Annotated in this window: 104 protein-coding genes and 6 tRNA genes (2 of these 110 running past the window's edge); 58 read left to right on the top strand and 52 right to left on the bottom strand. The window is 43.3% G+C overall.

Annotated elements, in window-relative coordinates:
- Nucleotides 1-578: the 3' portion of a DnaA regulatory inactivator Hda gene (gene hda / locus AC0J2X_RS09170; RefSeq protein ID WP_014949670.1), read on the top strand. Its footprint begins 160 nt before the window's first position; 578 of the gene's 738 nt are visible here — the last part of the coding sequence; the start codon falls outside the window, past its left edge; the stop codon is at nt 576-578.
- A gap of 104 nt (nt 579-682) precedes the next feature.
- Here the strand turns inward: hda and AC0J2X_RS09165 are convergent, their stop codons facing one another.
- The 4 genes from AC0J2X_RS09165 to arsC all read right to left on the bottom strand — a co-directional run bounded on the left by AC0J2X_RS09165 (nt 683) and on the right by arsC (nt 4,136).
- Nucleotides 683-2,650, bottom strand: a complete 1,968-nt coding sequence (locus tag AC0J2X_RS09165) for a hypothetical protein (protein WP_069944414.1) — start codon at nt 2,648-2,650, stop codon at nt 683-685.
- A gap of 43 nt (nt 2,651-2,693) precedes the next feature.
- The gene (locus tag AC0J2X_RS09160) at nt 2,694-3,116 is read right to left on the bottom strand and encodes a DUF2069 domain-containing protein (protein ID WP_039220793.1); all 423 of its coding nucleotides are present in this window, start codon (nt 3,114-3,116) and stop codon (nt 2,694-2,696) included.
- Between the two features lie 76 nt (nt 3,117-3,192).
- Nucleotides 3,193-3,783: an NAD(P)H:quinone oxidoreductase gene (gene wrbA / locus AC0J2X_RS09155; protein WP_069944413.1), complete on the bottom strand. Its 591-nt coding sequence runs from the start codon at nt 3,781-3,783 to the stop codon at nt 3,193-3,195.
- Nucleotides 3,783-4,136 (bottom strand): arsenate reductase (glutaredoxin), encoded by a 354-nt coding sequence (gene arsC / locus AC0J2X_RS09150; protein ID WP_014949666.1) that lies wholly within the window; start codon nt 4,134-4,136, stop codon nt 3,783-3,785. The genes wrbA and arsC overlap by 1 nt, the downstream gene beginning before the upstream one ends.
- 218 nt (nt 4,137-4,354) lie before the next feature.
- Here arsC and AC0J2X_RS09145 point away from each other — a divergent pair, with 218 nt between their 5' ends.
- Nucleotides 4,355-4,867: a TlpA family protein disulfide reductase gene (locus AC0J2X_RS09145; protein ID WP_039227634.1), complete on the top strand. Its 513-nt coding sequence runs from the start codon at nt 4,355-4,357 to the stop codon at nt 4,865-4,867.
- Between the two features lie 17 nt (nt 4,868-4,884).
- On the opposite strand, the gene bepA is transcribed toward AC0J2X_RS09145, so the two are convergent.
- Nucleotides 4,885-6,348: a beta-barrel assembly-enhancing protease gene (gene bepA / locus AC0J2X_RS09140; RefSeq protein ID WP_014949664.1), complete on the bottom strand. Its 1,464-nt coding sequence runs from the start codon at nt 6,346-6,348 to the stop codon at nt 4,885-4,887.
- 344 nt (nt 6,349-6,692) lie between these two features.
- Here bepA and AC0J2X_RS09135 point away from each other — a divergent pair, with 344 nt between their 5' ends.
- A complete protein-coding gene (locus AC0J2X_RS09135; protein ID WP_069944412.1) occupies nt 6,693-7,766 on the top strand; it encodes an AI-2E family transporter in 1,074 nt (357 codons plus the stop codon).
- A 160-nt stretch (nt 7,767-7,926) separates the two neighbouring features.
- Here AC0J2X_RS09135 and bcp read toward each other — a convergent pair whose 3' ends face one another.
- Nucleotides 7,927-8,391, bottom strand: coding sequence for a thioredoxin-dependent thiol peroxidase (bcp, locus tag AC0J2X_RS09130; RefSeq protein ID WP_014949662.1), 465 nt, complete (start codon nt 8,389-8,391; stop codon nt 7,927-7,929).
- Nucleotides 8,369-8,932, bottom strand: coding sequence for a glycine cleavage system transcriptional repressor (locus AC0J2X_RS09125; RefSeq protein ID WP_014976680.1), 564 nt, complete (start codon nt 8,930-8,932; stop codon nt 8,369-8,371). The genes bcp and AC0J2X_RS09125 overlap by 23 nt, the downstream gene beginning before the upstream one ends.
- A gap of 178 nt (nt 8,933-9,110) precedes the next feature.
- Between AC0J2X_RS09125 and dapA the strand changes: the two genes are divergently transcribed.
- From dapA to AC0J2X_RS09095, 6 genes are all read left to right on the top strand, one after another.
- A complete protein-coding gene (gene dapA / locus AC0J2X_RS09120; protein WP_014949660.1) occupies nt 9,111-9,995 on the top strand; it encodes a 4-hydroxy-tetrahydrodipicolinate synthase in 885 nt (294 codons plus the stop codon).
- A 12-nt stretch (nt 9,996-10,007) separates the two neighbouring features.
- Nucleotides 10,008-11,111: an outer membrane protein assembly factor BamC gene (gene bamC, locus AC0J2X_RS09115; protein ID WP_039227636.1), complete on the top strand. Its 1,104-nt coding sequence runs from the start codon at nt 10,008-10,010 to the stop codon at nt 11,109-11,111.
- Nucleotides 11,112-11,123: 12 nt separating this feature from the next.
- On the top strand, nt 11,124-11,837 hold the full coding sequence (gene purC, locus AC0J2X_RS09110) for a phosphoribosylaminoimidazolesuccinocarboxamide synthase (protein ID WP_014949658.1): 714 nt from the start codon (nt 11,124-11,126) through the stop codon (nt 11,835-11,837).
- Between the two features lie 188 nt (nt 11,838-12,025).
- Nucleotides 12,026-12,901, top strand: coding sequence for a DMT family transporter (locus tag AC0J2X_RS09105; protein ID WP_069944411.1), 876 nt, complete (start codon nt 12,026-12,028; stop codon nt 12,899-12,901).
- A gap of 170 nt (nt 12,902-13,071) precedes the next feature.
- Nucleotides 13,072-14,256 (top strand): diguanylate cyclase, encoded by a 1,185-nt coding sequence (locus AC0J2X_RS09100; protein ID WP_014949656.1) that lies wholly within the window; start codon nt 13,072-13,074, stop codon nt 14,254-14,256.
- A gap of 65 nt (nt 14,257-14,321) precedes the next feature.
- Nucleotides 14,322-16,655, top strand: a complete 2,334-nt coding sequence (locus AC0J2X_RS09095) for a sensor domain-containing phosphodiesterase (protein WP_069944410.1) — start codon at nt 14,322-14,324, stop codon at nt 16,653-16,655.
- Nucleotides 16,656-16,692: 37 nt separating this feature from the next.
- On the opposite strand, the gene AC0J2X_RS09090 is transcribed toward AC0J2X_RS09095, so the two are convergent.
- The gene (locus tag AC0J2X_RS09090) at nt 16,693-17,790 is read right to left on the bottom strand and encodes an NADH:flavin oxidoreductase (RefSeq protein ID WP_069944409.1); all 1,098 of its coding nucleotides are present in this window, start codon (nt 17,788-17,790) and stop codon (nt 16,693-16,695) included.
- A 330-nt stretch (nt 17,791-18,120) separates the two neighbouring features.
- Entirely contained in the window at nt 18,121-18,432 is a 312-nt protein-coding gene (locus tag AC0J2X_RS09085) for a hypothetical protein (protein WP_014976674.1), read from the bottom strand.
- Between the two features lie 326 nt (nt 18,433-18,758).
- Between AC0J2X_RS09085 and AC0J2X_RS09080 the strand changes: the two genes are divergently transcribed.
- Complete coding sequence (locus AC0J2X_RS09080) at nt 18,759-19,001, top strand: DUF2164 domain-containing protein (protein ID WP_014949652.1); 243 nt, start codon at nt 18,759-18,761, stop codon at nt 18,999-19,001.
- Nucleotides 19,002-19,083: 82 nt separating this feature from the next.
- Here AC0J2X_RS09080 and AC0J2X_RS09075 read toward each other — a convergent pair whose 3' ends face one another.
- The 5 genes from AC0J2X_RS09075 to ubiG all read right to left on the bottom strand — a co-directional run bounded on the left by AC0J2X_RS09075 (nt 19,084) and on the right by ubiG (nt 25,049).
- The gene (locus AC0J2X_RS09075; protein WP_472995960.1) at nt 19,084-19,821 is read right to left on the bottom strand and encodes an SDR family oxidoreductase; all 738 of its coding nucleotides are present in this window, start codon (nt 19,819-19,821) and stop codon (nt 19,084-19,086) included.
- Nucleotides 19,822-19,935: 114 nt separating this feature from the next.
- Nucleotides 19,936-20,208 (bottom strand): class I ribonucleotide reductase maintenance protein YfaE, encoded by a 273-nt coding sequence (gene yfaE, locus AC0J2X_RS09070; RefSeq protein ID WP_014949650.1) that lies wholly within the window; start codon nt 20,206-20,208, stop codon nt 19,936-19,938.
- Between the two features lie 12 nt (nt 20,209-20,220).
- Complete coding sequence (gene nrdB, locus AC0J2X_RS09065) at nt 20,221-21,351, bottom strand: class Ia ribonucleoside-diphosphate reductase subunit beta (protein WP_014949649.1); 1,131 nt, start codon at nt 21,349-21,351, stop codon at nt 20,221-20,223.
- Between the two features lie 122 nt (nt 21,352-21,473).
- Nucleotides 21,474-23,795: a class 1a ribonucleoside-diphosphate reductase subunit alpha gene (gene nrdA, locus AC0J2X_RS09060; protein WP_014949648.1), complete on the bottom strand. Its 2,322-nt coding sequence runs from the start codon at nt 23,793-23,795 to the stop codon at nt 21,474-21,476.
- 549 nt (nt 23,796-24,344) lie between these two features.
- Entirely contained in the window at nt 24,345-25,049 is a 705-nt protein-coding gene (gene ubiG / locus AC0J2X_RS09055) for a bifunctional 2-polyprenyl-6-hydroxyphenol methylase/3-demethylubiquinol 3-O-methyltransferase UbiG (RefSeq protein WP_014949647.1), read from the bottom strand.
- 302 nt (nt 25,050-25,351) lie between these two features.
- Between ubiG and gyrA the strand changes: the two genes are divergently transcribed.
- The 11 genes from gyrA to AC0J2X_RS09000 all read left to right on the top strand — a co-directional run bounded on the left by gyrA (nt 25,352) and on the right by AC0J2X_RS09000 (nt 40,185).
- Entirely contained in the window at nt 25,352-28,066 is a 2,715-nt protein-coding gene (gyrA, locus tag AC0J2X_RS09050; RefSeq protein WP_014949646.1) for a DNA topoisomerase (ATP-hydrolyzing) subunit A, read from the top strand.
- 145 nt (nt 28,067-28,211) lie between these two features.
- Nucleotides 28,212-29,297, top strand: coding sequence for a 3-phosphoserine/phosphohydroxythreonine transaminase (serC, locus tag AC0J2X_RS09045; RefSeq protein WP_069944404.1), 1,086 nt, complete (start codon nt 28,212-28,214; stop codon nt 29,295-29,297).
- 1 nt (nt 29,298) lies between these two features.
- Nucleotides 29,299-30,582: a 3-phosphoshikimate 1-carboxyvinyltransferase gene (gene aroA, locus AC0J2X_RS09040; RefSeq protein WP_069944408.1), complete on the top strand. Its 1,284-nt coding sequence runs from the start codon at nt 29,299-29,301 to the stop codon at nt 30,580-30,582.
- 183 nt (nt 30,583-30,765) lie between these two features.
- Entirely contained in the window at nt 30,766-31,437 is a 672-nt protein-coding gene (gene cmk / locus AC0J2X_RS09035) for a (d)CMP kinase (protein WP_015067326.1), read from the top strand.
- A gap of 118 nt (nt 31,438-31,555) precedes the next feature.
- Nucleotides 31,556-33,226: a 30S ribosomal protein S1 gene (rpsA, locus tag AC0J2X_RS09030; RefSeq protein WP_014949642.1), complete on the top strand. Its 1,671-nt coding sequence runs from the start codon at nt 31,556-31,558 to the stop codon at nt 33,224-33,226.
- A 76-nt stretch (nt 33,227-33,302) separates the two neighbouring features.
- Nucleotides 33,303-33,590 carry an integration host factor subunit beta gene (ihfB, locus tag AC0J2X_RS09025; protein ID WP_014949641.1) on the top strand — a complete coding sequence of 96 codons (288 nt, stop codon included), beginning with the start codon at nt 33,303-33,305 and terminating at the stop codon, nt 33,588-33,590.
- A gap of 206 nt (nt 33,591-33,796) precedes the next feature.
- On the top strand, nt 33,797-36,139 hold the full coding sequence (locus AC0J2X_RS09020) for a PilZ domain-containing protein (RefSeq protein ID WP_069944403.1): 2,343 nt from the start codon (nt 33,797-33,799) through the stop codon (nt 36,137-36,139).
- Between the two features lie 129 nt (nt 36,140-36,268).
- The gene (locus AC0J2X_RS09015) at nt 36,269-36,526 is read left to right on the top strand and encodes a LapA family protein (RefSeq protein WP_014949639.1); all 258 of its coding nucleotides are present in this window, start codon (nt 36,269-36,271) and stop codon (nt 36,524-36,526) included.
- A complete protein-coding gene (gene lapB / locus AC0J2X_RS09010) occupies nt 36,526-37,695 on the top strand; it encodes a lipopolysaccharide assembly protein LapB (protein WP_014949638.1) in 1,170 nt (389 codons plus the stop codon). Before AC0J2X_RS09015 ends, lapB begins: the two co-directional genes overlap by 1 nt.
- A 6-nt stretch (nt 37,696-37,701) precedes the next feature.
- On the top strand, nt 37,702-38,400 hold the full coding sequence (gene pyrF, locus AC0J2X_RS09005) for an orotidine-5'-phosphate decarboxylase (RefSeq protein ID WP_239301174.1): 699 nt from the start codon (nt 37,702-37,704) through the stop codon (nt 38,398-38,400).
- Between the two features lie 1,263 nt (nt 38,401-39,663).
- Complete coding sequence (locus AC0J2X_RS09000; RefSeq protein ID WP_039227647.1) at nt 39,664-40,185, top strand: hypothetical protein; 522 nt, start codon at nt 39,664-39,666, stop codon at nt 40,183-40,185.
- Between the two features lie 586 nt (nt 40,186-40,771).
- Here AC0J2X_RS09000 and ald read toward each other — a convergent pair.
- On the bottom strand, nt 40,772-41,905 hold the full coding sequence (ald, locus tag AC0J2X_RS08995; RefSeq protein WP_039227648.1) for an alanine dehydrogenase: 1,134 nt from the start codon (nt 41,903-41,905) through the stop codon (nt 40,772-40,774).
- A 185-nt stretch (nt 41,906-42,090) separates the two neighbouring features.
- On the opposite strand from ald, the gene lrp reads away from it, so the two are divergent.
- From lrp to AC0J2X_RS08955, 8 genes are all read left to right on the top strand, one after another.
- On the top strand, nt 42,091-42,576 hold the full coding sequence (gene lrp / locus AC0J2X_RS08990; RefSeq protein ID WP_283627546.1) for a leucine-responsive transcriptional regulator Lrp: 486 nt from the start codon (nt 42,091-42,093) through the stop codon (nt 42,574-42,576).
- Between the two features lie 284 nt (nt 42,577-42,860).
- Nucleotides 42,861-45,656 carry a DNA translocase FtsK gene (locus AC0J2X_RS08985; RefSeq protein WP_061485934.1) on the top strand — a complete coding sequence of 932 codons (2,796 nt, stop codon included), beginning with the start codon at nt 42,861-42,863 and terminating at the stop codon, nt 45,654-45,656.
- A gap of 16 nt (nt 45,657-45,672) precedes the next feature.
- On the top strand, nt 45,673-46,497 hold the full coding sequence (gene lolA / locus AC0J2X_RS08980; RefSeq protein WP_472995959.1) for an outer membrane lipoprotein periplasmic chaperone LolA: 825 nt from the start codon (nt 45,673-45,675) through the stop codon (nt 46,495-46,497).
- On the top strand, nt 46,484-47,791 hold the full coding sequence (locus AC0J2X_RS08975; RefSeq protein WP_472995958.1) for a replication-associated recombination protein A: 1,308 nt from the start codon (nt 46,484-46,486) through the stop codon (nt 47,789-47,791). Before lolA ends, AC0J2X_RS08975 begins: the two co-directional genes overlap by 14 nt.
- 73 nt (nt 47,792-47,864) lie before the next feature.
- A complete protein-coding gene (gene crcB / locus AC0J2X_RS08970; RefSeq protein WP_014949631.1) occupies nt 47,865-48,248 on the top strand; it encodes a fluoride efflux transporter CrcB in 384 nt (127 codons plus the stop codon).
- Nucleotides 48,249-48,258: 10 nt separating this feature from the next.
- Nucleotides 48,259-49,560: a serine--tRNA ligase gene (gene serS, locus AC0J2X_RS08965; RefSeq protein WP_338851406.1), complete on the top strand. Its 1,302-nt coding sequence runs from the start codon at nt 48,259-48,261 to the stop codon at nt 49,558-49,560.
- 508 nt (nt 49,561-50,068) lie between these two features.
- Nucleotides 50,069-52,975 (top strand): TonB-dependent receptor plug domain-containing protein, encoded by a 2,907-nt coding sequence (locus AC0J2X_RS08960; protein WP_061485930.1) that lies wholly within the window; start codon nt 50,069-50,071, stop codon nt 52,973-52,975.
- A gap of 110 nt (nt 52,976-53,085) precedes the next feature.
- Nucleotides 53,086-53,799, top strand: coding sequence for an SOS response-associated peptidase family protein (locus tag AC0J2X_RS08955; RefSeq protein WP_472995957.1), 714 nt, complete (start codon nt 53,086-53,088; stop codon nt 53,797-53,799).
- A 76-nt stretch (nt 53,800-53,875) separates the two neighbouring features.
- Here AC0J2X_RS08955 and AC0J2X_RS08950 read toward each other — a convergent pair whose 3' ends face one another.
- The 6 genes from AC0J2X_RS08950 to AC0J2X_RS08925 form a co-directional block, all read right to left on the bottom strand.
- Nucleotides 53,876-54,313 carry a host attachment protein gene (locus AC0J2X_RS08950; RefSeq protein WP_014979395.1) on the bottom strand — a complete coding sequence of 146 codons (438 nt, stop codon included), beginning with the start codon at nt 54,311-54,313 and terminating at the stop codon, nt 53,876-53,878.
- Nucleotides 54,314-54,583: 270 nt separating this feature from the next.
- Nucleotides 54,584-54,931: a TusE/DsrC/DsvC family sulfur relay protein gene (locus AC0J2X_RS08945; protein WP_472995956.1), complete on the bottom strand. Its 348-nt coding sequence runs from the start codon at nt 54,929-54,931 to the stop codon at nt 54,584-54,586.
- Nucleotides 54,928-55,248 (bottom strand): hypothetical protein, encoded by a 321-nt coding sequence (locus tag AC0J2X_RS08940; RefSeq protein ID WP_472995955.1) that lies wholly within the window; start codon nt 55,246-55,248, stop codon nt 54,928-54,930. The genes AC0J2X_RS08945 and AC0J2X_RS08940 overlap by 4 nt, the downstream gene beginning before the upstream one ends.
- Nucleotides 55,248-55,616, bottom strand: a complete 369-nt coding sequence (locus AC0J2X_RS08935) for a DsrE family protein (RefSeq protein WP_202942829.1) — start codon at nt 55,614-55,616, stop codon at nt 55,248-55,250. Before AC0J2X_RS08935 ends, AC0J2X_RS08940 begins: the two co-directional genes overlap by 1 nt.
- Nucleotides 55,616-56,005 carry a sulfurtransferase complex subunit TusD gene (gene tusD, locus AC0J2X_RS08930; RefSeq protein WP_014976653.1) on the bottom strand — a complete coding sequence of 130 codons (390 nt, stop codon included), beginning with the start codon at nt 56,003-56,005 and terminating at the stop codon, nt 55,616-55,618. The genes AC0J2X_RS08935 and tusD overlap by 1 nt, the downstream gene beginning before the upstream one ends.
- Before the next feature lie 55 nt (nt 56,006-56,060).
- Nucleotides 56,061-56,726: a Bax inhibitor-1/YccA family protein gene (locus tag AC0J2X_RS08925; protein WP_014949619.1), complete on the bottom strand. Its 666-nt coding sequence runs from the start codon at nt 56,724-56,726 to the stop codon at nt 56,061-56,063.
- A 239-nt stretch (nt 56,727-56,965) separates the two neighbouring features.
- Here AC0J2X_RS08925 and AC0J2X_RS08920 point away from each other — a divergent pair.
- A tRNA-Ser gene (locus tag AC0J2X_RS08920) sits at nt 56,966-57,057 on the top strand.
- Between the two features lie 143 nt (nt 57,058-57,200).
- Complete coding sequence (locus AC0J2X_RS08915) at nt 57,201-58,667, top strand: DUF3360 family protein (protein WP_014949618.1); 1,467 nt, start codon at nt 57,201-57,203, stop codon at nt 58,665-58,667.
- A gap of 182 nt (nt 58,668-58,849) precedes the next feature.
- On the opposite strand, the gene AC0J2X_RS08910 is transcribed toward AC0J2X_RS08915, so the two are convergent.
- Nucleotides 58,850-59,755 (bottom strand): LysR family transcriptional regulator, encoded by a 906-nt coding sequence (locus tag AC0J2X_RS08910; protein ID WP_075177980.1) that lies wholly within the window; start codon nt 59,753-59,755, stop codon nt 58,850-58,852.
- 194 nt (nt 59,756-59,949) lie between these two features.
- On the opposite strand from AC0J2X_RS08910, the gene AC0J2X_RS08905 reads away from it, so the two are divergent.
- The 4 genes from AC0J2X_RS08905 to AC0J2X_RS08890 all read left to right on the top strand — a co-directional run bounded on the left by AC0J2X_RS08905 (nt 59,950) and on the right by AC0J2X_RS08890 (nt 62,220).
- Nucleotides 59,950-60,399, top strand: a complete 450-nt coding sequence (locus AC0J2X_RS08905) for a DoxX family protein (protein ID WP_014949616.1) — start codon at nt 59,950-59,952, stop codon at nt 60,397-60,399.
- 176 nt (nt 60,400-60,575) lie between these two features.
- Nucleotides 60,576-61,466, top strand: coding sequence for a DODA-type extradiol aromatic ring-opening family dioxygenase (locus tag AC0J2X_RS08900; RefSeq protein ID WP_423088324.1), 891 nt, complete (start codon nt 60,576-60,578; stop codon nt 61,464-61,466).
- A 169-nt stretch (nt 61,467-61,635) separates the two neighbouring features.
- Nucleotides 61,636-61,727: transfer RNA gene (locus AC0J2X_RS08895), tRNA-Ser, on the top strand.
- Between the two features lie 401 nt (nt 61,728-62,128).
- A tRNA-Ser gene (locus AC0J2X_RS08890) sits at nt 62,129-62,220 on the top strand.
- Between the two features lie 70 nt (nt 62,221-62,290).
- On the opposite strand, the gene AC0J2X_RS08885 is transcribed toward AC0J2X_RS08890, so the two are convergent.
- Nucleotides 62,291-62,692 (bottom strand): hypothetical protein, encoded by a 402-nt coding sequence (locus tag AC0J2X_RS08885; protein ID WP_069944394.1) that lies wholly within the window; start codon nt 62,690-62,692, stop codon nt 62,291-62,293.
- Between the two features lie 428 nt (nt 62,693-63,120).
- Between AC0J2X_RS08885 and ovoA the strand changes: the two genes are divergently transcribed.
- From ovoA to AC0J2X_RS08800, 17 genes are all read left to right on the top strand, one after another.
- Nucleotides 63,121-65,232, top strand: a complete 2,112-nt coding sequence (gene ovoA / locus AC0J2X_RS08880; RefSeq protein WP_041693498.1) for a 5-histidylcysteine sulfoxide synthase — start codon at nt 63,121-63,123, stop codon at nt 65,230-65,232.
- Nucleotides 65,233-65,369: 137 nt separating this feature from the next.
- Nucleotides 65,370-66,833, top strand: a complete 1,464-nt coding sequence (locus tag AC0J2X_RS08875; protein WP_472995954.1) for an aminotransferase class I/II-fold pyridoxal phosphate-dependent enzyme — start codon at nt 65,370-65,372, stop codon at nt 66,831-66,833.
- Nucleotides 66,834-67,043: 210 nt separating this feature from the next.
- Complete coding sequence (locus tag AC0J2X_RS08870) at nt 67,044-67,772, top strand: pirin family protein (protein WP_156078395.1); 729 nt, start codon at nt 67,044-67,046, stop codon at nt 67,770-67,772.
- Between the two features lie 180 nt (nt 67,773-67,952).
- Entirely contained in the window at nt 67,953-68,597 is a 645-nt protein-coding gene (gene uvrY, locus AC0J2X_RS08865) for a UvrY/SirA/GacA family response regulator transcription factor (protein WP_014949610.1), read from the top strand.
- Between the two features lie 31 nt (nt 68,598-68,628).
- The gene (gene uvrC, locus AC0J2X_RS08860; RefSeq protein ID WP_039227661.1) at nt 68,629-70,446 is read left to right on the top strand and encodes an excinuclease ABC subunit UvrC; all 1,818 of its coding nucleotides are present in this window, start codon (nt 68,629-68,631) and stop codon (nt 70,444-70,446) included.
- A 123-nt stretch (nt 70,447-70,569) separates the two neighbouring features.
- A complete protein-coding gene (gene pgsA / locus AC0J2X_RS08855; RefSeq protein ID WP_014949608.1) occupies nt 70,570-71,142 on the top strand; it encodes a CDP-diacylglycerol--glycerol-3-phosphate 3-phosphatidyltransferase in 573 nt (190 codons plus the stop codon).
- A gap of 169 nt (nt 71,143-71,311) precedes the next feature.
- Nucleotides 71,312-71,387 (top strand) — tRNA-Gly (locus tag AC0J2X_RS08850).
- A 41-nt stretch (nt 71,388-71,428) separates the two neighbouring features.
- Nucleotides 71,429-71,502 (top strand) — tRNA-Cys (locus tag AC0J2X_RS08845).
- Between the two features lie 59 nt (nt 71,503-71,561).
- Nucleotides 71,562-71,648 (top strand) — tRNA-Leu (locus AC0J2X_RS08840).
- Between the two features lie 128 nt (nt 71,649-71,776).
- On the top strand, nt 71,777-72,469 hold the full coding sequence (locus tag AC0J2X_RS08835; RefSeq protein WP_014976631.1) for a tRNA-uridine aminocarboxypropyltransferase: 693 nt from the start codon (nt 71,777-71,779) through the stop codon (nt 72,467-72,469).
- 74 nt (nt 72,470-72,543) lie between these two features.
- Nucleotides 72,544-73,041 carry a thiol peroxidase gene (gene tpx, locus AC0J2X_RS08830; RefSeq protein ID WP_014949606.1) on the top strand — a complete coding sequence of 166 codons (498 nt, stop codon included), beginning with the start codon at nt 72,544-72,546 and terminating at the stop codon, nt 73,039-73,041.
- A gap of 122 nt (nt 73,042-73,163) precedes the next feature.
- Entirely contained in the window at nt 73,164-73,994 is an 831-nt protein-coding gene (locus AC0J2X_RS08825; RefSeq protein ID WP_075177962.1) for a sulfurtransferase, read from the top strand.
- An 82-nt stretch (nt 73,995-74,076) separates the two neighbouring features.
- On the top strand, nt 74,077-74,802 hold the full coding sequence (gene cobB / locus AC0J2X_RS08820) for a Sir2 family NAD+-dependent deacetylase (protein WP_187446478.1): 726 nt from the start codon (nt 74,077-74,079) through the stop codon (nt 74,800-74,802).
- 12 nt (nt 74,803-74,814) lie between these two features.
- Nucleotides 74,815-75,441, top strand: coding sequence for a LysE family translocator (locus AC0J2X_RS08815; RefSeq protein WP_014949603.1), 627 nt, complete (start codon nt 74,815-74,817; stop codon nt 75,439-75,441).
- 82 nt (nt 75,442-75,523) lie between these two features.
- The gene (locus AC0J2X_RS08810; RefSeq protein WP_014949602.1) at nt 75,524-76,255 is read left to right on the top strand and encodes a YciC family protein; all 732 of its coding nucleotides are present in this window, start codon (nt 75,524-75,526) and stop codon (nt 76,253-76,255) included.
- Nucleotides 76,248-77,039: a glucosaminidase domain-containing protein gene (locus AC0J2X_RS08805; RefSeq protein WP_014949601.1), complete on the top strand. Its 792-nt coding sequence runs from the start codon at nt 76,248-76,250 to the stop codon at nt 77,037-77,039. Before AC0J2X_RS08810 ends, AC0J2X_RS08805 begins: the two co-directional genes overlap by 8 nt.
- Nucleotides 77,036-77,683, top strand: a complete 648-nt coding sequence (locus tag AC0J2X_RS08800; protein WP_014976627.1) for a DUF2987 domain-containing protein — start codon at nt 77,036-77,038, stop codon at nt 77,681-77,683. The genes AC0J2X_RS08805 and AC0J2X_RS08800 overlap by 4 nt, the downstream gene beginning before the upstream one ends.
- A 14-nt stretch (nt 77,684-77,697) precedes the next feature.
- Here AC0J2X_RS08800 and AC0J2X_RS08795 read toward each other — a convergent pair whose 3' ends face one another.
- The 12 genes from AC0J2X_RS08795 to ccoN all read right to left on the bottom strand — a co-directional run bounded on the left by AC0J2X_RS08795 (nt 77,698) and on the right by ccoN (nt 88,967).
- Nucleotides 77,698-78,720, bottom strand: coding sequence for a patatin-like phospholipase family protein (locus tag AC0J2X_RS08795; protein ID WP_014979378.1), 1,023 nt, complete (start codon nt 78,718-78,720; stop codon nt 77,698-77,700).
- Nucleotides 78,721-79,674, bottom strand: a complete 954-nt coding sequence (gene ttcA, locus AC0J2X_RS08790; RefSeq protein ID WP_014949598.1) for a tRNA 2-thiocytidine(32) synthetase TtcA — start codon at nt 79,672-79,674, stop codon at nt 78,721-78,723.
- A 148-nt stretch (nt 79,675-79,822) separates the two neighbouring features.
- Nucleotides 79,823-80,746, bottom strand: a complete 924-nt coding sequence (gene uspE / locus AC0J2X_RS08785) for a universal stress protein UspE (RefSeq protein WP_239240714.1) — start codon at nt 80,744-80,746, stop codon at nt 79,823-79,825.
- 244 nt (nt 80,747-80,990) lie between these two features.
- Complete coding sequence (gene fnr / locus AC0J2X_RS08780) at nt 80,991-81,728, bottom strand: fumarate/nitrate reduction transcriptional regulator Fnr (RefSeq protein ID WP_472995953.1); 738 nt, start codon at nt 81,726-81,728, stop codon at nt 80,991-80,993.
- A gap of 45 nt (nt 81,729-81,773) precedes the next feature.
- Nucleotides 81,774-82,433, bottom strand: coding sequence for a sulfite exporter TauE/SafE family protein (locus AC0J2X_RS08775; RefSeq protein WP_472995952.1), 660 nt, complete (start codon nt 82,431-82,433; stop codon nt 81,774-81,776).
- On the bottom strand, nt 82,420-82,650 hold the full coding sequence (gene ccoS / locus AC0J2X_RS08770) for a cbb3-type cytochrome oxidase assembly protein CcoS (RefSeq protein WP_014949594.1): 231 nt from the start codon (nt 82,648-82,650) through the stop codon (nt 82,420-82,422). The genes AC0J2X_RS08775 and ccoS overlap by 14 nt, the downstream gene beginning before the upstream one ends.
- Before the next feature lies 1 nt (nt 82,651).
- Nucleotides 82,652-85,084 carry a heavy metal translocating P-type ATPase gene (locus AC0J2X_RS08765; RefSeq protein ID WP_472995951.1) on the bottom strand — a complete coding sequence of 811 codons (2,433 nt, stop codon included), beginning with the start codon at nt 85,082-85,084 and terminating at the stop codon, nt 82,652-82,654.
- Entirely contained in the window at nt 85,084-85,563 is a 480-nt protein-coding gene (locus AC0J2X_RS08760; RefSeq protein WP_039227668.1) for a FixH family protein, read from the bottom strand. The genes AC0J2X_RS08765 and AC0J2X_RS08760 overlap by 1 nt, the downstream gene beginning before the upstream one ends.
- A gap of 216 nt (nt 85,564-85,779) precedes the next feature.
- The gene (gene ccoP, locus AC0J2X_RS08755) at nt 85,780-86,733 is read right to left on the bottom strand and encodes a cytochrome-c oxidase, cbb3-type subunit III (RefSeq protein ID WP_014949592.1); all 954 of its coding nucleotides are present in this window, start codon (nt 86,731-86,733) and stop codon (nt 85,780-85,782) included.
- A gap of 16 nt (nt 86,734-86,749) precedes the next feature.
- Nucleotides 86,750-86,911, bottom strand: a complete 162-nt coding sequence (locus AC0J2X_RS08750; protein ID WP_014949591.1) for a cbb3-type cytochrome oxidase subunit 3 — start codon at nt 86,909-86,911, stop codon at nt 86,750-86,752.
- Nucleotide 86,912: 1 nt separating this feature from the next.
- Nucleotides 86,913-87,518: a cytochrome-c oxidase, cbb3-type subunit II gene (gene ccoO / locus AC0J2X_RS08745; protein ID WP_014949590.1), complete on the bottom strand. Its 606-nt coding sequence runs from the start codon at nt 87,516-87,518 to the stop codon at nt 86,913-86,915.
- A gap of 15 nt (nt 87,519-87,533) precedes the next feature.
- Nucleotides 87,534-88,967, bottom strand: coding sequence for a cytochrome-c oxidase, cbb3-type subunit I (ccoN, locus tag AC0J2X_RS08740; protein ID WP_014949589.1), 1,434 nt, complete (start codon nt 88,965-88,967; stop codon nt 87,534-87,536).
- Nucleotides 88,968-89,196: 229 nt separating this feature from the next.
- Between ccoN and AC0J2X_RS08735 the strand changes: the two genes are divergently transcribed.
- Nucleotides 89,197-89,676: a hypothetical protein gene (locus AC0J2X_RS08735; RefSeq protein ID WP_014976621.1), complete on the top strand. Its 480-nt coding sequence runs from the start codon at nt 89,197-89,199 to the stop codon at nt 89,674-89,676.
- Nucleotides 89,677-89,798: 122 nt separating this feature from the next.
- On the opposite strand, the gene bfr (AC0J2X_RS08730) is transcribed toward AC0J2X_RS08735, so the two are convergent.
- The 3 genes from bfr (AC0J2X_RS08730) to AC0J2X_RS08720 form a co-directional block, all read right to left on the bottom strand.
- Complete coding sequence (bfr, locus tag AC0J2X_RS08730; protein WP_014949587.1) at nt 89,799-90,266, bottom strand: bacterioferritin; 468 nt, start codon at nt 90,264-90,266, stop codon at nt 89,799-89,801.
- Nucleotides 90,266-90,742, bottom strand: coding sequence for a bacterioferritin (bfr, locus tag AC0J2X_RS08725; RefSeq protein ID WP_014949586.1), 477 nt, complete (start codon nt 90,740-90,742; stop codon nt 90,266-90,268). The genes bfr (AC0J2X_RS08730) and bfr (AC0J2X_RS08725) overlap by 1 nt, the downstream gene beginning before the upstream one ends.
- 134 nt (nt 90,743-90,876) lie before the next feature.
- Nucleotides 90,877-92,448 (bottom strand): cation:proton antiporter family protein, encoded by a 1,572-nt coding sequence (locus AC0J2X_RS08720; protein ID WP_014949585.1) that lies wholly within the window; start codon nt 92,446-92,448, stop codon nt 90,877-90,879.
- Between the two features lie 339 nt (nt 92,449-92,787).
- On the opposite strand from AC0J2X_RS08720, the gene AC0J2X_RS08715 reads away from it, so the two are divergent.
- On the top strand, nt 92,788-94,419 hold the full coding sequence (locus tag AC0J2X_RS08715; protein WP_472995950.1) for an FMN-binding glutamate synthase family protein: 1,632 nt from the start codon (nt 92,788-92,790) through the stop codon (nt 94,417-94,419).
- Between the two features lie 78 nt (nt 94,420-94,497).
- Here AC0J2X_RS08715 and AC0J2X_RS08710 read toward each other — a convergent pair whose 3' ends face one another.
- The gene (locus AC0J2X_RS08710) at nt 94,498-94,974 is read right to left on the bottom strand and encodes a c-type cytochrome (protein ID WP_014949583.1); all 477 of its coding nucleotides are present in this window, start codon (nt 94,972-94,974) and stop codon (nt 94,498-94,500) included.
- A gap of 203 nt (nt 94,975-95,177) precedes the next feature.
- Between AC0J2X_RS08710 and AC0J2X_RS08705 the strand changes: the two genes are divergently transcribed.
- Nucleotides 95,178-95,600, top strand: coding sequence for a universal stress protein (locus AC0J2X_RS08705; protein ID WP_014949582.1), 423 nt, complete (start codon nt 95,178-95,180; stop codon nt 95,598-95,600).
- 125 nt (nt 95,601-95,725) lie between these two features.
- A complete protein-coding gene (locus AC0J2X_RS08700; protein WP_039220131.1) occupies nt 95,726-96,082 on the top strand; it encodes a diacylglycerol kinase in 357 nt (118 codons plus the stop codon).
- Between the two features lie 38 nt (nt 96,083-96,120).
- On the opposite strand, the gene AC0J2X_RS08695 is transcribed toward AC0J2X_RS08700, so the two are convergent.
- From AC0J2X_RS08695 to AC0J2X_RS08685, 3 genes are all read right to left on the bottom strand, one after another.
- Nucleotides 96,121-96,471 carry a hypothetical protein gene (locus tag AC0J2X_RS08695; protein ID WP_014949580.1) on the bottom strand — a complete coding sequence of 117 codons (351 nt, stop codon included), beginning with the start codon at nt 96,469-96,471 and terminating at the stop codon, nt 96,121-96,123.
- 204 nt (nt 96,472-96,675) lie between these two features.
- Nucleotides 96,676-97,872: a tyrosine-type recombinase/integrase gene (locus tag AC0J2X_RS08690; protein ID WP_338358021.1), complete on the bottom strand. Its 1,197-nt coding sequence runs from the start codon at nt 97,870-97,872 to the stop codon at nt 96,676-96,678.
- 1,751 nt (nt 97,873-99,623) lie between these two features.
- Nucleotides 99,624-100,928, bottom strand: a complete 1,305-nt coding sequence (locus AC0J2X_RS08685) for a DUF2254 domain-containing protein (RefSeq protein WP_069944376.1) — start codon at nt 100,926-100,928, stop codon at nt 99,624-99,626.
- A gap of 160 nt (nt 100,929-101,088) precedes the next feature.
- Here AC0J2X_RS08685 and AC0J2X_RS08680 point away from each other — a divergent pair, with 160 nt between their 5' ends.
- Together AC0J2X_RS08680 and AC0J2X_RS08675 are read left to right on the top strand one after the other, a co-directional pair.
- Nucleotides 101,089-101,778: a response regulator transcription factor gene (locus AC0J2X_RS08680; RefSeq protein WP_472995949.1), complete on the top strand. Its 690-nt coding sequence runs from the start codon at nt 101,089-101,091 to the stop codon at nt 101,776-101,778.
- Entirely contained in the window at nt 101,775-103,148 is a 1,374-nt protein-coding gene (locus tag AC0J2X_RS08675) for a histidine kinase sensor domain-containing protein (RefSeq protein WP_472995948.1), read from the top strand. Before AC0J2X_RS08680 ends, AC0J2X_RS08675 begins: the two co-directional genes overlap by 4 nt.
- Nucleotides 103,149-103,167: 19 nt before the next feature.
- On the opposite strand, the gene AC0J2X_RS08670 is transcribed toward AC0J2X_RS08675, so the two are convergent.
- The 10 genes from AC0J2X_RS08670 to AC0J2X_RS08625 form a co-directional block, all read right to left on the bottom strand.
- Nucleotides 103,168-104,289: a heparan-alpha-glucosaminide N-acetyltransferase domain-containing protein gene (locus AC0J2X_RS08670; RefSeq protein ID WP_423088301.1), complete on the bottom strand. Its 1,122-nt coding sequence runs from the start codon at nt 104,287-104,289 to the stop codon at nt 103,168-103,170.
- Nucleotides 104,290-104,333: 44 nt separating this feature from the next.
- Nucleotides 104,334-105,875 (bottom strand): PepSY-associated TM helix domain-containing protein, encoded by a 1,542-nt coding sequence (locus AC0J2X_RS08665; protein ID WP_472995946.1) that lies wholly within the window; start codon nt 105,873-105,875, stop codon nt 104,334-104,336.
- A gap of 246 nt (nt 105,876-106,121) precedes the next feature.
- Nucleotides 106,122-106,457: a hypothetical protein gene (locus tag AC0J2X_RS08660; protein ID WP_472995945.1), complete on the bottom strand. Its 336-nt coding sequence runs from the start codon at nt 106,455-106,457 to the stop codon at nt 106,122-106,124.
- Nucleotides 106,458-106,495: 38 nt separating this feature from the next.
- Nucleotides 106,496-107,341, bottom strand: a complete 846-nt coding sequence (locus AC0J2X_RS08655) for a sugar phosphate isomerase/epimerase family protein (RefSeq protein WP_472995944.1) — start codon at nt 107,339-107,341, stop codon at nt 106,496-106,498.
- On the bottom strand, nt 107,338-108,591 hold the full coding sequence (locus AC0J2X_RS08650; RefSeq protein ID WP_472995943.1) for a DUF6005 family protein: 1,254 nt from the start codon (nt 108,589-108,591) through the stop codon (nt 107,338-107,340). The genes AC0J2X_RS08655 and AC0J2X_RS08650 overlap by 4 nt, the downstream gene beginning before the upstream one ends.
- 74 nt (nt 108,592-108,665) lie before the next feature.
- Nucleotides 108,666-109,973, bottom strand: coding sequence for an AMP-binding protein (locus AC0J2X_RS08645; RefSeq protein ID WP_472995942.1), 1,308 nt, complete (start codon nt 109,971-109,973; stop codon nt 108,666-108,668).
- Nucleotides 109,966-111,780 (bottom strand): IucA/IucC family protein, encoded by a 1,815-nt coding sequence (locus AC0J2X_RS08640; RefSeq protein ID WP_472995941.1) that lies wholly within the window; start codon nt 111,778-111,780, stop codon nt 109,966-109,968. Before AC0J2X_RS08640 ends, AC0J2X_RS08645 begins: the two co-directional genes overlap by 8 nt.
- Entirely contained in the window at nt 111,770-113,662 is a 1,893-nt protein-coding gene (locus AC0J2X_RS08635) for an IucA/IucC family protein (RefSeq protein WP_472995940.1), read from the bottom strand. The genes AC0J2X_RS08640 and AC0J2X_RS08635 overlap by 11 nt, the downstream gene beginning before the upstream one ends.
- 80 nt (nt 113,663-113,742) lie before the next feature.
- Nucleotides 113,743-115,119, bottom strand: a complete 1,377-nt coding sequence (locus AC0J2X_RS08630; RefSeq protein ID WP_101564667.1) for an MATE family efflux transporter — start codon at nt 115,117-115,119, stop codon at nt 113,743-113,745.
- 163 nt (nt 115,120-115,282) lie between these two features.
- On the bottom strand, nt 115,283-115,343 hold the 3' end of the coding sequence (locus AC0J2X_RS08625; RefSeq protein ID WP_014949565.1) for a DUF2256 domain-containing protein. 92 nt of this gene lie beyond the right edge of the window; the window shows 61 of its 153 coding nt (coding positions 93-153); its start codon lies beyond the right edge, outside the window; the stop codon is at nt 115,283-115,285.

Raw genomic sequence — 115,343 nt, 5'->3', positions numbered from 1 at the left:
TGCCTTTGCTTACTTTACTAGGCAGTACCGCTATCGGTAAAAGTCACTTATTGTTTGCCACTTGTCATCAACTAGCCGAAAAATCGGTTAGTCACCTTTATTTAAATCTTAATAATTACGAAGCGTGGTCGCTCGATATTTTCGAAGGCCTAGAGAATCTTTCGTTAATCGCATTAGACAACATTCACGCGATAGCGGGCGATTTACGTTGGGAAGAAGCGTTGTTCGATTTGTTAAACCGAGTGATTGAGACTAAACAAACCATGGTACTTTGTTCTAGTCACCTAGGCCCATCTAACCCGGCTTTTGTTTTACCTGACTTGCGTTCTCGCTTGGCGTGGGGGGTTATTTATCACGTAAACCAACTGGATGACAATGGTCGTGAAGAAGCCGTGCGCTTACGTGCAGCGGAACGTGGGTTAAAGCTATCAAACCAAGCACTACAGTTTCTTTTGCACCATAGTGAACGAGACCTAAAAAGCCTCATGTCACTATTAGCTCGTTTAGACACACGCTCACTCCAAGAACAAAAACGCTTATCGGTGGGCATGGTTAAGCGGGAGCTTAACCTAAGATAGTCTAAGCGCGAGCTTAACTTAAGTTAGCCAAAGCGCGAGCTTAACCTAAGTTAGCCAAAGCGCGAGCTTAACCTAAAATAAACAAATCGCTGCTCTGTTGCCGTTTATTGTTCTTTTCTTAAACTATGAGCGCTTGATGTGGTGCTAAATTCTTCTGCTACCGTCATTAGAGTTCCATCGGAAGTAACCGAATTGTTTCCGTCGAGCTGTAGCATTAACTTATCGCTCGCAGTCTGTACGTTTGGATTTGTACTAGACGCAGAGTCTCGCCAAGTAATATCGTTCGGAAGCAGATAAGGGCTTGGAAGTGACGCTTGAATAGCAGGTACATCGAGTTCGGGTAAAATTCTACTTAATACGTAATCTACGCGCATAGTAACGTTATCATCATTAACACGGTTTCTCTGAGCCCAAGTGGGAATGAAACTGCCGTCTTCCAGTGTCTCTCTTGTAAATACGCCTACATCCGCTTCTGCCTCAAGCCGGTAAAGCATCATGAAGCGCTCGAATAACATGGCGAGATCTTCTCGTTCCGTAAAGTAAGAATAGAAAGCAACCGCACCATCATCCTCAAACCAATTTGCCACTTGTAGCGCGGTATAATTTCGCTGCGCGCTTGAAGCGGTTGCGCCGCCGTATCGAACTTCGGCCAAAGCATGGAGTTGTGACGACGTAAGAGGCAATGAAGTTGTTAGCCCCGTAGAAATGGGAGAGCTGTCATCATAAGACGACAGTGGGCTCGCGCTATTGCTGAGTTGTTGCCATTCGGTGTAGTCGAAAAAGTCATTGGCGTGAGCTAGCTCGTGGTATAGCAAATAGCTTAATGCTGCTTCTACATCGCTCACGTCACGTGGAAGTCTATCTGCTACGTTCGCTGTGCTGATATTAGGAAAATAATAGGCCCCGTTTTTCACGTAGCGCCATGACGTCGTAAAATCGAGCTCACTACCAAAACCACTTCTATAATCTGGGCGAGTATTTAGCGTGTCTCGCTCTTGCGGTGTGCGCCAAAAGTTGTTGGCATCTAAGTAAATGGCACCAGTGGCAACCCAATAAAATGACGGGCGGATATCGTAAGAAATCACAATCGCGTTAGTTGCGCGTAGTAACTTAAGCATGTCATCACGGGTTGCTGAAGTTTCTAAATACGTTCTAAATGCATCGCCCATCCACGGATGCGAGACGTATGTTCTATCTAAAATATCATCGATAGTGGGGCTTTCGGTGACTTGGCCAATCAGTGGTAGCTGAGAGAACGTACAGCTGTTTGAAACCTGATTGTTATAAACACAATCAATAAGTGCCGACGCGTAAGGGCTGTCGGCTCTATAGGGCTGCATATGCGCGCTTACCGTTTCGGGAATACTTGTCTCGTCATCTACAAAAAAGCCGCTATTGTTAATGTCGATGTTTTTCACTAGAACTTGCGCGCTATCGGTTAACACCTCGCCATTTGAGAGTGTAACGGTACTTTCTATTTCAATGATTGTGTCGTTGCTGACTCGAGGCGCTTGAAAATATATCGAATGAGAATAATCGCCTTCATCAAAGTTGAAGTTATTGACGATTGGTCCAGACGTTTGTTGCCACGTGATATTTGAGATTGTTAACCCTTGCGAGTTAACGGTGTCAACGCGAAGAGAAACTCTGCCGCCTTCGGATGCCTCATGACCCAATCGTAATGCGGCTAGCGGCGCGGTACTTTCGTTCGTTTGTAACGTTATGGTGTCTGTAAGCGTTGTGCCATTTTCTAAGCTAACGTTTACGGCGATATCGAAGCTACCTGAAGAGGTAACATCAAAGCCGATAGCCTGCGTGTGAGCACTGAGAGGCTGCTGTGATACGCCTGAGACTTGCCAATCGATATCTACAATAGCGTGGCCAGTAGGCGAGGCGACAGCAAAGTCGACCGCATCGCCTACAACGGCGTTTGTAGGGCCTGAAATGCTAATGGTTGGAGGAATGGAAGGAGTGCTTGGGGCTGAACTATCGCCTGAACCAGAGCCTCCACATGCTGCAAGTAACGATAACGATGCGATTACTAATGTAAGTTCAGGCAAATGGCGTGTCATATTAACCCCTTGGCAGCATGTGTTTTCGCTGTGTATTACATGATCATTGTTGACCTTGCTCAAAGCGTGCTTTTTCTTCTTGCATCTCTTCTTTAAGCTTTTTAAGGCCCAAACCCAATTCACGACCACGTTTTCTAGCAAACGCACTACAGCCGACAAACATACCCGTGCATAGAATAATCTCTACCACTGCATACCAACGTTCATCAGGTACAGCGTATGCCACAGTGCATCCGTGAATGAGGTAAAACAAAACGACAAAATTGGCCCATGCGTGAGTATATGGCTTGCCTTTTAATATACCCCAGTAAGGTAACAATAAAGGTAAAATATAAAACAAGGCAATAAACAAAGGAGAGTAAGTATGCTCTTTAGTAAAAGTAAATTGCCACAGTGTTATCCATACGATTAACCCGGTGTGGCTTATAAGTGCGAGATAGCGATAAAAACGCGTATCTGGTGCCATGGTAATGTCTCCGAAACAATTTGTTTTTTAATGTTCTTTATAAGGTCTACGTTTTATGCGCCAAATAACGTAACTGTTAGGCGTTGTCAGCTAGCTTTTTAGCGAACATTGCAAGTCGCTTACCCTGAGCAATGGATAGCGCTTTTTCATCTGCACTCAATTGCTCTGGTGCACTTAAACTGTGATGAGCGACGTGTGTTACACCGTAAGGGGTGCCACCCATTGTGGTGTTGTGTAGCGCAGGCTCACTGTAAGGTAAACCGCAAATCACCATGCCGTGATGGATAAGCGGAACCATCATGGAAAGTAATGTGGATTCCTGGCCGCCGTGCATGGAAGAAGAAGATGTAAACACGCACGCAGGCTTATCAATCAACGCGCCTTTTAACCATTGACTGCTTGTAGAATCCAAAAAATGTTTTACTGGCGCTGCCATATTGCCGAAACGCGTAGGACTACCTAACGCCAGGGCACTGCACTGTTCGAGTTCCTGAAGGGAAACCTCGGGTACAGCACTAGATGCCGCGTCATTAGCTGCATCGCTGATACTCTTGACTGTACGTACTATCACAGGAACATCTAATGACGATACTCCTTGGGCGATGGCATCAGCTAATCGCTTTGTGCTGCCGTTGCGGCTGTAATAAAGTACGAGAACAGGTTGCACTATACAATTTCCAAGACAGATTCTGGCGGACGACCAATTCTGGCTTTCTCGCCATTTATAACAATGGGACGCTCTATCAACTTAGGCGTGTGAGCCATAGCTTCAAAAAGCGCATTATCAGACAGTGCGCTATCACCTAAGTTAGCATCTTTATATTCTGCTTCTTTAGTACGCATCATATCTCTAACCGATCCAAGGTTAAGTTTTTTAAATATCTCTTTCAGTTCTTTTGCGTCAAGAGGGTGCTTTAGGTACTCAACAATAACAGGCGCTACACCTTGCTCTTCAAGTAGTGCTAGGGTTTGTCTGCTCTTTGAACAGCGAGGATTGTGAATAATGGTAATGTCTGTCATAAATACTCTTGTTCATGATTATATGAATTGGCGCGAACTATTGCGTTTTTGCCATAGAATATCAAGCAGTTTACCGATAACGGGTAATAAATTCGTACTATTCTTTGTTTACAGCATCGTTTCTGGAAAACGGTGCTTAAAAAGCGTGGTTGAATTTATGTTAGTGCGCGAAGTAAGAATCTGGCACTATGAAAAAATAGTCAAAGTTAGAAGGTTATATGTTGTTGTCACAGCCAAAAAGCAATGCAGGAAAAATAAAGCCTATACTCTTTCTAGTGCTGTTAGCGCTTGTTGCGTTTGCCGGTGCATATACGTATCAGCGTCTTCAACATGACTTTGAAACATTAGATGGAACTGCTTACCTTTGGCAAGATCTTGAGGGGAAGTGGGTTGTGGTAAATTACTTTGCGCCATGGTGTGCACCATGTCTACGAGAAATGCCTGAGCTCGTCACATTTAATCAGTCGCTACCTGACGATACCCGTCTTTTTGCTATTAACTACGACCTTAAAACGAAGCCTGAACTCAAAGCCATGGCTGAGAAGTTTGATATTGATTTGCCTGTTATTATAAGTTCACCAGACACTAAACTGCCCATGCAAAAACCCCCTTATTTACCAGCAACGTTTATTCTTGGACCTGATGGGAAAATAAAGGATACGATAATGGGAGAAATTACGGCAGCGCATCTGCGTCAGCGCCTAGCTGAATTGAAAGGCGCTGACGAATAGCAGGGAAGTGCGATGGTCTAGAGTCGTTGTAAACGCTCTTCTTGGTCGCGAAATTGTTTTATTCTCGCTCTGATTCTTTGTTTTTCAAGGTGATCATCGCCTGCGAAATTATACGCATATTGAAGTTCGTCAACCGCGCGGTTATAAGCACCATACAATGCATATACTTCCGCTTTGCTCTGATGCATTTGCGAGAAACGTTTCGACTTTTGATACGCCTCACTCATCAACTGATGTGCCAATTGATAATCTTTTTTAACCAGCAGGAAATCCTTAAGTAGAGACACCGCTTCTTCATATTTGTTTGCGCTTATGTAAGCATTGGCCTGGTTTAGTGCCAATACTTGATTTCTAGGGTTATGCGTAACGTGGGGTCTTAGCATTTCAACGGCTTTTAAAGGCTCACCTTGCGAAATATAGATATCTGTCATAGCGTCGAGATAAAAGAGGTTTCCTCTATCTTTTGCTATTAACTCATCCATAATGTCTTTGGCTTTTTCGATTTTTTCGGCGCGCATATAAGCAAGCGCTAAACCATATAATGACGCTTCTTTACTGCGCTGTACGTCTTGAGCCACGGCCGCTTCGAAATATTCTACAGCGTAATCAGCTTTAAACGAGTAGCGTGCCTTTATGCGTGCTTTAGCCAACTCGAATTGCTTGTTAATGGGTAAGTAGCGTCTAGGGTAGTCACCAGCGCGATTTCTCGCATCAGCAATACGGGTTTCGGTTAAAGGGTGAGTGAGCAGCCTTGCGGGTGGACGAGAAACCATGCGGTACTCTTCCGCCATGGTAGAAAAGAATGAAGCAGCCGCACTCGGATCGAAACCCGCACGAGCAAGCATTGCGATACCAATTCTATCGGCTTCTTGTTCATTTGAACGGGTATAGTCGATTTGCAATTGTGCAGAGGCTGCGGTTCCTGCCTGCATGGCCGCAATACCCGCTTCTGGGTTGGCCATAGCAATTAGCACCCCGCCAATAAGTGACGCCAAGGCTAGGGGAGATGAGCGCTGCTGCGCCTGCATACGTCGTGCTATGTGGCGTTGAGTCACGTGAGAAATTTCGTGCGCTAGCACCGAAGCCAGTTCACTTTCATTTTCAGCACGACGCATTAAACCTGTGTGAACACCAATGTGACCGCCAAAAAACGCAAACGCGTTAATGGCATCATTATTTACCCAGAAAAATTCAAAAGGAAATTTGGCGTTGTCAGCATGGACAACCAATCGGTTGCCAACATCCTGTAAATATTCATCCAGCACCGGATCTGAGATTACAGGACTTTGACCGCGCATTTGCCGCATTACGGCATCGCCTACGATCATCTCCTTATCAAGCGATATGGCGTCTGACGCAACAACACCTATTTCAGGTAACGCATTTTTATTGCTGTAATTGGCATCTTGTGCAACAGCCGTTAGGCTCGATGTGAGCACGAAGGAAAGGGCAACCAAAGATGCTGAAAACTTTTTTCTCATGAACCTACAATCATTGTATACGGTTAATACTGCTTAATCCTTAGAGCGCTAAGTTGCTAAACAGTTTCAAATTTTATTTTTTTCTTATATGCATCATTTTCGAAGACACAAGGCAATATCGCCTATGCCATCTCGTTTATGACACGTCAGTTATACCAATGCGACACGAACGCATCCAGTTTATTCTTTTACTGTTGTAACAACCACTCTACACACTAATGCTTATACTGTAAAAACATCATACCAGTTTGATTTTGAAAGATTCTTAAGTGCTACTTATTGCTAAGTGCTAGCGCTATCAACTATGATGCGTGTCCTATTCTTAGTAATTTCTAGGCGTTTATATGATTAGCGTTTTTGGTCGTTGGTACCGACGCAAATTTTCTGATCCTGATGCAGCAATGTTGCTTATCTTGATCCTTTTGACCACGGCAGTGTTGCTATTGTGGGGCGGGCTAATTATGCCTGTGTTGGTTGCAGCAGTGATTGCGTATTTACTCGATTGGCCAGTCTGTCGCTTGGTAAATGTCGGTGTAAGTAGAACGCTCGCCTGCGTCGTTGTAATGCTCGGCTTTCTCACTATAACCATATTAACCTTAATTGGCCTTGTTCCAATTATATCAAAGCAAAGCGTTAACTTGATTCAAGAAACGCCGCTAATATGGCAGAAAGCACAAGAATGGATATTAACGCTTCCGGACAAATATCCAGATTACGTTCAGGTATATCAAATCCATCAAATGATGGAAGGTTTAAATGACAAATTGGTTGAGGTGGGCGAAACCCTTATTTCTGCTTCGTTTAGTAATATCGCCAACTTAGCTGCGTTGCTCGTTTACGTGATCCTCGTACCGCTTATGGTGTTTTTCATGCTAAAAGATAAGCTTTTCTTTTTAGACAGCATATCTCGCTTGCTGCCTAAGGAGCGACGCTTAATTACGCAAGTTGGTCACGAAATGAACTCTCAAATTGCCAACTATATTCGCGGCAAAGTGATCGAGATTATAATTGTGGGCGCGGTGAGCTGCGTAACGTTTGTATTGATGGACTTACGTTATGCTATTTTGCTTGGCGTATTGGTGGGATTTTCAGTACTTATTCCGTACATCGGTGCAGCAGTGGTTACTATACCCGTGGCCGTTGTCGCTATGTTTCAGTGGGGTATTTCACCAGAATTTTGGTATTTAATGATAGCGTACGGCATTATTCAGGCGTTAGACGGTAACTTGTTGGTACCGCTGCTATTCTCGGAGGCGGTTAGCTTGCATCCGCTTTATATAATCGTTGCAGTATTAGTGTTTGGAGGTCTTTGGGGTTTCTGGGGCGTATTTTTCGCTATTCCTCTCGCTACCCTCGTGAAGGCGGTAATTACAGCGTGGTCTAGTAACCCCGTTATTGTACCCGAAGAGGCAAAGTAGTTATTCCCATTTGGCGAACCAGTCAGCGCCATCCAGTACGAGATTCAAAACGAGTACTGATTCAAATAGGCGTTATAGGTAAACACTGATACGAATTGAACAAGTATAAAAAAGCCCCGAAAACATAATGTTATCGGGGCTTTTTAAATTCTATACCGGTTTAGCTGTTTAGATAATCAAGTACTACGGTGTGGTGTTCTTTTGTTTTGAACTTGTTGAAAACGTGCTCAATAACACCGTTTTCATCCACGAGGAATGTTTGGCGATGAATGCCATCATACTCTTTACCCATAAACTTTTTAGGTCCCCACACACCAAAAGCGTCGGCAACGGCGTGGTCTTCATCAGAAAGCAACGTAAAGTTTAGGTTTTCTTTTTCGATGAATTTAGGCAGGCGTTTAACTGCATCTGGGCTAATTCCTAGCACAACCACATTTTTCGCCGTTAGTTCTTCGTTTACGTCGCGTAAGCCCTGGGCTTGTACTGTGCAACCAGGCGTCATCGCTTTAGGGTAAAAATAAACCAGTACTTTTTTACCTGCGAAATCAGCTAAAGATACGGTTTCATCATTTTGGTTCTGCAATGAGAATTGTGGGGCTTTATCACCAGCTTGTAACGTTTTCATTGGGATCCTTTTTTTGTTTGTCTACAACTTTGCCTGTCACATTTAACGAAGTGAACAGGGACATTAGATCAGATTCTAGTGCGTCTACATTTTCATTAGAGGGAAGAGAAACAACAAATTTGCAGCGCATGTTGTCTTTACCCGATGTCTTGTCTTTAAATGTGCGTTGTCTAAATGCACTTATCATTGCATGACGCTCGGCAAAAAAGCCGGTCACCGCTTTAATCAAGCCAGCTGCATCTTCGCCACTAAACTCGACATTAAAAAGATGGGCAAGGTTTTGCTTTTCGTGATGGCTAGTGCGCTTCATCATAGAAAGCAGGTCAAGACGCTGAAATAGCGAAGGTAAAATACATTCAGCTTTTGTGATAGCGCTTTGCGTTCCTTCTATGATCATGGTCAACGAGAACTCTTTGCCGTAAATGGCTTGCCTGCTATCTAGAATATTGCACTGAGCTTCTGATACCGTCGTTGCAATTTCGCTTAAAATGCCACTTTTGTCTGTCCCCAAGATGGTGACGATAAGTTGGTGTTTCGACATCTACTTCACTTCAATGTTAATAATGTCGGGATGTTAGCACAGAGTTTTTTTATAAGTCAGCGCCTTTTTCTTGCCTTTGAATAAGATATTGTCAAATTCTTGTCATTTTACTTGCGCTATTACTTGTGTTTAAGCACCGACATATTTACCATGTGCGCTCACATTTTTCGGAGAGATTATGTTTACTGGTAGTTACGTAGCACTCGTCACGCCGATGTTCGAAAACGGCGATATTGATTACAAGTCTTTAGAGAAACTTGTGAAGTTTCATGTAGAGCAGGGCACCCACGGTATAGTGTCGGTTGGAACTACTGGTGAGTCAGCAACGCTACCTTTTGATGAACACATCAATGTGGTTAAAGAAACTGTTGCTATGGCATCAGGAGCAATTCCGGTTATTGCCGGCAGTGGCGCAAACTCTACGGCAGAGGCTATTTTTCTTACAGAGCAATTAGGCTCTACAGGTATAGACGGTTTCCTAAGCGTAGTACCTTATTACAATAAGCCTCAACAGGCGGGTATGGTCGCGCACTTTAATGCAATTGCAGACGCTAGTGACTTACCTGTTATTCTTTACAATGTGCCAGGCCGCACCGTAGCCGACATGCTGCCTGAAACGGTGGCTAAATTAGCAACGCACAAAAATATCGTTGGTCTTAAAGACGCGACTGGCAATATTGCACGCCTTAAGGCTACTCAGCCTTTGGTTCCTGATGACTTCGTTTTACTTAGCGGCGATGATGGTTCAAGCTGCGAGTTTATGTGTGAAGGCGGTCATGGCGTTATCTCCGTAACGGCTAACATAGTGCCTAAAGCAATCGCACAAATGTGTGAAGCTGCGCTAGAAAATAATTTTGATAAATGTCGCGATATCGATGAAACCATTAAATTACTTCACAGCGAACTATTTATTGAACCAAATCCAGTAATGCCGAAGTGGGCATTGTATAAAATGGGCATGATGGAAAGCGCAGTTATGCGATTACCTATGGTTTTACCGGAACTATCAAGCCAAAAACGTATCGAAGAACTACTAAAAAAATACGCATTGATTTCTGGTTAATAAGGAACACAGATGAAAAGAACGCTGGCTATAGCAAGTTCAGTAGCGATGGTTGCACTTGCAGGTTGTTCAAGCCAAATAGATAGAAAGACCGCGTCTGGCAGCTACGAATACTTAAAAACTAAAGAACAAGAATCGCTAAAAGTACCTTCTGACTTAGATGCACCTGCTTTTTCTCGTGATTTTGTATTACCTGAGTTAGGTCAAGAGGCCGATTCAAATTTGGTGGGCAAGTCGTTGATGGTTCGCTCGCCAGCATTAGTTTTACCGTTAGTTACGGGTTCTCACATTGAGGAAGGTAAGAGTTCAGCAACCATTTGGTTTGACCAGGTTGACGATAGTCAGCCGCTAAGCCAAGCAATTTGGAACTCGCTTTTAAGTTTCTTAGATGAACAAGGTATTGGTGTAGATAGCTTTAGTCCAGAAGAGAAAGTACTGGTTACTGACTGGATGGTGATAACTAAAGAAGTCGAAGGTCCTTGGTATAGCTTTATAGATGAAGAAAGCGAAATCGGTCGACGTTTTGAATTCAGCTTAGACGTTAAACCTCACGGCCGTAGTGCTGCGCTTACTGTTGAATTAAAGGACTATATGCAAACATTGGGCAACGACGTGGTTGCAGAAGTCTCTTCAATGGAAGAACGTCGCGAAGAAGTTGAGGTGTTGAACCAAGTTGTTGGTCACTATGAGTACCAAATTCAGCTAGCAGAGACACGAAGAATTGCTCGTATCCGTCAGGGTATCAATACCGAGATGGGCTTTAATGCCGATGGTGACGCGGCGTATATCGTAGAAGCTAAGTATGATGTAGCGTGGCCAAGAATGCTGTTAGTACTGCGTAAGCTTGGTTTTGACGTTAAAGATTTAGATAAATCAAACGGCCTATTATTTGTCACTTACAATGGTGATCAAGGTAGTTGGTGGGATGGTTTATTCTCAAGCGATAAAGAGTTGCTAAAGAAAGGTGACTATCGTTTGAAAGTTGCAAGAGCGGGTGCGGATCGCACGTCAGTTACCTTCATGAATAATGAAAGTGTACCGTTTGAAGCAAATCAGGTTTCCGACCTTTACAGTGCATTTGCTGAGGTCATGTCAGAAGATAACCTTGATATATAACTGAGACTGAGAATGGAAAAACGCGACGAGCTTTACCGCGGTAAAGCAAAAACTGTTTATTACACTGATGATAGCGATAAACTTATTCTTCACTTTAGAAACGACACTTCGGCGTTTGATGGTGAGAAGATTGAACAGCTAGAACGCAAAGGTGAAGTAAACAACAAGTTTAATCACTTTATTATGACAAAGCTTGAAGAAGCAGGCATTGCAACGCAAGTTGAGGCGCTGGTTTCTGACACTGAGTCTTTGGTTAAGAAGCTCGACATGATCCCTGTTGAGTGTGTGGTGAGAAACTTGTCTGCTGGCTCTTTAGTTCGCAGACTGGGTGTGGAAGAGGGCAAAGAGCTTAACCCACCTATTTTCGAGTTTTTCTTAAAGAATGATGCACTTCACGACCCAATGGTAAATGACTACCATATTTTATCATTTGGTTGGGCAACCGAAGCGCAAATTGCTGAAATGAAAGCATTGACCTTCAAGGTTAACAGTGTTTTGAAAGCACTCTTTGATGACGCGGGTATGTTGCTTGTAGACTATAAACTAGAGTTTGGTGTCGACAAAGATGGCAATATCGTACTAGGTGATGAGTTCACACCAGATGGCTGTCGCTTGTGGGATAAAGAAACCCGTAAAAAGATGGACAAAGACCGCTTTAGACAAGGTTTGGGCTCTGTAGTCGAGACCTATATTGAAGTGGCTGAGCGCTTAGGCTTATCGCTTTAAAACTCTCATCAAGTAATAACTAATTTAAAGAGGACCTTTCGGTCCTCTTTTTCGTTTTAGGCAGTTTGACCTGTCTACGTCGTTGTAAAATATTGTCTCTTGCGTTTAAGCATTTACTTTTCGATGCATTACGGGATAAGTTAGTGTACTGCTAAGCATTTTTGCGTTTAAAACTAGGGAGATTCGGTTTGTTGAAAACCTTTGTATTGGTCGCTATTGCCATGATTGCATTTGCTGCTAATTCGCTACTTTGCCGCATGGCTCTTGCTAACACCGATATAGACCCTGCTAGTTTTACTATCTTACGCTTAGCGAGCGGGGCGATAGCGTTGTTACTTTTGTCTTCTTATTTCCTACGTCGCAAAAGTGAGAGCGTGCCTTCTCAAGGCCTTTTTCATGGCCTAAAAACCAACGCCAGCGTACTCGGTGGCATTTCGTTGTTCGTTTACGCTATCTGCTTTTCATATGCCTATATTTCAATGTCCACGGGAACGGGGGCACTTTTATTATTTGGTGCCGTGCAACTCACTATGATTTCCGTAGGGTTGTTCAATGGCGAGCGATTTAAAAAATGGCAGTGGTTGGGGTTTGTGTTGGCATTTTTAGGCCTTGTTATCTTACTGTTGCCTAGCGCGGCAGCACCGCCTCTTTTAGCTGGCGCGGTTATGGTTTTGGCGGGTATGGCTTGGGGCGTCTATTCGCTTTTGGGTAAAAAAAGTAGCTCAGCCCTTTTATCTACATCGGGTAATTTTGTCTATGCCGCGTTTTTCTGTGTTCCTTTGGTTGGTGTGGTTTGCTTCGTGGGCGCAGATAATTTTGTCTTAGATAGCGAGGGTGTTTATTACGCGCTTGCATCAGGGATGTTTGCATCGGGTTGCGGATACGCTATTTGGTACAGCGCGCTTCCCCTTATCAAATCAACCACCGCCGCGACAGTGCAACTGAGCGTGCCTGTCATAGCATCGCTGATGGGGTGGATCGCGCTTGGTGAGCCACTCACAATGCAGATCCTGGTTGCTTCAATAGCTACGTTGGGTGGCATCTACTTGGTTATAAAAAAATAGCGTTTTATACGCTACGTTTAAAACAGCAAAAGCGTTATTTTCCGCCGTGGCGAAATAGTTCTATAGAGTTTAATGGGGGAGCGTTAACGCATATTTCTAGACTAAAGAGCAATATTTGAATTTTCCAACAGTGCTAACGTAGTAGATCACCAAATAATGGGAACGTAGTAATGAACGCAGAAGATCCAATAACGATAAGAAATCCAGGCAGATTGTTAACGCTAACTTATGTTATTTCGCTTTCAGTGATTGCGGTACTGTCTCTGGTTGTTCACTTCATGTTAGATGAAGTCATTTCAGAGCAGAACAATACTGGCAAAATTGTTAACGTAAGTGGTCAGCAACGCATGCTTTCGCAAAGAGCCAGTATGTTTGCGGTCGATTACTTGCAAACTGGCGCTCAAAAATCAAAAAGACTCTCTATAGCTGCGATTGAGAAAATGAAGCAAAACCATCAGTTTCTGCTAGCACCACATTTTGAAGCATTATCAAAAGGTCAACCCAGCCCACTTTCTGAAGAACTGTATAACCTCTATTTTATGCCTCCCTCTGATGTAGATAAGAAAATAAAGTTATTTGAGGGCGAGATAAGGGCCGCACTTTCAGAAAATGGTAATGTTGGCGCTGTCCAGTTTTCTAACGGAAGTTTGATGTTTTTACAACTCGCAGAAAGCGACCTGCTAACACCGTTACACAACATTGTTGGGCAATATGAAAAAGAGAGTTTGGAAAAAGTAAACGACCTTAGAAATGCACAAAACGTAGTGTTGGGCATCATTATTCTCACCATATTAGTTGAAGCGTTTTTCATATTTCGTCCAATGGTGGCAAAGGTAAGTCGTTTTGCCACTAAGCTCCAGCGAGACGCTAATTTTGATTACCTATCTGGTTTACTAAATCGACGGGCATTTCAGATTGTTTCCCAACAAGCAATAGCGGCTAGTCACCGCTACAAGCGATCGCTGTCAGTGGTGATGATCGACATCGATTTTTTTAAACGTATCAACGACACTCACGGCCACGACATGGGTGATAAAGCGATTAAACACGTAGCAAAAATTTTAAAAATGTCTTCGCGTAATGCAGATTGCGTAGCGCGCATTGGCGGTGAGGAATTCGTACTTTTATTGCCTGATACCGACCGCGCAGGCGCCTTCAAGTTAGCTGAAAAGTTAAGAGATCGAATAAGTAAAAACCCTCTAGATGTGAACGGGAAGTTTATTGATATCACTGTTAGTGCGGGTGTATCTTATGTAAAAGAACATCATGACACTATTGAGTCAGCACTATCGGAAGCCGATGACGCATTATATAAAGCCAAAGAGAGCGGCAGAAATAATGTCCAACTGGCTTAACCTCGCTATTGAAAGCGTGTTGCACAATGTGCGCAATTCGACCGTGTTGGATTTAGGAGTGAGTTGTGCGCACACCCCCGACTATTGTAAATGAACATGAGAGGCTAGCTGCACTCAACAAACTGAGAGTGCTCGATACCCCACCAGAAGAGCGCTTTGACCGTATTACTCGACTAGCGAGTAGCATTTTTGATTGTAGATTCGCATCGGTCACATTTGTCGATGACAGTAGGCAGTGGTTTAAGTCGGCTATTAATCTCGATATGACTGAAACAGAAAGGGATGTCGCCTTTTGTGCCCATGCTATAGCGCAGGACAAAACCTTAGTCGTTCCAGATACTCAAGAGGACCCTCGCTTCAAAAGCAATCCTTTTGTGGTTGGTCATCCTCACATTCGTTTTTACGCGGGTGTTAGGCTGATGATAGAGGGGGTTGCGGTGGGAACGCTATGTGTGTCGGATAATAATCCAAAAATATTCAATTGCGTTCAAATACAGCAATTAGAGCAGCTTGCAAAACTTGTAGAGTCGGAACTACAGCGACAAGAATTCAATGATCTCTCAACTCAGTTGGAAGAGTACCAATTTAAGCTAGCTCAAACACAAAAAATCACCCGTGTGAGGAGCGCTATTTTAGAGAAAGTGGTAAATGCAGAGTCATTGCATACCGTACTCCACGACATTGTGAATGCTATAGAGGCCGAATACACAGATCAAATTTGCAGTATCCTGCTATTAGAAGATGGCAAGCTGAAAAAGGGTGCTGCACCTTCTTTACCCGACTTTTATAACGACGCTATCGATGGCGTTGAGTTTGGTGTAGGCAGGGGATCATGTGGAAATACAGCTGCGACGAACTTACCGACCATTGTTGAAGATATCAGTACGCACCCGTTTTGGACCGATTGGAAAGATTTAGCATTGCGCGCTGGTGTATGCTCTTGTTGGTCACAGCCAATACAAGGAGCTAATGGTGACGCTATTGGTACTTTTGCAATTTATCATAGAGAAAGAGCAGTACCGACAGCGGACGAAATGCGCTTAATCGAACAGTTCGCGCATATCGCTAGCATCGCTATTGAAAGAGAGCTGGCGAATCAACTTATATGGAAGCAAGCCAACTTTGATTCTTTGACAGGACTTCCTAACCGAAACCTTATGTTGGATCACTTACAGTTAGCCATTAAGGCTGCCGATAGAGAGAGCGATAAGGTAGCGGTGATATTCTTGGACCTTGATAATTTCAAAGATATTAATGACACGCTTGGTCACGATATAGGTGATAAGCTTTTAATTGAGTGCGCCAGAAGAATAAAGCAGTGTTTGCGTTCAGATGACACCGTTTCCCGATTAGGCGGTGACGAATTTGTCATTATCCTAAACGGCATTAAAGGTCTAAGTTCTATAGAACTGGTCGTACAAAAGCTACTTGGCGAGATTGTAAAACCTTATAGTTTAGAACTGGAACGTGTGCATACTAGCGCGAGCCTAGGTGTCACCTTATACCCGGACGACGCAAAAGATGTCAAAGGCCTGTTAAAGAATGCCGACCAAGCGATGTACGGTGCTAAAGATCTCGGTAAAAACAACTATCAGTATTATACCCACGACATGCAAACTGCAGCAATCAAGAGAATGACCTTGTTGAATGATTTGCGCTATGCAGTTAAGAACAAAGAATTATTTATTGAGTACCAGCCAATTGCATGTTTCAGCAGCCAGAAAGTGATGAAAGCTGAAGCGTTACTTCGATGGCAGCATCCCACGAAGGGGAGAATTACACCCGATGAATTTATTCCACTTGCTGAAGAATCTGGACTCATCATTGATATCAGTAATTGGGTATTTAATGAAGTCTGTGCCAATATCAAACAATGGAAAGCCCAAAACCGTCAAGAGCTGCAGGTGAGTATTAATACGTCACCTAGCCACTACTTCAATTTAGAATCTAATATAACTCAATGGTTAAACCTGCTTTTAGACCAGAAGATCTCTGCGCGTTCTATACTTCTTGAAGTCACGGAAAACTTATTAATGGAAGCCAATGAGATGGTGTCCAAGAAGCTTTTCCAGTTTAGGCAAGCAGGCGTTGATATCGCGTTGGATGATTTTGGTACAGGTTACAGCTCTATTTCTTATTTAAAGCGCTTTCCTACAGACTTTATCAAGATTGACAGGAGCTTTGTGAAGTCGATGACTGACGTTAGCAATGATAAGGTGCTGTGCGAAGCCATTATTGTGATGGCGAATAAACTCGGAATAAAGGTAGTAGCGGAAGGTGTCGAGACACAAGAACAATACGATATTCTAAAAAGCATGGGCTGTGATTATGCGCAGGGTTATTTCATTGCAAAACCGCTCAGCAAATCAGACTTTGAGTCCTTTTGGGAGAGGCACTAGCGCAACTTTGCCGCGCTAGTGCTTAATTTAATCGGGCTTAAGACAGCGTTGCTAAGGCTTTACCAGAGTATTGCTCTAGTTCGTTGGTACGGTTTTCTTTTATTTTGTTTGCCCAGTTCGGATCTTGTAGTAGCGCTCTTCCTACAGCCACCAGATCAAATTCGCCAGCGTCTAAACGTTCAAGTAAATCATCGACTGAGCGAGTGCTGGAGTCTTGCCCTTTGAATGCGCCGAAGAAGTCGTCATTTAGCCCAACTGAACCTACCGTTATGGTGGGCTTTCCAGTTAGTTTTTTCGTCCAGCCTGCAAGGTTTAAATCACTGCCTTCAAATTCGTTTTCCCAATAGCGGCGCTGAGAACAATGAAAAACATCTACACCAGCTTCACTTAGCGGAAGAAGAAACTGTTCCAGTTCTTGGGGCGTGTGCGCTAAACGAGCGGTGTAATCTTGTTGTTTCCACTGCGAATAACGCAGTACGATCGGAAAATCGGGACCGGTTGCATCACGTATGGCTTTAATTATTTCAACCGCAAATCGTCCACGATTTTCCATGTCACCGCCCCAACTGTCGGTTCGCTGGTTTGTACCTTCCCAGAAGAACTGGTCGATTAGATAACCATGAGCACCGTGAATCTCAATTCCATCCATACCGATAGTTTTGGCATCTGCTGCTGCTTGTGCAAAGGCAGTAATCACGGATTCAATGTGTTCAACGGTCATAGGTTCAGCGCCCTGTTTTCCTGGTTTGAATAAACCTGAAGGCCCTGCACTTGGAAGTTCAGGATAAGGCGCTTTTTCCGCTACCCTCGCCATACCCACGTGCCATAGTTGAGGCATAATTTTCCCACCGACACTGTGAACTTCATCTACCACATTTTTCCAACCGGCTAGCGCTTCATCGCCATGGAATTGAGGGATATTTGCATCCATCGTAGCGACTTTATCGTTTACTGTAGTGCCCTCGGTGATAATCAAACCTGTGCCACCTTGAGCTCGGCGTTTATAGTAACCAGCTACATCGTTGGTAGGTACGCCGTTAGGCGAAAATTGACGAGTCATGGGGGCCATAACAATTCGGTTGGTTAACGATAAGTTGCCCTTTGAGTAAGGCTTAAACAGTGCGTTAGCTGCCATTTTTTGTTCCTGATTTCTTTATTGCAATTGGGGCCGTTTGTACTTTCATCATAGAAAATGAAACGCCGCCATTATTATAGAAGTGTTAAACAAGTCATTAAGTTGGGGATTGTTGAGTCTTGATGTACAACAAAGAATAACTGGCTCCAGTATATCCTGCGTGATGTGTTGCAGGAATAACATGATGGCTACCCAACTAAAAAACTATGGTTGATTCCAGATACTACTGTCGAGTGAGGGCAAGTCAATTTTCAAATGTTGATAGTAAGCCATAAGTAAAAGTGAGCTAAGAGCTCCATATCAGAAGCTCTCTTTCAGATATGAGCAGGCTTAATCTAAAATCTCTACAATTTCCCTTGTGGCTTGAATAAGGCGTACCACTTTGTTTTCAATGCGAACTGTTACTAACCCGTCTTCTCCCAAAGGCACAATGATGCGGGCATGGTTGTAAATATCACGATCTAAACGATTTCCAACGGCTAGCTTTTTTTCCCAACCCGGCGGTAATTCACCTGTTCGTTCATACTTCTTCTCTATACCCGGAGGGAGTGATTTATCTTTATGAGGGTTAGGGTTGGCGCAAGCAGGTAAACTATTTGCTGCTAGTACGGTTGTTATTCCGATAATAGGTAGAACTTTCATTGTTAACCTCGCAAATTACGTGAAAGCGATGCTCCATTTTGATGTAATTATCTACGCAAACTATTGCGATAGTGCTTTGAACAAAAGGGCATGTAGACTCTGCATTAAAATAATTGTTTTTAGACAATCAGCAATTAAAAATAGAGAAGCCTACAAGGTGTATACGAAAATCATACCAGGCTGAGCCTACATGCTAAAAAAATCTAAAATTAGGCGTGCGGCGTGTTAACGTTAAAACGTTTATAATTGCTAACGAGCAAGAAAAACGATAGTTGAGTCTAAAACAAAGAACGTGACATTTTATAAGTGACAAATGAAGGATGACAATGAGTGATATTGCATTTACCCGTGAGGAAAAAGACGCGCTAGTCGCTAAACTGCAACGATATTTTGATGATGAATTAAGCGTGGAACTTGGTCAATTTGACGGAGAATTTCTTCTGGACTTCATTAGTAAAGAAATGGGCGCATCGTTTTATAATAAAGGCGTAAACGACGCGAGAGCTGTTGTTGCATCTCGCTTACAGGTCATTGATGAAGAATTGTATGCCATCGAAAAAGTACTTTAAATTCAGAAATAAATTAAGCCTGCTTTTGCAGGCTTAATTATTAGATGGCCAATCAATACCATTACGTTAGCAATGAGTTGTATTAGAGTTCCTGACGGGTAGGTCTGATGATCATTTCGTTTATGTCTACGTCGCCAGGCTGCTCTATGGCAAACGTTACTGCACGTGCAATAGCATCTGCATCGATAGCATCGTCATACATATCATCTGCCATTTGCTTTGAGTCATTGTGAGAAATGTGGTCAGTAAGTTCTGTCGCCACTGCACCAGGTGAGATGTTGGTAGAGCGAATTTCACTATTTGACTCCCTGCGAATGCCTTCACTTATTGCTTTAACAGCGAATTTAGTTGCGCAATAAACCGTTGCTCCAGGGAACACAACATGACCTGCCACAGAGGAAAGATTGATAATATGCCCGCTTTTTTGCTCTCGCATTTGTCCTAATACAGCTGCTACTCCATACATAACGCCTTTTATGTTTACATCTATCATCTGATCCCACTCGTCAACTTTCATCTCGTCAAGCGGAGCGAGTGGCATAAGACCAGCATTGTTGACGAGCACGTCAATACGCCCATAGGCATCTATGGCCGCTTTCGCAAGCGCCTTGACTTCATCCTTTTTCATGACATCTACCGTTTGATAAGTAGCTTGGCCACCTGAAGATTCAATTTCATCTACAAGTTTTTTAAGACGGTCTTCACGGCGGGCGCCCAACACTAATTTAGCACCTTTATCCGCAAGCATTTTCGCCGTGGCTTCTCCAAGCCCGCTACTTGCACCTGTAATGATGACAACTTTTCCAGAAACTTCGCTCATAACATTATCCTTACGTTTGATTAGTGTTAAGTTGCTACGTAAAACTATTGAAGTGGATTACTCTAACGCGCAGAAACACTGTGAGAGTGATAGTGAGAACGATGAATGAAGATTTTACAGCGGTACTTTTATTTTTAGCGGGCATTTAGCCACGCAACAACAAGGAAGAATTTCATCGTCGTCAATGAAGGCGAGGGGATCTGTGGTGTACTCAACTTCGCCTTCAATTAGCTTTGTGCGGCATGCACCACAAAAGCCTTCACGACAATGGTAGTGAATATGAACGTCCGCTGCTTCAAGGGCGTTTAAGATAGTGGAATCAGAAGGGGAAATAATCGCCCCCACATCGACAACGTCGATGCGGAGTGATTTATCGTTGCTGCTCATTAAGCTGTAGTTTTACAGCTCAAAATCAGCAAAGTCGTCTTCGCTCACGGCAGAGTCGATTTGACCAACAAGATAAGAGCTGATTTCAGACTCTTGAGGTGCCACTTGCACGTTGTCTGAATTCAAATAGTTATTCATCCATGGAAGTGGATTACTGCTTATCTCGAACGGGGTGTCTAGACCAATAGCAGACATACGCTGATTCGCAATGTACTCAACGTACTGGCAAAGAATTTCTTTATTCAAACCAATCATTGAGCCGTTTTGGAACAAGTAGTCAGCCCACTGCTTTTCTTGCTCGACAGCGTTCATGAAGATAGCACGCGCTTCTTCTTTACATTCTTCTGCAATTTGCGCCATTTCAGGGTCATCTTTACCCTTAGCCCACAAATTAAGGATATGCTGTGTTGAAGATAAGTGCAGATTCTCGTCACGGGCAATCAAACGAATAATCTTAGAATTACCCTCCATCAGCTTCCGCTCAGCGAAAGCGAATGTGCAGGCAAAAGACACGTAGAAACGGATTGCTTCCAGTGCGTTCACCGAGTTCATGCATAGGTAAAGCTTCTTCTTAAGCTCATACATGTTGATAGTGTGTGCAACACCATTCACTGTATGTACGCCTTCACCCTGTGTCTGCCAAAGCTGAGTGGCGAAAATGAGATCATCGTAATATTTAGAAATATCAGCAGCACGTCGCTTAATTTCGTCATTCACTACGATATCTTCGAATATTTCGCTTGGGTCTGAGAACAAGTTTCTCAAAATATGGGTATACGAACGTGAGTGAATAGTCTCGAAGAAAGACCATGTTTCAACCCAAGTTTCTAACTCTGGTAATGAAATAATAGGCAAGAACGCGATGTTCGGGCTACGGCCTTGCACCGAATCTAACAGGGTTTGGTACTTAAGGTTTGAAATAAAGATGTGCTTTTCTGGGTCGGTCAATTTTTGGAAATCAACACGGTCGCGAGAAACGTCAACTTCTTCAGGGCGCCAAAAAAAGCTAATTTGCTTCTCAATAAGCTTTTCGAATATGGCATGCTTTTGCTGGTCGTAGCGTGCAACGTTTACGGGGTTACCGAAAAACATCGGCTCGATCAATGGATTAGTACTTTGCTGATTAAACGTAGTGTATTTCATGATGGCCTAACTAAAAACTTAATGATTAACGCGTATTATTGTTTGTGTTCTTGCTGCGAAACGTTAATGGCAAATGCAGTTAACTCCTTTTATGCATTTGCCATTTAAACAGGAGGCGTGTTCTAAATCTTACACGCACCACCTGCACAATCATCATCTTCCTCTACAACCACTTCTTCTTGACGTGGCATAGGCTCGCTCGCTTTAGCATCGAGAGCAGATGTGTCTGACGCGCCGTCGCGAGTGTTATGATAGTAAAGTGTTTTAACACCCAGTTTATACGTAGTAAGAAGGTCCTTAAGAAGAAGCTTCATTGGTACCTTGTTACCTTCGTAACGGCTTGGATCGTAGTTGGTATTCGCTGAGATAGTTTGGTCGATAAACTTCTGCATGATACCAACAAGCTGTAGGTAACCATCGTTTGAAGGAATATCCCAAAGTAGCTCGTATTGGTCTCTTAGCGTTTCGTACTCAGGTACAACTTGCTTAAGAACACCATCTTTGCTCGACTTAATGCTGATAAAACCACGCGGTGGCTCAATGCCGTTTGTCGCGTTAGAAATCTGAGAAGACGTCTCTGACGGCATTAATGCTGACAGCGTAGAGTTACGCAAACCGTGAGTTTTGATTTCTTCACGAAGTGCATCCCAGTCGTAATGAAGTGGTTCATTACATACGCTATCAAGATCTTTCTTGTAGCTATCAATTGGCATAATGCCTTGAGAATAGGTGGTTTCGTTAAACTTAGGACACGCACCTTTTTCTTTCGCAAGATTGTTCGACGCTTTAAGTAGATAGTACTGCATTGCTTCGAACGTGCGGTGAACTAGACCGTTCGCGCTGTGATCAGAATATTTAACGCCATTTTTAGCAAGGTAGTATGCAAAGTTGATAACACCAACACCCAGCGTACGACGTCCCATCGTAGCATTATATGCAGCAGGAACTGGGTAGTCCTGGTAGTCAAGCAGGTTATCTAGCGCACGTACTGCAAGGTCAGACAGCTCTTCAAACTCGTCCAGTGACTTAATCGCACCTAAGTTAAACGCTGACAGCGTACATAGTGCAATTTCACCATTCTCATCATTAACGTGCTGAAGCGGCTTAGTAGGTAGCGCAATTTCAAGGCACAGGTTGCTCTGACGAACTGGCGCAACTTCTGGGTTAAACGGGCTGTGCGTATTACAGTGGTCAACGTTTTGTAGGTAAATACGACCTGTGCTTGCACGCTCTTGCATGAACAAGCTGAATAGCTCCATGGCTTTAATTTGCTTTTTGCGGATGCTGTCGTCGTTTTCGTATTTAACGTATAGCTCTTCAAACTTCTCTTGGTCAGCAAAGAAAGCATCGTAAAGACCAGGTACGTCAGATGGGCTAAATAGTGAGATATAGCCGTCTTTCATCATGCGCTGGTACATTAGTTTGTTGAACTGAACGCCGTAATCTAGGTGACGTACACGGTTTTCTTCAACACCACGGTTGTTCTTAAGCACTAACAGCGATTCAACTTCCATATGCCAAATAGGGTAGAACAGCGTAGCAGCGCCACCACGAACACCACCTTGTGAACAGCTTTTAACGGCTGTTTGGAAGTATTTGTAGAACGGAATACAACCCGTATGGAATGCTTCACCGCCGCGAATAGGGCTACCTAGTGCGCGAATACGGCCTGCATTTACACCGATACCAGCACGCTGGCTTACGTATTTAACAATGGCACTTGCCGTTGCATTGATTGAATCTAAGCTGTCGCCGGTTTCGATAAGTACACATGAGCTAAACTGGCGAGTAGGCGTACGTACGCCAGCCATAATAGGTGTAGGCAATGACAGCTTGAATGTTGAAGCGGCATCATAGAAGCGGCGGATGTAGTCCATACGCGTCGCTTTATCGTAATTTGCGAAAAGGCATGCCGCCACTAAGATATATAGGAACTGAGCACTTTCGTAGATTTCACCTGTAACTCGGTTTTGAACCAGGTATTTACCTTCAAGCTGTTTAACTGCAGCGTAGCTGAAGTTCATGTCTCGCCAATGGTCGATATACGAGTCCATTTCAGCAAATTCTTCAGGCGTGTAGTCTTCAAGCAAGTGCTTATCGTATTTGCCCATATCAACCATCTTACCTACATGCTCAAGTAGGGCAGGCGGCTCAAATTGACCATAGGCTTTTTTGCGAAGGTGGAAAATGGCCAAGCGCGCAGCTAGGTATTGATAATCTGGCGCATCGGTAGAAATAAGATCTGCCGCTGATTTGATCAGGGTTTCATGGATCTCGCTAGTATTGATACCGTCATAAAACTGGATTTGTGCCTTGATTTCAACTTGTGAAACTGAAACGTTTTTAAGTCCTTTGGCTGCCCATGTCACGACTTTGTGGATTTTCTCTAAGTCGATGGACTCTTTTTCACCGTTGCGTTTGGTGACTAATAAGTTGTTGTTCATGTTACTGGCCGTTTGTCTGTTAGCGCTTGATGCGTGGGCTATGTAATGCCCATTTTCATTTTTAATTTATTGAGTGTGAGTGAGATTATCACCATTGGCTCACGCCAGATAACAACACACACGAAAGCGGCCTAAACCAATACCGAAAGTACAAAGTAGAGACTGCTCATTTAATTTTTTCACTGCATTTATATTTTCAGCGAGGTTGATGTCACACACTGCATATGGCATTGCCATAATCTCGTTAGCGATCTGTGCGATCCCAGAAAATCTGCATTGGGATCACGTGCTGAATTAAACACAAGATAGTGAGGTTTTAGTCTTAATGCAACCCAATATCTGGTGGTATTTCAAGCACTCAATCTGGCATGAAATTTATGTTAGTAACAACTAACTTTTTAGCGTTCTACAAGCGTAAAATATCTGGATTGCAAGCATTTTTAATTATTTCTTCGACATAAAAATTAATTTATTCTTAGAAAATAGTTTTTATATAAACACGATATATGGTGTTTAAAATATCGCCGCAACCCAATATATAGTGTTAAATTAATTTTGCGCTACTGTATATAGTAAGTAGTTAACGTCGACATTATTCGCAGAGAGATAAAAGCCTTGAGAAATTGGGTCCATGTGTAGACCTGTCATATCTCGAGGCAGCAAACCAGCATGATCGGTCATCGCCATAAGTTCAGATGGTTTGATGAACTTACTGTGATCGTGGGTGCCCTTTGGAACCAGTTTAAGGATATATTCCGCTCCCACGATCCCCATCAGATACGACTTTAGGTTTCGGTTAAGCGTAGAAAAGAAAACATGGCCACCAGGCTTAACCAACTTAGCACAGGCCAATACAACAGAAGCCGGGTCGGGTACATGCTCTAACATTTCCATACAGGTTACCACGTCGAACTGTCCCGCATTTGCTTCTGCGAATGCTTCGGCAGTTGAACATACGTAGTCAACTTTTACACCTGATTCTAAACCGTGCAGCTTCGCTACTTCTAACGACGCTTCAGCCATATCCAAGCCGGTTACCGTCGCGCCTGCACGCGCCATAGACTCTGCTAAAATACCGCCACCACAGCCAATATCGACGACCTTTTTGTCAAACAGGCCTTCACTGTGTTGATTAATGAAGTCTAAGCGAAGAGGGTTAATAAGGTGCAATGGCTTAAATTCGCCTTCTGGATCCCACCAGCGTGAAGCGAGTTCAGAGAACTTATTGATTTCTTGTTGATCGACGTTCGTCATGAGTAAAACAATCCTTAATCTATCTCTTTTTAAGATATCGTAAATCGAGGTTGTGTTTCACTGTTTTTAAACAGAAATAGACAAATTATAAGAAGGGTCGAACGAAAAATAATCGCTTGCCTTTTAGTTGATTAATAAGCGTAATTAAGCGCTACATAATTCTGTCATCAAGTGGTACACTCGAAGCACGATTATGACCCACATAATAATAACAGTGCGCTCCCACGCCTTGTTTTCACAATGATGTGAAGCGAAGTGCTGGATAACGCAGAACAAACCAAGATAAAGGGATTAAGCAGTTTATGTCTGATAACGCTAAAGAAATCCTCCCCGTTAATATTGAGGAAGAGTTAAAGAACTCTTACCTTGATTACGCGATGAGCGTTATTGTCGGGCGAGCCTTGCCTGACGTAAGAGATGGCTTGAAGCCAGTGCACCGTCGTGTGCTGTTCGCAATGAACGAACTGAAAAACGACTTTAACAAGCCATACAAAAAATCTGCCCGTGTGGTAGGTGACGTAATTGGTAAATATCACCCTCACGGTGACTCTGCAGTTTACGACACTATTGTTCGTATGGCCCAACCGTTCTCACTTCGCTATATGCTAGTAGACGGTCAAGGTAACTTCGGATCGGTAGACGGCGACTCTGCTGCTGCGATGCGTTATACCGAAGTTCGCATGGCTAAAATTGCGCACGAGTTACTTGCCGATTTAGATAAAGAGACCGTAGATTTTGTGCCTAACTACGATGGTACAGAGCATATTCCTGAAGTATTACCAACGAAGGTGCCTAACCTTCTTGTTAACGGCTCATCGGGTATTGCGGTTGGTATGGCGACGAATATTCCGCCACATAACCTCACCGAAGTAATCAACGGCTGCGTAGCATTAATCCAAGACCCGTCTATTACCATCGACGACTTGATGACACACATCCCAGGTCCAGATTTCCCAACGGCTGCGATGATCAGCGGACGCAAGGGAATTGAAGATGCGTATCGCACAGGTCGCGGTAAAATTTATCTTCGTGCTAAGGCGGAAATTGAAACTGACAGCAACGGTAAAGAAACCATTGTTGTTAACGAGATCCCTTACCAGGTTAACAAAGCGCGTCTTATTGAAAAGATTGCTGAACTGGTAAAAGAAAAGCGCATCGAAGGCGTTTCTGCACTGCGAGACGAGTCTGATAAAGACGGTATGCGCATTGTTATCGAAGTTAAACGCAACGAATCTGCTGAAGTCCTACTTAATCATTTATACGCGAATACCCAGCTTCAAACGGTATTCGGTATCAACATGGTTGCGCTTGATAACGGTCAGCCTAAGGTATTCAACCTTAAAGAAACGCTAGAATGCTTTATTCTTCACCGCCGTGAAGTAGTAACACGTCGTACTGTTTTTGAATTACGTAAAGCCCGTGACCGCGCTCACATTCTTGAAGGTTTGGCGATAGCGCTTGCGAACATCGACCCAATTATCGAGTTGATTAAAGCGTCACAAAGCCCAGCAGACGCCAAGAAATCGCTTGTAGCACAAGGTTGGGACTTAGGTGATGTAGCGCAAATGCTTGAGCGTGCAGGCGATGACGCTGCACGCCCTGATTGGCTAATGCCAGAATTTGGTATTCGCGACGGCAAGTACTACCTGACAGAACAGCAAGCGCAAGCTATTCTTGACCTTCGCTTACACAAGCTAACGGGTCTTGAGCACGAGAAGATCCTTGAAGAGTACAAGCAACTTCTAGAGATCATCGCAGAACTTCTTCACATCCTAAATAGCCCAGAGCGCTTGATGGAAGTGATTCAAGAAGAACTTGAAAAAGTACGTGATGAATTTGGTGATGAGCGTCGTACTGAAATTACGGCAGCAAGTCACGATATTGATATTGAAGATCTTATAGAGCAAGAAGATGTTGTAGTAACGCTTTCTCGCGAAGGTTATGTGAAATATCAAAAACTTACAGACTACGAAGCACAGCGTCGTGGTGGCCGTGGTAAATCAGCAACCAAGATGAAAGATGAAGATTTCATCGAAAGATTATTGGTAGCGAATACCCACGATCACATACTTTGCTTCTCAACCCGCGGTCGCTTGTACTGGTTGAAAGTATATCAGTTGCCGTTTGCTAGCCGTAACGCGCGCGGACGCCCAATTGTTAACATCCTACCGCTTGAAGAAAACGAACGTATTACTGCTATTCTTCCTATTAAAGAGTTTGAAGAAGGCAAGTTTGTACTTATGGCGACGGCAAACGGTACGGTTAAAAAGACTGACCTGAGCCTATATTCTCGCCCACGTTCAAGCGGTATTATCGCCGTTAACCTGAACGAAGGGGATGAGCTGATTGGTGTTGATATCACTCACGGTGATGACGACATAATGTTGTTCTCTGATGCAGGTAAAGTGGTTCGCTTCAACGAGAAGCTTCGCGACAGCGAAACCGGTGAAGTTAAGCGCGACCCAGAAACAGGTGAAGAGCTTCTGGCACTTCGTCCTATGGGAAGAACAGCCACAGGTGTTCGCGGTATACGTCTGCAAGATGGTCAAAAAGTAGTATCACTTATTGTTCCTAAAGGCGACGGCCCAATCCTGACAGCGACAGAGAATGGTTTCGGTAAGCGTACTCCGCTTGAAGATTACCCTGCTAAGAGCCGTGCGACACAAGGTGTTGTATCAATTAAGGTGTCTGAGCGTAATGGTAAAGTGGTTGGCGCGGTTCAAGTAGACGAAACCAATGAAATTATGCTTATTAGTGACCAAGGCACACTGGTTCGTACCCGTGTAGGTGAAGTGTCAGTAGTAGGCCGTAACACACAAGGCGTTCGCTTAATACGTACAGTAGAAGGTGAGCACGTTGTAGGGTTACAACGCATTGAAGAAGTGGAAGAGTTACAAGAATTCGATGAAGACGGTAACCTAATCATTTCAGACGATGCGCCAGAACAAGCAGAAACTGCTGTTCAAGAGCAAGAGAACACCGCAGAAGACGGTGACGGCTCAACGACAGAAGAGTAGGGATAAGGCGCAGGTATTCATACTTGCGCATTATCAGTGTTCTTTCAAACAAGCGGCTTAAGCCGCTTGTTTACCTAATAGACCCGCAAAACGTTCAAAACAAAGCGAGTTAAACGGTAATTATCTACAGGTGTTGAAAAACGCGATGAAAGAGGTTTTTAATTTTAGTGCTGGCCCGGCTATGCTTCCAAAAGAAGTCATGGAAAAAGCACAATCAGAATTTACAAATTGGCGCGATCTAGGCTGCTCTGTAATGGAAGTAAGCCATCGTGGTAAAGACTTCATTGAAATAGCGGCAAAAGCTGAGCAAGATTTGCGAGATTTATTGTCCATTCCTTCCAACTACCATGTGCTGTTCACGCACGGTGGTGGGCGTGGGCAATTTGCCGCTGTACCACTCAACTTATCCAACGCTAACGATACCAGTCTTCACCTAGTCAGCGGTTCTTGGTCTAAAGGTGCCGTTGACGAAGCAAACAAATACAACCACGCCAAAGTGGTGGGTGAAGTGTCTGAAAAAGACGGCTGTCACTACGTTGCGCAGCCTCAGCTGAGCGAGATTGATCAATCTGCCGCGTATTACCATTTCTGTCCAAATGAAACCGTTGATGGAATCGCTTTTGATTGGCTACCAGAGTCGGGCAAGGTTCCGCTGGTTTCTGATATGTCTTCGACTTTATTGTCACAGCCGTTAGATGTAGCAAAGCATGGCGTTATATACGCTGGGGCACAAAAGAATATCGGCCCAAGCGGCTTATCAGTTGTTATTGTTCGCGAAGACCTGGTTGGCAAAGCACGTAAAGAAACGCCGTCTATCTTCGATTATGCATTAGCGGCAAAGTCTGACTCTATGTACAACACACCGCCAACGTTCTCATGGTACTTAGCGGGGCTTGTATTTGAATGGCTTAAAGATATGGGCGGCGTTGACGCTATGGCTAAACGCAATGCTGAAAAGGCGGCGTTATTATATTCAGCCATCGACAGCTCTGACTTCTATTCAAGTAAAGTTCACCCTGACAACCGTTCAAAAATGAACGTGCCGTTTCATTTAGCCAATTCTGAACTTGACGGATTGTTCCTTAAACAGTCACAAGAAGCAGGGTTACTTGCTCTTAAAGGGCATCGTTCAGTAGGGGGCATGCGTGCCAGTATTTATAATGCAATGCCAGTAGAGGGCATTGTTGCGCTAGTTGAATTTATGCGCGAATTTGAAAGAGTGAATGGATAAAATGGAGCAGTTAACATTAGACCCGATTGCAAAAGTATCGGGAGAGGTCAATGTACCTGGCTCAAAAAGTCTGTCTAACCGCGCACTACTACTAGCCGCGTTAGCTGAAGGTGAAACTGAATTAACTAACTTGCTTGATAGCGAAGATATTGAGCATATGCTTAATGCACTCACTAAATTAGGCATTAACTATCGCTTGAGCGAAGACAAAACGCAATGCGTTGTACAAGGTAACGGAGGCGCGTTCAACGTAGCTGAACCCTTAGAGCTTTTCCTAGGCAATGCCGGTACAGCAATGCGACCTTTGTGCGCGGCACTTGCTGCTAGTAATGTCGACACAGTACTTACCGGTGAACCACGCATGGAAGAGCGTCCAATTGGTGATTTAGTGGATGCGCTGCGCGAAGCTGATGCTGAAGTAACCTATCTCAAAAACGAAGGTTTCCCGCCGCTTCAAATTAAAGGTAAAACTTTAAACGGTGGCGAAATGTCGGTGGACGGCAGTGTATCTAGCCAGTTTTTAACAGCCCTTTTAATGGCTGCGCCGTTATTTTCTGGTGATGTGACTATTCGCATAAAAGGTGAGTTGGTTTCTAAGCCTTATATCGATATAACGTTAGATACCATGGCGAAGTTTGGCGTTACTGTTAAAAATGATAACTACCAAACGTTCACGATTTCTGGTGACGCTAAGTATATTGCGCCGGGTAAATTTATGGTTGAAGGCGATGCATCGTCAGCATCTTACTTCCTTGCAGCCGGTGCCATTAAAGGTGGGACGGTACGCGTAACCGGAATTGGCCAGAACAGCATTCAAGGTGACATTCGTTTTGCTGATGTACTTGAGGCCATGGGTGCAACGGTGGTTTGGAACGATGAGTATGTTGAAATAACGGGTGCGCCGCTTAAAGGCGTGAACATGGATATGAACCATATTCCAGATGCGGCCATGACCATCGCGACTACGGCATTGTTTGCTGAAGGTCCAACTACCATGACTAATATTTATAACTGGCGTGTTAAGGAAACAGACCGTCTTGCGGCTATGGCCACCGAGCTTCAAAAGTTGGGTGCGAAAGTGGAAGAAGGGCATGACTATATTAAAGTGTGGCCGACTGACTCGCTAAAACATGCTGAGATAGACACGTATAACGACCATCGCATTGCCATGTGCTTCTCGCTTGTTGCGTTAAGCGATACGCCGGTAACAATAAACGACCCGGGCTGCACGCGCAAAACGTTCCCAGACTACTTTACCCGCTTTAAAACACTGTATAGCGCGTAAAGGCTCAAAAAATATTCCTCATAAATAATGGTAGGCAATGCCGGTAATCGCCTTACTTGCCCCATTGATCTGAATCAGGTTTAACCTGATGTTCAATGCCGCCAATTAGAGGCGGCATTGCTTATCTCTCACTAAAGCGTATAATTGCGCGCGATTTTTAGTAATTTAAACGATGGAGCAGGTATGCATTCCACACCCGTAGTCACGGTTGACGGTCCTAGTGGTGCTGGTAAAGGTACGTTAAGTAGCTTGCTGGCAAAGAAATTAGGGTGGCACTTTCTAGATAGCGGCGCAATTTACCGCGTATTAGCAGTTGCTGCACTTCACCACGACCTTCCGTGTGATGATGAAGAATGTGTTGTTCCTCTAGCAACCGGTCTTGATGTTAGTTTCGAGACGAATGGCGATAGCACTCGCATAATCTTAGAAGGCGAAGACGTTACTGACGATATTCGCACCGAAGAAGTTGGCGCCGTGGCGTCAAAAGTTGCGGCATTACCCCGGGTTCGCGAAGCACTACTTCGCAGACAGCGTGCTTTCCAACAAGATCCTGGACTTGTTGCCGACGGTCGCGACATGGGTACAGTGGTATTTCCCGACGCGCCTGTAAAGATTTTCCTTACAGCAAGCGCAGAAGCCCGTGCAGAACGCCGCTATAGCCAGTTGAAAGCAAAGGGCATGGATGTTAATATTGCGCGCCTTTTAACCGATATCAAGGCAAGAGACGAGCGCGATACACAGCGTGCAGTGGCTCCTTTGGTACCGGCACAAGATGCAGTAATTATAGATTCAACGGACTTGGATATTGACCAAGTCTTTGAAAAAGCGATGGATATTATTTCCTCACGCCTTTAATGACGAGAGCTGATCGCATCCAAAGCAGTGTTGCTACAGGAAGTGGCGACTAATTTTAATAACCCCGCGTTATCCGGATAAGAAGCGTGGATATCAACTTAAAAGTTATTTGAGACTTATGACTGAAAATTTTGCACAACTTTTTGAAGAAAGCTTACAAGAACTAGAAACACGTCCTGGTTCAATTGTAAAAGGTACTGTTGTTTCTATCGACAAAGACATCGTTCTTGTTGATGCAGGCTTGAAATCAGAAAGTGCTATCCCAGCTGACCAATTCAAAAACGCTGAAGGCGAACTAGAAATCGCTATCGGTGACCAAGTAGACGTAGCACTAGATGCAGTTGAAGATGGTTTCGGTGAAACTATCCTTTCTCGCGAAAAAGCGAAGCGTCACGAAGCGTGGGTTGAGCTGGAAAAAGCTTACGAAGATAAAGCTACTATCAAAGGCGTTATCAACGGTAAAGTTAAAGGCGGTTTCACTGTTGAAGTTAACAGTGTACGCGCGTTCCTTCCTGGTTCTCTTGTTGACGTACGTCCAGTACGTGACACTACGCACCTTGAAGGCAAAGAGCTTGAATTTAAAGTTATCAAGCTTGACGCTAAGCGTAACAACGTTGTTGTTTCTCGTCGTGCAGTTATCGAAGCAGAAAGCAGCGCAGAGCGCGAAACGCTTCTTGCTAACCTTGAAGAAGGTCATGAAATCAAGGGTATCGTTAAGAACCTTACCGATTACGGTGCGTTCGTTGACCTTGGTGGCGTAGACGGTCTTCTACACATCACTGACATGGCTTGGAAGCGCGTTAAGCACCCAAGTGAAATCGTGAATGTTGGTGACGAAATCAACGTTAAAGTACTTAAGTTCGACAAAGAGAAGCAGCGTGTTTCTCTTGGCATGAAGCAAATGGGCAACGATCCATGGCAAGAAATTGCTTCTCGTTACCCAGAAGGTACTAAGATCAACGGTCAGGTTACTAACCTTACTGACTACGGCTGCTTCGTTGAAATCGAAGACGGCGTTGAAGGTCTTGTACACGTTTCTGAAATGGATTGGACTAACAAGAACATCCACCCATCTAAAGTTGTTAACCTAGGTGACACTGTAGATGTAATGGTTCTTGAAATTGACGAAGAGCGTCGTCGTATTTCTCTAGGTCTTAAGCAGTGCATTGCTAACCCTTGGGAAACATTTGCTGAGTCACACGAAAAAGGTGACAAAGTGTCTGGTAAGATCAAGTCAATCACTGACTTCGGTATCTTCATCGGTCTTGACGGCGGCATCGACGGTCTAGTTCACCTTTCTGACATCAGCTGGAACAAGTCTGGTGAAGACGCGGTTCGCGACTACAAGAAAGGCGACGAAATCTCTGCAGTTGTACTTCAAGTCGACCCAGAGCGTGAGCGTATCTCTCTTGGCGTTAAGCAAATCGAAGAAGATCCTTTCAACAAGTATCTGACAGATAACAAGAAAGGTGCTATCGTTACTGGTACAGTAACAGCAGTTGATGCGAAAGGCGTTACTGTAAACCTAGCTGAAGAAGTTGACGGCTACATCCGCGTTGCAGATCTTGCTGTAGAGCGTGTTGAAGACGCAACAGAAGTAGCAAGCGTTGGTGATAGCATCGAAGCGAAGTTCATGGGCGTTGACCGTAAGAACCGCACTGTTAACCTATCTGTTAAAGCGAAAGATCAGGCTGACGAAAAAGAAGCTATCGATAAAGTTAACCAGCAAGAAGATGTTGGTTTCGCTAACGCGATGGCAGAAGCATTTAAAGCTGCTAAAGGCGAATAATGCTTTTGTGGGTGTGCACATGCACACCCAATTCGCGATAGCTGTTTAAACAATAATATTGACAATGAGGTTAAGCATGACCAAGTCTGAATTAATTGAACGGCTCGCGGATCAAGCGCGTCATATTCCGGCGAAGGAACTTGAGCTGGCGATAAAAGAACTTCTAGAGCAAATGGCGCAAACTCTCCAAAAGGGTGAGCGTATTGAAATTAGAGGTTTTGGCAGTTTCTCTCTTCACTACCGCGCTCCACGCGTAGGTAGAAACCCAAAAACGGGTGAGACAGTGAAACTTGACGGTAAATATGTACCGCACTTTAAGCCTGGTAAAGAGCTTCGCGAAAGGGTAGACGCCTCAATCGCATAATGCATTTTAAAAGCCGCTGAAAAGCGGCTTTTTTGTGTCTGCTGTCTTATTGTTATTTAGCAAAATTCAATAGTCTATTTGCCTTAGCTAAAATAAGGCACTCGTTATTGCTGATATACTTTCGTTTAATTTTTGATACCTATTGACCCCAACTCGAATAGGGTTATATATTGTTCAAATAATAATAAACGGTATTCATAGAAGTAATGTCAGCCGGCGACGAACAAGCAATAATAAAACAATACCAGCCGCTCATTCGCGCGTTAATTCCTTATGAACAACAAAACAAGCTGTTAGAAGGAATTAACAAGTTTTCGAAGCGTCTACCTAGTAGTGTTCGAAAAGTAGTAAAAGAGGAGGTTGTTCGATTAACGTCGTTAACCGACGCACCTGCTGATAACTCTGCCTTTGCTCAATTCCCCGTCATGAAATTCAAGCACTTCGGGGTTCAAATGCGCCTTGATAAAGTCGGCGCGCAGATACTCAAAAACGAAACATCGCTTTATCAAGACAGATATACGGTAGGCGTGTTTGAGTCAGTAATGAACTCAGACTTCTACCAAAACCAAATAAAAAAAGAACAGTTCAAAAAAATTGTCGATGCTTTTAATGTTGAAAGCCAATCGTTTACTGATATAGATTTCGGCGATGACATCGCTATTCGCCCAAATTTTACTATTTCTTCCCCCGATTTTGAGAAAGGCCGTCATTGTTCGATCAGTTCGATGTCACACAAAGGCATTGCTCTTGAAACGAAAAGGCCACCGAACGCTTCTACTGGTGACATTATTACGTTCACTATTCCTGAAGTTAAAGGACTTACTAAAGAACCGACTGAAATAACGCTTGAACTAGAGTCGGTAAAATACAACAAGCACTTAGGGAAGTATGAGACATCGTTTGTTTTTCAAGACGACGTGGATAAAGGCTTTCTTGCAACCCTTAAGCGATATGTAGCGATTACTGCGTATAAACAGCCTTTGCAGCGTGATTTAGAAATAGAACGCGCTATGCAAGAACTAGAACGCGACCGAATACTTGAAAATAGCCCGTGGTTGCCCGTGTTTCTCGCGCCAGAGAAAAAGTCGCTTAAGCCCATTATAGCCCTGTTTACCAAAGCCAATGTCGAGCATAACGACGCCGAAAAACTCTTGGCTAGCCTACAAGATAAGCCTATCTTCGCGACGTTAGTTGACGAGCTGCGCAAGTATAATGAAGCTTATGTCTTTCATGGCAACATCAAAACCAAAAATGGTAACGTTCAAATAACAGCGACGCATAGACAACTGCTAGCATTAAAACAGCTTAACGCGTTGGTTTATCTTCTTGCCAAAAGTGGCGAATTCATCTGTACCCATTGTCGACTTGATAGCGTGACGCGAGAAGATAAACAAAAAGCGTTTGCTATTCACGATATTGCCAGTAAAGAATTTGAGCAACTAGCGCAGATTTCCCATGTTCTTTATTGTAAAGACGTGTCTGCTTATCTTACTAATCTGACCCTTTCAGCAAAATGCGATTTCAAACCCTTGTCAAAGACATTGAGGGCTAGCGGCAATAATTGGCGAATTGATTATGTTATGGAAGAGGATTTAGATAGACGTAGTGAGACACGTTACGTTATTGATAAACCTGCCTCTATTAAAGTTGGACTGCTGACATCGATTGATGCGCGGGTTGCTGATCTGAGTGCAAGCGGGATGAAGTTAATCGTTGCACCGAAAAGTGAGCTACAAAAGGAAATTCGTGTTTCAGTACCGGAACTGAAAATTAAAGGTGAAAAATATAAGGTTGTGCACTACCAAGCGGAAACGGGCGTGGTGAGGTTGTGCCTTGTTGAAGATACACGTAAGGCTAAAGTGAGCTCGAGCGTCGATCATATGGTTGAAGAAAATACCGCGTATTTCAAAGTAAGAGATATTGCGCGTATTCAACGCTCAACTCACCGTTATATCTGGGAATTGGCGGTTAGGCATATGCCGTCTTTATCGGTACTATGTGTGATGAACCGCTTTACGTTAGACAGGCTCAAAACGGTGTATCAAAGTGACGCATCTGACGACCTTTATCCTTTTTCGCGCACTCAAAATATTATCCCACTGCACGGCTTTTTTGCAGACAAAGGGCAGGCTAAGCCCAAGTCACAAATTCTAGAGGCGATGTTTAAAGAAACATCTGAACAAGCGTTAGTGGTTCACTGCGTTAGAAAGAGCGATAGCCGCTTAGTGTATATAAAAGAACGCGACTTCCTTTTTTCTAAGTTGCGAACACAGATAAAAACTCAGTTAGATGAAGAAAAAATACATCTCAGCGCCACAGATGTCACTGCTATTCGATGTCACGGTGCGATAACGCCGTTAACCAAGAAGCGTCTTGCCCAGCTATCAAAGCTAGACAAAGCCATGTATGACAAGCTCGAAACGATGCAGGCGGGTTATACACACTGTATTTTTATTACTAATATGTCAGCCCTTCACCACGATTTAGTGGTAGACAATCTTATTGCCAAACCCCAACGACAGGATCTAGAAAGCGAAGGTGCGGCTTAATGCCAGAGCCTTCTGAATGGGCAATTATCGATGCAGATTGGTATAACATCATTTCACTTACGCTTTTAGTGTTATCTCTTTTCGCATTTTGCTATTCTTGTAAATAAATCAACAAAAAAGGGTTGAGTGTTGAAAGGGATCCTAACGTTTCTTATCATTTTGGTTCTGCTCGCGATCGCGTTTGTCATTGGCTCTCAAAATGAAGCACAAGTAACAGTTAATTATTTAATTGCTCAGGCGAATCTTCGCTTATCAACGTTAATAGCGATAACACTTTCAATAGGCGTTGGTATTGGTATTTTGGTAATGCTAATGAGCTGGCTAAAATTGCGTGTTCAGCTGATGTCTGCGCAGTCTAAAATACAGAGTCTGGAACAAGAACACTAATGCTCGAACTGCTGTTTCTCCTTTTGCCTGTTGCGGCAGGTTACGGCTGGATAATGGGCCGAAATAGTGTCCGTCAAGCGCAGCGAAAGCAGTCTAGCATTCTATCTAAGCATTATTACAAGGGGCTAAACTTCCTTCTTTCAGACCAACCTGATAAAGCAGTCGATACGCTAATCAAAATGATTAACGTGAATAGCGATACAGTAGAGACGCATATCGCGATGGGGAGCTTTTTCCGTCACCGAGGCGAAATAGACCGCGCAATTAAAGTCCACCAGAATTTAGTTAGCCGTGATGAGCTCCAGCCGGCTCAACGAGAAAATGCTCTGAGGGAGCTTGGTCACGACTACACACAAGCGGGCTTTCTAGAGCGTGCTGAAAATGCTTTTCTTCAACTGCTTAACAGCGATAAACACTACCTTGTAGCTCAACAGCAACTTTTCAGTATCTACCAGACCACGAAAGAGTGGGAAAGAGCCATCGAATTAGCCGAACGTATGGTGCAGTGTCATGGTGACAATGATGATTTGTGCGAACGCCTTGCACACTTTTATTGTGAACAAGCATCGGTTGAGTTGAAAAACGATAGCCAAGGGGCGGCATTGACCTTATTACAAAAAGCGGTAAACGCCGACGAACATGCGGTTAGGCCGTGGCTTATGTTAGGTGATATAGCCCTTGATCAAAAACGCTTTACTGATGCCAACGCGTACTTTACGCAAGTGGCCGAACGCGATATCAACTGGTTCAGCGAAGCCGTACCTAGTTTGGAAAAAATTGCTGAAGAAACTGACGACTGGGAAAGTTTTCAGAAGAACTTAGAAGCACACTGGCAAGAGTGTGCTACGTCCTATTTAGCCATGGTTGATGTGCTTATGAAGCGCGGTGAAACGGCACAGGCGGCTGAGTACTTACTTGAGCAACTTCGCAAACGCCCGACTATGCGCGGCTTTAAAACCCTTATGGGGCTTTACATTGACCAGCTTTCAGATAAAACCACGGCTGATAGCTTACGCTTACTTAAAGAATTGGTGGAAAAGCAAATGTTGCAGCGCCCTAAATACCGCTGTGGCAGCTGTGGCTTTTCCGGTCGAAAATTATATTGGTTATGCCCTAGCTGTAAAAAGTGGGGCGTAGTAAAACCTATCAAAGGGCTAGACGGAGAATAAAAGAACATGCATGACCCACGCGTTATTGTTGCATTAGACTATGACAATAAAGATACTGCATTGGCGTTTGTTGATAAATTAGATTCAAGCTTGTGCAAGCTAAAAGTGGGCAAGGAGATGTTCACCTTATTTGGACCAGAATTCGTAAAAGCGCTAATCGCTAAAGGCTTTGACGTTTTCTTGGATCTTAAATTCCATGACATTCCAAATACTGTAGCGAAAGCGTGTAAAGCAGCGGCGGAGCTGGGTGTATGGATGGTAAATGTACATGCATCGGGCGGCCTACCTATGATGCAAGCAGCTAAAGAGGCGATTGCAACAAGCAGCAACCCTCAAACTAAACTTATTGCGGTTACCGTTCTTACCAGCATGGATGAAGCGCAGTTGGCGGATGTAGTAAGCGGTGTGACACCAGAGCAACAAGTGCTGCGTCTGGCGGCACTAACAGAAAAAGCAGGATTAGACGGCATTGTCTGCTCGGCACAGGAAGCCGGCGCATTACGCGAAAAACACAGCGACGATTTTCTGCTAGTTACACCAGGTATTCGCCCAGTAGGCGCAGACGCTGGTGATCAAAAGCGCGTCATGACGCCTCCCGATGCTATGAAAGCTGGCGTGAGCTATTTAGTTATGGGAAGACCTATCACTAAAGCAGAAGACCCTATTGCCGTACTGAAAGCAGTAAACGCATCAATAAACGGTTAGCACTAATTCAATAACTTATTGGATGGCTAGTTTTAAGCTGAGTTACGCGTTTTAGCGTTACTAAGATAATTATGAACTTAGGTATTGAAGCGTATCCAATGGAATGGATTCCTCCTAAACTTGAGTAGTTGTCTTTTATTTGTTCAGCGTGGTGATGTCGAGTTACCAATATTCAGATTACTCATGTCGGTGTTGATATTGCAAAACCCTTTTTTCATGTTCACGCTGTAGACAGATTTGGCCAAAGGCAGTGGAAGGGAAGATACTGTTTAACAAAGTGGTTTGATACTATTGAGTAAAATGTCTCTAAAGAAAAACTGCACTGGAAGCTTCGGTTCGCCTCACTATTCGGGGCGAGAATTAAAAAACCGAGGCTTTAATTTTAAAGTACTATAGGTGTAAAAGCCAACGCACTCTTCTACAGCATTATCGAAACCGCAAAGTCCATAGAATTAAATATCTTCGAATATAAAAAGACTTGTCTTTTTGAAATCAGCAAGCCCAACGTTGTTGTAGAGCAACTGATACCATGTCGCTTTGCAAAGCGTAGAGTGTGGTTCTCGGAAGCTTATATTAAAACTAAAATAAGCTTCCGAGAATCACGAAAGTATATGGGTATTAAACTGAAATAAAAGAGTAAATCGAAACTAAACTAGGTAAATGAGTAAGCGTTATTTAACTTAAATAAATACTACTTTAAACCCTATCGTCACTAATGGTGACAAACCTCATCACAAGCAGTATTCATGAGTTGCTCAAAAATCAATTGGCTTTAATGGATCATTCTGACTAAGCTAACACTGAGAAGGATGTCGTATCTCAGAATAGTACAATTGAATATCAAGGATTTAGGGACGGGGAGATGAAAAAAATGAACAGTTCAGAATGCTGTGCGAAAAATGTCTATACTTCGTTAAAAGCACTTTTTAGCAGCCGCTTTATTTCACCCCTTACAACTATTTGTAAGTAAACCTTTCTCAACCGTATGCGGCTACATGCCTTCCGGTACAACACGTTATTAATATTAATTTGAGTGTCCCTTCGAGATATCTTGTAGATCTTCGACACCATCCGTTGTTGCTGAACCAAACCCTCAAGCGCAAGGTGGATAAACTTCTTCCAAACTTGCGAATTGGTAACCCAAATTTGGCTTAGTTTACGAGTTGCAAGGCGGCTACTTATAGCATTAGCTAACCTTTACATCCTTGGTTTGCAAATAAGCTTTGAAAATAAGAGATTGTTTATCAGATTAGGTATCATCTAATGAAATATGTATTCTTTTTAACGCTGTTCAGCTCTTTTGCTTTATCAAATACGTTGGTGCCAGAATCTCTAAATCAAGATATTGAGACAATAACTGTCGAGGGCTCTAGACCACTAGGTTATTTTTACAAATTACGACAAAAAGAGCGTCTTGCATTCATGGAAAAATTTAACGACCTCATCAAGGATGAAGACCTGCATTTTGAATGTAGAACAGAAACTCAAACTGGCTCTCACATAAGCTCTAAAGTATGTAGAAATGCATTTGATTGGCGAATAATACAAGAGATCGTAACGGAAGAGGTTAGTAGAGGGAATATTCTCTCTGCTTATGCTACTGCTTTGATGGGAAATAAAGAGCAAGAGGAGCGAAAACAAGAATTAATCAATAATATCAATGTTTTGCTTGAGGAAAATAAAGAGTTCTCAAGAGCTTATGAAAAGTATCGAGAAGCTGACTCAGCATATAAAAAAGCTCATGTTGAAAGATTCGGAAACCTAAGTCCCTATAATAGTAAGTAAACGCTTAACACTCAGCAACACGAATGCGTTAACACCGACCATCGAAATGGCCTCAAAAGTTAAACAGACTTCAATAATTATTTAAATTTGTTTTAGAAAATAATGAACTAACCACGTCCGTATTGATGATTACAAACTACTGGTTACAGTAATTAGTGCAACCTCATTCAAACACTCTCCGACTTTGTTTAACTAACTTTAGCCAGAGCTTCACATTTCCATTTTCTCGACTGCACAGTTTTATGTCATAGGCACCTCAGCCTCCACAAGAGTGAAACGCCACCGGTGCGTGTACAGTGACTAGTAATCTTTCCATTTGGTATGGTTGAACTCAATGGTTAGGATATTTCATGCACGGATTAGTGTATCTAGTGCGACGTCGACTCCGAGCAACAGTTGAAATGGCAAATTACTGAGCCTGAGGAGGGGGAGCGGGGAGCGAACTTGAAGCAATAATAAATTTAGCTTATTTCGCTATTAAGCGTTTAAGATAAAAAAAGCTCGGATGTCGTGTTCACATACCGAGCTTTTTTAGGGCTACTTATTCACGAGAGTGACCTAGAGCCATTAAAATAAACGAAAAGTCTTATTCGCCTTTAAGCGCTACTTCAGCTGGTGTATAGGTTAGACCTAGTTCTTCACCTAGTGCGTCAACCACGGCTTTGTAAGTTACCTTACCTTCGTGCACGTTTAGGCCATTAAGCAAATGCTTGTCTTCTAGCATCGCTTTCGCAGGGCCTTTGTTTGCAAGGGCTAAGCCGAATGGCAATGTGGCATTGTTAAGTGCCATTGTAGAAGTACGCGCAACGCCACCTGGCATGTTTGCAACACAGTAGTGAACCACGTCATCAACAATATAAACTGGGTCTTGGTGTGTTGTTGCTTTAGATGTTTCAAAGCATCCGCCTTGGTCGATAGCAACGTCAACAAGTACTGAACCAGGCTTCATTGCCTTAATCTGTTCGCGAGTAAGAAGCTTCGGAGCTGCTGCGCCAGGAATAAGTACCGCACCAACAACAAGATCAGCTTTTGAAGAGTAGTGCTCAATAGCGTCAACGGTAGAGTAAACCGTTTTTACTTGTCCGTTAAAGATATCATCGATTTGACGAAGACGAGGAAGCGAGCGGTCAAGAATAGTAACGTCAGCACCAAGGCCTAGTGCCATTTTTGCTGCGTTAGTACCAACAACACCACCGCCGATAACCAATACTTTACCTGGTGCTACACCCGGAACGCCACCAAGAAGTGTACCGCTACCGCCGTGTGCTTTTTCAAGGTAGTGCGCGCCAGCTTGAACCGACATACGGCCAGCTACTTCACTCATTGGTGCTAGTAGTGGAAGCCCACCGCGGTCGTCAGTCACTGTTTCATATGCGATACAAGTTGCACCAGATTCAACAAGCAGCTTTGTTTGCGTAGGATCAGGCGCTAAATGTAGGTAGGTGTATAGTGTCTGGCCTTTACGAAGCATTTTGCACTCGTTAGGCTGAGGCTCTTTAACTTTTACGATCATTTCTGCTTCAGCAAACACTTGCTCAGCCGTTGATGCAATGGCTGCGCCAGCTTCGACATACATTTCGTTAGTGAAACCTATTGCGTCACCTGCGTTCGTTTCTACTAAAACGCTGTGACCGTGGCTAACAAACTCTTTTACAGCTGCTGGCGTCAAGCCAACACGGTATTCGTGGTTCTTAATTTCTTTTGGTACACCAACTAACATGTATAGTCCTCAATCTTATAGTGAGCTTCTAAGCGGCTCTGGTTGAACTTTTGATAAATAGTGTTCGGCTTTGAAGCACGTGAACATATTTGCGGAGTATACGTGATAAAAAAACGAACTATCTGCTGAAGAATGGGTGTTTGTAGCATATAATTCTCCTAAAAAATGATTTTAAGATATTTTATATGCTGGTAAAGACCCCAAAACACCTTGACCGAATAGACAGGAATATTCTGGTTCAGTTACAGAAAAACGGGCGTATATCAAACGTCGAACTTGCTAAAGAAGTGGGATTAAGCCCCAGCCCTTGTCTTGAGAGAGTTAAGAGGCTGGAGACTCAGGGCTATATAAAAGGATATCATGCTGTGGTTGACCCAGAAAAGCTCGGCGCAGCTATGCTTGTGTTCGTAGAGATTACGTTAACGAAAACATCGGTAGATATCTTTGCAGAATTTTCTGCTGCGGTAAAACTGCATGACGATATACAAGAATGTCACCTGGTGTCCGGAGATTTTGACTTCCTTCTTAAAGCACGCGTTGCAGATATGGGAAGTTATAGGAAATTATTAGGTGATACTTTATTGCGCTTGCCCGGAGTAAGTGAGTCGCGGACGTACGTTGTGATGGAAGAAGTAAAAAGTACATCGTCGCTGCGCATTAATTTGAAGTAATGAAAGCGTGGCTCAATAGCGTGGTTTTGTGGTAGGCTGTGCAAAAATACAGTGTTTGTGTTTTACCAAAGGATTAACAGCACGCTAAAGCACAGGGTAGGGGATGGGTGTATTAATTCAGTTGTGCGCTCAGTAACTTACCAAAAAGTAAATCAATAATAATTATGTAGGAATAGCAAAGAGTTCGCTAAGCTCTTTGTTGCGGTTAGTACTGCGGTTACCGCATAGCGTAAAAAGCTATCTGCGGTAATACATGCGATGGAAATTGAAGGTTTTTTAGGGTTATGGCGCGATTAACAGGGGTTCAGCGAGTGTGGGAAGCAGGTATGATTATCGCCTGTGTTTTCGCCTTCTTCTTATTGCTGGCACTAGCATCTTTTCATCCAGGAGACCCAGGTTGGAGTCAGGCTGGATTACAACTCGACGTTCACAACTGGGTTGGAGCAACAGGGGCATGGGTCGCTGATCTTCTGCTATTCTCATTTGGTTTTTTAGCGTATTTGCTGCCTTTCGGCTCCGCCTTCTTAGGGTGGTTTCTATTCCAACACATTAAAGAACTCGATGAATTCGATTACCTTACTATTGGATTAAGAATTATCGGTGGGCTGTTGATGGCCCTCGGTGCAACGGGCATCGCCAGTATAAATTTTGACGACATTTACAACTTTTCAGCCGGCGGATTTGTTGGCGACGTAATTAGTTCAGCGCTAGTGCCTTACTTCAATACCGCTGGCACAATTTTGCTACTTCTTTGTTTCTTCTGTACGGGCTTTACCTTACTAACGGGTATTAGCTGGCTCACTATTATCGACAGGTTAGGTGAAGGTACGCTGTGGTTAGGACGTAAGACCCTTTCAGCGCCTCAGAGTTTGTTAGCACTCGAAATGCCGCGACTAGCCCTAGCTAACAAATCGTCTAATCAAAGTGGCGACGAAGGTGCAGAGCTAGATATTACCAGTATGCGCGCTGAACCTTTGGCTTCTACTGCACAGACAAAACCATCACAGACACAGAAAACTACGCCATCACGCAGTGAGCCTACCTTTGGCATTGACGATGTAGATGATGAGCCGCCGTTTTATACCTATGACGGAGACAAGTCTGTTCAATCTAATCCCAACGATACTGTCAACGCCGAGGAAGACGATGCGACATCAAGTGCAGATGTAGATGCAGCTGAGACGAAAAAGTCGTCGTTCTCATTGTCAGGTATGCGTAGTGCGGTTACTGGTAGCTTTAAAGACAAAGTGGGTTTGGGTAAATCGAGCCAAGATGACTCAGTTCAGTCAGAAGATGATAGCAGTCAACATGAGCATAAACACCAAGCGCAGCAAAGTCCGCATATTAACTTTGACGACTTAGAAGAGTTTGATGAAGACTTGCCTTACGAAACTGGAAGCAAGCCAATAACTTCTGCAAATAACAGCGCGCCACCTGTTGAAGGTAGCGAACCAAATACGGAAACGCTACAGTCGCAAACTGTTGAAACTCAGGGAGCGAGTCAAGGTGCTAACCAAGCATTTACGCCTGCTGCACTAGGTGCCAAACCTGTGAAGGCGAGGGCAGGTGAGTTAGACCCTGATTTACCACCTATGCCGTCCTTTGATTTACTTGAACGTGCCGACAAACATGAAAACCCGCTTACGCCAGAAGAGATTGAAGGTATTTCTCGTTTGGTAGAGGAAAAACTGGCTGACTTTAACATTGAAGCGACGGTGGTTGGCGTGTTCCCAGGCCCTGTTATTACCCGGTTTGAGCTTGATTTAGCACCTGGGGTAAAAGTGAGCAAGATCTCAGGACTGTCGAAAGACTTAGCCCGCGCTATGTCAGCTATCTCGGTGCGTGTAGTGGAAGTTATTCCGGGTAAGTCAGTAATTGGCTTAGAACTGCCGAATAAAAAACGTGAAATGGTGCGGCTGAGCGAAGTTATTAGCTGCGATACTTTTCAGTCTAATAAATCACCATTAACCATGGTGTTGGGCGCTGATATTTCAGGTCAGCCAGTGGTGGTCGATCTAGCCAAAATGCCTCACCTTTTGGTTGCGGGTACTACAGGTTCAGGTAAATCTGTAGGTGTGAACGTTATGATTCTTAGTTTGCTTTATAAGAGCACGCCAGAAGATGTTCGCATGATCATGATTGACCCGAAAATGCTTGAGCTTTCCGTTTATGAAGGCATACCTCACTTGCTTGCTGAAGTGGTTACCGACATGAAAGAAGCCGCCAATGCCCTTCGTTGGTGCGTGGGTGAGATGGAGCGTCGTTATCGTCTAATGAGCGCTCTTGGCGTGCGTAACCTAAAAGGCTATAACGCGAAAGTAGAAGAAGCTATTGCTAATGGCACACCAATAAAGGACCCACTGTGGAAGAATGAAGAAAGTATGGATGCTGAAGCGCCTGACTTAGCCAAGCTTCCTGCTATCGTGGTAGTGGTCGATGAATTTGCCGACATGATGATGATAGTGGGCAAAAAAGTGGAAGAGCTTATCGCACGTATCGCACAGAAAGCACGTGCTGCGGGCATCCATCTTATCCTTGCCACACAGCGTCCATCTGTAGATGTTATTACAGGTCTGATCAAGGCCAACATTCCAACCCGTTGTGCATTCCAAGTTTCTAGTAAAATAGACTCAAGAACCATTCTAGACCAACAAGGCGCAGAAACTTTGCTAGGGATGGGTGACATGCTTTATCTGCCTCCTGGTAGCCCTGTGCCAACCCGTGTTCACGGTGCATTTGTGGATGATCACGAAGTACATGCTGTAGTTGCAGACTGGCAGAAACGTGGTGAGCCTGAATACATTGATGAGATCCTGAATGGCGAAGCGACGGCTGAAGTCTTACTGCCAGGCGAACAGCCTGAGGGTGAGGATCAAGAATTTGATGCCTTCTATGATGAAGCCGTGGCGTTTGTTACTGAAACACGTCGAGCTAGTGTGTCGAGTGTGCAGCGTAAGTTTAGAATTGGTTACAATCGGGCCGCGCGCTTGGTTGAACAAATGGAAATGAGTGGTGTCGTAAGTGCACAGGGGCATAACGGGAACCGTGAGGTTCTTGCACCGCCGCCCCACAAAGAATAACGAATGGATTGAATAAATGAATAAAGCAGTTTCGGTTTATTTTGTGAGTGCATTGGTAACGGCAGGTACAGCAATGACTGCTGCTAACGCTGCGGTAGAATTAGATACAACAGGTTCAAATATAGGCAAGAACAATGCTCACGAGGTTGTCAGTGCTCATGACGCTATTCAGGCTAATGCCACAGTAAACACTAGTCAGCCTAAAACTTCATCGCTTATCAAAGATTCTGCGAGTACTTCACTGCAGGCTTTGTTAAGTAATATGAAGCAGTTTCGTGCAAGCTTTGCGCAGACAGTAGTCGATGCACAGCAAAATGTCGTTCACGAAGCACAAGGCACGCTGACCATGACCCGCCCTAATAAGCTTCTCTGGGAAACAACGTTTCCTGATGAAACCCTTTTGGTTGCCGATGGCGAAGCGGTTTGGAATGTGGATACCTTCGTAGAGCAGGTAACAGTCCTATCTCAAGACAATGCGATTAAAGATAACCCTATTGTTTTGCTTACATCGACAGATGAAGCAACGTGGTCAAAGTTCTCTATCAGTCAATTAAATAGCGGTTCATCGGCTGTAACACCTGAAAATGGCGCGGCAGACAACATCAATGGTGGTAGCGCAACAAAAAGCTACCAAATCACGCCTAAAGAACAGGGCGGCCAAATCGCTACGCTTACATTAACTTTTAACCAAGACAGTGAACTCGCTTCGCTTAATATGCTCGATGCACAACAGCAAATCAGCACTTTGGTGTTCAGTAATATTGAAACGCGTTTTCCAGTGCCCGCTGATACGTTCTTAGTTGATATTCCAGACAGCTTCATAATTGATGACCAGCGTTAATCAAGATTTCGCGCCCCTCGCAGCGCGAATGCGCCCGGTCACCATAGAGCAGTACAGCGGTCAAGAACACTTACTTGGCGAAGGTAAGCCTCTTCGTAAAATGTTAGAGGCGGGTCACTGTCATTCTATGATTTTGTGGGGGCCGCCCGGTACCGGTAAAACTACCCTTGCTGAACTCATTGCTCAATACACCAACGCATCTGTATTGCGTATTTCTGCGGTTACCTCTGGGGTAAAAGACATCAGAGCCGCCATGGATACGGCTGAAGAAAACGCCCGTTATAACCAGCGAACCTTGTTGTTTGTAGACGAAGTACATCGATTCAACAAAAGTCAGCAGGACGCGTTTCTTCCATTTGTTGAGTCTGGCGTTGTTACCTTTATTGGCGCAACGACAGAGAATCCCTCGTTCGAATTAAATAAAGCGCTTTTATCTCGTGTACGTGTTTATGTGCTAAAGACACTCGAACACGAAGCACTGTCAGAATTGATTGATAGAGCGCTGAGCGATACTGAAAAAGGTCTGGGTGACAGAGCCCTTGGTATTGAAGAAACAGCCAGAAACGCGCTTATTGATTTAAGTGGCGGCGACGCACGTCGTCTTCTCACCTATTTAGAGCTTGCTGCCGACTTCACCGGAGCAAACGAAATAACCGTAAGCGATGTTGAGCATGCGGTAGGCGAAAAAGTTGCTAGTTACGACAACAAAGGCGACACCTTCTACGACCTAATCTCCGCGTTTCATAAATCTGTTAGAGGCTCAGATCCAGACGCAGCCCTTTACTGGTACGCAAGAATTCTTGATGGCGGGGGAGATGCGCTGTATGTAGGAAGACGTTTACTTGCTATCGCGTCTGAAGACATTGGTAATGCCGACCCAAGGGCGATGCAGCTCTGTATTAATGCCTGGGACACGTTTCACCGAGTAGGACCTGCAGAGGGCGAGCGCGCTATTGCTCAAGCTGCGGTATATTGTGCATTAGCTGCAAAAAGTAACGCGGTATATATGGCGTTTAACGAAGCAAAAGTATTGGCGCGTAAAACCTCTGATGCACCTGTTCCCATGCATTTACGCAATGCGCCTACGTCGCTTATGAAAGAGCTCGGTCATGGCGATGGTTACCGCTATGCTCACACTGAGCCGAACGCGTTTGCCGCGGGTGAGTCTTACTTTCCGGAAAGCCTTACCGGAACTCGCTTGTATAACCCTAATGAACGCGGTTTAGAGAAAGCTTTGAAAGCCAAGCGTGAATTTCTCGATTCACTTAATGCGAGAAGTAACAATAAAAGGTAAAGTTGCAGACATGTAACTCAACTAGTTCAGATTATATGAATTAGTTAATAAAAAAATGCGCTAGGGAGTTTTCGTGCCTCAAGGGTTAGCTTTGTATTGTTTTATTGCCGCTGGCGGTGCGACCGGCGCCTGTTTACGCTATTTTGTTACCACAAGTGTTGATTCCTTATTTGGAAAACACATGCCGTTTGGTACACTAACGGTGAATGTGGTCGGGTCGTTTGCACTCGCATTACTGTACGGTTTTATCGAACGTCATGATTTAAGCGACTCTCCTTACCGAGCGCTTATCGGTGTAGGGCTATTAGGTGCCTTTACTACATTCTCAACATTTTCCGTTGAAACCTTAACTTTATTAGAAAACGGGTTGTGGCTTAAAGCCGCAGCAAATGTATTTCTTAACGTTGGCGCTTGCCTAATAGCAGGTTGGCTAGCCATTCAATTGATGAAAGGATAATTAGAAACACATGTTAGATCCAAAGTGTTTGCGAAGCGATATAGAACAAACAGCTAAGCGATTAGCTGCCCGTGGTTTTAACCTCGATGTAGCAGCTTTCAGTTCGCTTGAAGAAAAAAGAAAAACACTTCAGTCCAGAACACAGGATCTGCAAAACGAGCGTAACGTACGAAGTAAATCCATTGGTAAAGCAAAAGCGCAGGGCGAAGATATTGCACCGCTATTGGCTGAAGTGGGTAAGCTTGGTGACGAGCTTGACGCCGCTAAAGCGGAACTTAGCGAACTGTTGGAAGAAATTAACACCCTTACGCAAGGCATTCCTAATTTGCCACACGAGTCTGTACCAGCGGGTAAAGACGAAGATGACAATGTTGAGATTTCTCGATGGGGCGAACCACGCACGTTTGATTTTGAAGTTAAAGATCATGTTGATGTGGCTGAAGGCTTAAACAACGGCTTAGATTTCGCTACCGCAAGTAAGCTTACGGGAAGCCGCTTTGTAGTGATGCGCGGCGATATTGCTCGCCTAAATCGTGCAATTGCTCAGTTCATGCTAGATACCCATACACAAGAACATGGCTACCAAGAGATGTATGTGCCTTACTTGGTTAACGCTGACAGCCTTTATGGCACGGGTCAGTTGCCTAAATTTGGTGAAGACCTATTTCACACCAAGCCAGCAACTGAAGAAGGACAGGGGCTTAGCCTAATTCCAACTGCAGAAGTTCCGCTAACTAATATCGCACGCGATGAAATATTAGATGTGAAAACGTTGCCTGTGAAAATGACAGCGCATACGCCTTGCTTCCGCTCAGAGGCTGGTTCGTACGGTCGAGATACCCGTGGACTTATTCGTCAGCATCAGTTCGATAAGGTAGAACTTGTACAGTTAGTTAAGCCAGAAGAGAGCTTTGACGCGCTAGAAGCACTTACAGGACACGCAGAAGTTATTCTTCAAAAGCTAGAATTACCGTACCGCAAAGTGTTGCTTTGTACTGGTGATATGGGCTTTGGTGCATGTAAAACTTACGATCTTGAAGTATGGCTGCCTGCGCAAAATACCTATCGTGAAATTTCTTCATGTTCAAACATGTTGGATTTCCAAGCACGACGCATGCAGGCTAGGTTCCGTAACCCAGAAACGAATAAAACTGAACTTCTTCACACATTGAATGGTTCTGGTTTAGCGGTAGGGCGTACGCTTGTTGCTATTTTAGAGAACAATCAGCAGGCAGATGGAAGCGTTACGATTCCAAAGGCGCTTGTGCCTTACATGGCAGGCCAAGAGGTTATCAAAGCGACTAGCGTGTAAAGTACTGAAGCTTTAAGGATTAGTTTTATTTAGTTAAGCGATAACTACTGCACAAAGCGAATTTAAATGAAAATCCGGCATCCGAAAGGTGTCGGATTTTTTTATTAGTAAACCTGATTAGCATAAAGTATTACTGAGAATACTGTGATGAGAGAATGGGGTAGTTGTTTAGTATGTAATGAATAGCTAATATTTAAATGGGCTCATAATCAGTCTTTTGGTTGTGAAAAAGATGTTTCAAATTGTAAACATGTTGCAAGGGTTAAGAATTTATTCTTTATTTTTCATTGAGATAAGCTCACCGAAGATAGGTCTTTACCTGTCTTTACACTTCTTTACATACCCCCTACTTTTGGCTAATGTTTCGGTTGACGCAAGTTATTGAAAAATCGTATTTCATATCGCGTTTAGGAAAAGTTACATATCAATAAATATTGATGTTTGAGGATAAGGGAAATGTCCTTCTTGGAATTTCTCTTTCCCTTACATGAAATTCCAGGGAACACACATGTTTAAAAAAAACCTCATTACCAGGACGTTGCGAAATGCAGCGTTAGTTGGTCTTGTAGGCTCACTTGCCTATCCTGTCTTAGCTCAAGAAACTCCAGTTGATGAAGAATCTGTTGAAAAAATCAAAGTAACTGGCTCGCGTATTAAGCGAACAGAGCTTTCTACGCCCGCGCCAATAGTTTCTGTGAGCGCAGAAGAAATTAAGCGCTTCGGTACGCCTGACTTAGGTAGTATTCTTGCTGAACTTCCCGCGATAGCCGCAGGCTCTACTCTAATTGGTAACAACAATAGCAATGCTAACGCTGGACTAAGCTCGCCAGATCTACGCTCTCTTGGTGAAAATAGAACACTTACTCTTGTGAATGGTAAACGACACGTAGCAGGTTCACCGTTTTCTAATGCGGTAGACACAGGTTCTATACCTGCCGCTATGATTGAGCGAATTGAAGTAATTACTGGTGGCGCGTCAGCTATTTATGGTTCTGATGCTGTATCAGGGGTTATCAACGTTATCCTTAGAGACGACTATGAGGGCCTTGAGTTCAGATTTGATGGCACCACTGACCTAGAAGGTGTTGGAAATAGAACCAATAATTTTAGTGCATTATACGGTCACACTACCGATGATGGAAAAGGCAATATCACCTTTTTCGCTGAAAAAAATAACATTAACCAAGTTATGGAGCCTGACCTTCAACAGGCCGCTGCATGGGGTACTATTGTAAACCCTCTAGATACTGGTGAAAACGATGGTATTGCAGATAGACTACGCGTTCCATTTGTTGGTTCAGAAATGATTAACCAGTTTGGCGTAATTAATCCATTTGGTGGTGGTCCTCGGATTACATTTATGCCAGACGGTTCGCCGATGGATCAAGTAAGTCGCTTGGAAAATAATAGCTTCGCTTTTGGTAGTTTCGATCAACGTTACGATTCTGTTTTCTTCGGCGAAGATTACGTTAACTACATTCCTGATCAAGAAACAGTTACCTTAGCAAGTACGTTCCGCTATGACATCACAGACAACATTCGCTTTTATGGTGACGTCAAACACGTAGATAAGAAAATTGAGCAGCAATTCCAGCCGTCTTTCCGTTTTGGTGGAATTTTCGTTGATGTAGAAGATAATGCATTCTTAGATGAGTCTACTCGCTCACGCCTTCTTGATGGCGGTCAATCAGTGGTTGAAATGTCGCGTTTCTTCACCGATATTGGTAACCGAACAGCGTCTAACGATCGTGAGCTGTTTCGCTTCATCGGTGGCTTTGAAGGGTACTTTACTCTGAGTGATACTGATTTCGACTACGATGTTTACTACACTCGCGGCGAAGTATCGAATGTACGTCGTACGCTAAATGATTTAATTCCTACAAATTTCCTGGCTGCGCTTGATTCGGTCATTGATCCTGAAACAGGGCAAGCGGCGTGCCGCAGCCAAGTTCCAGCGCTTCAGGGGGAAGACTATGAAGACCCAGCGTTAGTAAACCCTGAAAACTGTGCACCGTTTAATCCATTTGGTTTTGGTCAAGCAAGTGCAGCATCTGCCGACTTTATAGCTGGTGATGTTCAACGAGAAGATGAAATCACTCAAGAGATGGTTGGTGGAACACTTTCGTTCGATTCAGGTCAGTGGTTCGAACTTCCTGGTGGGCCATTAGGTATTGCGTTAGGTTATGAATATCGTGAAGAAGACGTTGAGACAACGACCGATGAATTAACAAAACAAGGGGTCTTTACTAACGCTGCTACGCCAGACTCCTTTGGTGGCTATGATGTGAGTGAGTTCTTTGTTGAGCTTCGCTTACCTCTTCTTAGTGACGTTATGCTGGCTAAGGAACTATCATTAGATGCGGCATATCGCACAGCGGACTATTCACACGCGGGTAATGCAGATGCGTGGCAAGTTGGCTTTATGTGGGCTCCAATTGAAGATGTGCGAATCCGCGGTACCGTAGGTGAAGCTGTTCGTGCTCCTAATGTTGACGAGGCATTTTCTCCTCAATCGCCAGGCTTTGCAAACATCAATGACCCATGTGACGCCGACAATATTAACGATGATCCAGATCGCGCCGCAAATTGTCTAGCACTGGGTATTCCTGCTGGTTTTGAAGCAAATGATAACGTAAGTATCGAGACAGTCTCAGGCGGTAATCCTGACCTTTTCTCTGAAGGCAGTGAGTCGAGAACGATAGGCATTGTATGGACACCGGAGTTCTTAGAAAACTTCTCTGTCACGGTTGATTTCTATGACATTGAGATTGAAGATGCGATCACTGAAGTCGGTGCACAAGATATTCTCGATAACTGTGTGGATGCTTCAGGTGGTCCTGATGCAGGGTTCTGCTCTCAGATTGACCGCGACGAAAATAACGATGTTGAAGTTGTACGCTCTGGCTTTATTAATGCCTCTGCACTTAAAACATCGGGTGTTGAGTTTCAGATCCGATACACTACTGAGCTTAGCGATTTAGGTCTACCGGGTGAGCTTCGCTTAAACCTTCAAGGGAACAAAGTTAACGAACTTGAAGAATACGCTTTCCAAGACCGTCCAGATGAGATTAACGTAGAAGTGGGCGAAGTTGGCGACCCTGAGTATCAATTCAGAACCATCGTTGACTACCGTATTGATGAGTGGAATTTCAACTATACGAGCCGCTTTATTGACCGTTCTGCGCTATTTGACGTTTCACCTGGTGCAGATTCACCTGAAGACGTGTCTCCAGCGTTTGTTGGAAGTATTTGGACTCATGACTTCAGCATTGAATATACCTACAACGAAAATGTTGATGTATATGTGGGTTTAAGAAATGCATTCAATAAAGTACCACCTGGCTACACGTTCGATCCGCTTTACGACCTACTTGGTCGCAGGTTGAATGCAGGTATTACTGTTCGCTTCGAATAAGCGTTAACTAAAACGATGAGCTATCACGTGAACGTGGTGGCTCTTTTTTGTGTTACTTCCCTTATAATTTCTGTACCTTGAAGCGAGTACAAACTCATAGGCTTTCTTACATGTGCGGATTTATACAGCGTATTACTGACTCACCTGACGTTATTGCGCTACTTGAAGAAGTCGGGCTTACACAAACCATTCCGCTTTTTGTCAATGAATCTTCCACAAGCAATGTTATTAACTTTTATCCTGCGTTTGGACATGTGCCTGAACGACAAATTACCAATTTAATTGTATCTGGTGATAGCACCATCGATGCTACATGGTGGTTTGATGCTAAGCCCGTTGGCGACACGTTAGAGGTTGGCAACAGAACCACATTCAATGCCCGTAATTTAGAAAGCCCTTATTGGAGCAAGTTCATTCGTGAACGACGCGCTGTGGTTGTCGCAACTGCAGTAGGGGAGTCAAACCCGCTTGGTAAAGGAAAAGCGCACTATTTAATGAAACCGGCTACTGGTGCATTGTTAATTGGCGCGGTATACCGGCGGTTTAGTAATGGCCTATTTTCCTGTGCAGTAGTGACGCGCCCACCCGTAGAGGGGTTTAGTCAGTATCATGAAAAATCCATTCCTTGCTTTCTTCCACATAATGCACATGCGATAAATGCGTGGTTAGCAGCTGACACACAAGGCTCAATGAACAATGAGGTAGAATATATTTTGAATAATCCTCGTGTTTATACCGATCTTGAAGTCACGCGAGTAAAGACGTTTAAAAGCGCCGAGGCAATTGGTGAGGTTAATGTGTTAAAAGCTGACGAAAACCGCTAGCTTTAACTGCTAAGTGAGCAAAGGAAGGCGGCTATAAAAACAGCCGCCTGTGATAATCTAACTACTAAATAACGTTTTATTTAAGGTAGGAAAGCAAGGTTTCTTCGTCCGCGCCTAAAACATTCTTTTTCACTTCTTTGTCGACGACGTCTGAACATTGAGATGACATTCCGCTTCTCAATTTACCAAGAAATCCAGGCCCACTAATAATATCTATCGAGCCCAACGCACCTCGTTTACGCTCTCCATCTAGCCAGTCAGCAATGTCACTAGCAAATCGTTCATCTTCGAGTTCTGCAGCATCTTTTCGATTCATGCTATCAACGCCTGGTACTTGCGAAGCGGGAGCCGATTGTCTGCCGGGTTTATCTGTATAAATGTCTTGGTCACTCGCGCCACTAAACTCGTTATGCCACTTTTTTACTTCAACAAGTGCACTTCCGTGGTTGGTATAGGTGTAAGCTGTGGCGTCGTCGTGGTTGGCCACAATTACGTAGTGTTTTTGAACTGTCATACAGCCTCCTATGTCCATTTATGTAAAACATTCACGTTTATGGTGTTCGGTAAAAGGCAAGTATGAAAAATATGCCTGAAACCCGAGATAAAACGCCAATGTAGGAGGGGAGTTGCAATATCAACACCAAGGCTAAAACAGTTAACAATAGGGTGGCTCTTCTGATAGCTACCTTAAATCGGGTTTCAACCCGTGAAGCAAATCAACAAGTGCTTGTAGCAGAAGGCTAGCCGGGGGCGCTAGCACTTTAAATATAATGTGCGATCGCCTTTATAAGCATTTCGCAGGTTTAGGTAATCCTGCCAGTTTGGTGGCTTGCTTAGCCGGGCCTTTTTTAAAGAGTCGCTGCAGGTAGCGGCTATTACCTTTTTCTGGCCCAAACTTATTGGCCATAGCTTTCACCAAAGCACGAATCGCTGGGCTGGTTTCGTACTCTTCATAGAATGCACGTAAGAAGCGCACTACTTCCCAGTGGGCTTCGGTTAAATCAATGTTCTCTTCTTGCGCCAGCAACTCAACCATATCTTCTTCCCAAAGGGTATAGTCGAGTAAATACCCGGCTTTGTCTGTAGGGATCGCTTGCCCTTTATAATTGAAGCTATAGGTTTCTTGTGTCATGAAAGTGGTATCCAGTGCTGATTTTTTGCTGATATTGCAGCAAGTTCTTTGTGGGAAATTGGATTAAAATGTTCGGGAAGATTTGCGCCCCTGGTAACCGCATCTGTACTCAAGAACGACAGGTTTAGCGTTGATTTGTCTTTTACCGTGCTTTTTACCGTATTGGGCAGCTGCTCAAAAAACGCGGTGTTTAATGCAGCGGCATAAACGCCATCACCAACAAATACAACATAAGTAGAAGTCGATTGCTCATAAGTGGCTTCAATAAGCTGTTTGTATTCAGTACACAAATTTGGCGTTGAAATAGTAATAAGCATTAGAATGTCACCACATGATCTGCGCTTTGGATAAGCGTGACTTTTTCTTCTGGGGTTATCCACTCACAGTCTAACTCATCAACTAAACTGTTATTAGCAAGAACCTGTTCAATATCGTAGGTATCTGCACTTGCTCTACACACAAAGCAATCTTCGATATCGAAAAACGGCATGCTAGCTAAACGTTTGGTGTGATTTTTTAGTCCTTTGGTAGACGCTGCCTTAACAAGCTGCAGTACACCTTGGCTTTCAAAAAGCACTTTAACATCGTGCCCATAGTTTGTTGCAGCAAGCGCAAAATCTAAACCGTCTTGGCTTTTAGCATTGGAAAAAGGGCTTTGCGTAAACCTAATAAGTAGTTGCGCCATTAGAATTGTACCAACCTGTTGCAATCATGGAGCGCAGTGAAGAATTCGCCCAAGCCAGCTTGCTCGAAAGGCGCGGTTAAGTTGGCCTGAGACAACCCATTCTCTTTCGCTTCTAACTCACTAACAATACCTCGCTTAACGGCGGCGGTAATGCATACGAGTAATTTCACGTTGTGTTCAGTCGCTAGAGTCTTCCAGCTATCAAGTACGAACAGCTCGTCACCCGTCTTTAGCATTAAGTTATTAGTGTGGTGTACACCTTCGCTATAAAAGAAAACGTTGTTTATTACATCACCATTATCGATTACACCTTGTGCAAAGGAGAGGGCGCGTAACGCTGTATCGCCTTGAAACGGTGATGATGTGATAAGTACTGAATATTCTGCCATACAAATAAAAACACCCCGGTTAAGGGGTGTTTCTCTTTAAACCTTTAACGCTGTTTTAATCGTCGCCACCAAACGCACCTAGAAGGTGAAGGATAGACGTGAACAAGTTGTATATGTTCAAGTATAGCGAAACTGTTGCACGAATGTAGTTTGTTTCACCACCGTGGATGATACGACTTGTATCAAACAAGATGAAACCTGACATAATAAACACAATCGCTGCACTGATTGCTAAGCTTACCGCTGGAACTGCGAAAAAGATGTTCGCAATAGCAGCTACAAGCACTACAACTAGACCTACTACCAAGAATCCGCCCATAAACGAGAAGTCTTTCTTAGTGGTAAGTGCGTAGCCAGAAAGCGCGAAGAACACAAGGGCTGTTGCACCTAGCGCTTCCATGATCAAGCCTGGGCCCGCAACGCCTAGATAGAAATTAAGCGTGTAACCTAGTGATGCACCCATTAGACCTGTGAATGCAAACACCCAGTAGATACCAGATGCTGAATCAGCTTTTTTCTGAACTACAAATAACGTAATAAAAGCGCCGATAGTCATAACAAGAGACATCATAGGAGAAATGCCTACTGCCATTGCTATACCAGCACAAACCGCACTAAACGCCAGTGTCATCGCAAGCAGCATATAGGTGTTGCGTAGAACCTTGTTCGTCTGCAATACCGATGGTTGAGATGCACTTGAATACATCGAACGTTGATCCATTGTTTCCTCCAACAGGACTTATGATATGACCAAAATGGTACACAATTATTTAGTGTATGTTGTATGGGTTTTAGTTCCCATTTTCAAGTAGTTTCAGATGAAAATGGTGTCAGGTGAATATAAAAACATCTCTTATACGTGCTAAACAGTCTATTTGATTGAAATCTCGGCACTTAGACAACTTTTTTAATTTTTCGCTTTACAGTCATAAAAATATCATTAAGATACGCAGCACTTCAGGAGAGTTGGCAGAGCCCGGTTTAATGCACCTGACTTGAAATCAGACGTGGGGTCAAACCCACCGGGGGTTCGAATCCCTCACTCTCCGCCATATTATGAAAACCCGCACATTGTTGCGGGTTTTTTTATGCCCGTCTTCCACGTTAGACTTTCGTATAAGACCACAGTCGCATTGTTACATTCCATTCACATGTTTAGGCTTGCGCTTTTCTTCGCGCAATCTAAAGGTGTTATGTGTCACAAGAAAGTTCTTCTTATCAAAATCTTCACAAACCGAGCAGTAGTTTTAAATCAAGAGACGAATATTTAAATCACGAACTTCAAATACTTTCTCCAAAACGTTGGCGGTTGAACCTGCCTGGTAAAGACTACCGCGTTGAGTGGGAAGACTTCGTGCCAGGCATGGCGGCGACCATAGGAAAAATCGTTATGGTTGCCGCCGTAGTAGGTGCATTCGCAGCACCGCTAGGGCTATCTCCTGAGTTTGTTATTGAAAACGTGCGCTTTGAATTACTCATTGCAGCAGTCTTGTTCGTTGTTCTGATTTCCGGTTTCCTAAACCCGTCAGCTAATTTAGCAGGTACACACGGCCCCTTACTGCCCTTGGTACCCCTTATTGTTGCATCTGGCGGCCATCCCATGGCGCTCGGTCTGCTCATTGGACTCTTTGGTTTTATCTTAGGAATAACGAAGGGCGGCAGTGTGCTTGCTAGGCTAACCAGTAACGGTGTATGCGGTGGATTGCTGTTGTACTTAGGGTTTATTGGCATTACAGGCCAGGTCAAGAAACTCTTTGCGTGGGCAGAAAGCTTCGATATGGCTTACTTAGCCTTCGTGGTGATCATTGCCACTATTTTAATGTATGCATGGCTAGAGCATATTCAAAAGCGCTGGCTAGCCATTCCGCTTGGTGCGGTGATGGCGGCGGTCATTGCGTTTTCCTTCGGTGCGCCATTTGAGTTCACAACGTCGCCGGGTATGCCTAACTTGAACCCTGCTTATTGGTGGGGGGAAGACACAGGTTGGAAACTAGGTCTGCCAGACTGGTCACATTTCATTGCTGTGCTGCCTTTTGCTGTGCTGGCTGTGTCTATGTGGTCGCCAGATTTCTTGGGTCATCAAGTCTTCCAAAAGCTTAGCTACCCTAAAAAAAGTGAACGAGCGCACATGAATATAGATGACACCATGATTGCTGCATCTAGTCGTCAGGCAGTGGGAAGCCTACTGGGAGGGGGGAATATCTCATCTTCGTGGGGGACCTACATTATTCCGGCTTCAATCGCGCGCAGACCCATACCCGGTGGTGCATTAGTTACTGGCTTTTTATGCGTTGTAGCGGCACTTTGGGGTTACCCCATGGATCTAGCAATTTGGCCGCCAGTGCTTTGCGTAGCGCTTATTGTTGGGGTCTTTCTGCCGCTAATGGAAGCCGGTATGCAAATGACGCGTGAAGGTAAAACGACGCAATCTGCCGCATTGGTGGTGATCTCCTCTGTACTAGTTAATCCAGTATTCGGATGGTCTTTTACTATGCTTTTGGATAATTTGGGGCTCGTTGGGTGCAAAGATAGAGCTGGAGAGCTCGGCAAAGCAGGGCGTTGGCTAATTCCAGGAATTACGTTTTTGGTGTTATGTACCGTTATGGCACTAATTGGTATGTTCCCGGGTGTGCCCGCGATTATGGAAACCTTCAGAATGTGATGAGGGCTTTAGGGTAAGGATACTTCTTTAAAGTTCAATTTACTGAAACCAGATATGCTATTACGCGAACGGCGTCGGAGGTGTTTCTCCACGCCGTTTTTATTTAATTTATTATGCTGATATCACTCATCCACTGAAGTTACGTTTTTACCACATAAATTAAGCGTTACGCGTACCGCGATTTACTTGTCCCAGTAGGGCGTACTTTCAAAATAGCTTGATAAAAAGTCAATGAAAACCCTTAGCTTATTAGAAATGAGCTTACGATGAGGATAGACCGCATACAAAGAGATAGCTTGCGGTACGAAATCGTCCAGTATGGACACGAGTTCCCCGTTTTTGAGCGCTTCACCGGCAATGAAGGTAGGTTGAAGTACATAACCTTCACCCTGCTTTGCTACATTGGTTAGGACTTCTCCATTATTCGCGGTTAGCTTGGGCGTCACAGTCTGGGCATTTGCTTTAAGCGCCGCAATAAGCACTGATTTATCGTTATCATAGTTGACGTAGGAGTACTCAAGATAGTGTTCTGGTTTTAATTCGGCTGGATGTTGCGGTGTGCCATATTTTTCCAGGTAGGCTGGTGAAGCGCACAGGGCCAGCTTTATCGTTGTAATTTTCTTGGCCACCAGCGACGAGTTAGCTAGGTGACCTGCACGTATTGCTACATCAAACCCTTCGTCTATCACATCAATCTTTCTGTCGTTTAGCTGCAAGTTTATCGATACGTGAGGGTGTGCTTGTTGAAACGCACTGAGTGCACTCGCTAAATGTAATGTTGAGAAAGAGACAGGGGCACTTACGTGCAGAACTCCCTTTGCTTCTGTATTGAGCAACCCAAGCTGACTTTCCATATCGGTTACGCTTTCAAGAATATGATTTGCATGTTGCAAACACTGTTGACCAGCCTCGGTTAGGTGAATTTTTCTTGTAGTGCGATTGAATAAACGCGTATCAAGTTGCTTCTCTAATTCGGCAACATACTTGCTTACGAGTTGATTTGACGTGTCTAGCTTTTCTGCAGCTTTTGTAAAACTGCCTTCATTCGCAACAACGCAGAAGGTTTTCAGTAGCGATAATTTATCCATCGTTTAGCCATTCGCCTCTATAAACAACAAATTGTTGGTAATCATTCAATGTTTAACCGCTTTATTCAATAGGTGTTGGTAACTATTCTATATACATCAGGTTAGCGCTGTACCAACTCAATGAAGTCAGGCGGAGCGTTCATCACTTTTTAGATATGACACTTTCAATTACGAGAGACTTTGAGGATTCAACAATGAACAAGCAATTTCTGAAAAACATTTTTACTTCTAACAGCAGTATTTCTAGTTTGGTTTTACGTGTGCCTGTGGGCATTATTCTTACCGCACACGGCGCACAAAAGCTTTTTGCGTGGTTTGGTGGTTATGGACTAGAAGGCACAGGTCAGTGGATGGAAAGCATTGGTTTAGCGCCAGGCTTTTTAATGGCATTGCTGGCCGGCAGCGCTGAGTTTTTTGGCGGGCTAGCGCTTATTATAGGTTTTCTAACACGCCCAGCCGCTTTAGTAAGTGCATTCACAATGGTGATTGCGATTTTTAGTGTACATGCAGCAAACGGTTTATTTATGACTAACAACGGTTACGAGTTTGCACTAACGCTACTTGCTGCAACAGGTGCGCTAGCTATTCAAGGTGGCGGTAAACTTTCAATCGACTCTCTTATTAGTCACAAGCTTAATAAATAGCGGTTGTGAGATTCGACGACTAACGAAACCGGCCCAAATGCGCCGGTTTCAATGGCTATAGAGCCCTTATATCAATCCGCATAGATAATTGCCCACTCATAAGACGCTGGCAAGTTTCCTAGCGAAGCGTGCGAATGCAGGAATGGTATTCTCTACATCTAACAAGGTATGGTTTTATGCAACAGCTAACGCAAACTCGCCCGTCTGTGAGAATTAACACCGCTTATATTTCTCATGGTGGTGGGCCGCTTCCACTTCTTGAAATGCAGTCAGTAGGAGAGGCGAGAACGCCTGCATATCACATTGAAATGATTGAAGCGCTCAAAGCATTATCAACAGATTTACCCAAACCTGATGCAGTCATAGTGATTAGTGCCCATTGGGAAGATACTGAAGTCTGTGTAACTACTCACCCAGAACCTTCCTTGATTTATGACTATTATGGCTTCCCTAAAGAGGCGTATTCCCTTGAATATCCGGCCAAAGGGGAAGTAGCACTTGCAACTTTATTACTAAAGCGTTTAGCAGGACAAGGCATAGCTGTACGGGAGGATAGGGCACGAGGTTTCGATCATGGTATGTTCATTCCCCTAAGTATTATGTATCCCAGTGCCGATGTACCCTGTATTCAACTATCCATTACGTCTGATTTGGATTCTAAAAAGCATGTTCTATTGGGGGAAGCAATTAGGAAAGCTGTTGAACTCGGGGTAGAGCCTGTAAATAGTGAAGCAAAGAACGAAGTGAATATTTTAGTATTGGGCTCGGGGTCTTCTTTTCACAATATGCAGGGCTTTTTTGATAGCTCCGATGATGCAATGCGAAAAGCAACGCGCTTTAATAACTGGCTTCAGACAACTATGCAGACCAGTGCCTACAGCGAGAATGAACGCAAAGCTCGTCTTGTTGAATGGTACAGCGCGCCGGATGCGCGATACGCCCATCCTAGAGAAGAGCACCTTCTTCCACTCCATGTTTGTTATGGCGTTAATAATAGAGCAGCTGATAAAGCTCTGTCTTTAACGCTTCTAACCAAACCTGCAAGCATGTTTATGTGGTGTGATTGACCAGTGCTTCACATTGCCGCGTCAGTGCAACACCTGATTGAAAAACGCCTGCGTTAAACGAGAGCAATTAAATTTTGAACACTTTGATTATCAATTGGTCGTTTGAGTAAAAATGTTAAAATTAGTGCTTTACAGTCCCACATAAATCATTAAGATACGCAACACTTCAGGAGAGTTGGCAGAGCCCGGTTTAATGCACCTGACTTGAAATCAGACGTGGGGTCAAACCCACCGGGGGTTCGAATCCCTCACTCTCCGCCAAATACGAAAAACCCGCACATTGTTGCGGGTTTTTTTATGGGCTAAATTTACGCGCTTTAGTATATGGCTGTAGCCAAGAGTGAAACCTACGCAAAACTATATTGTTCATAGCTAAACGAACATTATCATTTTGGCATCATGAACTGTCTACGTGCATAGAATACCTAATGAGAATTTTTGAGTGAGAACTTCAATCGCTTTTAAAAAACTTCGTTTTAAGTTTTACGTGCATTTATAGTAGGTTAACGCTAATAGTGTTTTTAAATAATGAGAACGCAGGTCATTTTCTACCAAGATGGTTATTATTCTTGCGAAAAGGTGAATATTTCACCAGTTGATTGATTTAATTGAAATTAGTGCTTTACAGCGTCACGTAAATCATTAAGATAAGCGTCACTTCAGGAGAGTTGGCAGAGCCCGGTTTAATGCACCTGACTTGAAATCAGACGTGGGGTCAAACCCACCGGGGGTTCGAATCCCTCACTCTCCGCCAAATACGAAAAACCCGCACATTGTTGCGGGTTTTTTTATGGGTCAAATAAAAACGTGCTGCTAGAACGTTTTCAACCAACCTCGTTACACGTTGTAGTGTCGATACTTATCACCGCATAAAAATCATTATTCTTATCGTTGTACAAATAATTAACTGTAATTCCATGTCGCCTAAAAATTTCTTGCGAGGGTGAAGTGCACACATACGGATAGAGCTTCTTTTGTTGTTCCTCTACAAATTGATTAACGCCTTTGTTTTGAGTCAACGTCATAGAGCGATAGTGATAAGTGATCTCTCCGTCACTGGTTGATAGGCGCTCCATAGTGAGTGTTGGGTTTACAATTAAAGGGGTACTCTTATTGCCTTTTTGAACGGCTTCATTGAGAAGCGCATTAGTATAGTTGTCAGCTGCAGTCGCGGGTGAACCGTACAACGAGAGCAGCGTTACTGCTATGTAAATTACTGATTTCATGTTAAGAAAAATCCTTTTTCGTTTCTGAAGGTGTGAAGGTATAAGCGTATAAGTATGCTGTTTACCGACGCAGCTTATTAGCCAACGTTGAATCGGGCATTTAGTAAGCTAGGTAAACGTAACATGATAACCAACGGTATCTCCATGCTTTTTATGATCACGAGCTTTAAGTTGAACGGTGTTTCACAGCATCATCGCAGGCATAAGTTTGTTATGAAATATTTTCTGATCTCATCCTGTCTGTATCTTGTAATTACAGGACATTCCATAAAAACCTAGTTATGTCGCGCTTTATTCATAAAAGCTTGGTATACATAAAGGGTTAGCAATCAACTGAAATCATTACGGCATTTTAAAGCGCTCTTCTTTTAGTCTTATGGCGCTGGTCCTACGCAGTTGGTAGTAATAACAAAAATCGAGAGGACATTATGCAGGCAATGCCCACACTTAATTTACGGGACGGAACAGTTGAGCAAAAAAGACAGGAAATTAAGGCTTATTTCCTCGATTCCTTTGATACCTACGAATCGCTTTTCTCTTGTCTTGCCAATGATGACGTATTTTATCAACGACCTGAAAAGTTGCGCCATCCGTTAATTTTCTATTTTGGTCATACTGCTACTTTCTTTATCAATAAATTAGTACTGTCTAAGGCAATAAACGAGCGCATTAACCCAAAATTTGAATCGCTATTTGCCATTGGTGTTGATGAAATGAGTTGGGATGATCTTAACGATGAAAATTACGACTGGCCGAAGGTGGAAGAGGTGCGTCAATATCGTAATCAAGTGCGCACATTGGTATGCGATTTAATAGATACCATGTCTTTCAGCATGCCTATTGACTGGGAAAGTCCAATGTGGCCCGTTGTTATGGGAATAGAGCATGAACGTATTCATTTAGAAACCTCATCTGTTCTAATCAGACAGCTACCCATTGCATCGGTACGCCCCAGCCCAGTATGGCCTGCATGTGGCACTATGCAAACTAATGCTGAAGCGTTAGAGGCTAATGTTTTAATGACCGTTCCGGCACAGAAAGTCATAAATGACAAAGCGTGGGACAGTGCTTATTACGGCTGGGACAATGAATATGGTTCTCAGCAAGAATCCGTTAGCGAGTTTAGTGCGTCTAAATTTCTTGTAAGTAATGGTGAGTTTTTATCATTTGTGCAAGAAGGCGGCTATAACAACGCAAAATACTGGGAGGCTGAAGGCAATAAGTGGCGTGAATACACTAAAGCTCAGTATCCTGTATTTTGGATTAAAAAGGGCGATGATTATTTATATCGCAGCATGCTTGAAGAGCATCCACTACCTTTAGATTGGCCTGTGGATGTGAATTATCATGAAGCGAAAGCGTTTTGTAACTACTTGAGTGAAAAAACGGGTGATCTTATTCGTCTGCCGACTGAAAATGAATGGCAAGCGTTACGACAGCAGGCTGGTGTAACACAAACCGTATACAGCGAAGGGTTCAACATAGCGCTGCAAAAGTATGCGTCGAGTGAACCTGTTAATGTTAATAAGTCCGGCGAATTTTATGATGTTGTTGGCAACGTATGGCAATGGACAGAAACACCCATCTATCCATTTGAGGGCTTTAACGTTCATCCTTTATATGACGACTTTACAACACCCACATTCGACAATAAGCATAACCTCATTAAAGGCGGCAGTTGGGTATCTACAGGTAACGAAGCAATGAAAGATAGTCGTTACGCTTTTAGGCGCCACTTCTTTCAGCACGCGGGGTTTCGGTATGTTCAAGGAAAGCGAGTTATAGCAGTGAACGATTTTGATTATGAAAGTGATACACAGGTTTCGCAATACAGTGAATTCCATTACGGCGACGAGTACTACGGTGTCCCTAATTTTGCTAAAGCCAGTGCGCAGTTTTGTATTGACGCTATGCAAGGGCGTCAACACGCTAAAGCGTTAGATTTGGGGTGTGCCGTTGGTCGGTCTACCTTTGAACTTGCAAAATACTTCGATCATGTCGATGGCATCGATTTTTCTGCACGTTTTATAAAAACAGCGTTTGAGATGCAAGAGCGTGGTGAAATACGCTATAACCTTATAGAAGAAGGTGAACTTACGTCGTTTAAGGCGCGCAAGCTCTCTGCGCTCGGTTTAGATGACAGTGTAGACAACGTTGCGTTCGCACAAGGTGATGCGTGTAATTTGAAGCCGCAATTCACAGGCTACGACTTGATCTTCTTAGGCAACCTTATTGATAGAGTGTATAGTCCAAGAAAGGTATTAACGGACATGGCCACGCGGCTAAATAAAGGTGGATTGCTCGTTGTCGCCAGCCCCTTTACATGGTTGGAAGAGTATACCGAAAGAAGTGAATGGTTGGGCGGCTATAAAGATGAAAATGGTGAAACGCTTAGCTCTACTCAGGCGCTTGAAGATGCATTAGGTCATAGCTTTAAACGAATTGCTGAACCTAAAGACATTCCATTTGTCATTCGAGAAACAAAGCGGAAATACCAACATACGCTTTCTGAATTTAACGTGTTTGAAAAGATAGAATAACACGGTGTCTATTAAAGTGTGTGTGTAGCATAAAGTGAGCGCGGTACGCGTGTTTCGCGCTTATAAATATAATAGAATTCAGAAGGCCTTTAGCCAATAGTAAATGCGTAAGGCTATATAGATAGGATAATGTGAAGGTGAGCAACGCGCTAAGCCATCTCCCCGTGTTCAACGCTATGCAAAGCGAGTTTATGCCTTACAAGGATGTATGGCAGGCACCTTCTCACCTGAAACTCGATCAAACCCGTCTTAAATATTCAGCGATATTTCGCCGCTTTCAGGGCGCGTCTTCATCTCAAGCGAACGTTGTCGCGTCTCAGCAAGACCCTATTCCAATGTGGATAGCGGATATGGACATCCCGCCTTGTGATGAAATTCTCAGCGCGATTACACAAAACCTTCGCTCTACTTATGGATATCAGTCCCTTGATATCGGTGACGCGGTAGCAAAACGTTTTGAGCGTACCACGCAAAAAAGTAGTCGCTTTAAAGTAGAAAGTGGCGATGTTGTGGATGTTGCGAGCGTAATAGGAGCAATAGACGTTGCGCTTCACACTTTTTGCCAACCTGGTCAAAAAGTCATGGTTTTAACACCAACCTATTCCCCTTTAACAGAGACCATTCATAATAACGGCTTAACGCCAGTATCTATTCCAGTCATTCAAAACACGCGTCAAATTCAGACTAAGCTTTCTGAAGTTACCGCGACAAAGGATAGCGACAAGAGTCGTCAGGAAGACGTCGAAGGTTCTAACGCAACTATAGATACTTCAGCCTTCGATAGTGCTGCGGCTGCATTCGTGATTTGCCATCCTAATAACCCTACAGGTACAGTATTAAGTGCAGAAGAGCAGCGTGTTATTATGAGCTTCTGCGCCAAGAACGATATTTTAATGATCACTGATGAGGTGCACAGCGAGTTTGCATTTAACTCGTCAAATGAACCAACGCTAATCCCCATGTTTGGTGCAGAGGTAAGCAATAAGAGCGAGAGGCGCAAAGAAAGTCAAAACGGTGGTAACATCCATACTCATCAACTGCCACGCATTATCCACATCAATAGCGTATCCAAGGCGTTTAACCTAGCGAGTATTCCAGGTGCATCGTATGCGGTCATTAAGGATAAAACGATCAGAGAGACGTTTTCCCAAGCTATTAATAGCAGGCACCTGAACGCAAGTAATTTAGGAAAAGTTGCGTTGATTGCCGCCTATGAGAAGGGAAGTACTTGGTTAGACAGCGTAAAAAGTGCGTTGAGCTTCAACCGAAAGCTTGTTGTGCGCTTCTTTGAGCACTATGGTTTATCTGTTAATTATACAATGGGCAGCGCTGGTTATTTCTTGTGGCTAGACCTTTCAACATTCCCTTCGCATTTAACACAGCCGAACAGTATCGCTTCTGTGGATGGAGCTCCTTTAGGTGACGCTTCTCGTCAACCTCTCAAATATTCACCCGTGACCACTGTGGAAAGATGTATTGAGCGAGGCGTGATAGGTAACGACGGCGCGACCTTTGGTTCTCCACACCATATTAGGCTAAATTTAGCCTGTCACCCTGCGGTTGTAGAAACCGCGCTGCAAAGACTGTGCTTTATTTCTTAGCGTAGTAGCTTAACCCGCATCTGTTGACCGATAGTTAGTTTAATTCTAAATATTAGAATAATAAGCTCAAATATATGACATTTTATTCCTATTAAAGAGGATTAAAATGGCCTTATTAAATAATTAGCCCTTGACACATGTTCTACCGCCCAGCGTTACTCCTGTTGGGGAGAAGAGCCAGTGGCGGCTTACGGTTATAAGGAATGCAAGATGATGTATTTGAGAAAAGCGAATGAAAGAGGAAAAGTGAACTTTGGCTGGCTAAAAAGCCAACATAGCTTTTCGTTTGGACATTATTATGATGCAAAACATATGGGGTTTTCAGCGCTACGGGTTATCAATGACGATGTTGTTCAGGCCGGCAGAGGTTTTGAAACCCACGGTCACAGAGATATGGAGATAATTTCATATGTTGTGAGCGGTGCTTTAAAGCACAAAGATAATACCGGTAATGAGTACGTAGTGCCTGCGGGTGACGTGCAAGTAATGAGTGCAGGTAAGGGTATTATGCATTCAGAGTTTAACCCTTCTACTGAAGAGCCTGTTAACTTTCTGCAAATTTGGATTGTGCCCAATGAAAAAGGCGGTACGCCCAGCTATGCGCAAAAAACCTTTGGCACACAGGCGGGTGGAAATAACCATGATTCAAAGCTTGAATTATTAGTAAGTGATGACGGTAGGGAAGGGTCATTACGCATTAAGCAAAATGCGGCAATCAGCCGTTTAACTTTGAAAGCTGGCGAAACATGGGAGCATGGCACTGAAGACCAAAAGGGTTACCTTCATATGATTAGCGGTAATGTACAGGCTGTGGTAGACAGTGAAACGAATGCATTTGAAATAGAGGCAGGCGATGCTTTGGGTATTTACGAGCAAGACATCATTCGTCTGAAAGCCTCAGAGGAAAGTGTGGCCTTGTGGTTTGAATTACCTAAATAGCTGCCTAAAAGTAATCTAGATCAATAATTTAGTTTCAAATTGTGTATCTCTACTTCACGAATTCTTATCTCGTGGTATGATGACTTGGATAAGGTTAAAGGCTGGTAATACTTCTCATTAATGAGCATTATCAGCCTTTATTCCAGTTGTATGTAAAACTGAAGTCAGTGAGATACTAGAGTGATAAAAATAATCCTAGCAGATGACCATGATTTGGTCAGAACAGGGATACGCCGGATTCTGGAAGACGTAGACGATTTTACTATTCTCGCAGAAGCGAAGAACGGTGAAGACGCGGTACTTTTGTGCCGAAAAAACGCGCCAGATGTGGTACTCATGGACGTGAATATGCCCGGTATTGGTGGACTGGAGGCGACAAAGAAAATTGTTCGTATGTCTGAAAATACGCGTGTTATTTGTGTTTCAATGCACAAGGAAAGTCCTATTCCAATGCAAGTTATGGACGCAGGCGCATACGGTTTTCTGACAAAAGATGCAGAGCCAGACGAAGTAATACGCGCTATCCATAAAGTTGCGGCAGGACAAAAGTATGTTGATCAAGAAGTGGCCAATAGCATCGCCATCGGTAAGTTATTGCCTAGTTCGGATAATCCGTTTGACGAGCTATCGAGTAGAGAACTTACAATAGCAATGCGATTAACCGAAGGTCACAAAGTGCCGGATATAGCCCGAGAACTCAGTATTAACTCAAAAACGGTTAATACTTACCGTTACCGAATGTTTCAAAAGTTAGGCGTAAATTCTGATGTAGAGCTAACGCACTTGGCCTATCGTCATAAGCTTATCAATCCTAACACCTTTTAAGCGTCACTAGACGCGCAACGTCAAAGTGATTATGTCTGCATTTGATTCAGCAGCATTTCTTAAGAATCTAACCTCTCAACCTGGCGTGTACCGCATGTACAATAGTCAGGAAGAGGTTATTTACGTAGGAAAAGCCAAAAACCTTAAAAAGCGTGTATCAAGCTATTTTCGTAGTAATCTTGATAACGCCAAAACGCGTTCGCTAGTTAGTCAGATTGCGAACATGGATGTCACGGTTGTAAACAGCGAAACCGAAGCGTTCTTGCTTGAGAACAACTTCATCAAGAAATACAAACCGCGTTACAACGTGGTCATGCGTGACGACAAGTCTTATCCCTTTATCTTCTTATCCGACCACGAACATCCAAGGCTTTCTTTCCATCGCGGCCCTCAAAAGAAAAAGGGCGAATACTTTGGCCCATACCCCAGTGCGTGGTCGGTGCGAGAAAGCTTGCGTTCAATGCAGCGAATCTTCCCCGTGCGTCAGTGCGAAGATAGCTATTACCGAGCACGCAGCAGACCTTGTCTTCAGTATCAGATGCAGCGCTGCAGTGCGCCGTGTGTAGAAGGCTATGTGAGCGATGAAGAATATAAAGAGCAGGTCAATTTTGCACGCTTGTTCTTGAAAGGTAAAAACCAGCAGGTCATTGGTGGGCTGGTGGAAAAGATGGAAGCAGCCAGCGAGGCACTCAACTTTGAAGCTGCTGCCCGTTACCGCGATCAGATTAATGCACTAAGAAAAGTTCAAGAACGACAGTGGGTTGCCGGTACTCAAGACGAAATGGATGTGTTTGGGTTTGCGTTCAAAGGCAATATGGCGTGTATTCAGGTAATGTTTATTCGTGAAGGGCAGTTGTTAGGCAGCAAGGCCTATTTTCCCAAAGTACCCAACACTGCCGATGAACAAGAAGTTTTTGAATCTTTCTTCCTACAGTTCTATCTGGCGGGTAACAAAGTTATTCCCAAGCAGATAGTACTTAGCAATACATTAACTGACGAAGACGCGATAGCAGATGTACTAGCCAGTGAAGCGGGACACAAGGTCCAGTTCTTCAAAGGGGCGAGGGAAGAGAAGCGCAAGTACCTGCAGCTGGCGCAGTCAAATGCGCAAACTGCGTTAGATGCTCAATACAGTCAGCAAAAGTCTGTGTTTGCACGCTATCTCGACTTAGAAGCGGCACTGGAAGTTGATACGCCTATTCAACGCATGGAGTGTTTTGATATATCACATACGTCTGGCCAGCAAACGGTGGCTTCGTGCGTAGTATTTAATCGTGAAGGTCCGCACAAAAGTGACTATCGCCGATACAATATAGAAGGCATTACCCCAGGTGATGACTACGCGGCCATGGCACAGGCGTTAAAACGTCGCTACAAGTCAGTGAAAGAAGTGCAAAAAATACCTGACCTTCTATTAATAGACGGTGGTAAAGGACAGCTTGCCCAAGCAGAAGCGTTTTTTGAAGATTGGCCCCATGATAAAAAGCCTATGCTATTAGGCGTGGCAAAAGGCACCACCCGTAAGCCTGGCTTAGAAACACTAATACTGGCAGGTAGCCATCAGGTTCTGCCGATGGACAGCCATTCGCCAGGGCTTCACCTAATTCAGCATATTCGCGATGAATCTCACCGATTTGCCATTACTGGGCACCGCAACCGACGCCAGAAAGTTAAAACCACATCGAGTTTGGAAAGCATACCTGGTATTGGTGCTAAACGCAGACAAACACTGCTTAAATTCATGGGGGGATTGCAGGGTCTTAAGAAAGCCAGCAAAGATGAAATTTCAAATGTACCTGGTATAAGCCCTGAACTGGCGGAAACTATTTACGACCACCTTCATCAATAAATGAATGAGTAACAAGCAATGCATTACAAATTAAGGTAATGTGTTACAAAAATGAAAGATGCAGAGCTTATACGCTACCGCGCTAAAACGCCCATAGAGGCATAACACCGAGACGTACTTTTTATGTGGACTGTTCCAAACTGTATTACTTTATTCCGAGTAATCCTTATTCCTGTATTTGTAGTTGTTTATTTTCTTGATTGGCGCTGGGCGCACGAGGCAGGCGCATTTATTTTTTGGCTTGCGGCAATAACGGACTGGTTTGACGGCTATCTAGCAAGAAAACTACAGCAGTCTACACCCTTTGGTGCATTCTTAGATCCTGTAGCAGACAAGCTCATTGTGGGCGCTGCTCTTCTTATGATTACTCATAGTTATGCAAACCTGTGGATCACGTTGCCATCTATTGCGCTATTGGTTCGTGAAATTTATGTGTCGGCGTTACGTGAATGGATGGGTTCGAATGGTGTAAGGGATGCGGTTAAAGTGTCTTTTATAGGTAAAGCAAAAACCACTGCGCAAATGTTAGCCTTAATTGGCTTGTTGTCGGGATTAGAAACCTTTATGGGCATAACTATTTATTGGGTTTCTTTAGGTTATATTCTTTTATATTTCTCAGCAGTGCTGTCAATTTGGTCAATGTTTGTTTATACAAAAGCGGCCTGGCCACACCTTCGAAGTGGCGCAGTAAAGTGAAATTGAACGTACATTAATCAAAGTGAATAAAAAAATAGCAAACGATCATAAAAAACCGCATTTATCTCAATTTAAACGCTTTTTTGTGTTGACAGTTTTGAATGGGTAGGTAGAATGCACCCCACATTTCGAGAGGACATCAACCAAACGAAATGGTCGATTAAGACATGCGGGAATAGCTCAGTTGGTAGAGCACGACCTTGCCAAGGTCGGGGTCGCGAGTTCGAATCTCGTTTCCCGCTCCAATCTCTTAGAGATGAGTTTTAATCACGCGCCAGACGCATCTGGCGGAATGGCAGAATGGCTATGCAGCGGATTGCAAATCCGTCTATCTCGGTTCGACTCCGGGTTCCGCCTCCAAACGCTGCAACGCAGCATCAGGTTCTACGCCTGACACCTTTGCTGAAAAGCAACCCGATGCCCGGGTGGTGAAATTGGTAGACACAAGGGATTTAAAATCCCTCGCTGGTAACAGCGTGCCGGTTCAAGTCCGGCCCCGGGCACCATTTATCTACTCCCAAACATTCCAACTTTTAATCAAAAAATTGATAAGATATTTACGCTCTTTTATCACAAATTACTATGGTAAAATCCGTAAAAATTTTGGCAAAGACGTACTATCTTGAATTCTGTTATGTCACTTCGTTTAGACGAGTTATCTCGTGCTGAACGTCCATTTCACGCTCGTGGGAGTAAAGTAGTTCGCTGCGACGCATGTCTGCTTCCAACGCAAAACTGTATTTGTGAATTTAAGCCTGAGGCTGGCACTGATGTGGCGGTTTTGTTCTTGATGTACAAAGGCGAATATTATAAGCCTACTAATACCGGTCGTTTAATTGCGGACGTGGTTAAAGATAACCACGCATTTTTGTGGAAGCGCACCGAGCCAGAAGAGGCGCTATTGGCGTTACTTCGCAACGAAAAATATTTTCCTATCGTGGTATTTCCACACGAATATGCTGCAGCTGAACGTTGTATTGATACGCCACCATTGAATACTGGGAAAACGTTACTATTTATTTTCTTGGATGGAACGTGGCGTGAAGCAAAAAAAATGTTCGTGAAAAGCCCTTACTTGCATGACTTTCCTGTGTTGGGCGTGAGTATGGACGTAGCGTCAGATTATTTACTACGCGAATCTACACATGATTTCCAACACTGTACTGCTGAAGTTGGTATTAGCGTTTTAGACCTTGCAGAACAGAAGCAAGGGGCGCAAACCTTAGCGCATTATTTCAGTGTGTTTAGACGGGAATATTTAAAAGGTAAGCCGCATTTGCAGCATAAGCTTGCGTTTGCAGAGTCGCAGGTTAAAAGTAACATTTAAAAAGCGTCACTTTTATTTGCGAAAGTATTGTTTTACATCCACTATTTCATATTAACAAAACACGGAGAAAGCGAATGGCATCAGTTACTTTTCAAGGCAATACAGTTACGACAAAGGGTCAGCTTCCTGAAGTAGGCACATCTGCACCAGACTTTACATTAGTGAAAGCAGATTTGGGTGAAGTAACACTGTCTGAGCTTGCAGGAAAAAATGTGGTATTAAACATTTTCCCTTCTATCGATACGGGAACATGTGCAATGTCTGTCCGTAAATTCAACGAAGAAGCGGCAAAATTGGATAACACTACAGTTATCTGTGTATCGGCAGATCTTCCGTTTGCAGCGGGTCGCTTCTGTGGTGCTGAAGGTATTGAAAATGTACTTACAGGCTCGACTTTCCGCTCAAGCTTTGGTGATGACTATGGTGTAACCTTTGAATCAGCGCCGCTTACTGGGCTGCTGTCTCGTTCAGTAGTGGTTATCGATGCCGAAGGCAAAGTGGTCTACACAGAGCAAGTTGCAGAAACAACAGAAGAGCCGAATTACGACGCGGCTATCGCAGCTCTTAGCTAAGTAGATCCGCAACATAGGTTAGTTGGTTAGCTAACTATGTGATGTGTTTGAATACGTACCGATTTGTTTTATCGGGGTATTACAGGGCACTCACTGATGTGGGTGCCTTTTAGGAGAATGTAATGGCATCGGTATTGCTCTCAGTTGGTGAATTAGCCAATGTAATGCAACAAAAGCCGGTAACGCTTGTACGAGCGTTAATGGACGACCCCGTTTCAAAAACACCAGATACGCGCACGGCAATGGTTTTACCTGCGTCAGTCGACTTTGACTTAGATAGTGAAGGTAGCGATCACACTACAGGTCTCCCTCACAGTATGCCTTCTGCAAATGACCTTGCAATTTATCTTGGTAATCAGGGTATAACAGCGAATACACCTATTACGGTATACGATACCCGTGGAATATATTCTGCGCCAAGAGTGTGGTGGATGTTAAAAGCGTTGGGCCACCAAGATGTTTATATATTGAATGGCGGACAGCCTGCATGGGAAAAAGCAGCGCTGCCGGTTTCAGAACAACAACAATACGGAAAATTAACCTATCAAGCTACACCTAGGCCTGGTTGGTTCGCAAATTCCGGTGCAGTTCTTCAGGCAATAAATACTGAAGCACAACTTGTTGATGCGCGTAGCGCGCCGCGATTCAAAGGAGAAGTGTCAGAGCCTCGTGAAGGAGTACGTTCAGGTCATATGCCTGGAGCGTTTAATATTCCTTTTGACACCTTACTCAAAAGCGGGCATTTTTTGCCAGTTGATCATCTTAAGGCTATTTTTGACCGCGCTAATATCGATTTACGCAAACCTATTATTTGTACGTGTGGTTCTGGCGTTACCGCCTGCATAATTGGTGTGGCGGCATTATTGTGCGGCGCTACTCAGGTTTCAGTATACGATGGCTCTTGGTCAGAGTGGGGCGCTGATACTCAATATCCTGTGGTCAAAGATATGTAAAGAGTCGCGGCTTTTAACGAAGTAAATATACAACATGCTAATCGTATAATTAGCGCTATAACTACAGAGTAAGAACAACCTGATGCCATCTGATCAATCTCTACCCAATATTGTTATTCTTACCGGTGCGGGTATTTCCGCTGAATCTGGATTAAAGACATTTCGGGATAATGACGGCCTTTGGGAAAATCATCGCGTAGAAGAGGTGGCCACCCCAGAGGCTTTTGAACAAAACCCTAGCTTAGTTTATCGCTTTTACAACGCTCGACGTGCGCAGTTACAGCAAGACGACGTGAATCCTAATGCAGCGCATGAGGCGCTGGCCAAACTTGAGAAAGCGTTCGGTAGCAACCTGATGTTGGTTACTCAAAATGTGGATGACTTGCATGAGCGCGGTGGAAGCCAGTCTGTTTACCATATGCATGGCAAGCTGCTATCTGCGCGCTGCGCTATAAGCCAGCAGACTTTTGACTGGAGTGATAGTTTTGATCACACCACTAAATGCCCGTGTTGCAACAGAGTAACCTTACGACCGGATATCGTGTGGTTTGGTGAAATGCCCATGTACATGGAAGAGATTTACGATGCGCTTTCAAAGGCTGATGTGTTTATTGCCATTGGCACATCAGGTAATGTCTATCCTGCCGCGGGTTTTGTTCAGATCGCTAAAGAAAGTGGCGCACACACCATAGAGGCAAATTTGGCGCCGGGCGTAACTAATGCATTGTTCGATGAATCGCTAACAGGCCCTGCTTCTCACATCGTCCCACAATGGGTTGATCAATTAATGTCAAAGTACGCGCTGTAGGAGGCGCATAACATGCAGTATATGAATGAGTTTCTTACCATTGCGTTGGTACACCTTGTGGCTGTTGCTAGCCCAGGGCCAGATTTCGCGGTGGTTGTTCGAAACAGCGTGGCCTATGGCAGACGTATCGCCATGTACACCAGTATAGGGATTGGCTTAGCTATATTACTGCATGTGGCTTACTCGTTAGTGGGGCTTAGTGTGGTTATTGCTACTACTCCATGGTTATTCACCACATTTAGCTATGCCGCCGCAGCTTATTTATTGTACCTTGCGTTTGGTGCGCTTAGAAGCGGGCCTGTAAAGCAGGACCAGGCAGTTAACGCTGAAAAGAAAACATCCCACATATCTGCAAAGCGCGCAGTTTGGATGGGCTTTCTCACAAATGGACTAAACCCAAAAGCAACGCTATTTTTCCTCTCATTGTTTACTGCAATTATTAGTATTGATACTCCATTTACAGTGAAACTTGGCTACGGTATCTATTTAGCTATAGCTACTGGACTGTGGTTCTGTTTTCTTTCATACCTTTTGAGCACCAGTAAAGTAGCTGAGCTTATTGGTAAAAAAGGGTATTGGTTAGACCGTGCGATGGGGGTGCTACTCGTCGGTTTAGCTGCGAAATTAGTACTAGGTTAACGTTTGTTTACCTTACAAACAGGCATTTGTTTTTGTGAATTGGTATAATCGCGCCGATTTTTCATAAAGATAAGAGAGTTGTGTGAAAGACGTAAACCAAGACCGCCTGAACAATACGTTGTCTAAACAGTATCAATTTGATACCAAAGGTCTATTGCGCCGCGCTGCCGGTTTAACAAAGGCAAACTTTTCATCATTGCTGCAGGGAAGTGTTGTTCTATTTTTGACGTTTGTCGTGTTAGGTGTATTTGCTCAGCAGTACATCACAATAAATGACGATGGGACCTATGTATTCGAGCATCAGTCTATCATAGAAATTGTTGCAATCTGCATCGTTGCCCCGCTGTTGACGGGGTTGTATATGATGGGCGTTTTTGTTGCCCGCGGCACTAAAACTTCAGTATTTACCGTATTCCAGTTTTTCCCCTTGATATTTTTGCTGGCGCTAACTCAGCTAGTGAACAGTATTCTTGTTCAACTAGGTATGATGTTGCTTATTATACCCGGCGTTTATTTTTATTTAGCCTCGTCCTTTTCACTTATGTTGGTTGCTGACAGAAAGTTAACGCCAATTAGCGCGATCATCCTGTCGTGTCGTGTATTTAATGCATACTGGGCTCAAATCGCCAGCATATTTGGTGTGTTCTTTTTACTGTTTGTGTCGGTGCCATTAACGCTGGGCTTTTCACTTATTTGGGTATTACCTTTTTATTTTAGTATGATGGGCTTGCTCTATCAGGAACTGATTGGCGAGCAGGGAGTAAGCACGGAAGCATCTGAAAACGATGTGAATGAGTCTAGCTTCGATGCATAAGCGTGAAACCTTTAAAATTGTCCTCATTACGTTAGGCGTATTGGCGGTAATCGTCATTAACGCCATAATTTTTACTGAGGACGAACCGGATATTTTAGATATACCGCAAACGGTTGAAGCTAAAAAGCCGGTGCCTAACTTCTCTGCCTATACAGATGTAAAAGAGAAGAAAGAGGCATTTTTTAACTATTTACGTCCCGAAATAGAGAAGCAGAATGCGTATCTACTCACGCTAAGACATTACGTACAAACCTTATATAGAAAGGCGTTAGCTAACGAGACGCTCTCTGAAGAAGATATGGCAAGGCTTGAATGGTTAGAAGAGGAATATCGAGTTAAGCCAACGCAGCCGCTAAAATCAAAATTGCTAGCTTTGCTACAAAAGATTGATGTTCTACCAGCCGAACTCGTGCTCGTGCAAGCCGCGAATGAGTCAGCTTGGGGCACCAGCCGGTTCGCAAGAAAGGGCTATAACTTCTTTGGCTTATGGTGTTTCTCTAAGGGGTGTGGTTTTGTTCCTAACCGTCGAAACGATGGGGCATCTCATGAAGTTGCTAAATTCGACAGTTTGTCGCGTGCAACGTACACCTACATGCGAAATTTAAACCGCCACGACGCGTATGCGGATTTAAGAGAGATCCGCAGTCGACTGCGTGCAAACCAAATTCCTATTACTGGTGTTGCGTTAGCTGAAGGGCTAATGAACTATTCTGAGCGAGGAGCCGCTTATGTTGAAGAGCTTCAAACTATGATCCTATTTAACGAGGAGTTTTTATCCGAATGATACGCGCTGCTTTATTTTTTGCTTCATCTCTGTTTATTGGTGTAGGCAGTTCTTCCGTTGCTGCTGAAACGATAGATGTTGAGTACAGCCGTTTCTATAGCCATGTTAAAAAGCTGGATAATGAAGATACCCAAGCACTTCAGTTTGCATTCGGGTTTGTTCGTGTTGGCGAAGGGCGTTTATGTGAAGTTAACGGAGCGTCTATCGTAACCGATAAGAAAACAATGCCCTTAGAAGTGAGTGGTGAAGGGCGATTCACGGTGCCTACTGAAAAGGCCCTGAAACTTGCCAACGCACTGGTTCGCATCGATTTAAACGAACGCGCGAACGTGTGTGATATGTCGGTACAACTTGAAACCAAGCCGGAATATCTTAAGCAGTATTACACAAAAGACGACCTTACGTTTTTGTATGGTCAGTACGAAGCTTTCTTTAATGAAATGGGAAGCTTTTTGTCTTTCATGATGCCTTCGGTAAAGGGCTTGATGATTCAGTTTGATGACAAGAATTTAGATTTCATTACACCACAAGGTGTGCAAATCAATAACGGCGTATTGCATCTAGAACAAGATTGGATCAACGACGCAAAAGGCTTAACACTGCCTCATGCGCCGCTACGTGTTACCGCTATGGCTTCAAGCTAAATGCATATTTGGGATTAGGTAAGAAGCTGATACCTTATTTGCTCTGCTAAACGCGCGATTGTCTCTTCGCCCTTCGCGCATAGCTCTTCGGCTCTATGGAATTCCATAATACCCACGTCGGTAAGCTGAGGCTCAATAAGAATGTCAGGCGGATCGCCAGCCAAACGTGAACGTGTGACGCGAGCTTGAAGTATCTCAAGTGAACTGCTCATCACGCTCATAATTCCAGGCGGGTTCCGCTTGTTCACTTTAGCGGGGACTTCGGTCAACTCTTCTTCCACTTTTTCAATCACATCAGAAGCAATGCCTTCTTCAGTCTTTACATTGCCAGCCGAGACGCTGTCTTTTTCGTCTTTTTTCTCTAGGGCTTTTTCTTCTTTGTTGTCAGGGGAAAACCATTGCCGTAGTACGTTTTGACTCTTTGTAAAAAAGTCCTCAGTTTTGCGCTGGTTTTCTTCATGATCTTGTCTCAACTTTTCAAGACGAAGTGGTCGGAAATCGGCGTTAAGGTTAACCGCGATTACAAAATCGGCTCCTAATTGGCGACATAAGTTCACCGGTACAGGGTTTACAACGGCACCGTCTACCAACCAACGATCACCGTGTGCTACGGGCGCGAAAAGTGCGGGAATAGCGCAGGATGCTTGAATGGTGTCTCCAATAGGACCAGAGTTAAACACCACTTCACGGCCTGTATAAAGGTCGGTAGCTACAGCCGCAAACGGCTTAAGCATGTCTTCATAAGTCGATTCACAAAACTCGCTTGCTAGCTTGTCGAAAACCTTCTGTCCGCTGGCAATGCCGCCGCGTCTAAGTCCTACACCCATAAGAGCAAGTACCTGCCAGTCGCTGAGGGAACAGGCCCACTCTTTCAATCCTTCCAGCTTGCCACTTGCGTAGGCAGCACCAACATAGGCACCAATAGAGCATCCCGCTACAACGTCAATTTTTACGCCGAGTTTTTCTAATGCTTCAATTATGCCAATGTGAGTCCAGCCCCTTGCGGCACCGGCACCTAGCGCAAGTCCGATTTTCATTTACTTAGGTTCCATAATGTTTATTACTTCAATAGTATTATCTTCATCACTGAAGTCCGTACTATTTTCTGTAGTGAAAGAAGGTTCATCGAACCCGATATCACCGTCTTCTACCGGGCCTTCTTGTGTAGCTATAGCTTTAAAATCATAAAGGTTGCTGTCGATTAAGTGTGAAGGCGCTACGTTTTGAAGCGCACGGAACATCGACTCTATACGACCTGGGAAGCGACGGTTCCAGTCTTGAAGCATAGCCTTTATGTTTTGGCGCTGTAGGTTTTCTTGTGAGCCACAAAGGTTACACGGAATAATCGGAAATTCAGCGGCCTGAGAATATTTCTCGATGTCTTTTTCTGTGCAGTACGCCAATGGACGAATAACGATGTGTTCACCGTTGTCGCTGACTAGCTTTGGCGGCATAGACTTAAGCTTGCCACCATGAAACATATTGAGGAAAAACGTTTCTAGCATGTCGTCGCGGTGATGACCTAATGCAATTTTAGTCGCACCTAACTCTTTTGCCGTGCGGTACAGAATACCACGGCGCAAGCGAGAACAGAGAGAGCAAGTCGTCTTTCCCTCTGGAATTTTGTCTTTAACAATAGAGTAGGTGTCTTCTTCTACAATTTTGTAGTCAACGCCAATGCTTTCTAGATATTCAGGCAAGATATGTTCTGGGAAACCAGGCTGCTTTTGGTCAAGATTAACCGCAACGATATCAAAGTGAATAGGCGCAATCTTCTTTAAAAACAATAAAATATCTAGCATGGTGTAGCTGTCTTTACCGCCAGATAAACACACCATTACTTTGTCGTTGTTTTCAATCATACCGAAATCGCCAATGGCTTTACCCACATTGCGGCGAAGTCGTTTCTGAAGTTTGTTGAAGTTGTACTTTTGCTTACTTTGCGCAGCATTTAATGGCGACGCGTCAGCACTGTTTGTGCCTAAACTCATAATTAACTAGCTTGGTTTGTGATAAAGCCACCATTATACATTAAAGCGGCTTTTCGAGACCATGCTTGTGAAGTTAAATTTGTTGGTGACATACCGTGTTGGCCGCTAAGTAACGGCAAACACGGGCTATGCGGTACTGATGAAAAGACTACACCGACAACGGCGACACAAATCCATCTGGCTTAATAGCAAGCACATCGCAATTGAGTTCGTCGATCACGTGTTCTGCAGTGTTACCAATTAGGGCCGCTGAAATGCCCACACGGCCAACGGTACCAATAACAACCAGCTCTGCATCCAGTCTTTTTGCCACTTGCGGGATAACTTTTTCCGGAAGGCCTTCTCTTACTACGCATTTGTTTTCAGGAATACCGTACTTTAACGCGTGACTACGCATTTCTTTTAAATGATGATTTTTTACCGCGTCGTGATAGGTATCGGGGTCGAACTCAGGTACTTCTATGGCGATATTAAGTGGTGTAGAAGGGTAACTGTTGACCAAATTTACGCTACCTTTCAATAAAGAGGCGTAGTCGTTAGCAATGAGGGTGAGCTTATCGTTAAGTGCGGCATGCTCATCGTCTTCACTGCCTACGTTTACTGCAGCAATAATCTCTCCTCCTTCTGGCCAGTCGTGCTCTTTAACGAGCAATACTGGGCGAGGGCATTTACGCATTAAATGCCAGTCGGTGGGGGTGAAAATAACAGAAGCAAGATCGTCGTGCTTTTTGGTTGCCTTTACCACTAAATCTATCTGATTGTTTAGGGTGTAGTAAATAATCGACTCATACGCACGATTATTCCATTCTACAACGATATCAGTTTCAGTGAATCCTTGTTCTCTTAAGTGGGTGGCAAGCCATTTTGCATGCTCCTTTGTAACTGCATCGCGCATTGACTCGCGCTCATCCGGGCTAAGCATGGTCGTCATATCATAAGATAAGTCGTATACCACCATCATTGCGGTAACTGAAGCGCCTGTTTTTGAAGCGAGTTCATAAGCTCGGCTTAGTGCAGGTTGGTTATCGCGCTCGGCATCTACCACGGCCAGAATTCGTTTACACTCAATCATAACGTCCCCCTAACTACGAAACTTAGTAGCGGCTGTCGAAATCGAAGCTTTCTAATACTAACTATAAACGACATTGGGAAAAACGTAAGTTGTTTTAGATCAAGAATTTTACGAGGCGACCATGAGTGAACCTACCTAATTGAATATGGAGCAACCGGCGTGGCGCTGAAAGGGAAGATAGGTGGCTAACACAGGTTACAAAAAAGCGCGCTTAGTGCGCGCCTTATTTAACACTTAAAAAGGACTAACCGCAGACAACGCTAGGGCCGTTAAGCGCCGCTAGTTTGGTGTTTAGCCTATCGAAATCCAAAATAGTAATAAGCCTGCCGTCTACTTTTATGATGTTGTCTTTTTGAAAACGGCTTAACAGACGACTAATCGTTTCAATCGTTAATCCTAAATAGTTTCCAATTTCGTTGCGCGTCATGGTTAAGTGGAATTCTCTATGGGAAAAGCCACGCTCTTCAAAGCGTTGCGACAGGTGTGAGATGAAATACAGTAAGCGCTCTTCTGCAGTTCGCTTGTTTAAAAGCATGATCATGTCGTGATCTTGTTTTATCTCAGCGCTCATGAAGCTCATGATCTGGTGGCGTAGCTTTGGAAATTGCACTGACATTTCGTCGAGGGTCTCGTAGGGAAGCTCACACACCATGGCAGTTTCTAACGCAGAAGTATAGCTTTGGTGTTTGTTCTCTCTTAGTGCATCGAAACCGATAATATCACCAGGAAAGTGGAAGCCGGTAATCTGTTCTTCACCTTCGGTATTAGTCACAAATGATTTGAATGAACCGGTTCTCACTGCAAATAGAGAACGGAATTTATCACCAGTTTGAATCAGCGTGTCACCTTTATGAAGCGGCTTCTTGCGTTCAATAATATCGTCAAGAGATTCGATTTCTGTTTTGTTTAACGCCACCGGTAAACACAGGTGACTGAAACTACAGTTTTGACAGTGAATAGAAAATTGGCTTCCTTTGCTCATAATGCACGCTCTCTAAAAGAATACCCGACAATAATACACCCATTTTTAAACGATTGCGCCATGAATAAGATAAGATGCATATATTGCCATTATTACTGCAATAATTTGTCTAAAATGGTTATGCTGAAAACTTCGAACAATATATTGGCTACCAGCGCTTGCAGCGAGCAAGGTGGGTAATGTACCCAAACCGAAGAAGAACATAATAGCAGCGCCTTCTAGCGCGTTACCCGCCGCGAGAGACCAGGTAAGTGTGGAATACACCAAACCGCAAGGAAGCCAACCCCAAATAAAACCATAAGGCAACGCACTTAAAGGGGTCTTAAATGGCAAAAAGCGTTTTGAAAGCGGCTGGACTTTGGAAAATAGGCCTTTACCCGCATTTTCCAGCACTGTTAAGCCAGTCCACCACTTACCCAAATAACACGCCAGTAGAAGCAACATGATTCCGCTAAGTAGGGAAAGGGCATAGTTGGCAAGAGGTATATAATCTGCTGCAATTTTTCCAAGTGCCCCGGTTATTGCTCCGGCGATGGTGTAGCTCACTATACGTCCCATGTTATAGGCAAGGGTATAGGGTAGTGCTGAAGCGCCTTTAGGGGATACCATCCTTAGCGCAGCGACAATTCCACCGCACATTCCCACACAGTGAACTCCACCGGCTAAGCCGATAAGAAAGGCAGAGAAGTAGTTAATCCCTTCCATGTGGCGCTTGGCTTTTGTCTACTTTACTGTCTTGAAGTTGCTTGCGTTGCTCAGCTAGCTTTTTTTCTTCTGGCGGAAGATCATCGTCAAACAGTATGCTATACCCTTGGCGATCCAAATCTTCAAATTGATTGGTTTTCACCGCCCAAAAGAATATCACGATAGCGACGGCAACAATGATGATGGCGATTGGAATTAATACGTAAATAATACTCATGCTATTTGCTCAAAAGTCGCGTTGAGTTTGTGACCACAATGATACTGCTTAACGACATACCAACAACAGCCATCCACGGTGAAAGTAGGCCTGATACGGCGAAAGGTAAGATCAAAACGTTGTAACCTACCGACCAGCCGATATTTTGCCTTATTTTTTGCTTCACTTGATGCGCAGTTCGAATAAGCTCTGGTACAGAAAGCAGCTGATCTCCAAGCAGTATCACGTCGGCGGCAGTTTTAGCCACGTCTGTGGCATTACCCACTGCAATTGCCACATCAGCGCTGGCAAGAACTGGAGCGTCGTTGATACCGTCACCCATCATCATCACTTTCGCGCCAGATTGCTGCATAGCTTGAACGGCTTCGTACTTTTGCTCAGGTGTTAGGCCACCTTTAGCGGTCGAAATTGGCAATGGTGCGGTAAGCGCATTAACGTTTTGCTGTGTATCACCACTTAAAACGGCGAGGGTATGGCTTGCAGCTAATATATCGAGAGTTTCTTGCGCATCTTCTCTTAGTGAATCCTTTACTTCATACGCCGCCATAATACGCCCCTTAACCGTGAGAAACACGTTAGCTGAAGGGAACGCTTCAATGAGTTTTAGCTGTGATTCGTGAACGCTGAATGCTGCAGATCCCATAGAAAACAACGTGTCATTGATCTCACCGCTGATACCACCTCCTGGCGTAACGGTAAAATTAGTCACTTTGTGTACCGTGTTATCGATGGCGTCAGCACTACCGCTAAAGGCTATATCGTCGCTAAAGGCTTTGGCAATCGGATGTTCAGAGCGTGACTCCAAAGCGCGCGCAATTGATAGCGCACTATTACTATCCACGCCGTCAGCGTACCAGGCATTTGAAATAGTAAATTTGCCTTTTGTGAGCGTGCCGGTTTTGTCTAAAGCGATGGTGTCAATGTCAGTAATTTGTTCTAGCGCATCGGCCCGTTTTAGTAAAATACCTTGTCGGTTTAACTTTGCCATAGCGCAGGTTAACGCTGATGGCGTAGCCAACCCTAGTGCGCAAGGGCAGGTTGCAACCAGCACCGATATGGTGATCCAAAATGCCTCGTCGCTACCCTGATACGCCCAAAAGCCATAGGTTAACGCCGAAATCAGCAATACCGCGGTAACGAAATAGCGAGAAAAATTATCGGCTATCTGCGCTGCTTTAGGCTTACTCGCCATCGCACTTGCTTGCAGTCGTACAATTTGATTTACCAGCGCATTTTTAAGGGTCTGCGTAACCGTAATGGTTAGCGTACCATCTTGACAAACCGTGCCGCCGTAAACCGGGCTACTGTTCGACTTACGCACGGGGTTAAACTCGCCGGTAAGCATTGATTCGTCAACCGCTGCGTTGCCGTCGGTTACCACCCCATCAATGGGGACTGTTTCACCAGGCTTCACCAGTACTACGTCATCAATTTTTAGCTGCTTAGCCAGACACTCGGTTAGGCTGCCATCCGGATTTAGTTTGGTCGCTGATACGGGCACATACTGCATCATATTGGCAGAGATCTGTGCGGCGCGATGACGACTGCGATGTTCTAAGAATCGGCTAAGTAACAGCAGAAAAATAAACATACAGATGGATTCGAAATACACTTCACCTTGCTCTAATACTGTAGAGCGAATTCCAGCGATGTAAGTACCGAATATGGCGAGCGTAACGGGTACGTCCATATTAACCGTTTTGGCGCTTAGCGCTTTAGCGGCGCCCACATAAAAGGTGCTGCCTGAATACAGCACCACTGGTGTAGTAAGCGTAAGGGCAACCCAATAAAAATATTGGCGGGTCTCTAACTCAATGGCGCCGAACCAATCAAAATAAAGCCCAGTCATCAGCATCATAACCTGCATGGTCATAATGCCTGCTAGGCCAAGCTTTTTTAGAAAGGTCTTCTGTTCGCGTTTATAACTGGCTTCGTGTTCGTCGGGGTGAAATGGTGACCCAACATAACCAATGCGTTTTAGCGTAGATAGAATTTGGCTAAGCTTAATTTGAAACGGTGACCAAGTGACTAAAGCGCGGCGCTCTTGTACATTCACCGCGACTTGCTTTATTCCTTCAACTTTTGACAACTGCTTTTCGATAAGCCAGCCACACGCAGCGCATGTAATACCTTCAAGGGTCAACTGAATCTGTTTGTCCTGACCTTCTTCAAACACGAACTCTTCTTGAAGGGAAGGGTCGTCATAGACTTTTAGCTTATCTAACGTTTCTAAAATACTGTCGTCAGATTTTTGCGCCGGTTCGGTTCTAAACTGGTAATAGTCTTCAAGGCCGTTGTTAACGATCGCTTCAGCTACCGCTAAGCAGCCAGGGCAACACATGTCTCGTTGTTGCCCTAAAATGACAGTAGTAAATTTCCCATTGTCTGGACTCGCTATAGGCAAGCCGCAATGGTAACAGTCGTGCTTCGTCATTATGGATTGAATTTCATTTTGCCAGTGTGGGGCAGATAGACCGTGTTTTGAATTTTCCAGCTATCATCAATCGGCGTCAGCGATATGCGCCATTTACCGTCAAGGTTTTCTTCAATAAAGCCGCGATAAATACCGTTAGCGTCGCGACTCAATAAAACGCTAACATCGCGCTCTTCTAGCGTTACGTGATAGAAACTTAATTTAACCGCGTTACCTTCTTGAGGAATCCCCGAATGAAATTGCAGCGCTATGCTTCCATCTTCAATGGTTAAATCAGTGGTGATATTCATGCGGCGGGCTATGGCTTCTTTGTCCAGACGGGCATTAATTGCTTTTCCTTCTTTGTAGTAGTCGTCTACCACCAAGCTATCTTCGGTAGAAATAGCAAGGTTTAATAACACGCCACCCATGATGAGGGTAATGATAGGAACGGCAATTAAAAACCAGGGCCAGAACTCTTTATACCAGGGTCTATTCATCGAAATCTTTTCTCGTATTTACTTCACTAACAACATATTTATTTTTACTTCCCCAACTACACGTAAAGCCGGCAAATAATGATAAATATAGTGTTGGCGAGACATGTTAAAAGTGTACAAAGAATGTTCGCATGGCACTCTCTATACCGCTGTATTTTCTCATAAAAAAAGCCCCGTAGTAACGAGGCTTTTTAAGATATTTAATGATTTAAATCATTAATCATTTGAAAGGCTGTATACATACGCTGCAACAACGTGAATTTTGTCATCACCCAAGGTTTTCTTGAATGAAGGCATTACACCGTTACGACCGTAAGTAAGCGTTTCTGTTACCGCTCTGTGGCTGCCGCCGTATAGCCAGATATTGTCAGTAAGGTTTGGTGCACCAAGTGCTTGGTTACCTTTACCGTCCATACCGTGACAAGCCGCACACGCTGCGAAACGAGCTTTACCTGCTTCTGCAAGCTGAGGGTCCACATCGCGACCGCTTAAACTAAGTACGTAGTTAACCACTTCTTCGATACCGTCTTCACCCATAGCATCTAGCCATGCTGGCATAGCTGCTTTACGACCAAGCGTAAGAGTTTCAACGATTTTCGCACCTGAACCACCGTACAACCAGTCGTTGTCCGTTAGGTTAGGGAAGCCGCCATTTTGACCACGTGCATCAGAACCGTGACACTGAGAGCAATTTTGTAGGAACAAACGCTGACCTACTTTATTTGCTTCTGGGTCTTTAGCCAGTTCTTCAACAGGAACTTGTGCATACGCTTCGAAGATCGGATCGAACTTCTCGGCAGCGAAATCTAGTTCACGGTCATATTCTACTAGGTAGCCTTGCTCTTTAGCATCAATACGCGCCTGAGCTGACTCTTCTAGCGATTGAATATTTTGGTTAGAGCTCTTCCAACCCAAAATACCTTCATACGCACCTAGGCCAGGATAAAGCGCTAGGTATAAAAAGCCCCAAACGATGGTCATGTAGAACATAATTGTCCACCAGCGAGGAAGTTGGTTGTTCAACTCCTCAATACCATCAAATTCGTGGCCCATTGACTCACCTTCAGCTACGCCAGTCTTGTTAGAAAGGCACCAGCGAAGAAGGAAGTAGCAACCAATGATTAACCCTAGGGTTATCACTGAAATCCAAATTGTCCAAAACATACTCATGAGTTCGAGACTCCTGCTAATCTTCTTTTGATTTTTCTTTTTCTTCGTCTGCAAACACTAGGTTTGCAGCTTCATCGAATTTTTTCTTGTTGCGGCTGCTGAACGCCCACCATACAACACCGATGAAGCTTACAAAGACGATGACAGTAAAAATGCTGCCTACAATTCCCTGGTCCATATTATTTCAAATGTGTGCCAAGAGATTGTAGATAAGCAATAAGGGCCTGCATTTCCGTTTTGCCCTGTACTGCCGCTTTCGCACCCGCGATATCTTCGTCGGTATACGGAACGCCAAATCCACGGAATACTTCCATTTTTTCAGCTGTTAACTCGCCATTAAGCGTGTTTTCCGCAAGCCAAGGGAAACCTGGCATATTCGACTCTGGTACCACGTTACGAGGATTAAGCAGGTGAACTCGGTGCCATTCGTCGCTGTAACGACCACCAACACGTGCTAGGTCAGGACCAGTACGCTTAGAACCCCAAAGGAAAGGGTGCTCCCATACTGATTCGCCAGCAACGCTGTAGTGACCATAACGCTCTGTTTCAGCGCGGAATGGACGGATCATCTGACTGTGACAACCTACACAACCTTCACGGATGTAGATATCACGGCCTTCAAGCTCAAGCGCGGTATATGGACGTAAGCCTGTTACCGGTTCCATGGTTTGCTGTTGAAACATCAACGGCGTTATTTGAACCATGGCACCGAAGCTGATAGCGATAAGGATTAATACCGTTAACAGACCGACGTTCTTTTCAATTAACTCATGTGCGTTTTTCATTATTCGTCTCCTCTACTACGCCGGCTGAGTCGCTGGGTCTGCAGCGATACTGCCTTTAGGTGCACGAACGGTTTTCCATGTGTTGTATGCCATAACAAGCATACCTGCTACCACGAAACAACCACCAATGAAACGAACCACATAGAAAGGCTTAGACGCTTCTAATGACTCAACAAAGCTATAGGTTAACGTACCGTCAGCATTTACTGCACGCCACATTAGACCCTGTAGTACACCAGACATCCACATTGCTACGATGTATAGAACAACACCGATAGTTGCGAACCAGAAGTGTACGTTAACTAGCTTGGTGCTATACATAGCGCGCTGACCGAATAGCACTGGAATTAAGTGGTAAATTGAACCAATTGAAACCATTGCAACCCAACCTAGAGCACCAGAGTGTACGTGACCAATTGTCCAGTCAGTGTAGTGAGACAGTGCATTAACGGTCTTGATTGCCATCATTGGGCCTTCGAAGGTAGACATACCGTAGAAAGACAATGAAACAATAAGGAAACGCAATACTGGGTCGGTGCGAAGTTTATGCCACGCGCCAGATAGCGTCATAATACCGTTAATCATACCACCCCAAGATGGAACGAATAGGATAATAGACATCACCATACCAAGCGACTGAGTCCAGTCTGGTAGGGCAGTGTAGTGAAGGTGGTGAGGACCAGCCCAGATATACAGAGAGATAAGTGCCCAGAAGTGAACAATTGAAAGTCTGTATGAATAAACCGGGCGACCAGCTTGCTTAGGTACGAAGTAGTACATCATACCAAGGAAGCCCGCAGTCAGGAAAAAGCCTACCGCGTTATGGCCGTACCACCACTGCATCATAGCGTCTACTGCGCCTGCATACAGTGAATACGATTTAGTGAAAGATACCGGAATAGCCATGCTGTTACCAATATGAAGAATTGCAACAGTTAACATGAACGCGCCTAAGAACCAGTTTGCAACATAAATGTGCGAAACTTTACGGATTACTAGGGTTCCGAAGAAGTTAATGATATAAGCGACCCAAACCAGTGCCAAAAGGATATCAATTGGCCATTCTAGTTCAGCGTATTCTTTTGAGCTGGTCAAACCCATAGGCAGGGTGATAACAGCTAAAACGATAACGGCTTGCCAACCCCAAAAGGTAAATGCGGCAAGTTTGTCACTGAACAGTCTTACCTGGCAGGTACGCTGAACGATGTAGTACGACGTTGCAAATAGCGCACAGCCGCCGAAGGCAAAAATAACGGCGTTAGTGTGCAACGGACGCAAACGTGAGAATGTTAGCCATGGTGTGTCAAAGTTAAGCATAGGTGCAAATAACTGCGCGGCAATAAATACCCCTAGGCCCATACCAATGATACCCCAGACTATGGTCATGATGGTAAATTGCCTAACTACTTTATAATTGTAGTCAGGTTGTGCTTGGCTTATTTCACTCATTTTAATGAATCTTCCACTTCAAATGAACTATGGTCTCCAACTGCCGGAATAGTGCGGTCGAGACGTGTATCAGCTAAGGAATAACGCTTCACACCGAGCTCGGAAAGAGTAATAATTATTGTCTCCAAGCCAGTTGGTACGCGGATGATAAGGTTTTTAATTACAAAAAGATACCATAAACTACCTAAGCTTGATCTCCGTCAATGAAGAAATACACAAAATTTAAGAAATGCTAAATAACGATAACAATAAACGATCAAAATTTTTACATTCCCAGCTTCCATTAGTGGCTATTATTGTTGTAGCCGTGTGTGTATACCTTGCACATAAATTCCAGTCTTCGGTGTTAAAAGACACGAGCGTAGTTAATGGAATAGGAAACAGCTGCAACTTTGTCAATGAAACTTGCGAATTCTTAATTGATGACAGGTTAGCAATTGCCACTTTTTCAGCCATGCCTGAAGCCGAAGAGTCAGTAACGGTTAAGCTCTTAGTTCCTGAAGGAGAGGAAATAGAGAGCGCATGGATTGAAGGGGTAAACATGTATATGGGCAAAATTCCCGTGCTGTTAGATAACGATGGTCAAGGAAAGTGGTCAGGTTGGTTTATGTTAGGCAGTTGTAGTGAGCCAGTGATGAAATGGCAGCTACGTCTAAATATTAAAGATAAAGAAAGCCCCAGCTATTTGTATTTTGTTACACAGCAGTAACTGTATTAAAAGCAATAAGACTCTCCCTAAAGAAAGGGGAGTAAACAAGCAAAAAAGGCCGCTCTTTATTTAAGAGCGGCCTTTTATTAATTACCTGTAAATTGAAGCGTGAACGCTATTTCTTACATTTGAGATTGAAGGTAGTTTTGAATACCTAGTCGCTTAATAAGGCCAAGCTGCTGCTCTAGCCAGTGTGCGTGATCCATCTCTGTATCGTCTAGTAGTACAATTAGCATGTCACGAGTAACATAGTCTTTCTCGGTTTCACAAAGCGCAATAACTTCACGTAACTTTGCATCAACTTCATATTCAACACGTAAATCGCTTTCTAGCATCTCAGGTACATCTTTACCCACTTTGAAGCCTGTGCGCTTCGTCATGTCAGGTGTACCTTCTAAAAACAGCATGCGTTCAATTAGCTTAGTTGCATGTCCACGCTCGTCATCAAATTCATGATCAATGCGTTCGTAAAGCTTATTCAAACCCCAATCAAGATACATCTGAGAGTGAATGAAATACTGATCCATGGCGGCTAACTCATAAGAGAGTAGTTCGTTTAAGCCATTGATGATTGCTTGGTTACCTTTCATTAGTCATCTCCCATTACTTGCGCTTGTAGGTAGTTCTCTATACCCATAGCATCAATTTGGTATTCTTGCGTTTCAATCCAGTCTAGGTGCTCTTCTTCATATTCAAGAAGGTCTTCAAGCAAGTCACGAGAAACATAATCCTGCTTTTCTTCACATAGCGCGATTGCTTCACGAAGTAGTGGAAGCTGTTCTTTTTGAAAACGCGCATCACATGACAGCATTTCAACGGTATCTTCACCGATATAAAGCTTGCCTAACGCTTGAAGATTAGGAAGGCCCTCAAGGAATAAAATGCGCTCGATAAGATCGTCCGCTTGCTTCATGTCCTTGATAGACTTTTTATAATTCTTTTCGTTAAGTTCAGAAAAACCCCAGTTTTTGAACATACGAGCGTGCAGAAAGTATTGATTTATCGAAGTAAGTTCACTTGTCAGTACTTCGTTCAATTTTGCAACAACTTGTTTATCACCTTGCATTGTGTAAACCCTATTAACGTATTTGCGTGAAGTTTAGTCTAAATTTGACTGCATGTCAAAAAAGTCTTTGTAAAACAGTTGTTTACAAACGATAACGTTTCTCAATTCATCCATTGTTCGCATTTAGAACAGCATTACTGTTGTGCATGCGCATAAGCAAGACTTTCTTCAGCAAAACCAAGCCCTGCTTCGGTAAAGAAGTTGAAGACTTTATCTACACCGTTTTCTAATAGATGTGATACTTCATCCTCATATCGTGCAATGGCTGCAACTTTTCCAACATAGCCCGCGTTTTTAAGCTGACGTGTGATGTTTATTGAGTCCTGGATAGAAGGCAGAGCAAGCAAAACAAGCTGAATCTGTTTGATATCTAAATTATCCCACAAATCGACGTCTTCACCATCGCCGCATATTACGTTTAAGCCTTCGTCTGATAACTCTTTTACTTTTACTCGGTCGGCGTCCATTCCCCATACGCTCACATCACTTAATTTAGATAACGCATTGAAGGCACCGCGACCAACTCGTCCCATCCCCAACACTAAAAATTCCGCGTTGTGGAGAGTAGGATAAATGTCTTCTTTTAAGCGCTCGTTTTTCTCAAAACGTTTAATGGTGTGTTTATGATTGTGATATTGAGAATGAGAATTGCGATAGAGCACGCTGGTGATAACGAATGAAATAGATACGGCTAAAGCAATCACCACTAACCAAGAGTTTGCCAATAAACCTAACGAAACGGCTAGTGCGCCAACAATAAGGCCAAATTCACTGTAATTTGAAAGCACCAAGCTGCTCAAGTAAGCCGTGCGACCGCGAAGGCGAAGTGACGTAAATAAGCCGAAAAAGAGTGCTGCTTTTAACGGTATAAATAAGCAGAACACGATAGCTAGGACAATCATACTAAGATCGGGAAGGGCGGTAAGACCGATAGTAAGGAAGAAGCCGATTAAGAAGAGATCCTTAAAACTAAGCAGCGACTTCGCTAGCTCCGAAGCCTTTTCATGTTGGGCTAACATGATTCCAAAGATTAGTGCCCCAAGATCGCCTTTAATGTTAACCAGCTCAAACAAGTGATAGCCACCTAAGGCGAGGATAAAGCCAGTAAGCGGAAGCAGTTCACCGTGGCCCGACTTATTAATCATTTTGTTTATGATTGGCATTGCTGGGAATAAGGCCAACAACGCAAGCGCCCACACAGAGGGAAGCTTTCCAGTTGCTGCAACAAGGAAGATAACAGCAAAAACGTCTTGCATGACCAAAATGCCAATGGCAAGGCGGCCGTGGCGGGTTTTACTTTCGCCACTTTCTTCTAATACTTTAACCACGCACACTGTGCTACTGAAACTAAGGGCAAAAGCGATAAGCGCAGCGCTTTTCCATGTCAGCCCATCAACGAAATTTGCAGCAACCGCACCAATCGCATAGACGCAACAGGTAATAACGCCCACCCATACTAAGGTATGTGAAACGCTTCCCGCCCAAACTTCTCGACGACTCAAATCGCGGATGTTAAGTTTCAGACCGATGGTGAAGAGCATAATGGTGATGCCCAAGTTGGCTATTTGGGTTAAATCTTCAGTGAGCGTGTAGCCTGCAAAATTTAATAAAAAGCCAGCTACCAAGTAGCCAACTAAAGGAGGAATGCCAATAAGTTTAACCGTTAAGCCGCAAACAAATGCGAAAAGAAGAAATGCATACTCCATGAATTACCTTTCAGAAAATGTTGAACGTAAAATCCGTTACCTTTGTATAGGTCACATCATCTATTAACCAGTGATAGCTACAAATCGCTCTCTCAACTCGCTAATTGAAAGGTTTTAGACTAGCATGCAATGGCTTGTTTTCGCAGCTAAAAAAGCATTGTAATTGCACATTTTGGTAACGCGTAACCCAATTGAGCTAAAAGCCGGCTCAGTATATTTAACCCCTAAATCAGTCATTTACCGCTAAAGTAAATCTAGTTCCCGATTTCAGGTGTATTGAACAGGGTTGTAGGCATATTATTTTGTTTAGATATGACCAAAAATAAAGAAGGATTTTGAATGCGTTTAACAATTCTAACTGTGCTAACCCTGCTGGTCGCTTTCAATGTGGTGATTGGCGTATTGTGGGCGCCCGTGTGGTGGTTTTTACTTTTATCAGTCACGCTACTCATTTTTGGTCTATATGATGCCTTCCAAACAAAACATGCCATTTTAAAGAACTTTCCATTAATTGGCAGGGTACGATGGACTGTCGAGGGACTAAGGCCCTACATCCAGCAATACATCATAGAAACCGATACTGGCGGAGCACCTATTTCCCGCATGTTTCGTTCGATTGTTTATCAACGTGCGAAAAACAGTAGAGAAACTGTTCCCTTCGGTACTCAGCTAGATACGTATAAAGATGGCTATGAGTGGATTGGCCATTCTTTATCTGCTCGCGAAGTGGAAGACATGGATGAAGATCCCCGAGTGACGGTAGGTGGTCCTCATTGCAAAAAGCCGTATCGTGCAAGCATACTTAACATAAGCGCAATGAGCTTTGGAAGCTTGTCAAAAAATGCCATTTTGGCGCTAAATAAAGGTGCTGCAAAAGGCGGGTTTTACCATAACACAGGTGAGGGTGGTTTAACCCCATATCACCTCGAAAACGGTGGCGATATCGTTTGGCAAATTGGTACGGGATACTTTGGTTGTAGAAGTAAAGATGGCGGTTTCGATCCTGTTCTTTTTGAAGAAAAAGCCAAACTCGACAATGTGAAAATGATAGAAATAAAGCTAAGCCAGGGCGCTAAGCCTGGACATGGTGGTATTCTACCTGCGTATAAAAATACCCCTGAAATAGCTAAAATAAGAGGTGTTGAGCCTGGAACTCAAGTTGATTCTCCCCCTAGACATAAAGCGTTTGCAACGCCTTTAGAAATGGTTGATTTTATTAGTCAGTTACGCAAGTTAAGTGGCTATAAACCAGTGGGTATTAAGCTGGCGCTGGGTAGAAAAAGTGAGTTCATTGCCATGTGCAAAGCCATGGTAGAGAAGGACGTAACGCCAGATTTTATAACGGTAGACGGGGGCGAAGGAGGTACCGGCGCCGCACCGCTTGAGTACACAAACTCTATAGGATTTCCTCTGCGTGAAGCGTTGGCGTTTGTTGACGACTGTCTCACTGGTTTTGGTATTCGCGACAAAATTAAAATCATTGCTTCTGGAAAAATCATTACCGCTTTTCAGTTAGCGAAAAATCTAAGTTTGGGCGCCGATTTATGTAACAGTGCCCGAGGAATGATGTTGGCACTTGGGTGTGTTCAGTCGCTGTCATGCAATACGAATAAATGTCCGACCGGTGTAGCAACGCAAGACCCCAAGCTTGCCAAGGGCTTAAACGTTGAAGACAAGTACGAGCGCGTGTACCGCTTTCACAAAAAAACTATTCATGCGCTGATGGATATCTTGTCTTCTACAGGACATGTGAGAACTAGCGAACTAAATCGTACCCATATATTTAGACGAGTAGATCAGTGTAATATTGCGCGTTACGACGAAATTTTCCCGTTAGTTAAAACAGGAAGTTTCTTAACCGAAGACGTTCCCGATAGATTTAAATTACACTTAAAAGAAGCAAATGCTGAAAGCTTTATGCCTTGTAGTTTATTGGCAGAAATAGAGAAAGAAACGAAAGCGGTATCTTAAAAAAGCTAAGCCGTGACTCCTAATCAAATACCGATTGTGGAGTCACGCTTAACGATTTTTAATGCCTAAAACTGCGAGTTAATCTTTAGATTGCTCGCTTGGAATACGCAGTTGATAGAGGCGGTAATCACTAGTCCTGTAGGGTGTTACTTTATATTTAGGCTGAAGATACGCCACTAAATCTATTAGTTCGGAAACGGTTAGCTCGTCGTTTACAACTCGCATTAATGACACACCGTCTTCGCTGGTGAAACTGGCAGGCTGTCGAGGAGTAAGTTTGTGTGATGGGTTAATAATACTTGTCACCAACTCTGCATAAGTTTTAATTCTTCCACTGCTGCCTCCCAACGGAATAGGCTTCGCGACTAGGTATTGCGCATTGTCGGACTCTTTTTCTCCTGCAATTCTGTGACAGTCTTGGCACTGATACTTTTTAAATACCAAATAGCCTTTTTCCATATTGCCTTCGGGCAAGCTAAAGCCGCGAGGTGACTGCGCGCCCTGGTCACAGGCGAAAAGGAGAAGCGTTGCTATAACAACTATTGCCGTTTTCATACTCATTTCCCTCTTTCTTTTACGGTAAAGATGCGTAACGTTCGCTAGAACTAATGTGTATACACTGATTATGAATGAGGCTGCAGACTAATCATTGACCTAGCTCAAAGAATAATTATTTGTATAGCACTACTATTTAATGGAATTAGTTAACGGTATGGTAGAAAAGCACTGCTACCTAACAAAAATTGAGGACAGCCACAATGCAAGGTTACGAGACAATTTTAGTACCTATAGATATTTATTCTGACTACGAATTAGTGGTGGAGAAAGCCATTGCAATAGCGGGCAATAGTCACAAAATTCACCTCCTGTATGTTGCTTATCCACAAACCAATGTAGAGCCTTACGGACTATTTTTAGAACGGGATTTTTCAGAGGAAGTAAGAGAGCAGGCATTAAGGCAATTAAAAGACGTTGCCGCAAAACATGATATACCTTACAGCCACATCAATGTAGAGATAGGTTCACCTGCTGATGAGATTCACCATATGGCCGAAAAGATTAATGCAGATCTCATTGTTGTCGGCACCCATGGCCAGAGCGGTCTTCGCTTGTTACTTGGGTCAACGGCCAATGCAGTACTACATGGTGTTAAAACAGACGTGCTAGCTGTGAAAGTGTAAATTAATGCGGCGATTAGCGTCGAAAATGCTTTAATTATTCATGATAAATACCTTCGCCGTCATGTAGATGTAACGAAGGTCAGTTACGTTTTGTAAGGCTGTAACTAATCTTAAAATTACTTATCATGATAACGAAACGGACAGGTATTTTACGCGTACTCTATGCCACTTACTATTCACTTAAGGGGCTTCGAGCAGCCTTTTTAAGTGAAGCTGCGGTCAGACAAGAAATTTTCGCAATATTGATAATGACACCTATAGCGTTTTTCATCGACGTTACGCATGTAGAACGTATATTGCTGGTGATATCTTTACTGATTGTGCTTATCACTGAGCTACTCAACACCGCTATTGAGAAACTCTGTGATCATGTCAGCACAGACATCCATTTATTAATAGGGCGAGCTAAAGATATCGGCTCTGCAGCAGTGTTCATTAGCCTAATGATGGCCGGCTTTACGTGGATTAGCATTCTTTGGTAGTGCAATTTGCGATTTATAGGCGGAAAGAAAGCCCTAATTTATAGGGCTTTGATTTTCTGGTCACAACATTCTGATACTAAGGTTCTAATTGTGCTATCTAAATTTTTAATGTGCGAATAATGCAATGAAGTTTCACCACCGTTATTGATATCTTTTATCGTAAAAACAACATCATCGCCTCGTGAAGTTACGCAGATTCTCACGTAATCATCAGATTGAGCTAATGGCACGTGGAGATATAACGGCTCATTGTTTGAGTTTAAATAATCTAGTGCTGCTTCTTGTGACTTGAATGGGTCTTGCTTCTCGGGTTGGACATTCCATGACGACGAGGGAACCACCATTTCCGCGAGTAATTTTCCATGCTTTGTATCAATACCGCTACTCATATATCACTCCTTTTACTTGAATGTTTGCCAACTTAGAAAACCTATTCATTAATATAGGTTTAGGGCAAATTTACCTTTTGATACGCGAGTAATACAGTTTCAGATTGGTAAAAGGATGTAGAGAGTAGGTGAGTTAGACATTGTTACTGATGTCGTTGGTTATGCGTAACCATGCATTGATTAAGTTGCTGTATTTAATGAGCTTTATCTTTTTCGTTTTGCCGACAATTTTGCCATTCCACCACGCTTTACGTTAGCCTGTTTTGTATAATGCCCAGGCATTTCCGGTGATTGCCAACCTCCAGCCAGTTGAAGCTCGGGTAAAGATGCACCATCTTCGGCTAGAGAAACTGCACCACCAACACGACCGCTATGAGGGGTAATGTTTTCGCTAATACCTGCGCGTTGAGCAATACGTTGCCAAATCCGATAGACGCTCGAATAGTTAAGTACATTTGCCTTATGGCTGGGAATGTTCTCATCAAATGGCAAAAGTGCTGTTTTATGGTTTGTTAGTCGTCTAAACAAAACGCCTTTGTGCAGGCCGCGTAAATCTGAAGAAAGGCGGGTTGCTTTAGTTTTTGGGTCAAGATTAGCTTCGTTAATATACTCTTGAACCATAGATATAGTGCTGGAAGAAACATAGCGATATTGACCCTGACCAGACTGGTCGCTTTTCGAAGAAACAACCAACAGCGTGTTATTACGCGCAGATATATCCTCGATGCAAACTCGAACTAATTCATCAGCGCGAAGCAATGCATCAAACATCAGGTTAATGATTGCAAGGTCGCGGAGCTCTAATAAAGAATCAGGAATAATTGCATTGTTTATTTGTTCAAGCATATCTATCGTAAGCGGAACCGCTTGTTTGTGAGACAAGCGGAACTTTCTATTCTCTATAAGCGATAAACGGATGAAGTCTCTTAGATACGCTGATCTAATAATGGGGTTTGGCAATTTAGCCACGCCTAAAAATTTACTAAGGGCAGATAACCGACGTTTAATGGTTCTATAGGCTAGGGGAGAACGGCACAACGCTTCGACATATTGTTTAATGCAGATCTCATTGTGTTCGAAGTTGTTCTTAAAGCCACTTAATCCAGCTTGCTTACAAAAAATTGCGAACTCATTGTAGTCACTAATGTATGCCCGTTGTGTATTGTATGGAAGCTTGGTAAAAATATCTTGATAATAGCTTTCAACGTTTTTATCAGAAGATGAACATTGACTTGTTGTTAGGTCGTCAGAACCTGACGTGTGCTGCTTACCACGAGAGTACTCGATACCAAAAGCTGGAACCGTCGCGCTACTTGAGTCTTGTGGCTGTGAGCTGCTATCACTGTTGCTGTTAACTAATTGAGTTGTGAGCAAGTATGAGCTATTAGTTTTTGAGGGCATTGAGCAACCTGGTGAAGACATTATTGTGACTATTATGCTAGATTTAACAGAGCTTGATAAGTTATTGATATATAACAATATTCACGCATGATAACTGTAATTATCATGCGTGAAGTTACGCACTAATCCATTCATCACTCCACAAACCGCTTTACTATTATAATCTCAAGTACAGTGCTACTCTATCACATTACTGTATATATAAACAGTTTGGGTGTTTCAATGCCGTCAATTGTTGGTCTATCTCGTAATTATTCCAAACCATATCGCTAGATAAGGCTTGTGGCCTGCTGATAGAGTACGTTTTTTGTGCAATTTAGATCGTGCGCTACGTGAAATCTGCAAGGTAACACCCCGAATGCGCGCTCAGATTTCACGTAGCGACGCCTAAAAAATAAGCTGTAAAGTGATGGAAAAACACCCTAAGAGCTTATTTATTAAAGAAGTACTTCACATGATTTACTTCCAACATGTTTGCTGGCTAATCGCACATTTTTCAAAACCAAACGAGTTAAAAATAAACGTTACAAGAGCGGAATAGGCGATAACCTAGAAGTTATTACCTTTGCTTTTTATACGCTTTTCATAGAGCCACTATCTAATCGCGACTACGGTACGACGATAATAAGACGATACGGTACGTTACCGAATAAACAACGTCTACGAAGATATGAATTCAATAAACATCGCGTCGATTATTTTTAATTCTAGGTGCTATCCACGCCACCCAACTTTAAAAAAACGAACGGTCTCCATGCACGATGTTTAATTTAATAAGAAGTATAGATAATGTATGGTATTTAAAATAAAGAGCAATCAATAAATGAGTTTTACGGGCCGTAATTATTACATGTAACGCTAAATGTTAGAAAAACCTTAACCTTACAGCTAGTCGTCTTATCTTAGAAATAATTAGGATCCTTTATTTAATTCATCAGCGTTAAGCCTTTGGTTATTTAAGCTAGTAATTAATATTACAAGCTGTGCATTCATTATTTAAAGTAAAGAAGACTAAAGCCTGATAAATGTTTTTAGGAACATGATTAAGTCTATTATTTATCTGTGCTAGTTGTCATTAAACCTTACGAATACCTAAATATTACTAGAAGGATAGCGTAAAGCACCTTGCAAAGCTCCATCTGGCTCATTCACCATCAATTTTGATATTATATTTAACATAATATACATTATGCGTAATTAAGTGTATGGACGATTAGGGCGAAGATGTCACTCTATTCGGATATTTTGTTGGCTGTGATTACTTACAGACTTTTATGCGTGGCAGCTATTTTTGTGCCTCGGCGTTACCGCACTTGCTTCAATTGTGTCAGTAGTTTCTATTGAAAGTTGCTATGAACTTTGGATTTAGACATGGAATTTATAAATCGTGCGCTACGTGAAATCTGTAGCACTACTCCTCGCAAAATGTATTTTTATTCACGTAGCGTCACGTTAGTTTTTTGATTAATTGTGGGTATAACTAACAAACAGAAAGACGCAGTCTTTGTATTTTTATACTAGGCTTTAATTTATTAAATGTGGATTTTTAGCTATTTAAAATGTTGCTGTGTTTATCTGAGTTGTAGTTAATCAGATTTAATCTGATTAACTACAAAAAGACACTCGATCGATCATTTACGTAGATTACATGGTTTGTGGTATGCAGAGATTATATAGACTGGCTAGCTGTTTACTTTAAGCATTTTTAGCAGCATTCTTAGCAGTGATTTTGGCAGTAATAACTTACACGTTTAGTTATCATTATAAACGCGCTCAATTCGCTTAATATCGTCTTCGTAATCCAATGCCAACTTTGCACGTTCGTAACTTTGCTTCGCTAACTTAGACGCCGCCTCAACAAAATCTCTTTCTATGCTTGTACCTCCATCTTTAAAGCACGCTTTAATTGTTTTTAGTGACTTTTGTATTCGGATAGCAACTTCAATGTTAGCAGCACCATCACGGGCAATGCTGGTGTAAGCATCGTCAAATAGATCATTCACATTTAACGCAGGCAATGAAATGCGGTCATATTTAAACTCCTCATGCTGAGCGCTATCGTTTTGTGAGTTTTCGGTTTCAGTTTCGGATTTGGGCTTGTGCCACAACAACATAAGGCGTGTAATGCTGCTAATGGTATTTATTGCAGTACCATGGTCATTAACCGATGGCGATAATGCACGAGATGCAATTTCGGCTAGTACGATAAAGCCAAAGCGAGGATCAGCCTCAAAGGATCTGGCTTCACCTATAGTAAATGCGTCAACAATTTCATCTGATACTACCTTTTTATTTGAATATGCTATGGCACGCTCTGGTGAAACAAACTCACCGGGTAACATGGCAACATTGATAAAACCGTCGTTTTTATTAGCCCAGTGTTGCAGCTTGGCAATGTCTATAAGCTGAATATAGCCCACTTGTTTAGTATAAATGGCATGCGTCCCCTGCTCTTTTATTTGCTCTTGCGGTACTGCGCCTAAGCACGGCATATCTATTCTATTTTTAATTGCGCGTGTCGTGGCGTGCTCCACTTTTAATAACGTTGACCCCACGCGCCCTAATCGTGCAACGCTGTCTACCCACCGGATAAAAGTTAAAATAACTATCGAAAAAGCCAGACAGGTTAGACAAAATAAAATGAAAAGCCCGGCTTCATCGAAAAAAGCTTGAGTCATTGCAGTAAGCGCTACAGCACTATAGATAAATGCGCCTATGAAAACTGACAGAGCATTTTGTGATACATCATCGGATATTATAAGGCTTAGAGAACGCGGCGTTGACGACTGACTGGCCGAAGCATAAGCATTAACCATGGTACCTGCAGAAAACGTGGCGATCACCATCATGCTAGATGCCATAATTGAAAGCAGTGTTTCAACTGATTCGGGTTTTATTTCAGGAATATGCTCAGCCAATGAAGTCCCGTCTGCTACTTTAGCGACGAATACAGCAAATATTGAGAGCAAACAAAAGCCAAGAGGTTTTACCCAAAGCTTTTCTTTTACACTGTATAAAAGGAAACGCAGTCTATCTACGGTAATCGGTGCTTCCACATTCTTCTCTTTTTATTAACTTTATTTCACTTAATACGGCAGTTAGGTGTTTTCTGATTTGTCCCAACTCAATTAGCAGGATCCGCCTTAGCATAAAACCTCATTGATAATGATAATCAATATCATTAAAATTGGTTAAAACAGTTTTAAGGTTATCAATATGGACGCTACAAAAATTCTTATCATTGAAGATGATATTACTCTTAATAAACAAATCGCTGCCTTGCTAAAAGACCGAGGCTTCGACGTACATCAATGCCACGACGGTAATCAAGGTCTGGTGACTGCACTTCGTGAAAGGTTCGACCTTATTCTTTTAGATGTATTGCTTCCTAACCTAAATGGTTTCTCGCTGTTAAGCCAACTTCGCAAACGGAAACAAACTCCTGTCATCATGGTTACTGCATGTGGTGCCGAACAAGAGCGTATAAAAGGCTATAGTAACGGTGCAGATGACTACATGCCAAAGCCGTTTAGTTTTGTGGAAATGATGCTTCGTATTGAAGCATTATTGCGTCGCTCTCTAAATATAAAATCAAATGAAGTAACGAGAAACTCGATCGTCGTTGACGAAATAACACTTGACCGAAGAAACCTGAAGGCCAATTTTGCTGGCAAAGCACTAGATTTAACGTCGACTCAGTTTAAGCTTCTGTGGGTTCTGCTTGAAAATCAGAATGAGGTTTTAAGCAAACCATTACTTTATCAAACTGTTCTGGAAAGAAGTTTCAGCCGGTACGACCGAAGCTTAGATATGCACATGTCCCGAGTGCGAAAGAAACTTATCGAAGCTGGAATGTCCCCTACTCGTCTAGCAACCCAGCACGGCAAAGGCTACTCATTCTCATGAAAAAAGTGTTATTGAGAAAGCTTTTGGTCACTATAGCTTTAGGGACGGTTATTCTTATTTGGGTTATTGATTGGTTGTCAGCACATACAGAAACAACAATGAGTCACCTATCAGTAGAGCATCAGCGTGAACTCGTTGAATATGGCAAAGAGGCTGATTTAATTTACCGAAAAGAAGGTGAATTGGGTTTATCGAACTGGCTTCATGAATTTCAAGATAAAGAAAAAACATGGGCAGCAGTAGTAAAGTCAAACATTCAACCTATTGCGGGAAGCGTCATTCCTCAAAAGTACATTGATGAATTTAGAATAGGCCGCAGTGTGGAATGGAAAATTCACCTCTACTTTGAATATAACCCTATCATGGAGGTTCCTTTCTTAGATGAGAAATCACATCTATTAATCCAATTACCCCAGCGAATGAGACCGGGTGTTTATCTCAACTTTGTGGATATTTTGCTCAAGGTCGCACTGCCTTTTGTCGTTCTGTGTGTAGTGAGTCTAGTGCTCTACAGGCACGTAATGGTGCCATTAAGAAAGTTAGAGCATGCCACGAAAGCTTTCAGTCAAGGGCAGTTTGATGTGCGCGTTAGTAAATCATTTAGCAATAGAAGCGATGAGCTCTTCAACTTATCCGTAACATTTGACGGCATGGCCACACGAATTGGAAAATTAATTTACAACCAGAGAGAACTTTTATCCGATCTGTCTCATGAATTAAGAACTCCGCTAACGCGTATGGATATGGCCATCGATACTATTGAAAATGGTATCAATAACAGTGATACGTTAACTCGGCTTCGATATGAATCCAACAATATGAGGGCATTAGTCGAAGACACGTTGACACTTGCTTGGCTTAACAATGAATCGCCTGTACTTAACACCGAGACTTTTGACCTTGCTGAATTGATTCAGGTTATTTGCGACGATGCAGCTTTTGAGTATTCCGAAACAAGACTAAATGTCGAATTACCTAACAACGCGGTAATTGATAAGAGTAGTCAACAAGCCCTCGGCCAAGCGATAGAGAACATTATCCGGAATGCGCTTAAATATACGCCAGAGCATAGCGGTGTTGTTGTAACGCTAAAGCAAAATGCAGATGTCTATATGCTTTCCGTCCTGGACTTTGGAAATGGTGTTCCAGAAAGCATGCTTAGCGATATTTTTAAGCCTTTTTTTAGAGTAGATAAGTCTCATGGCCTTCATGTTGTTGGGCAAAAACGCGGCGGGTTTGGTTTAGGACTGGCACTAGCGCAGCGGCAAATAACCGCTGTTGGAGGAAAAATCAAAGCGTTTAACCACTTGATAGCTGACTCAGCAGGCGTTGGAGGTTTGCAAATTGATATAACGCTACCGAAAAGGTAGCGTTATACAAACGTTATATTCAAGGCTTCAAAGGAACAGCAGAAACATGGGGCTTTGACGCTTTACTACTCTTAGCCTTATATTCATGCCAAGGTAATACTAGATAGTGACAGGCCGTTAAAACAACTATCATGGCTACCAAAGTATATGTCATTGTAAGCTGTTGCAGCCCAACGAGCATTAACCCCCATCCAATTAATATCCATTGTAAAACATATAGTGCAGTGACGTTTTTACCCCAGAAAGCAAATAGCGTAACCACATAGTTTTGCTTAAAGCGTTCAACGAGTATGTGAGTGGTGTAAATAAAAAGCATCACGATACCTGTCATTAAAAGAACAATACCAGGACCGCTTCTTAGGTTTGTTACAATGTGATATGCAGGGTTAGTGAGCGTGAGTCCTGTACCGAGGATTACACAAACTACGCCTAATTTAAGGCACCAAACAAAGTTTAACGTGCCTTTATTTTGTTGCTTTAAGAAGCGACCAAATGCCATACCAGCAATTGGGTATGCCGCCCAAGGAAAAATAGGAAACATAACTCCCGCTTCTTCGTTTCCTACAAAAAGCTTCAAAAATTCATTGAGTATAGGTAATGACGTGTACCTATCCCAAACGCTGTGTGATAAAAACGCAATGGCAATAGCCGTGCCGATCCAAATAGAGATTTTATTGGTTGCATGTTTCAATCCTGTACAAAGGAGTAGCGCTATACCTGCGAATTGAAAGACATCACCAATTAAAAATTCACTCAGCGGAGTGTGTGGAGCAACATCTTGGTACGTGACGAGCCCAATTTTAATCGAAAGCCACATGGGAATGGTTCCGCGAACAAAATTTAGTGCGTAACCTAATACAAACAGAGATATTGCTCGTTTGATATCCGCTTTCAGTGTCGATGATGGAGATAGGCCAACAAAAATCCCCATGATAAAGACGAACATTGATGCTGCTGGCCAACCCAATGCGAATTTTACCGTGGCTCCAAATGCACTAAACCGCACTTCAGGTAAGCCATAAAAGTCTAATACATGGATCATAACCATGAGTAAAACAGCAACACCTTTTGCTACGTCAAAAGTTTTCTGCCTGTTAATACTTGGCGTGCCAAAGTGACTAGGTACATAAAATAGTTTCATAGTTTTCACTTGTTTTTATTTTGTCTTTTAAATGTTTGATGTTGCTATTCTTTGCTCTTTTCATCTTTCTCAGAAAACTTTATACCCAACCAAAATAACAGGCAGGCAAAAGCAAAAGAGACGAAGGAAATTGAAAAAGGCCCGGTGTAGCCATTATTTAGAAATTGGATTATTGCTTGGTTATGGCCAAGTGCCTCAATAAGGGATAAAAGCGCAAGAATGAGACCGCTTGCCAGTGCTGTTCGGCTTATCGCTAAATGTACATGCTTAGTGAAAAACGCGCCTATGATCGATATGGCATAGACCGCAAAGAAAGCAGTTTCAACAATAAACGACCTGTTATTTAAATCTGTACCAAGCACTCTCTCGAGTAAAAACGCAAACGCTGTCGCCGGCACGATGCCAGCACATCCACCTAATGTAAGTGCAAATATGCTGTGTTTAAAGCGACTAGAAATACTGCGATTATTTTGAAACTTAGTAAGCCACAACATATTGCCAACAACAATTAAGCCGCATACACCCAGTCCGAGTACGAAGAAAACAATTCTTATATCGACGCCTGCGAAGTGCCCAAAATGCAGTGCGTACAGAAAACGTGTCCCATCGGCGAAGGCATTTCTTTCAGCGGGATTTAAATCTGCTGAAAATTCATTTTCACGCACACGGTAAGTCATATCTATCCGTTGCGAAAAGTTCGATCTATTTTGCCCAATAATACGAATTAGCGCGTTTTCATCACCATAGTTTGTAAGCCTGAGGGAGGAAGCTTTTGCATTCTCTTTCTCTTCCCACGAAGTTATAAGGGTATTTAGGTCTGGCATTTCTCTTTCAATGCCAGTGTAAGATTCGGTTACTCTTGGAAACCCTGTATCGTTTAGCAGCGCAGTCCTGTCTCCATCGTAGATAAACAAGAGTGTCACAATCTGAGAAATCAAACCTAAATTAAACATTAGACCGGTAAGCGCGTACATGAATGTATAGGGTAAGCTCATGACCCCTACTACGTTATGCATGTCTGTAAGTTGATATCGAAGTGTAGTCTTGCCACCTCGATAGTAGAAAAAGTGCGTGATCAGTTTTTTGAACTGAACGACTAGCCCAGTGAAAATGACAACGGTAAAAAACAGGGTCACAATACCGACAATGTGGTCACCCAGAGGCAAATTCAGGTCAATATGGAGGCCATAGAGAAAATCAGCTAAGTGAAAACTGTCTATAGACGCTACCGTTTCTCCATTAACCGGATCAACATAAATTGAAGTCAGTGCATTTTTAGCCGACGGGGGTTCATTTACTGGAAGATGAAGCTCGTATAGAGGCATTGTTTCAGTTGGAAGGACTACAAACATTCTTTGTTGCATATTCACATCATATTCTGAAAACACTGTGTCCAATATGTTGTTAAGTGGTAGCTGGTCCGAGACTGAACGATATTCTGTATGAGGTAGAACAGACCATGCTTTGATTTCCGGGTAAAACAAAGTAAGAGAGCCTGCCCAAAAAACGATGAATAGCGGAATGGAAATAAATAGCCCTATCCATCCGTGACCTTCCAAGGCTGAACGAATCACGCTGGCTTTCATGCAACTACTCCTAATTTAATTAGTACATTAAGCACAAGTGAAAAAGTCAAAACGGAAAGGCATTGAAGCGCTGGCTTTTTAGTCTTTTCGAAACAGAAAAAGTAACTCATTAACCCCGCCCAAATCAAAAAACCAAGTATGTAACCCACCAGCAATTTGACATCTACATCGAATGGTAAAAAATGGTTAAGATTCAAAACGATGCTTGTGCTAAGTAGTAATCCAATTAGAAAGGAAAGATAGGTTTTACGCCACATAAACCCCTCCTATGAGCGCTAGTACAACGTTAACGCCTGTTCCATATGTAAGTAGCCTTAAGGGACGATTTTCGTGTGCACCTGTAAAAGTCACTAGCGCTAAATTAAAAATAATCAAGGTAATCGTAGAAAAGATCATTGCCCAAGCGTTGTATTGCATTCCTAGAAGAAAGGCCGCCAGCACGATAGTGGCAACAAAAAGCGTGTTGCCTAAAGCCTTTGGCATTGATGGTGCGAACGTTCTTTGGTGATCAGACGAAAAATAAAGCGCTGTACATCCCCAGAAAATGGCTTGTAAAGCGAGAACATTTGAAATCGAAAACATATCGACAAGTCCTTTTGTATATATTTTTGCAGTTATACTTAAATGGCTTGAGCTGTCGTCGCGGCCTGGCTCATTTTCTGTAATTTATATCTGTCCTGACTGAGGATATTCTTGCAATTGTTCCCAAACCACTCGAGTGAAGAGTCAATATTTCGCAGAGATGGTTTCGAGTACAGATATTCAATAAACCCTTGATAATCTACCGCACCGTCGAAAATGGGAACCATACCTTCTCGCGAGCCTGCTGCGGCATACACATTGTCTGGAGCAAACACACTTAAGTGTTTACTGCTACTTATGTTTTTAAAGTGAAAATGATTTATATATGGAGCGAGTCGTTCACAAGAGGAAATAATGTCAGCGCCAGATTCCCATACATGCAACACATCGTAATTTAGTTGCAAATTGTCTTTGTTAACTTTTTCAAACAATTCGATGGTAGAACCCACCGAGTCAGCGTAAGTGTTAGGGTGTGTTTCGATAACTAAGTTAAGCCCATAGTCGCTAAGCCAATCACAAACAAGTTGTAACCGCTCGAAAAGCAAGGTTTTTCGGTCTTCAGGTATGGCTGCGCTGCCTTCGTTGCCAGCAAATGTGCGAATCTTGGTTGCCCCCCAGTGTTTAGCCAAACGACAAAGGCGATGAACCTTAAAATACAAAGCGTCGTTCCCTTCAAAAAGTGGCAAATAATCGCTTAGCATGGATGTTTTCAACGCGTAGCTTGAGAGCCACTCTTTCCCATACTCGGGTTGGTCTTCTAAATTCGTAGCATGTGCACCCCATAATTCGATCCCCTGAAAACCATTTGCCACAGACCATTTTGCAATTTCAGCGATTGAGATAAGTTGGTGCCTAAAAGTGATAGTGCATACTGAAAGATTCATACGGCGGCCTCCAAGTTTTCTACGCCCACGGTATTGTTAGCTTTTTTATCTTGAAGGTTGTGAAAAACTAGCCAGTCTTGGTACACAGTTTGAAGCTTACATTTAATTTTTCTTTCCGTGGTATCTTGCTCATTGAGTAATGTGAAAAGTTCATCAAACAACGGCAATGTGTCTTGATTCTCTTTAGCTAATTCAGAGAGCTTGATCGCTCGGTATTGTATTGCTTTGTATGTAGAAACCAGCTTTTCTATTTCATCACACCAGAGCTCGAATGTTACTTCTGGAAATCCAATATCTCTCCAGAAAAAAGCAAAGCCATGTTCATAGGCGTATTTCCTAATTGCAAGAACGGGGATTTGCTTAAGGGCATTACCCAGCAATGCTCTATCAGCAGGTTTTTGTTGATGAGCTACAATGACTTTCCGGATTGCATCCGTTAACACGTTGTGTTCAGGGAAAAATGTAGCATCGAAATAACTGGAAATAGCTTGCAGAGAAGAATGCGTTATATCATTACTATCAAATACGTAGCCCCCCGCAACATGTGGTGATGAAATAGCGTTGAGAACATCCTTACGCTTAACCTCTCCTTCCCACCTGAAGTCTGGGTCCAACATAAGCCACCGTTCCGTATCCTCCGTCTTCTTTAGCATTACATAGTGAGGGAAAGGATTCTGGTTAAACTTATTTTCTCGCTCAGGTAATAAGTACATATCTAGCATTACCATGATGTTCTGGGAAGGCGTTGCGTCATTGAGCAACCTTTCCAAATTGGCAATGTTCTGAGCTTTCGTCTGTTCATTGTTATACCAAGAGATAACCTCTACGCCATAAATTTCCTTATACCATTGAATAAAAAAGTCGTGGCTAATAGATTCGTCGTGATAGGCAAGCATGTGGTCTTCATTGACGACTACCTCCGCGTCCCACACACCGAAATAAAAAGGACGATGATCGACTTTGGGGGATGCTTTTATACATTCACACAAACAGCTTACAAAACAGTGGACTTTAATGTCTTCGAACGGCACTTCATCTACACTATCACTTACCTCAATGTTGTTGGTTTGCTGATAAGATAAAATGAAGTGAGCAAGGTTCTCGACAGTATTAACATCCTCCTGAGATATTGCACTTTCTGGTATTTCAATATCGTGATTCAACTCTAAATGGATAAGCAACTGCATAAGCAACACTGAATCAATATAGAGATCTTCGTTTAAACGAGCTCGTGGAGAAAATTTTTGCATGTGCTTGCAATCCATGTCATGTGCCAGCACGTGTTCAATTGTGTTTATTAAGGACTCTGAATTCATAACGCACTCTAGGCTGTAGCTGCTGTTGTTGTTTCTGCTTCTAACTGGAAATTCTTTGCAATTTCGTTGCGATTTACTTTGCCATTGGGTAAGCGCTTGATCGCATCAACCTGTATGAAATCGAACGGCACCTGATATGTGGCTAGTTGCTTGTGGCACCAACTTCGCAACGCGGCCTTATCTTCATTCGAATAACGATGTGGCGCGCAAAATTGAAGATAAGCTCGATAGCCTGTACTTCTGTCCTGTACTTTAAATAAAACGGCATCGTCAATGTCAGGGTGACTAAGCACAACGTCTTCCACGTCTTTGGGGTACACATTAAGCCCCGATACAATAATGGTATCGTCTTGGCGGGCAACGAAGCACAGTTGGTGCACACCATCTTTGTCTTCAAAATAACCGAGATCATTGGTATAAATTTCGGCCGATTGTCCATCAAGCGGTTGTTTGATTTTGATAACTATTTCACTGGGAGCGCTTTGGCTGCTGCCTGCTTTAACATTAAGGTGAGGAAGGACTTCGCCTATTACATTTGTGCTTTCAAAGGTTTTACTTATTGCAACGCACCCGGCCTCAGAACATCCATACTGTTGATAAAAATGTTCCACTTTTGATTTGGCTCGCTCAAAGACAGGTCCTGACATGAGTGTGCCAGAGGTCATTACCGCGTGAAGTTTGCTTGTCTTGGGCCATAGCATACATACGGTATCTATCATTAACGGTGACGAATACAGCAATGGTTGCTCAAGTTTGAGCAATGCTTTTAGCAAATGTTTAGGATTTATACTGGTAAAGATTCTGGGGTGCTTGCCTCTGGCAAGGCCAACGAATATACCGCAAATGAGCCCGTAAGAATGAGTAACAGGGCAAGCAATCACCGGAGTCATTGAATTGGGTGCACTGAAATGTGCAACATAAGCAGACACCTCTTGATCGATACTACGCCAAGACCGTTTTATGCTCTTTGGTGCACCAGTGGTTCCAGAGCTCATTTGAATTAATCCTGGAGTATTATCAGGCTTTTCGTTTTTAGGGAATATAATTACATTGTTTAGAGTTTGGTAAATGAGGGCATAGCAACCGGCATTTTCCGCGTATTTTTTCGCTAGTTTTTCTGGCGTACTGGCATTAATTGGCATCACGGTAAGGCCCGCTTCCTTCGCGTAAAAACACAGTGAAAGCCAGTCGCTGACGCTTTCTATGCACACAGCCACACTACCCTTTTTTGAGCTCAGATAGGGGGCGTTTGAAAATATTTTAAATTTCGAGCTGATGTCTTGGGCTGAGAGGACATTATCGTCAATACTAAGCATACGATTCTCCGCAGGTATCTTTGGCAAATTTTGCTAAAGGGTTTGTAATGGTATGGTGGAACTCTTCATGCGCATTGCTTGCGTAGAGTTTTTTCTTCAAAAGCGACTCAGTAATAACCTGTGTTTCAAATATATTGAGACGGTTAATTCGGCTATGTGGCGTCACATCACTATCGTTGTAGGAACGTAAGACACTACATACCTTTGACCAAAAAGTGTTCTCATCACAATAGTTCTGCTCAGAGAAAAGAAACGACAGCTCGGTCAAGTTATAGACGAACACGGTATCGACAAATAGCTCTCGCAAGGCTTCGACGTCTTCCATCCAGTAGTAAAGATTGGCAGGTGCGTTAACATACTCTGGATTAATCTTATCGAATTCTGGTACGTTACTTTTGTTCGCAAGAAAGTCAGGCACGAACTCTAAACTTTCGTGAAAGTCCCGCAGAATGACTTTCACAGGTAATCCATCTTTCAGTACAACGGACGTATTCTGAGCATGTGCCTCAATGGCTATACCGTGATGAATCAATAAATGCCAGACGGGAAGAACAACCGTGTTAAAAAGCGCTTCTAGCCATTTTTCTACTCCATGTTTCTCAATCCAGTGCGCCACGAAAGGCTTTCCGTCAACTTCAGTACTTGCAAGTACGGCGAATGGTACAGTTTGATAATTCGGTTCGTTCAGCACACTGGCATCGCGAAAGATAACACTAAGGCTTGGGGATAAATCATCAGCCCAACTGCCATTTTCTCCACTATCCGCTGATTGCTTTAGCGCAATGCCCGCGTATTCACTTTGTATAGATAGCGCATCACGGCTTTGTAGCCATTCATCTTCGGCTATTAGGTTAGTCAACCAATTTGAAATATGTGGCGCAGTACAAACTGAATGAGGTTCAATAGTGCGCAAAGAGGACGTGTTGACGATATTGAGCGGCAGTTTGACGCTCGCTTTGTTAACGTTACTTGTATTGAGCAAGGTTCTTAATGAAATACTGGCTTGATAATCGTCTCCAGCTAAGCCCAGAGAATAAACGTCACCGTTTGATAACGGTTTTTCAAGAGAAGGCTTTAGCTTGTTATATTGCCACGGATGAACCGGTAAAAAACAGTAACGTAGGTTATCCCCGCCGTGTTTACGTAAGCTGTCAGACAGATTTTTATAGGTAGATTGGCCTAGCTCTCTTTTCCAAAAACTTTGCTCAACTTCACCGTTGAAATTTACGGACAAGTATTCACGCTTTACTGCAAGCCAATGAAGCTTAAACGTATTGCTTGCTTCAGGCCCATATTTTTCGTGGTCTTCAATGCTAAAGCCACTTCTTGATTTAAAGCATGGATGGTACGGGTGGCCCTCAATTAAAGCAGACTCTAAGCGAATATAGCTCAGTGCTCGTCTACTTGAGAGTTGTAGCAGGTTTTGTTGATTCCAGCGGCAAAGTAACAGTGTATGTTTTAACTCTTCGATTAGCTTATTTTGTCTTTCTTTACTGCAAGGAAGCGTATGGATAACTTTTGCTGCGTCAGATAACGTAAGAGGGTCACCGTTTATCTTAATAGAATTGGCATCTAGACGAACCCGACTGAAAAGCGTCTGTTTACCATTAGCTGTTACAAAATTGTCGCCCACTTGAAATGTGAAAAGTCCATCTTCAAAACAGAAATCAATTAAGCCTTCGAATATAAGCGCTTCAATTAATTGTCGGACAACGCGTTTCTCGTTTTTACACGATACTTTTCCCCTTGTTCCTGTAGGCACGCTGAGATGCTCTTCGGTAGTGTCTAAAGTGCAACTAGCAAGCATCAGCAATCACCTCTTCTAATTCACTCGCTTGTTTACAAACGAGCGATGGCGTGTCACTTCGAACCGCAACGCTTTTAAACGGGTTGGTTACCCAGACATAGACAGCTAGCTCGTCTTCGGCTTCTAACTCATCCACGTCTTCAACGCGAGTCAGAAGATTGGCCTTGAAAGGCAGTTTTTCTCGCTCCAATACCGATGTGACGAATGCTGTGCCCAACGAACCTAAAGTGGGAAGAATGGAATTTAGCCTGGTGTACACTTTTTGAAGCAGCGTACCTTCTTGAACAAGTTGATCGGCACCTAGGCGGTTGATGACAGCGAATAATTGATTAAAGAATAAGTAGTATGTGAAGCGATTAATTATCATTTGTTCACCGTAGAACAGGTCATCGCACTGAGCGAGTCGCGGTTCCATAGTCTCAAGAATTTGCTGTCTTTCTTTTGACAAATAAAACCCTTGGTTATCACGATAATAGTAAGCAGTTGGGTAACCTTCGCTTAAATCCAGAAGTGAATTTTGCTGGTGCGCCTCTAACGCTATACCACACTGGTCAAAAAGTCTGATTGCTGGCTCAATTGCACAGTCTAGGTAATTATCAAACCAAGTTAGCGCGACATCAGCACATTCCTCGCCTTCTTTCTGGGCTAACATATGGATTATTTTGGCAAGTCGCGAGTAAGTTCCTGGTACAAGTGGCTCTTGTACCAAGGCGGCTATAGATTGCGTTCCGCCAAGCCCTGTGATTTCATTTTTTGAGTTAAATGGGTTTTTTCTGAGTATCAACTCAAACCCACTTTCTTTTGAGGCGCCAGCGTTCAATGAAATATAAGCCGGGTCGTCGATGAACTTGAATTTAGGATAAAGCCTTGAAAAGCCGCATCGTTGAAGCAGTCGACAAAGTGTTACTCCGGCCTCTAACTCATGGTGCATGTTCTTTCGCAACGAATTCGTTACTTTTACTGGTATCGATAGCTTAACCATGTAATTAAGCTCGGCGTTATACAACGTTCTGACGGAAGACGTAGGTGTAAATAGAGGCCCTAATTCGCCCAATTGAATCAACTCACCTTTGTTGATCAGATCCTGAATGTGAGGCTTAGCGCACAACCAATCCGCTTGAAGCGGATGCAGAGCCAGCAGCTTTAAATTGTCTTTTCGAAGTTTTTCGATAAGTGTTTTTGTAGAATCTTTGCCATCGCTTAAAACAATTTCTTCTAGTATCTCAAAGGCTGAAATTGACTCAGCACTATTAGAAAGAGTGATATCCTGCTTGGCAGCAAAATAATGCAGTCTAAATTGGCCTTTTAGCTCCGGGGTAAAAAGTTCATGCTGCCATCGGTGCATGCCCTGTCTTGACTTTGGCGTGGGGTGTAACCAATGACCAAAAAGTATAGCTTGTTCAGAATCAATAAACTTATTACTTGCGAGATCGGGATCGCCAGCACGGTTTTCTAAGTAAAGCGCCATAATCTGATGGCTTTCGATTGTTCTGGCGTAAAGCTCTAAACTCTGCTCGTCGACTGCATCATTTGGTTCATGGCTCTCTTTGCTACCACTGTATATTTCGTCAATAAGCAACAAAATAGCGTTCATTAATGATACTTCTTCCCATTGAAAACTATTGGGGAGTTGCTTGAAAACTGCTGTGAATGCATGACGACCTACTGTAGAGCGGTAGGATGCTGATATTGAAAGTCGAGTATTAGTAGAGGTTAAATATAGCTCTACGGCATAGTTGTCGTTTGGTTGTAACTGTATTCCTGTCCGAATTACCCAGTCTTCTTTTGTGTGCCAAACACCGGAATCGATTTCTTTAATATAAGCATTAAAAAACGCTTGAAACGACGCGATATTAGCTTGTTTCTTAGCTACTGAAGTCATGTACAGACCCTTTTAAGATGAGCAAATTACCGGGTCAATCTAGTGAGAATGGTTCTCATTAGCAATGAATTTTACATTTGTTACATGTGGGTATTTTTTAGGTAGTAATGTTTATAAACCAAAACCACTGCGAGTAAAAAGGTCACCCATTCAGCCGCAGGCAGCGCAACGAGGAAAGAAATGTTGATGTCGTTGCCTTCATTAGCCAGGGGTGATGGCGTGAAGTGAAATAGCAATACTAGGAAACTAACAGGGAATAAAATGCTTCTACCTAACGCTATGACAGCGGAATGTAATGGTTTTTCAATTGCAGTCAAAAATACACTGAGCAGTACGTTACAGCCATTTACAAGAAACAGTGGCCAAACATATAAAATGATGGTGTGCGCGTATTTAGTAGCTTGTTGTTGGGAAGGCTCGATAAAAAGCGCCACAAAAACATGATTAAACCACAGTAAACAAACCGTCAATATTAGCCCTGCTATGAATGCTGTAGTTAGCGCTATAAGCAGGAAAGCATTGACACGTGACGTGTGGCTCGCTCCGCGGTTGTAGCTGACGAGCAGGTGAAGCGCATCTGCTATACCGAAACTAAGCATAATACTTAAAAAGATAAAGTAGTTAACTACACTGTATGCCGCAACGCCAATGCTGCCAGAATTGATAACGAGCAGAGTGTTAATTACAAGAAAAAGAACACCCACAGAAATTTCATTAGTAAACTCAGATAATCCATTTTTCACGGCTCTGAATACACGACGCCATGGCTTATTAAACGTCGAAAAGGTTATTGCACGATTTTTGTCACCAAAATAAAGAAGTAGTACAGAGAGCTGCACAATTTGAGCAGCAGCCGTTGCATAAGCTGCGCCTTTAATACCGTATCCCAAGTACGCCACTAATAATGCGTCGAGTAAAATATTTGTCACTGCACCCAATGCTAATGCAATAGTTGCAAGCTTGGTGTAACCGTCTGCACGGACAAGATAGTAAAACACCATCGTAGAAAATTGAAAAATGAAGACCCATCGGATTACTGACAAATACTCTCTAGTCAACGGTACGACATCGGACGGAATGTGTAGAAGCCAGAATAGAAAAGGCTCTGCAACGAAGCTTAGCACTGCCAACATAATATTAAGCGTTACAGCAACAACGATTATTTGTGTAAATAGCGCACTGGCAGATTTTGTGTCGCCCTTCCCCATAAAAGTACCAATCGATACGCTTCCCCCAATGGCTAGCATTAACGAGAGAGCGACCAGAAAGGTGATGTAGGGTAATAGTAATGAAACTGCGGCTAACCCAGATGCACCGACATATTGTCCTATAAAGATGCCATCGACTAGACTTGCAGTCGTTAAAGCAACAAGCCCTATGAGCGATAAGAAAGCTTGCTTAAAAAAAGTGCCGAGCAATGGGTTGTGTAAGATTGCATCTTTTGTAGAAAGTGACATTACTACTTCTCTAAATCAATATAATGCAATCCTAAGTTTGTTATGTGGCGCAATCAATTAAGGTTACATTTGTCACACTTGTTAATGCATTGTTACTTTGTCGTCTTGGTAAGGGTTAATATTTTTCACGGTATGAATTCATTACCTGCGCTTTCGCTTTGTGTCAGCAAGGCTCTTGATGTTTTGATTTTTTTGATGAAGCGCAACGTTTTGAGCAATAACGT

The organism is Alteromonas sp. R7 (genome assembly GCF_055755235.1).
The sequence above is the reverse complement of the archived record's forward strand: the minus strand, read 5'-3'. Positions and strand labels throughout refer to the sequence as shown.

What these genes read in the sequence shown, in the direction of transcription:
- gyrA (WP_014949646.1), top strand. Translation starts at nt 25,352, where the DNA reads ATGTCTGATAACGCTAAAGAAATCCTCCCCGTTAATATTGAGGAAGAG.
- AC0J2X_RS08720 (WP_014949585.1), bottom strand. Translation starts at nt 92,448, where the DNA reads ATGGAGTATGCATTTCTTCTTTTCGCATTTGTTTGCGGCTTAACGGTT.
- AC0J2X_RS08645 (WP_472995942.1), bottom strand. Translation starts at nt 109,973, where the DNA reads ATGCTTAGTATTGACGATAATGTCCTCTCAGCCCAAGACATCAGCTCG.
- AC0J2X_RS08900 (WP_423088324.1), top strand. Translation starts at nt 60,576, where the DNA reads ATGCAACAGCTAACGCAAACTCGCCCGTCTGTGAGAATTAACACCGCT.
- bcp (WP_014949662.1), bottom strand. Translation starts at nt 8,391, where the DNA reads ATGAAAACGTTACAAGCTGGTGATAAAGCCCCACAATTCTCATTGCAG.
- AC0J2X_RS08675 (WP_472995948.1), top strand. Translation starts at nt 101,775, where the DNA reads ATGAAAAAAGTGTTATTGAGAAAGCTTTTGGTCACTATAGCTTTAGGG.
- cobB (WP_187446478.1), top strand. Translation starts at nt 74,077, where the DNA reads ATGCCATCTGATCAATCTCTACCCAATATTGTTATTCTTACCGGTGCG.
- nrdA (WP_014949648.1), bottom strand. Translation starts at nt 23,795, where the DNA reads ATGAACAACAACTTATTAGTCACCAAACGCAACGGTGAAAAAGAGTCC.
- AC0J2X_RS09000 (WP_039227647.1), top strand. Translation starts at nt 39,664, where the DNA reads ATGAAATATGTATTCTTTTTAACGCTGTTCAGCTCTTTTGCTTTATCA.
- AC0J2X_RS08950 (WP_014979395.1), bottom strand. Translation starts at nt 54,313, where the DNA reads ATGACAGTTCAAAAACACTACGTAATTGTGGCCAACCACGACGACGCC.
- bamC (WP_039227636.1), top strand. Translation starts at nt 10,008, where the DNA reads ATGAAAAGAACGCTGGCTATAGCAAGTTCAGTAGCGATGGTTGCACTT.
- AC0J2X_RS08680 (WP_472995949.1), top strand. Translation starts at nt 101,089, where the DNA reads ATGGACGCTACAAAAATTCTTATCATTGAAGATGATATTACTCTTAAT.
- lrp (WP_283627546.1), top strand. Translation starts at nt 42,091, where the DNA reads ATGCTGGTAAAGACCCCAAAACACCTTGACCGAATAGACAGGAATATT.
- AC0J2X_RS08650 (WP_472995943.1), bottom strand. Translation starts at nt 108,591, where the DNA reads ATGCAAAAATTTTCTCCACGAGCTCGTTTAAACGAAGATCTCTATATT.
- bfr (WP_014949587.1), bottom strand. Translation starts at nt 90,266, where the DNA reads ATGAAAGGTAACCAAGCAATCATCAATGGCTTAAACGAACTACTCTCT.
- AC0J2X_RS09090 (WP_069944409.1), bottom strand. Translation starts at nt 17,790, where the DNA reads ATGGCAGCTAACGCACTGTTTAAGCCTTACTCAAAGGGCAACTTATCG.
- AC0J2X_RS09160 (WP_039220793.1), bottom strand. Translation starts at nt 3,116, where the DNA reads ATGGCACCAGATACGCGTTTTTATCGCTATCTCGCACTTATAAGCCAC.
- AC0J2X_RS08640 (WP_472995941.1), bottom strand. Translation starts at nt 111,780, where the DNA reads ATGCTTGCTAGTTGCACTTTAGACACTACCGAAGAGCATCTCAGCGTG.
- AC0J2X_RS08940 (WP_472995955.1), bottom strand. Translation starts at nt 55,248, where the DNA reads ATGCTTATTACTATTTCAACGCCAAATTTGTGTACTGAATACAAACAG.
- serS (WP_338851406.1), top strand. Translation starts at nt 48,259, where the DNA reads ATGTTAGATCCAAAGTGTTTGCGAAGCGATATAGAACAAACAGCTAAG.
- AC0J2X_RS09165 (WP_069944414.1), bottom strand. Translation starts at nt 2,650, where the DNA reads ATGACACGCCATTTGCCTGAACTTACATTAGTAATCGCATCGTTATCG.
- AC0J2X_RS08690 (WP_338358021.1), bottom strand. Translation starts at nt 97,872, where the DNA reads ATGCCCTCAAAAACTAATAGCTCATACTTGCTCACAACTCAATTAGTT.
- ttcA (WP_014949598.1), bottom strand. Translation starts at nt 79,674, where the DNA reads ATGAGTTTAGGCACAAACAGTGCTGACGCGTCGCCATTAAATGCTGCG.
- dapA (WP_014949660.1), top strand. Translation starts at nt 9,111, where the DNA reads ATGTTTACTGGTAGTTACGTAGCACTCGTCACGCCGATGTTCGAAAAC.
- AC0J2X_RS08985 (WP_061485934.1), top strand. Translation starts at nt 42,861, where the DNA reads ATGGCGCGATTAACAGGGGTTCAGCGAGTGTGGGAAGCAGGTATGATT.
- ccoS (WP_014949594.1), bottom strand. Translation starts at nt 82,650, where the DNA reads ATGAGTATTATTTACGTATTAATTCCAATCGCCATCATCATTGTTGCC.
- AC0J2X_RS08870 (WP_156078395.1), top strand. Translation starts at nt 67,044, where the DNA reads ATGATGTATTTGAGAAAAGCGAATGAAAGAGGAAAAGTGAACTTTGGC.
- tpx (WP_014949606.1), top strand. Translation starts at nt 72,544, where the DNA reads ATGGCATCAGTTACTTTTCAAGGCAATACAGTTACGACAAAGGGTCAG.
- uvrC (WP_039227661.1), top strand. Translation starts at nt 68,629, where the DNA reads ATGTCTGCATTTGATTCAGCAGCATTTCTTAAGAATCTAACCTCTCAA.
- AC0J2X_RS08795 (WP_014979378.1), bottom strand. Translation starts at nt 78,720, where the DNA reads ATGAAAATCGGACTTGCGCTAGGTGCCGGTGCCGCAAGGGGCTGGACT.
- serC (WP_069944404.1), top strand. Translation starts at nt 28,212, where the DNA reads ATGAAAGAGGTTTTTAATTTTAGTGCTGGCCCGGCTATGCTTCCAAAA.
- AC0J2X_RS08700 (WP_039220131.1), top strand. Translation starts at nt 95,726, where the DNA reads ATGATAACGAAACGGACAGGTATTTTACGCGTACTCTATGCCACTTAC.
- AC0J2X_RS08825 (WP_075177962.1), top strand. Translation starts at nt 73,164, where the DNA reads ATGGCATCGGTATTGCTCTCAGTTGGTGAATTAGCCAATGTAATGCAA.
- AC0J2X_RS08735 (WP_014976621.1), top strand. Translation starts at nt 89,197, where the DNA reads ATGCTAAATAACGATAACAATAAACGATCAAAATTTTTACATTCCCAG.
- AC0J2X_RS08665 (WP_472995946.1), bottom strand. Translation starts at nt 105,875, where the DNA reads ATGAAAGCCAGCGTGATTCGTTCAGCCTTGGAAGGTCACGGATGGATA.
- AC0J2X_RS09080 (WP_014949652.1), top strand. Translation starts at nt 18,759, where the DNA reads ATGAGTGATATTGCATTTACCCGTGAGGAAAAAGACGCGCTAGTCGCT.
- AC0J2X_RS09145 (WP_039227634.1), top strand. Translation starts at nt 4,355, where the DNA reads ATGTTGTTGTCACAGCCAAAAAGCAATGCAGGAAAAATAAAGCCTATA.
- AC0J2X_RS08670 (WP_423088301.1), bottom strand. Translation starts at nt 104,289, where the DNA reads ATGAAACTATTTTATGTACCTAGTCACTTTGGCACGCCAAGTATTAAC.
- AC0J2X_RS08885 (WP_069944394.1), bottom strand. Translation starts at nt 62,692, where the DNA reads ATGAAATCAGTAATTTACATAGCAGTAACGCTGCTCTCGTTGTACGGT.
- AC0J2X_RS08805 (WP_014949601.1), top strand. Translation starts at nt 76,248, where the DNA reads ATGCATAAGCGTGAAACCTTTAAAATTGTCCTCATTACGTTAGGCGTA.
- aroA (WP_069944408.1), top strand. Translation starts at nt 29,299, where the DNA reads ATGGAGCAGTTAACATTAGACCCGATTGCAAAAGTATCGGGAGAGGTC.
- AC0J2X_RS09020 (WP_069944403.1), top strand. Translation starts at nt 33,797, where the DNA reads ATGTCAGCCGGCGACGAACAAGCAATAATAAAACAATACCAGCCGCTC.
- rpsA (WP_014949642.1), top strand. Translation starts at nt 31,556, where the DNA reads ATGACTGAAAATTTTGCACAACTTTTTGAAGAAAGCTTACAAGAACTA.
- AC0J2X_RS08815 (WP_014949603.1), top strand. Translation starts at nt 74,815, where the DNA reads ATGCAGTATATGAATGAGTTTCTTACCATTGCGTTGGTACACCTTGTG.
- AC0J2X_RS08955 (WP_472995957.1), top strand. Translation starts at nt 53,086, where the DNA reads ATGTGCGGATTTATACAGCGTATTACTGACTCACCTGACGTTATTGCG.
- AC0J2X_RS08660 (WP_472995945.1), bottom strand. Translation starts at nt 106,457, where the DNA reads ATGTTTTCGATTTCAAATGTTCTCGCTTTACAAGCCATTTTCTGGGGA.
- AC0J2X_RS08910 (WP_075177980.1), bottom strand. Translation starts at nt 59,755, where the DNA reads ATGGATAAATTATCGCTACTGAAAACCTTCTGCGTTGTTGCGAATGAA.
- ccoO (WP_014949590.1), bottom strand. Translation starts at nt 87,518, where the DNA reads ATGAAAAACGCACATGAGTTAATTGAAAAGAACGTCGGTCTGTTAACG.
- AC0J2X_RS08630 (WP_101564667.1), bottom strand. Translation starts at nt 115,119, where the DNA reads ATGTCACTTTCTACAAAAGATGCAATCTTACACAACCCATTGCTCGGC.
- uspE (WP_239240714.1), bottom strand. Translation starts at nt 80,746, where the DNA reads ATGATTGAGTGTAAACGAATTCTGGCCGTGGTAGATGCCGAGCGCGAT.
- ihfB (WP_014949641.1), top strand. Translation starts at nt 33,303, where the DNA reads ATGACCAAGTCTGAATTAATTGAACGGCTCGCGGATCAAGCGCGTCAT.
- AC0J2X_RS09085 (WP_014976674.1), bottom strand. Translation starts at nt 18,432, where the DNA reads ATGAAAGTTCTACCTATTATCGGAATAACAACCGTACTAGCAGCAAAT.
- AC0J2X_RS08705 (WP_014949582.1), top strand. Translation starts at nt 95,178, where the DNA reads ATGCAAGGTTACGAGACAATTTTAGTACCTATAGATATTTATTCTGAC.
- ccoN (WP_014949589.1), bottom strand. Translation starts at nt 88,967, where the DNA reads ATGAGTGAAATAAGCCAAGCACAACCTGACTACAATTATAAAGTAGTT.
- AC0J2X_RS08775 (WP_472995952.1), bottom strand. Translation starts at nt 82,433, where the DNA reads ATGGAAGGGATTAACTACTTCTCTGCCTTTCTTATCGGCTTAGCCGGT.
- lapB (WP_014949638.1), top strand. Translation starts at nt 36,526, where the DNA reads ATGCTCGAACTGCTGTTTCTCCTTTTGCCTGTTGCGGCAGGTTACGGC.
- bfr (WP_014949586.1), bottom strand. Translation starts at nt 90,742, where the DNA reads ATGCAAGGTGATAAACAAGTTGTTGCAAAATTGAACGAAGTACTGACA.
- AC0J2X_RS08750 (WP_014949591.1), bottom strand. Translation starts at nt 86,911, where the DNA reads ATGGACCAGGGAATTGTAGGCAGCATTTTTACTGTCATCGTCTTTGTA.
- AC0J2X_RS08835 (WP_014976631.1), top strand. Translation starts at nt 71,777, where the DNA reads ATGTCACTTCGTTTAGACGAGTTATCTCGTGCTGAACGTCCATTTCAC.
- ovoA (WP_041693498.1), top strand. Translation starts at nt 63,121, where the DNA reads ATGCAGGCAATGCCCACACTTAATTTACGGGACGGAACAGTTGAGCAA.
- AC0J2X_RS09135 (WP_069944412.1), top strand. Translation starts at nt 6,693, where the DNA reads ATGATTAGCGTTTTTGGTCGTTGGTACCGACGCAAATTTTCTGATCCT.
- AC0J2X_RS09100 (WP_014949656.1), top strand. Translation starts at nt 13,072, where the DNA reads ATGAACGCAGAAGATCCAATAACGATAAGAAATCCAGGCAGATTGTTA.
- fnr (WP_472995953.1), bottom strand. Translation starts at nt 81,728, where the DNA reads ATGAGCAAAGGAAGCCAATTTTCTATTCACTGTCAAAACTGTAGTTTC.
- AC0J2X_RS08695 (WP_014949580.1), bottom strand. Translation starts at nt 96,471, where the DNA reads ATGAGTAGCGGTATTGATACAAAGCATGGAAAATTACTCGCGGAAATG.
- cmk (WP_015067326.1), top strand. Translation starts at nt 30,766, where the DNA reads ATGCATTCCACACCCGTAGTCACGGTTGACGGTCCTAGTGGTGCTGGT.
- AC0J2X_RS08945 (WP_472995956.1), bottom strand. Translation starts at nt 54,931, where the DNA reads ATGACACAAGAAACCTATAGCTTCAATTATAAAGGGCAAGCGATCCCT.
- AC0J2X_RS08800 (WP_014976627.1), top strand. Translation starts at nt 77,036, where the DNA reads ATGATACGCGCTGCTTTATTTTTTGCTTCATCTCTGTTTATTGGTGTA.
- AC0J2X_RS08635 (WP_472995940.1), bottom strand. Translation starts at nt 113,662, where the DNA reads ATGACTTCAGTAGCTAAGAAACAAGCTAATATCGCGTCGTTTCAAGCG.
- AC0J2X_RS09125 (WP_014976680.1), bottom strand. Translation starts at nt 8,932, where the DNA reads ATGTCGAAACACCAACTTATCGTCACCATCTTGGGGACAGACAAAAGT.
- AC0J2X_RS08925 (WP_014949619.1), bottom strand. Translation starts at nt 56,726, where the DNA reads ATGGATCAACGTTCGATGTATTCAAGTGCATCTCAACCATCGGTATTG.
- pyrF (WP_239301174.1), top strand. Translation starts at nt 37,702, where the DNA reads ATGCATGACCCACGCGTTATTGTTGCATTAGACTATGACAATAAAGAT.
- AC0J2X_RS08655 (WP_472995944.1), bottom strand. Translation starts at nt 107,341, where the DNA reads ATGAATCTTTCAGTATGCACTATCACTTTTAGGCACCAACTTATCTCA.
- nrdB (WP_014949649.1), bottom strand. Translation starts at nt 21,351, where the DNA reads ATGAAATACACTACGTTTAATCAGCAAAGTACTAATCCATTGATCGAG.
- pgsA (WP_014949608.1), top strand. Translation starts at nt 70,570, where the DNA reads ATGTGGACTGTTCCAAACTGTATTACTTTATTCCGAGTAATCCTTATT.
- ccoP (WP_014949592.1), bottom strand. Translation starts at nt 86,733, where the DNA reads ATGAGTATGTTTTGGACAATTTGGATTTCAGTGATAACCCTAGGGTTA.
- AC0J2X_RS08975 (WP_472995958.1), top strand. Translation starts at nt 46,484, where the DNA reads ATGACCAGCGTTAATCAAGATTTCGCGCCCCTCGCAGCGCGAATGCGC.
- arsC (WP_014949666.1), bottom strand. Translation starts at nt 4,136, where the DNA reads ATGACAGACATTACCATTATTCACAATCCTCGCTGTTCAAAGAGCAGA.
- purC (WP_014949658.1), top strand. Translation starts at nt 11,124, where the DNA reads ATGGAAAAACGCGACGAGCTTTACCGCGGTAAAGCAAAAACTGTTTAT.
- AC0J2X_RS08935 (WP_202942829.1), bottom strand. Translation starts at nt 55,616, where the DNA reads ATGGCGCAACTACTTATTAGGTTTACGCAAAGCCCTTTTTCCAATGCT.
- AC0J2X_RS08960 (WP_061485930.1), top strand. Translation starts at nt 50,069, where the DNA reads ATGTTTAAAAAAAACCTCATTACCAGGACGTTGCGAAATGCAGCGTTA.
- ubiG (WP_014949647.1), bottom strand. Translation starts at nt 25,049, where the DNA reads ATGACGAACGTCGATCAACAAGAAATCAATAAGTTCTCTGAACTCGCT.
- lolA (WP_472995959.1), top strand. Translation starts at nt 45,673, where the DNA reads ATGAATAAAGCAGTTTCGGTTTATTTTGTGAGTGCATTGGTAACGGCA.
- bepA (WP_014949664.1), bottom strand. Translation starts at nt 6,348, where the DNA reads ATGAGAAAAAAGTTTTCAGCATCTTTGGTTGCCCTTTCCTTCGTGCTC.
- AC0J2X_RS08710 (WP_014949583.1), bottom strand. Translation starts at nt 94,974, where the DNA reads ATGAAAACGGCAATAGTTGTTATAGCAACGCTTCTCCTTTTCGCCTGT.
- ald (WP_039227648.1), bottom strand. Translation starts at nt 41,905, where the DNA reads ATGTTAGTTGGTGTACCAAAAGAAATTAAGAACCACGAATACCGTGTT.
- AC0J2X_RS08760 (WP_039227668.1), bottom strand. Translation starts at nt 85,563, where the DNA reads ATGAATAGACCCTGGTATAAAGAGTTCTGGCCCTGGTTTTTAATTGCC.
- AC0J2X_RS08715 (WP_472995950.1), top strand. Translation starts at nt 92,788, where the DNA reads ATGCGTTTAACAATTCTAACTGTGCTAACCCTGCTGGTCGCTTTCAAT.
- AC0J2X_RS08765 (WP_472995951.1), bottom strand. Translation starts at nt 85,084, where the DNA reads ATGACGAAGCACGACTGTTACCATTGCGGCTTGCCTATAGCGAGTCCA.
- tusD (WP_014976653.1), bottom strand. Translation starts at nt 56,005, where the DNA reads ATGGCAGAATATTCAGTACTTATCACATCATCACCGTTTCAAGGCGAT.
- yfaE (WP_014949650.1), bottom strand. Translation starts at nt 20,208, where the DNA reads ATGAGCAGCAACGATAAATCACTCCGCATCGACGTTGTCGATGTGGGG.
- AC0J2X_RS09075 (WP_472995960.1), bottom strand. Translation starts at nt 19,821, where the DNA reads ATGAGCGAAGTTTCTGGAAAAGTTGTCATCATTACAGGTGCAAGTAGC.
- AC0J2X_RS08905 (WP_014949616.1), top strand. Translation starts at nt 59,950, where the DNA reads ATGAACAAGCAATTTCTGAAAAACATTTTTACTTCTAACAGCAGTATT.